General features: G+C 62.8%; 113 protein-coding genes, 1 tRNA gene and 1 riboswitch (1 of these 115 only partly in view). Of the genes, 76 read left to right on the top strand and 38 right to left on the bottom strand.

The window, feature by feature from the left end:
• The 3 genes from ccsB to msrQ form a co-directional block, all read left to right on the top strand.
• Positions 1-1,050, top strand: partial view of a c-type cytochrome biogenesis protein CcsB gene (ccsB, locus tag P3T16_RS28885; protein ID WP_429344864.1) — the 3' portion only. Its footprint begins 150 nt before the window's first position; the window shows 1,050 of its 1,200 coding nt (coding positions 151-1,200); its start codon lies beyond the left edge, outside the window; the stop codon is at positions 1,048-1,050.
• 167 nt (positions 1,051-1,217) lie between these two features.
• Complete coding sequence (gene msrP, locus P3T16_RS28880) at positions 1,218-2,213, top strand: protein-methionine-sulfoxide reductase catalytic subunit MsrP (RefSeq protein ID WP_429259310.1); 996 nt, start codon at positions 1,218-1,220, stop codon at positions 2,211-2,213.
• Positions 2,214-2,224: 11 nt separating this feature from the next.
• Positions 2,225-2,938, top strand: a complete 714-nt coding sequence (gene msrQ / locus P3T16_RS28875; RefSeq protein ID WP_429344863.1) for a protein-methionine-sulfoxide reductase heme-binding subunit MsrQ — start codon at positions 2,225-2,227, stop codon at positions 2,936-2,938.
• A gap of 19 nt (positions 2,939-2,957) precedes the next feature.
• Here the strand turns inward: msrQ and lysA are convergent, their stop codons facing one another.
• Both lysA and lptM read right to left on the bottom strand, forming a co-directional pair.
• On the bottom strand, positions 2,958-4,220 hold the full coding sequence (lysA, locus tag P3T16_RS28870) for a diaminopimelate decarboxylase (protein ID WP_429344862.1): 1,263 nt from the start codon (positions 4,218-4,220) through the stop codon (positions 2,958-2,960).
• A gap of 9 nt (positions 4,221-4,229) precedes the next feature.
• Positions 4,230-4,592, bottom strand: a complete 363-nt coding sequence (gene lptM, locus P3T16_RS28865) for an LPS translocon maturation chaperone LptM (protein ID WP_429259313.1) — start codon at positions 4,590-4,592, stop codon at positions 4,230-4,232.
• 35 nt (positions 4,593-4,627) lie between these two features.
• Between lptM and cyaY the strand changes: the two genes are divergently transcribed.
• Positions 4,628-4,945 carry an iron donor protein CyaY gene (gene cyaY / locus P3T16_RS28860; protein ID WP_429259314.1) on the top strand — a complete coding sequence of 106 codons (318 nt, stop codon included), beginning with the start codon at positions 4,628-4,630 and terminating at the stop codon, positions 4,943-4,945.
• A gap of 163 nt (positions 4,946-5,108) precedes the next feature.
• On the opposite strand, the gene P3T16_RS28855 is transcribed toward cyaY, so the two are convergent.
• Complete coding sequence (locus tag P3T16_RS28855) at positions 5,109-7,505, bottom strand: penicillin-binding protein 1A (RefSeq protein ID WP_429344861.1); 2,397 nt, start codon at positions 7,503-7,505, stop codon at positions 5,109-5,111.
• A gap of 241 nt (positions 7,506-7,746) precedes the next feature.
• Here P3T16_RS28855 and pilM point away from each other — a divergent pair, with 241 nt between their 5' ends.
• The 7 genes from pilM to P3T16_RS28820 all read left to right on the top strand — a co-directional run bounded on the left by pilM (position 7,747) and on the right by P3T16_RS28820 (position 14,966).
• Complete coding sequence (gene pilM / locus P3T16_RS28850; protein ID WP_429344860.1) at positions 7,747-8,721, top strand: type IV pilus biogenesis protein PilM; 975 nt, start codon at positions 7,747-7,749, stop codon at positions 8,719-8,721.
• Positions 8,722-8,726: 5 nt separating this feature from the next.
• On the top strand, positions 8,727-9,425 hold the full coding sequence (locus tag P3T16_RS28845) for a fimbrial assembly protein (RefSeq protein ID WP_429344859.1): 699 nt from the start codon (positions 8,727-8,729) through the stop codon (positions 9,423-9,425).
• Between the two features lie 54 nt (positions 9,426-9,479).
• Positions 9,480-10,325, top strand: coding sequence for a hypothetical protein (locus P3T16_RS28840; protein ID WP_429344858.1), 846 nt, complete (start codon positions 9,480-9,482; stop codon positions 10,323-10,325).
• Between the two features lie 101 nt (positions 10,326-10,426).
• On the top strand, positions 10,427-11,974 hold the full coding sequence (locus tag P3T16_RS28835; RefSeq protein ID WP_429344857.1) for a type IV pilus secretin PilQ: 1,548 nt from the start codon (positions 10,427-10,429) through the stop codon (positions 11,972-11,974).
• Positions 11,975-12,069: 95 nt separating this feature from the next.
• Positions 12,070-12,621, top strand: coding sequence for a shikimate kinase (locus P3T16_RS28830; RefSeq protein ID WP_429259418.1), 552 nt, complete (start codon positions 12,070-12,072; stop codon positions 12,619-12,621).
• Positions 12,622-12,629: 8 nt separating this feature from the next.
• Complete coding sequence (gene aroB, locus P3T16_RS28825; RefSeq protein ID WP_429344856.1) at positions 12,630-13,706, top strand: 3-dehydroquinate synthase; 1,077 nt, start codon at positions 12,630-12,632, stop codon at positions 13,704-13,706.
• A 51-nt stretch (positions 13,707-13,757) separates the two neighbouring features.
• Positions 13,758-14,966 (top strand): deoxyguanosinetriphosphate triphosphohydrolase, encoded by a 1,209-nt coding sequence (locus tag P3T16_RS28820; protein ID WP_429344855.1) that lies wholly within the window; start codon positions 13,758-13,760, stop codon positions 14,964-14,966.
• 158 nt (positions 14,967-15,124) lie between these two features.
• Here P3T16_RS28820 and P3T16_RS28815 read toward each other — a convergent pair whose 3' ends face one another.
• A complete protein-coding gene (locus P3T16_RS28815; protein WP_429344854.1) occupies positions 15,125-15,508 on the bottom strand; it encodes a DUF883 family protein in 384 nt (127 codons plus the stop codon).
• 275 nt (positions 15,509-15,783) lie between these two features.
• Positions 15,784-16,506, bottom strand: coding sequence for an OmpW/AlkL family protein (locus P3T16_RS28810; RefSeq protein ID WP_429259322.1), 723 nt, complete (start codon positions 16,504-16,506; stop codon positions 15,784-15,786).
• Positions 16,507-16,694: 188 nt separating this feature from the next.
• Between P3T16_RS28810 and P3T16_RS28805 the strand changes: the two genes are divergently transcribed.
• From P3T16_RS28805 to thpR, 4 genes are all read left to right on the top strand, one after another.
• Positions 16,695-17,402: a transposase gene (locus P3T16_RS28805; RefSeq protein ID WP_429259323.1), complete on the top strand. Its 708-nt coding sequence runs from the start codon at positions 16,695-16,697 to the stop codon at positions 17,400-17,402.
• Between the two features lie 294 nt (positions 17,403-17,696).
• The gene (locus P3T16_RS28800; RefSeq protein WP_429344853.1) at positions 17,697-22,400 is read left to right on the top strand and encodes a glutamate synthase-related protein; all 4,704 of its coding nucleotides are present in this window, start codon (positions 17,697-17,699) and stop codon (positions 22,398-22,400) included.
• Between the two features lie 123 nt (positions 22,401-22,523).
• Positions 22,524-23,993: a glutamate synthase subunit beta gene (locus P3T16_RS28795; protein ID WP_429344852.1), complete on the top strand. Its 1,470-nt coding sequence runs from the start codon at positions 22,524-22,526 to the stop codon at positions 23,991-23,993.
• A 219-nt stretch (positions 23,994-24,212) separates the two neighbouring features.
• On the top strand, positions 24,213-24,746 hold the full coding sequence (thpR, locus tag P3T16_RS28790; protein ID WP_429259326.1) for an RNA 2',3'-cyclic phosphodiesterase: 534 nt from the start codon (positions 24,213-24,215) through the stop codon (positions 24,744-24,746).
• A 100-nt stretch (positions 24,747-24,846) separates the two neighbouring features.
• Here thpR and P3T16_RS28785 read toward each other — a convergent pair whose 3' ends face one another.
• On the bottom strand, positions 24,847-26,586 hold the full coding sequence (locus P3T16_RS28785) for an ABC transporter ATP-binding protein/permease (protein WP_429259327.1): 1,740 nt from the start codon (positions 26,584-26,586) through the stop codon (positions 24,847-24,849).
• A 261-nt stretch (positions 26,587-26,847) separates the two neighbouring features.
• Positions 26,848-26,973, top strand: a riboswitch (TPP riboswitch).
• Between the two features lie 197 nt (positions 26,974-27,170).
• Here P3T16_RS28785 and P3T16_RS28780 point away from each other — a divergent pair.
• The 29 genes from P3T16_RS28780 to tatC all read left to right on the top strand — a co-directional run bounded on the left by P3T16_RS28780 (position 27,171) and on the right by tatC (position 49,149).
• Positions 27,171-28,304 (top strand): FAD-dependent oxidoreductase, encoded by a 1,134-nt coding sequence (locus tag P3T16_RS28780; RefSeq protein ID WP_429259328.1) that lies wholly within the window; start codon positions 27,171-27,173, stop codon positions 28,302-28,304.
• A gap of 36 nt (positions 28,305-28,340) precedes the next feature.
• Positions 28,341-28,538, top strand: coding sequence for a sulfur carrier protein ThiS (gene thiS / locus P3T16_RS28775; RefSeq protein WP_429259420.1), 198 nt, complete (start codon positions 28,341-28,343; stop codon positions 28,536-28,538).
• A gap of 57 nt (positions 28,539-28,595) precedes the next feature.
• Positions 28,596-29,423: a thiazole synthase gene (locus P3T16_RS28770; protein ID WP_429344851.1), complete on the top strand. Its 828-nt coding sequence runs from the start codon at positions 28,596-28,598 to the stop codon at positions 29,421-29,423.
• Entirely contained in the window at positions 29,420-30,529 is a 1,110-nt protein-coding gene (locus P3T16_RS28765; RefSeq protein WP_429259330.1) for a thiamine phosphate synthase, read from the top strand. Before P3T16_RS28770 ends, P3T16_RS28765 begins: the two co-directional genes overlap by 4 nt.
• A 102-nt stretch (positions 30,530-30,631) precedes the next feature.
• Positions 30,632-31,453 (top strand): ABC transporter ATP-binding protein, encoded by an 822-nt coding sequence (locus P3T16_RS28760; protein ID WP_429259331.1) that lies wholly within the window; start codon positions 30,632-30,634, stop codon positions 31,451-31,453.
• A complete protein-coding gene (gene mlaE / locus P3T16_RS28755) occupies positions 31,450-32,217 on the top strand; it encodes a lipid asymmetry maintenance ABC transporter permease subunit MlaE (RefSeq protein ID WP_429344850.1) in 768 nt (255 codons plus the stop codon). The genes P3T16_RS28760 and mlaE overlap by 4 nt, the downstream gene beginning before the upstream one ends.
• Before the next feature lie 88 nt (positions 32,218-32,305).
• Complete coding sequence (gene mlaD / locus P3T16_RS28750; RefSeq protein WP_429259333.1) at positions 32,306-32,896, top strand: outer membrane lipid asymmetry maintenance protein MlaD; 591 nt, start codon at positions 32,306-32,308, stop codon at positions 32,894-32,896.
• An 11-nt stretch (positions 32,897-32,907) separates the two neighbouring features.
• Entirely contained in the window at positions 32,908-33,921 is a 1,014-nt protein-coding gene (locus tag P3T16_RS28745) for an MlaA family lipoprotein (protein WP_429344849.1), read from the top strand.
• 124 nt (positions 33,922-34,045) lie between these two features.
• Entirely contained in the window at positions 34,046-34,675 is a 630-nt protein-coding gene (locus P3T16_RS28740; protein ID WP_429344848.1) for an MlaC/ttg2D family ABC transporter substrate-binding protein, read from the top strand.
• The gene (locus tag P3T16_RS28735) at positions 34,672-34,980 is read left to right on the top strand and encodes an STAS domain-containing protein (protein WP_429344847.1); all 309 of its coding nucleotides are present in this window, start codon (positions 34,672-34,674) and stop codon (positions 34,978-34,980) included. The genes P3T16_RS28740 and P3T16_RS28735 overlap by 4 nt, the downstream gene beginning before the upstream one ends.
• 158 nt (positions 34,981-35,138) lie before the next feature.
• A complete protein-coding gene (locus P3T16_RS28730) occupies positions 35,139-36,065 on the top strand; it encodes an ABC transporter ATP-binding protein (protein WP_429259337.1) in 927 nt (308 codons plus the stop codon).
• Positions 36,062-36,826: an ABC transporter permease gene (locus P3T16_RS28725; protein WP_429344846.1), complete on the top strand. Its 765-nt coding sequence runs from the start codon at positions 36,062-36,064 to the stop codon at positions 36,824-36,826. The genes P3T16_RS28730 and P3T16_RS28725 overlap by 4 nt, the downstream gene beginning before the upstream one ends.
• A 13-nt stretch (positions 36,827-36,839) precedes the next feature.
• Positions 36,840-37,079, top strand: coding sequence for a BolA family protein (locus tag P3T16_RS28720; protein WP_429259339.1), 240 nt, complete (start codon positions 36,840-36,842; stop codon positions 37,077-37,079).
• Positions 37,080-37,136: 57 nt separating this feature from the next.
• On the top strand, positions 37,137-38,453 hold the full coding sequence (gene murA / locus P3T16_RS28715; protein ID WP_429344875.1) for a UDP-N-acetylglucosamine 1-carboxyvinyltransferase: 1,317 nt from the start codon (positions 37,137-37,139) through the stop codon (positions 38,451-38,453).
• A complete protein-coding gene (hisG, locus tag P3T16_RS28710) occupies positions 38,450-39,148 on the top strand; it encodes an ATP phosphoribosyltransferase (RefSeq protein WP_429259340.1) in 699 nt (232 codons plus the stop codon). The genes murA and hisG overlap by 4 nt, the downstream gene beginning before the upstream one ends.
• Before the next feature lie 106 nt (positions 39,149-39,254).
• A complete protein-coding gene (gene hisD, locus P3T16_RS28705; RefSeq protein WP_429259341.1) occupies positions 39,255-40,577 on the top strand; it encodes a histidinol dehydrogenase in 1,323 nt (440 codons plus the stop codon).
• A 103-nt stretch (positions 40,578-40,680) separates the two neighbouring features.
• Positions 40,681-41,751 (top strand): histidinol-phosphate transaminase, encoded by a 1,071-nt coding sequence (gene hisC, locus P3T16_RS28700; RefSeq protein ID WP_429344845.1) that lies wholly within the window; start codon positions 40,681-40,683, stop codon positions 41,749-41,751.
• 62 nt (positions 41,752-41,813) lie between these two features.
• Complete coding sequence (gene hisB, locus P3T16_RS28695; RefSeq protein ID WP_429259343.1) at positions 41,814-42,401, top strand: imidazoleglycerol-phosphate dehydratase HisB; 588 nt, start codon at positions 41,814-41,816, stop codon at positions 42,399-42,401.
• 43 nt (positions 42,402-42,444) lie between these two features.
• Positions 42,445-43,065 carry a MarC family protein gene (locus P3T16_RS28690; RefSeq protein ID WP_429259344.1) on the top strand — a complete coding sequence of 207 codons (621 nt, stop codon included), beginning with the start codon at positions 42,445-42,447 and terminating at the stop codon, positions 43,063-43,065.
• Entirely contained in the window at positions 43,062-43,703 is a 642-nt protein-coding gene (gene hisH / locus P3T16_RS28685) for an imidazole glycerol phosphate synthase subunit HisH (protein ID WP_429344844.1), read from the top strand. Before P3T16_RS28690 ends, hisH begins: the two co-directional genes overlap by 4 nt.
• A gap of 191 nt (positions 43,704-43,894) precedes the next feature.
• Complete coding sequence (gene hisA, locus P3T16_RS28680) at positions 43,895-44,647, top strand: 1-(5-phosphoribosyl)-5-[(5-phosphoribosylamino)methylideneamino]imidazole-4-carboxamide isomerase (protein WP_228882551.1); 753 nt, start codon at positions 43,895-43,897, stop codon at positions 44,645-44,647.
• Positions 44,648-44,782: 135 nt separating this feature from the next.
• Positions 44,783-45,559 carry an imidazole glycerol phosphate synthase subunit HisF gene (hisF, locus tag P3T16_RS28675; RefSeq protein ID WP_429344843.1) on the top strand — a complete coding sequence of 259 codons (777 nt, stop codon included), beginning with the start codon at positions 44,783-44,785 and terminating at the stop codon, positions 45,557-45,559.
• On the top strand, positions 45,556-45,963 hold the full coding sequence (gene hisI / locus P3T16_RS28670) for a phosphoribosyl-AMP cyclohydrolase (protein ID WP_429344842.1): 408 nt from the start codon (positions 45,556-45,558) through the stop codon (positions 45,961-45,963). The genes hisF and hisI overlap by 4 nt, the downstream gene beginning before the upstream one ends.
• Positions 45,960-46,343: a phosphoribosyl-ATP diphosphatase gene (locus P3T16_RS28665; RefSeq protein ID WP_429259348.1), complete on the top strand. Its 384-nt coding sequence runs from the start codon at positions 45,960-45,962 to the stop codon at positions 46,341-46,343. The genes hisI and P3T16_RS28665 overlap by 4 nt, the downstream gene beginning before the upstream one ends.
• Before the next feature lie 71 nt (positions 46,344-46,414).
• Positions 46,415-46,810 (top strand): DUF4870 family protein, encoded by a 396-nt coding sequence (locus tag P3T16_RS28660; protein WP_429259349.1) that lies wholly within the window; start codon positions 46,415-46,417, stop codon positions 46,808-46,810.
• 45 nt (positions 46,811-46,855) lie between these two features.
• On the top strand, positions 46,856-47,224 hold the full coding sequence (locus tag P3T16_RS28655; RefSeq protein ID WP_429259350.1) for a histidine triad nucleotide-binding protein: 369 nt from the start codon (positions 46,856-46,858) through the stop codon (positions 47,222-47,224).
• A gap of 306 nt (positions 47,225-47,530) precedes the next feature.
• Positions 47,531-47,767 carry a Sec-independent protein translocase subunit TatA gene (tatA, locus tag P3T16_RS28650; protein ID WP_429259351.1) on the top strand — a complete coding sequence of 79 codons (237 nt, stop codon included), beginning with the start codon at positions 47,531-47,533 and terminating at the stop codon, positions 47,765-47,767.
• A gap of 37 nt (positions 47,768-47,804) precedes the next feature.
• On the top strand, positions 47,805-48,332 hold the full coding sequence (gene tatB, locus P3T16_RS28645; protein WP_429344841.1) for a Sec-independent protein translocase protein TatB: 528 nt from the start codon (positions 47,805-47,807) through the stop codon (positions 48,330-48,332).
• A 34-nt stretch (positions 48,333-48,366) separates the two neighbouring features.
• Complete coding sequence (tatC, locus tag P3T16_RS28640; protein ID WP_429259353.1) at positions 48,367-49,149, top strand: twin-arginine translocase subunit TatC; 783 nt, start codon at positions 48,367-48,369, stop codon at positions 49,147-49,149.
• A 10-nt stretch (positions 49,150-49,159) separates the two neighbouring features.
• On the opposite strand, the gene P3T16_RS28635 is transcribed toward tatC, so the two are convergent.
• A complete protein-coding gene (locus P3T16_RS28635) occupies positions 49,160-50,383 on the bottom strand; it encodes a Do family serine endopeptidase (protein ID WP_429344840.1) in 1,224 nt (407 codons plus the stop codon).
• Positions 50,384-50,404: 21 nt separating this feature from the next.
• On the opposite strand from P3T16_RS28635, the gene P3T16_RS28630 reads away from it, so the two are divergent.
• The 11 genes from P3T16_RS28630 (at position 50,405) to P3T16_RS28580 (ending at position 60,331) form a co-directional block, all read left to right on the top strand.
• The gene (locus tag P3T16_RS28630; RefSeq protein WP_429344839.1) at positions 50,405-51,154 is read left to right on the top strand and encodes a Nif3-like dinuclear metal center hexameric protein; all 750 of its coding nucleotides are present in this window, start codon (positions 50,405-50,407) and stop codon (positions 51,152-51,154) included.
• A 218-nt stretch (positions 51,155-51,372) separates the two neighbouring features.
• On the top strand, positions 51,373-51,993 hold the full coding sequence (petA, locus tag P3T16_RS28625) for a ubiquinol-cytochrome c reductase iron-sulfur subunit (RefSeq protein ID WP_429344838.1): 621 nt from the start codon (positions 51,373-51,375) through the stop codon (positions 51,991-51,993).
• The gene (locus P3T16_RS28620; RefSeq protein WP_429344837.1) at positions 51,994-53,373 is read left to right on the top strand and encodes a cytochrome b; all 1,380 of its coding nucleotides are present in this window, start codon (positions 51,994-51,996) and stop codon (positions 53,371-53,373) included.
• Positions 53,374-53,394: 21 nt separating this feature from the next.
• Positions 53,395-54,150 (top strand): cytochrome c1, encoded by a 756-nt coding sequence (locus P3T16_RS28615; RefSeq protein WP_429259358.1) that lies wholly within the window; start codon positions 53,395-53,397, stop codon positions 54,148-54,150.
• A gap of 91 nt (positions 54,151-54,241) precedes the next feature.
• On the top strand, positions 54,242-54,853 hold the full coding sequence (locus P3T16_RS28610; RefSeq protein WP_090537322.1) for a glutathione S-transferase N-terminal domain-containing protein: 612 nt from the start codon (positions 54,242-54,244) through the stop codon (positions 54,851-54,853).
• A 75-nt stretch (positions 54,854-54,928) separates the two neighbouring features.
• The gene (locus P3T16_RS28605; RefSeq protein ID WP_429344836.1) at positions 54,929-55,471 is read left to right on the top strand and encodes a ClpXP protease specificity-enhancing factor; all 543 of its coding nucleotides are present in this window, start codon (positions 54,929-54,931) and stop codon (positions 55,469-55,471) included.
• A 19-nt stretch (positions 55,472-55,490) separates the two neighbouring features.
• Positions 55,491-55,566: transfer RNA gene (locus tag P3T16_RS28600), tRNA-Thr, on the top strand.
• A 406-nt stretch (positions 55,567-55,972) separates the two neighbouring features.
• The gene (locus tag P3T16_RS28595; RefSeq protein WP_429344874.1) at positions 55,973-57,655 is read left to right on the top strand and encodes a pyrroloquinoline quinone-dependent dehydrogenase; all 1,683 of its coding nucleotides are present in this window, start codon (positions 55,973-55,975) and stop codon (positions 57,653-57,655) included.
• A 73-nt stretch (positions 57,656-57,728) separates the two neighbouring features.
• Positions 57,729-58,292, top strand: a complete 564-nt coding sequence (locus P3T16_RS28590; RefSeq protein WP_429344873.1) for a c-type cytochrome — start codon at positions 57,729-57,731, stop codon at positions 58,290-58,292.
• A 68-nt stretch (positions 58,293-58,360) separates the two neighbouring features.
• Complete coding sequence (locus tag P3T16_RS28585; protein WP_429344835.1) at positions 58,361-59,038, top strand: ankyrin repeat domain-containing protein; 678 nt, start codon at positions 58,361-58,363, stop codon at positions 59,036-59,038.
• Between the two features lie 168 nt (positions 59,039-59,206).
• Positions 59,207-60,331: a methyltransferase gene (locus P3T16_RS28580; protein ID WP_429344834.1), complete on the top strand. Its 1,125-nt coding sequence runs from the start codon at positions 59,207-59,209 to the stop codon at positions 60,329-60,331.
• Between the two features lie 3 nt (positions 60,332-60,334).
• On the opposite strand, the gene P3T16_RS28575 is transcribed toward P3T16_RS28580, so the two are convergent.
• Entirely contained in the window at positions 60,335-61,624 is a 1,290-nt protein-coding gene (locus P3T16_RS28575; RefSeq protein ID WP_429344833.1) for an NAD(P)/FAD-dependent oxidoreductase, read from the bottom strand.
• Positions 61,625-61,886: 262 nt separating this feature from the next.
• Here P3T16_RS28575 and P3T16_RS28570 point away from each other — a divergent pair, with 262 nt between their 5' ends.
• Entirely contained in the window at positions 61,887-62,099 is a 213-nt protein-coding gene (locus tag P3T16_RS28570; protein ID WP_429344832.1) for a DUF1059 domain-containing protein, read from the top strand.
• An 80-nt stretch (positions 62,100-62,179) separates the two neighbouring features.
• Here P3T16_RS28570 and P3T16_RS28565 read toward each other — a convergent pair whose 3' ends face one another.
• The gene (locus tag P3T16_RS28565) at positions 62,180-62,500 is read right to left on the bottom strand and encodes a DNA-binding protein (protein WP_429259364.1); all 321 of its coding nucleotides are present in this window, start codon (positions 62,498-62,500) and stop codon (positions 62,180-62,182) included.
• Positions 62,501-62,885: 385 nt separating this feature from the next.
• On the opposite strand from P3T16_RS28565, the gene P3T16_RS28560 reads away from it, so the two are divergent.
• Positions 62,886-63,758, top strand: coding sequence for a class I SAM-dependent methyltransferase (locus tag P3T16_RS28560; protein ID WP_429344831.1), 873 nt, complete (start codon positions 62,886-62,888; stop codon positions 63,756-63,758).
• Between the two features lie 55 nt (positions 63,759-63,813).
• On the opposite strand, the gene P3T16_RS28555 is transcribed toward P3T16_RS28560, so the two are convergent.
• Positions 63,814-64,380 carry a DUF1415 domain-containing protein gene (locus tag P3T16_RS28555; protein ID WP_429344830.1) on the bottom strand — a complete coding sequence of 189 codons (567 nt, stop codon included), beginning with the start codon at positions 64,378-64,380 and terminating at the stop codon, positions 63,814-63,816.
• Between the two features lie 224 nt (positions 64,381-64,604).
• On the opposite strand from P3T16_RS28555, the gene P3T16_RS28550 reads away from it, so the two are divergent.
• Positions 64,605-65,012, top strand: coding sequence for a hypothetical protein (locus P3T16_RS28550; protein ID WP_429344829.1), 408 nt, complete (start codon positions 64,605-64,607; stop codon positions 65,010-65,012).
• Positions 65,013-65,108: 96 nt separating this feature from the next.
• On the opposite strand, the gene P3T16_RS28545 is transcribed toward P3T16_RS28550, so the two are convergent.
• Entirely contained in the window at positions 65,109-65,753 is a 645-nt protein-coding gene (locus P3T16_RS28545) for a TetR/AcrR family transcriptional regulator (RefSeq protein WP_429344828.1), read from the bottom strand.
• Positions 65,754-65,911: 158 nt separating this feature from the next.
• Between P3T16_RS28545 and P3T16_RS28540 the strand changes: the two genes are divergently transcribed.
• Together P3T16_RS28540 and P3T16_RS28535 are read left to right on the top strand one after the other, a co-directional pair.
• Positions 65,912-67,195, top strand: coding sequence for an MFS transporter (locus P3T16_RS28540; protein WP_429344827.1), 1,284 nt, complete (start codon positions 65,912-65,914; stop codon positions 67,193-67,195).
• Between the two features lie 232 nt (positions 67,196-67,427).
• The gene (locus P3T16_RS28535; protein WP_429259370.1) at positions 67,428-68,021 is read left to right on the top strand and encodes a nitroreductase family protein; all 594 of its coding nucleotides are present in this window, start codon (positions 67,428-67,430) and stop codon (positions 68,019-68,021) included.
• A gap of 168 nt (positions 68,022-68,189) precedes the next feature.
• Here the strand turns inward: P3T16_RS28535 and P3T16_RS28530 are convergent, their stop codons facing one another.
• Positions 68,190-69,653, bottom strand: coding sequence for an MFS transporter (locus P3T16_RS28530; protein WP_429344872.1), 1,464 nt, complete (start codon positions 69,651-69,653; stop codon positions 68,190-68,192).
• A 242-nt stretch (positions 69,654-69,895) separates the two neighbouring features.
• Here P3T16_RS28530 and P3T16_RS28525 point away from each other — a divergent pair, with 242 nt between their 5' ends.
• Positions 69,896-71,146 carry an Hsp70 family protein gene (locus P3T16_RS28525; protein ID WP_429259371.1) on the top strand — a complete coding sequence of 417 codons (1,251 nt, stop codon included), beginning with the start codon at positions 69,896-69,898 and terminating at the stop codon, positions 71,144-71,146.
• Positions 71,147-71,237: 91 nt separating this feature from the next.
• Here P3T16_RS28525 and P3T16_RS28520 read toward each other — a convergent pair whose 3' ends face one another.
• The gene (locus P3T16_RS28520; protein WP_090537350.1) at positions 71,238-71,441 is read right to left on the bottom strand and encodes a cold-shock protein; all 204 of its coding nucleotides are present in this window, start codon (positions 71,439-71,441) and stop codon (positions 71,238-71,240) included.
• Between the two features lie 426 nt (positions 71,442-71,867).
• Here P3T16_RS28520 and P3T16_RS28515 point away from each other — a divergent pair, with 426 nt between their 5' ends.
• A complete protein-coding gene (locus P3T16_RS28515; RefSeq protein ID WP_429344826.1) occupies positions 71,868-73,460 on the top strand; it encodes an APC family permease in 1,593 nt (530 codons plus the stop codon).
• A 128-nt stretch (positions 73,461-73,588) separates the two neighbouring features.
• Positions 73,589-74,952 (top strand): IS3 family transposase gene (locus tag P3T16_RS28510; RefSeq protein WP_429344825.1). Its coding sequence is split into 2 segments (ribosomal slippage): positions 73,589-74,060 and positions 74,060-74,952, totalling 1,365 coding nucleotides; the frame shifts between segments, so codons are not numbered across the junction.
• 72 nt (positions 74,953-75,024) lie between these two features.
• On the opposite strand, the gene P3T16_RS28505 is transcribed toward P3T16_RS28510, so the two are convergent.
• From P3T16_RS28505 to P3T16_RS28475, 7 genes are all read right to left on the bottom strand, one after another.
• On the bottom strand, positions 75,025-75,810 hold the full coding sequence (locus P3T16_RS28505; RefSeq protein WP_429344824.1) for a DODA-type extradiol aromatic ring-opening family dioxygenase: 786 nt from the start codon (positions 75,808-75,810) through the stop codon (positions 75,025-75,027).
• Positions 75,811-76,029: 219 nt separating this feature from the next.
• Positions 76,030-76,638, bottom strand: coding sequence for a UbiX family flavin prenyltransferase (locus P3T16_RS28500; protein ID WP_429344823.1), 609 nt, complete (start codon positions 76,636-76,638; stop codon positions 76,030-76,032).
• 22 nt (positions 76,639-76,660) lie between these two features.
• Complete coding sequence (gene grxD / locus P3T16_RS28495) at positions 76,661-76,972, bottom strand: Grx4 family monothiol glutaredoxin (RefSeq protein ID WP_429259375.1); 312 nt, start codon at positions 76,970-76,972, stop codon at positions 76,661-76,663.
• 122 nt (positions 76,973-77,094) lie between these two features.
• Positions 77,095-77,952 carry a peptide chain release factor N(5)-glutamine methyltransferase gene (gene prmC, locus P3T16_RS28490; RefSeq protein WP_429344822.1) on the bottom strand — a complete coding sequence of 286 codons (858 nt, stop codon included), beginning with the start codon at positions 77,950-77,952 and terminating at the stop codon, positions 77,095-77,097.
• 8 nt (positions 77,953-77,960) lie between these two features.
• Positions 77,961-79,043: a peptide chain release factor 1 gene (prfA, locus tag P3T16_RS28485; RefSeq protein WP_429259377.1), complete on the bottom strand. Its 1,083-nt coding sequence runs from the start codon at positions 79,041-79,043 to the stop codon at positions 77,961-77,963.
• Positions 79,044-79,192: 149 nt separating this feature from the next.
• Entirely contained in the window at positions 79,193-80,506 is a 1,314-nt protein-coding gene (hemA, locus tag P3T16_RS28480; protein ID WP_429259378.1) for a glutamyl-tRNA reductase, read from the bottom strand.
• A 103-nt stretch (positions 80,507-80,609) separates the two neighbouring features.
• On the bottom strand, positions 80,610-81,299 hold the full coding sequence (locus P3T16_RS28475) for a response regulator transcription factor (RefSeq protein ID WP_429259379.1): 690 nt from the start codon (positions 81,297-81,299) through the stop codon (positions 80,610-80,612).
• Here P3T16_RS28475 and P3T16_RS28470 point away from each other — a divergent pair.
• From P3T16_RS28470 to P3T16_RS28455, 4 genes are all read left to right on the top strand, one after another.
• Entirely contained in the window at positions 81,298-81,510 is a 213-nt protein-coding gene (locus P3T16_RS28470; protein WP_429344821.1) for a hypothetical protein, read from the top strand. The two genes, P3T16_RS28475 and P3T16_RS28470, sit on opposite strands and share 2 nt — an antisense overlap.
• Entirely contained in the window at positions 81,510-81,764 is a 255-nt protein-coding gene (locus tag P3T16_RS28465) for a hypothetical protein (protein ID WP_429259381.1), read from the top strand. Before P3T16_RS28470 ends, P3T16_RS28465 begins: the two co-directional genes overlap by 1 nt.
• Before the next feature lie 24 nt (positions 81,765-81,788).
• On the top strand, positions 81,789-83,603 hold the full coding sequence (locus P3T16_RS28460) for an aminopeptidase P family protein (protein WP_429344820.1): 1,815 nt from the start codon (positions 81,789-81,791) through the stop codon (positions 83,601-83,603).
• A gap of 69 nt (positions 83,604-83,672) precedes the next feature.
• Complete coding sequence (locus tag P3T16_RS28455; protein ID WP_429344819.1) at positions 83,673-84,296, top strand: HAD family hydrolase; 624 nt, start codon at positions 83,673-83,675, stop codon at positions 84,294-84,296.
• A 31-nt stretch (positions 84,297-84,327) separates the two neighbouring features.
• On the opposite strand, the gene P3T16_RS28450 is transcribed toward P3T16_RS28455, so the two are convergent.
• The 3 genes from P3T16_RS28450 to P3T16_RS28440 form a co-directional block, all read right to left on the bottom strand.
• Positions 84,328-85,488 carry a DUF748 domain-containing protein gene (locus P3T16_RS28450; protein ID WP_429344818.1) on the bottom strand — a complete coding sequence of 387 codons (1,161 nt, stop codon included), beginning with the start codon at positions 85,486-85,488 and terminating at the stop codon, positions 84,328-84,330.
• A gap of 163 nt (positions 85,489-85,651) precedes the next feature.
• Positions 85,652-87,319, bottom strand: coding sequence for an energy-dependent translational throttle protein EttA (gene ettA, locus P3T16_RS28445; protein ID WP_429344817.1), 1,668 nt, complete (start codon positions 87,317-87,319; stop codon positions 85,652-85,654).
• Between the two features lie 205 nt (positions 87,320-87,524).
• Positions 87,525-87,821 carry a DUF3761 domain-containing protein gene (locus P3T16_RS28440; RefSeq protein ID WP_429344871.1) on the bottom strand — a complete coding sequence of 99 codons (297 nt, stop codon included), beginning with the start codon at positions 87,819-87,821 and terminating at the stop codon, positions 87,525-87,527.
• A gap of 135 nt (positions 87,822-87,956) precedes the next feature.
• On the opposite strand from P3T16_RS28440, the gene P3T16_RS28435 reads away from it, so the two are divergent.
• Both P3T16_RS28435 and P3T16_RS28430 read left to right on the top strand, forming a co-directional pair.
• On the top strand, positions 87,957-88,973 hold the full coding sequence (locus tag P3T16_RS28435; RefSeq protein ID WP_429344816.1) for a glycerophosphodiester phosphodiesterase family protein: 1,017 nt from the start codon (positions 87,957-87,959) through the stop codon (positions 88,971-88,973).
• A 120-nt stretch (positions 88,974-89,093) separates the two neighbouring features.
• Positions 89,094-89,777 (top strand): hypothetical protein, encoded by a 684-nt coding sequence (locus P3T16_RS28430; protein WP_429344815.1) that lies wholly within the window; start codon positions 89,094-89,096, stop codon positions 89,775-89,777.
• Positions 89,778-89,886: 109 nt separating this feature from the next.
• Here P3T16_RS28430 and ychF read toward each other — a convergent pair whose 3' ends face one another.
• The gene (gene ychF, locus P3T16_RS28425) at positions 89,887-90,981 is read right to left on the bottom strand and encodes a redox-regulated ATPase YchF (RefSeq protein ID WP_429259396.1); all 1,095 of its coding nucleotides are present in this window, start codon (positions 90,979-90,981) and stop codon (positions 89,887-89,889) included.
• A gap of 325 nt (positions 90,982-91,306) precedes the next feature.
• On the opposite strand from ychF, the gene P3T16_RS28420 reads away from it, so the two are divergent.
• The 4 genes from P3T16_RS28420 (at position 91,307) to P3T16_RS28405 (ending at position 95,950) form a co-directional block, all read left to right on the top strand.
• Positions 91,307-92,479, top strand: coding sequence for a UbiH/UbiF family hydroxylase (locus tag P3T16_RS28420; RefSeq protein WP_429344814.1), 1,173 nt, complete (start codon positions 91,307-91,309; stop codon positions 92,477-92,479).
• An 82-nt stretch (positions 92,480-92,561) separates the two neighbouring features.
• A complete protein-coding gene (locus P3T16_RS28415) occupies positions 92,562-93,287 on the top strand; it encodes a DsbC family protein (protein WP_429344813.1) in 726 nt (241 codons plus the stop codon).
• Between the two features lie 83 nt (positions 93,288-93,370).
• On the top strand, positions 93,371-95,161 hold the full coding sequence (locus P3T16_RS28410) for a M61 family metallopeptidase (protein WP_429344812.1): 1,791 nt from the start codon (positions 93,371-93,373) through the stop codon (positions 95,159-95,161).
• Between the two features lie 192 nt (positions 95,162-95,353).
• On the top strand, positions 95,354-95,950 hold the full coding sequence (locus P3T16_RS28405) for an FMN-dependent NADH-azoreductase (RefSeq protein ID WP_429259400.1): 597 nt from the start codon (positions 95,354-95,356) through the stop codon (positions 95,948-95,950).
• A 161-nt stretch (positions 95,951-96,111) separates the two neighbouring features.
• On the opposite strand, the gene P3T16_RS28400 is transcribed toward P3T16_RS28405, so the two are convergent.
• The 8 genes from P3T16_RS28400 to rpe form a co-directional block, all read right to left on the bottom strand.
• A complete protein-coding gene (locus tag P3T16_RS28400) occupies positions 96,112-96,939 on the bottom strand; it encodes a uracil-DNA glycosylase (protein ID WP_429344811.1) in 828 nt (275 codons plus the stop codon).
• A gap of 232 nt (positions 96,940-97,171) precedes the next feature.
• Positions 97,172-97,798, bottom strand: a complete 627-nt coding sequence (locus P3T16_RS28395; RefSeq protein WP_429344810.1) for a CYTH domain-containing protein — start codon at positions 97,796-97,798, stop codon at positions 97,172-97,174.
• Between the two features lie 48 nt (positions 97,799-97,846).
• Entirely contained in the window at positions 97,847-98,632 is a 786-nt protein-coding gene (gene trpC, locus P3T16_RS28390) for an indole-3-glycerol phosphate synthase TrpC (RefSeq protein ID WP_429344809.1), read from the bottom strand.
• A gap of 19 nt (positions 98,633-98,651) precedes the next feature.
• On the bottom strand, positions 98,652-99,683 hold the full coding sequence (gene trpD, locus P3T16_RS28385; RefSeq protein WP_429344808.1) for an anthranilate phosphoribosyltransferase: 1,032 nt from the start codon (positions 99,681-99,683) through the stop codon (positions 98,652-98,654).
• Positions 99,684-99,699: 16 nt separating this feature from the next.
• A complete protein-coding gene (locus P3T16_RS28380; RefSeq protein WP_429259405.1) occupies positions 99,700-100,296 on the bottom strand; it encodes an aminodeoxychorismate/anthranilate synthase component II in 597 nt (198 codons plus the stop codon).
• 13 nt (positions 100,297-100,309) lie between these two features.
• Positions 100,310-101,803 (bottom strand): anthranilate synthase component I, encoded by a 1,494-nt coding sequence (gene trpE, locus P3T16_RS28375; RefSeq protein ID WP_429259406.1) that lies wholly within the window; start codon positions 101,801-101,803, stop codon positions 100,310-100,312.
• 375 nt (positions 101,804-102,178) lie between these two features.
• Positions 102,179-102,904 (bottom strand): phosphoglycolate phosphatase, encoded by a 726-nt coding sequence (locus tag P3T16_RS28370; protein ID WP_429259407.1) that lies wholly within the window; start codon positions 102,902-102,904, stop codon positions 102,179-102,181.
• A gap of 57 nt (positions 102,905-102,961) precedes the next feature.
• The gene (gene rpe, locus P3T16_RS28365; protein WP_429259408.1) at positions 102,962-103,645 is read right to left on the bottom strand and encodes a ribulose-phosphate 3-epimerase; all 684 of its coding nucleotides are present in this window, start codon (positions 103,643-103,645) and stop codon (positions 102,962-102,964) included.
• Between the two features lie 194 nt (positions 103,646-103,839).
• Between rpe and apaG the strand changes: the two genes are divergently transcribed.
• On the top strand, positions 103,840-104,214 hold the full coding sequence (gene apaG / locus P3T16_RS28360) for a Co2+/Mg2+ efflux protein ApaG (protein ID WP_429259409.1): 375 nt from the start codon (positions 103,840-103,842) through the stop codon (positions 104,212-104,214).
• Positions 104,215-104,247: 33 nt separating this feature from the next.
• Here apaG and P3T16_RS28355 read toward each other — a convergent pair whose 3' ends face one another.
• On the bottom strand, positions 104,248-104,412 hold the full coding sequence (locus P3T16_RS28355) for a hypothetical protein (protein WP_429344807.1): 165 nt from the start codon (positions 104,410-104,412) through the stop codon (positions 104,248-104,250).
• Between P3T16_RS28355 and mltA the strand changes: the two genes are divergently transcribed.
• Positions 104,333-105,565, top strand: coding sequence for a murein transglycosylase A (gene mltA / locus P3T16_RS28350; protein WP_429344806.1), 1,233 nt, complete (start codon positions 104,333-104,335; stop codon positions 105,563-105,565). The two genes, P3T16_RS28355 and mltA, sit on opposite strands and share 80 nt — an antisense overlap.
• 165 nt (positions 105,566-105,730) lie before the next feature.
• Here mltA and paaK read toward each other — a convergent pair whose 3' ends face one another.
• The 5 genes from paaK to paaN form a co-directional block, all read right to left on the bottom strand.
• The gene (paaK, locus tag P3T16_RS28345; RefSeq protein WP_429344805.1) at positions 105,731-107,035 is read right to left on the bottom strand and encodes a phenylacetate--CoA ligase PaaK; all 1,305 of its coding nucleotides are present in this window, start codon (positions 107,033-107,035) and stop codon (positions 105,731-105,733) included.
• An 87-nt stretch (positions 107,036-107,122) separates the two neighbouring features.
• On the bottom strand, positions 107,123-107,584 hold the full coding sequence (gene paaI / locus P3T16_RS28340; RefSeq protein WP_429344804.1) for a hydroxyphenylacetyl-CoA thioesterase PaaI: 462 nt from the start codon (positions 107,582-107,584) through the stop codon (positions 107,123-107,125).
• A 1-nt stretch (position 107,585) separates the two neighbouring features.
• Positions 107,586-108,377, bottom strand: coding sequence for a 2-(1,2-epoxy-1,2-dihydrophenyl)acetyl-CoA isomerase PaaG (gene paaG, locus P3T16_RS28335; RefSeq protein WP_429344803.1), 792 nt, complete (start codon positions 108,375-108,377; stop codon positions 107,586-107,588).
• 51 nt (positions 108,378-108,428) lie between these two features.
• Positions 108,429-109,631: a 3-oxoadipyl-CoA thiolase gene (gene pcaF, locus P3T16_RS28330; protein ID WP_429344802.1), complete on the bottom strand. Its 1,203-nt coding sequence runs from the start codon at positions 109,629-109,631 to the stop codon at positions 108,429-108,431.
• A 111-nt stretch (positions 109,632-109,742) separates the two neighbouring features.
• Positions 109,743-111,434 carry a phenylacetic acid degradation protein PaaN gene (gene paaN, locus P3T16_RS28325; protein WP_429344801.1) on the bottom strand — a complete coding sequence of 564 codons (1,692 nt, stop codon included), beginning with the start codon at positions 111,432-111,434 and terminating at the stop codon, positions 109,743-109,745.
• A 132-nt stretch (positions 111,435-111,566) separates the two neighbouring features.
• Between paaN and P3T16_RS28320 the strand changes: the two genes are divergently transcribed.
• Complete coding sequence (locus tag P3T16_RS28320) at positions 111,567-112,343, top strand: enoyl-CoA hydratase (RefSeq protein WP_429344870.1); 777 nt, start codon at positions 111,567-111,569, stop codon at positions 112,341-112,343.
• Positions 112,344-112,449: the final 106 nt, after the last annotated feature.

Here is a 112,449-nt window from a genome sequence, read left to right as displayed (position 1 = left end):
GGTTTCGCGCTGTCGCGCTATTCCCCCTTCATGAATTACTACGACAAACTGGTGCTGGTGTGCGCGGTGCCGGTTTTCGTCGTGCTCGGCTGGCGCTGGAAACCGGCGCGGCTGCTGATCGCGGGCATCGCGGCGCTGTCGCTGTTCTCGATCCAGCTCTATCACGGCGATCTGGCGCGCGCCGATAGCGCGTTCTTCCTCAAGTATTTCCTGTCGAGCCAGTCGGCCATTCTGTGGATGAGCGCGCTCTTCGTGCTCGCCACGGTGTTCTACTGGATCGGCCTGCTGTCGCGTTCGCCGACGGGCGCCGCGATCGGTTCGAAGATGACGTGGGCCGCGGTGCTGATGGGCTTCGTCGGGCTGATGGTGCGCTGGTACGAGTCGTACCTGATCGGCGCGGACGTCGGCCATATCCCTGTCTCGAACCTGTACGAAGTGTTCGTGCTGTTCAGCCTGATCACGGCGCTCTTCTATCTGTATTACGAAAGGCACTACAACACGCGCGCGCTCGGCGCGTTCGTGCTGCTCGTGATCAGCGCGGCCGTCGGTTTCCTGATGTGGTACTCGATCGCCCGCGATGCGCAGCAGATCCAGCCGCTCGTCCCTGCGCTGCAAAGCTGGTGGATGAAGATTCACGTGCCGGCGAACTTCATCGGTTACGGCAGCTTCGCGCTGTCGGCGATGGTCGGTGTGGCGTATCTGATGAAGGAGCACGGCGTGCTGGTGGACCGCCTGCCGACGCTCGACGTGCTCGACGACGTGATGTACAAGTCGATCGCCGTCGGTTTTGCGTTCTTCACGATCGCGACGATTCTCGGTGCGCTGTGGGCCGCCGAAGCGTGGGGCGGCTACTGGAGCTGGGACCCGAAGGAAACGTGGGCGCTGATCGTCTGGCTGAACTACGCGGCATGGCTGCACATGCGGCTGATGAAGGGCCTGCGCGGCCATATTGCCGCCTGGTGGGCGCTGACTGGCCTGCTCGTCACGACTTTCGCCTTCCTCGGCGTGAACATGTTCCTGTCGGGGCTGCATAGTTACGGAAAGCTGTAAGATTCGCCGCTTTCCGCCGACTGATAACCGCCGGGTGCTTCGCACCGGCGGTTTTTTTATGGCGATGCGGAATTTTCGCGAATCCAGACTGTTTGTCAGAGCAGGACATAGGCAGGCAAGGTCGAACGATCATCAACGTGGCCCGGACGGCCATCGAGGAGCAGCACATGTGGGTCAAGCGAAGCGACAGGATTCAGCTCGGCGGTGACGATATCCCGCGCAGCGAAATCACGCCGCGTCCGATATTCGAGAACCGGCGGCGCGTGTTGCAGGCGGCCGGGGCTGCGGCGATGGGCAGCCTGATCGGCGTCAATGGCGAAGCGCTTGCAGCGTTCGCGGCGCCCGACAACAAGGCGCAGAAGCTCGCCGCGACGACGAACGCGAAGTTCGTCGCCGCCGACAAGGTCACGCCGTTCAAGGACATGACGACCTACAACAACTTCTACGAATTCGGCACCGACAAGGACGATCCTGCGCGCAACGCGGGCACGCTGCGGCCGCGTCCGTGGCGCGTGAGCGTCGAGGGCGAGGTGAAGAACGCGAAGGTCTACGATATCGACGAATTGCTGAAGCTCGCGCCGCTCGAAGAGCGCGTGTACCGGCTGCGCTGCGTGGAAGGCTGGTCGATGGTGATTCCGTGGATCGGCGTGCCGCTCGCGGAGCTGATCAAACGCGCGCAGCCCACTGGCAACGCGAAGTACGTGGAGTTCGTCACGCTGGCCGATCCGTCGCAGATGCCGGGTCTGTCGACGCCGATTCTCGATTGGCCGTATTCCGAAGGTCTGCGGATGGACGAAGCGATGAACCCGCTGACGCTCCTGACGATGGGCGTCTACGGTGAAGTGCTGCCGAACCAGAATGGGGCGCCGGTGCGCATCATCGTGCCGTGGAAATACGGTTTCAAGAGCGCGAAGTCGCTGGTGAAGATCCGCTTCGTCGACAAGCAGCCGAAGACCAGCTGGAACACATACGCACCGTCGGAATACGGCTTCTATTCGAACGTGAATCCGAACGTCGACCATCCGCGCTGGAGTCAGGCGACCGAGCGGCGTATCGGCGAGGACGGTTTCTTCCAGCCAAAGCGCAAGACGCTGATGTTCAACGGTTACGGGGACCAGGTTGCGTCGCTGTATCAGGGCATGGACTTGAAGAAGAACTTCTGAGCATCGACGATATGGCTTCCGATACACAGGGTGTTTCTGGTTCCTCGACGCGACGCGGCGGGGTTCCGGCTTCGACTTCGACTTCGACGCGCAGGCCCGTCGACGCTGCGGGCAACCGCTGGATCGTGCCCGCAAAGATCGCGGTGTTCGTCGCGGCGTGGTATCCGCTCGCGCGCATCGTGTTTTTCGGATTGACCGATCGTCTCGGCGCCAACCCGATCGAGTTCATCACGCGTTCGACGGGACTGTGGACGCTCGTGTTTCTCTGCGTCACGCTGGCCGTGACGCCGCTGCGTCGATTGACCGGCATCAATCCCGTGCTGCGTTTTCGGCGCATGCTCGGTCTTTTCGCGTTCTTCTACGCGACGCTGCATTTCACAACCTACATCTGGTTCGACAAGTGGTTCGACGTAGCTGAAATCCTGAAGGACATCGGCAAGCGGCCGTTTATCACCGTCGGCTTTGCTGCGTTTGTGCTGCTGATTCCGCTGGCGGTCACGTCGCCGAAAGCGATGGTGCGCAAGCTGGGGCGTCGCTGGCAGGCATTGCACCGCGCGATCTATGCAATTGCCGCGCTCGCGATCCTGCACTTCTGGTGGATGAAGGCAGGCAAACACGACCTGGTGCTGCCGAAGCTATACGGCGCGATCGTTATCGCGCTGCTGGGCTGGCGACTGCTCGTGTGGCTGCGTGGACGCGTGGTGAAGCGCGAGGTGCAGCGGTAACGCTGACGCGCTGTCGCTCTCAATCCGGCAGCAGGGACTCGCCGGCGAAAAGCTGCTTCACCTCTTCACGTGCTCGCGCGACGTGCACCTTGTCGCCGTCGACCATCACTTCCGCGGCGCGCGGACGCGTGTTGTAGTTCGAGCTCATCGCAAAACCGTACGCGCCTGCCGAACGGATCACGAGCAGATCGCCAGGCTCGACAGCAAGCTGCCTGTCGCGGCCAAGCCAGTCACCGCTTTCGCAAACCGGGCCGACGACGTCATACGAGTGAACCTCTCCACTGCGCTTCACGGCCGGATCGATCTGGTGAAACGCCTCGTACATCGCGGGGCGCGCCAGATCGTTCATCGCAGCATCGACGATCGCGAAATTCTTCTCCGCGCCCGGCTTCAGGAATTCAACGCGCGTGAGCAGCACGCCCGCGTTGCCGACCAGTGACCGACCCGGCTCGAAATACACTTCGCGATGACCATGGCCGCGCTGCGCGATGCGATCGAGCAGCGTGCGCACGAAGTCGCCAATGTCCGGCGGCGTCTCGTCGTCGTAGGTGATGCCAAGGCCGCCGCCCACGTCGATGTGGCGGATTTTCACGCCGTCCGATTCGATCTGGTCGACGAGTTCGAGGAGCTTGTCGATCGCGTCGAGATACGGCGCGATTTCGGTGATCTGCGAGCCGATGTGGCAGTCGATGCCGATGACGTCGAGGTTCGGCATTGCAGCGGCGGCGCGATACGTGGCGCGCGCGTCATCGAAAGCTACGCCGAACTTGTTCGACTTGAGACCGGTGGAAATGTACGGATGCGTCTTCGCATCGACGTCCGGATTCACGCGCAGCGAGACCGGCGCCTTCTTGCCCATCGATCCGGCCACTTCGTTCAAACGGTCGAGTTCGGGAATCGATTCGACGTTGAAGCATTTCACGCCGGCCGCGAGCGCTTCGCGCATTTCAGCGGCGCTTTTGCCGACGCCCGAGAACACGACGTTTTCCGCCTTGCCGCCTGCAGCGAGCACGCGGGCGAGTTCGCCGCCCGACACGATGTCGAAGCCCGCGCCGAGGCGAGCGAACACGTTGAGGACGGCGAGATTGCTGTTCGCCTTCACCGCGACGTGAACCTTCGCGCGACGTCCAGCGCATGCGCCGGCGTAGGCTTGCCACGCATCGGTGAGCGCTGCGCGAGAATAGACATAAAGCGGCGTGCCGAACTGTTCGGCAAGCGAAACGACGGACACGCCTTCAGCGTGGAGTACGCCGTCGACGTAGGTAAAGGCGGATGAAGTCATGCGAAAGTCTTATTGATCCGAGGACGCGCCAGAAGCCGGACGCGTTGTTGCGGGCGACGCGCCCTCATTGGGTGCCGTGCGAAGTTCGCTATCCGGTGACAGCGAAAGCGGCTTGCCCGACGTATCGGGTACTGTGCCGCTTATGCCCGTCGATGCCGGCATGTCGCTCGATGCGGTTTCTGCGTCAGGACGGACTTCATCGGGCGAAGGCGGTTGCGTTTGCTCGTTGGGTTTTGCCGGCAATGGCGGTACCGTAGGCAAGTAGAGCGGGCCGCGTTGTCCGCAGCCGCCGAGTGTAGCGCCTGCGAAAATTGCCAAAGCCGCTACAATCGCGCGGGGCGCCGCCGCGCTCATCCTGAATGCGACTCGCATGACTGTCCCTGAATGATTAATCGCTGGAGTTTAGCATGTCCGACAGTGAATACCTGACCCGCGCCGAGGCCGTTCTGGCCGCCGTGGAGCGTGCCGTCGACGACACCGATGCCGATATCGAATTCGAACGAAGTGGCAATGTTTTGACGCTCGAGTTCGAGAACAAAACAAAGATCATCGTGAACCTTCAACCGCCGATGCGTGAAATCTGGATCGCCGCGAAAGCCGGCGGTTTCCATTTCCGCTTCACCGATAACGCATGGCGCGATACGCGCAATGGCACCGAGTTTTTCTCCGCGCTGTCGGACTATGCGACGCAGCAGGCGGGTGAGACGGTGACGTTTAACCCTTGAGTGTTCGCGCGCTGACGGTGGCGGTTGGGTTTGGAGTGCGCCGTTTTGCGTTTGCCGTGAGATGAGAAAAGCCGCCGCACCGTCTGGTGCTGGCGGCTTCTCGAACCAGGCCAGACGTCGCGACGGCGGACGCGCCGCGAAGTCGCCAGCGCAAGCGCCTGCGCTAGTGTCCCTTGAACAGGTTCATGATGTCCTGCTTTTCCTTTTCGCCAACCTGCTCAGGCGCGGCACCCGACGCGCCGCCTGCTTCATCGAGCGTCGCCTGACTGACGCCAACGGTCGAAATAAACCCGTGCCCCGGCGTGAAGTCGTCGAAGTACAGTTCGTCGCCGATGGAGACGACGTCGTCCGGCATCGGCATCTTGTACTCGGGCACGCCCTTCAGCGCCCGGCCCATGTAGTCGATCCACACCGGCAACGCGAGGCCGCCGCCCGTTTCCTTGTCACCGAGACTGCGCGGGTTGTCATAGCCGATCCATGCAACTGCGGTCAGCGTGTGCTGGTAGCCGCCGAACCACGCATCGCGTGAATCGTTCGTCGTCCCTGTCTTGCCGGCGAGATCGGTGCGCTTCAGGACGTTCGACTTCGCGCCGGTGCCACGCTGCGCGACGCTCAGCAACAGGCTGTTCATCACGTAGGCATTACGCGGTTCGATGGCGTGCGGCGCACTCTGTCCGGCAACGAGCGGCTGGGCGTGTGCAACGACGATGCCACGCTGATCGGTGACTTCAGCAATCAGATACGGGTTGATCCGATACCCGCCGTTTGCGAACACCGAGAACCCACCGGCCATCTGCAGCGGTGTAACCAGCCCTGCGCCAAGCGCCATCGGCAGATACGCCGGATGTCGATCGGCGTCGAAACCAAAGCGCGTGATGTACTGCTGCGCGTACTTCGTGCCGATGTTGTTCAGGATGCGGATCGACACAAGGTTCTTCGACTTCTGCAACGCAGTGCGCATGGTCATCGGGCCATCGAAGCCGCCGCCGTAATTCTTCGGCTCCCACGCCTGACCGCCCGTTTCGGCCGCGCTGAAGAAGAGCGGCGCGTCGTTGATGACGGTAGCCGGGCCCAGTCCCTTTTCGAGCGACGCCGAGTAGATGAACGGCTTGAAGCTCGACCCCGGCTGACGCCACGCCTGGGTGACGTGATTGAACTTGTTCTTGTTGAAGTCGAAGCCGCCGACGAGCGCGCGGATCGCGCCATCCTGCGGAATCAGCGAGACGAACGCGCCTTCGACCTGCGGCAACTGCGTGATCGACCAGCCGTCGTCGTCGTTCCTGACTACGCGGATGATCGCGCCCGGCCGCACGCGCTGGTTCGGCTGCGCGCGCGTGCCGAGTGCAAACGACGCAAAACGCAGGTTGTCGCCCTCAATCGTGATCGAGTTGCCGTCGATGAACGTGGCCTGCACCTGCTTCGGGCTCGCCGACGTGACGACAGCCGCGATGATCTCACCGTTGTCCGGATGTTCGAGCAACGCGTCGTCGATGGCCTGTTCGCGGTCATCGGCGTCGGACGGCAACTCGATGAACGCTTCCGGCCCGCGATAACCGTGGCGCCGTTCGTAGTCCATCAAACCTTTCCGGAGCGCGTGATACGCGACATCCTGATCTGCGGAATCGATCGTCGTGACGACATTGAAACCGCGCGTGTACGCTTCTTCGCGATACTGCGCGTACATCATCTGCCGCACCATTTCCGCGACGTATTCAGCATGCACGCTGAATTCCTTGCCTGCGCCTTTCACGATGAGCGGCTGTCTCGCGGCCTGGTCGTACTGCTCCTGCGTGATGTAGCGCAGTTCGAGCATGCGCGTGAGGATATATTCCTGGCGCACCTTGGCGCGCTTCGGATTGACGACCGGGTTGTACGCTGACGGCGCTTTCGGCAGACCGGCAAGCATCGCCGATTCAGCGAGCGACAGGTCTTTCAGGTCCTTGCCGAAATACACACGCGCGGCGCTCGCGAAGCCGTACGCGCGCTGACCGAGATAGATCTGATTCATGTAGACCTCGAGAATCTGATCTTTCGACAACTTCGACTCGATCTTGTACGCGAGCAGTATCTCGTAGATTTTGCGCGTGTAGGTCTTCTCGCTCGACAGAAAGAAATTGCGCGCAACCTGCATCGTGATCGTGCTCGCGCCCTGCGTGGCATGCCCATTCGACAGCGCAACGAAACCGGCCCGCGCGATACCGGCGAGATCGACGCCGCCGTGATCGTAGAAGCGCGCGTCCTCGATGGCGAGCACCGCTTTCTTGAGACTGTCCGGCACATCCTGAATGCGCACGATGTCGCGCCGTTCCTCGCCGAACTCACCGATCAGCACGTGATCAGCCGTATAGATGCGCAGTGGCACCTTCGGCCGGTAGTCGGTCAGCGCTTCGAGCGACGGCAGGTTCGGCGTCGCGACGACGAGCGCATAGCCCAGCACGAGCCCGGCACTGACGATGCCCGCAACGATGAGACCCACGAAGCCGAAGAAGATCTTGAGCCACAGCGGACGTTTGCGCTTTGGCGGGACGGGTGGCGGGGACACAGGCGACGAAGATTGCATATGAATACCAGAAAACAGTCCCGCGATTATAGCCGCCCGGGCAGGCAGCTTTCGGCGTGCTTACGTCCGGACGGCGCGCCGCGCAGGGGATGATCTAACTTTAGCCGTTTTGCCTGCGAGCGGGTGGCGCGCCACGCCACGTTAGCCATCTGGCCGAATATCGCCCACGTTGGTCGCTGAGCAGAATCCCTCCTGTCGTCGCGTCCGAATGGTTCGGCGCACGGTTCTGAAGGGAGGCGTCATGGCGCTCAGAAATTCGTTGATGTCGGCGGTACGCCGTTTCGCAGCCGGCATCGATATTGGTCAGCAGGAAGTCAGGCTCGTCACATTGAGCCAGCGGGTCCGGAGCGGCGGCCCGGTACGGCTCGAATGTGTTGCGATCGAGCCGTTGTTCGCGGGTGCGATGGCGGGCGCCGAGATCGTCAACCGTGGCGCGGTCGGTTCAGCGCTGCGGGCGCTCTTCGCGCAACTGCCTCGCGAGTGCCGGACGCACGTGCTCCGCTGTGCAATGGCCATGCCTGCGTCGGCCACGATGACGATTTCGATACCGATGGCACAACTCGCTTCGACCAGTCGTTCCATCGCTGGCGATCATGCGCTTGCCGCGCTCGAGCCGGCCGTCATGGCCGAAGCGGAGCGCGTGGCGGGCATCGAGCGGCATGCGCTCGCGGTCGACTGGTTCATCGAGGAATCGCCGCGATGCAGCGGCTGCGTGACGATAGCGGCAACGACGAGGACGCATCTTGAAGCGCGCATGGAGTGTGCGGCCGCGGCGGGCATCACGCTCACCGCGATCGATGGCGAGCCGCATGCTGCGTTGCGCGCAATGCGACACGCGGCGTCGCTCGAACTCGACGTACACGAGCCTTATGCCGCGATCTGGGTGGGCGACGACGGCGTGTACGGCTGGCGCATCGCTGACGAAGTGGTTGTCGGGGACATGCGTTATCCGGCGCCCGAGCATGCCGATCTGGCCGACGCACTTCGCGACCTGGCCGACGACGGCGTGGGATGCGTGATCCTGTGCGGTCAGGTAGCGCTGCTCGAAAGCGTGGGTTTTACGGCCGCTGATATCGGTGATCTGCTGGGCTGCCTGGTGCTGCCGTTCGAATGTGCACTTCACGGCGATGGAGGGCATCCGCTGCGGAACGATCTGCTGTGTGAGCCCGCGCTTGCTGTTGCATTCGGTCTGGCATTGCGCGGTCTCATGGAGTGATGTCCGTGCGCTTTCTTCAGATCTTCGTTACGCGGCATCCCGTCGCGCGACGCGGGAAGCCAGGTGGCTTCAATCTGTTGCCGTATCGCGAGCGCGACAGGCGGCGCGCGAGACAACGCTGTGTCCTCGAATGGATCGGCGCGGCTTTCGTCGGTGGCATTGCTGTGTTGATACTGGCGGGCTGGCAGGCATTTCAGGGGGCGCGGCTCGAAGCGGAGCGAGCGACGATCGAACATTCGCTGGCGCAGTTTGCAGCGCCGCTTGCAGAACAGGCGACGCTTCTGCGCGATGCAAAAGAGCGTGAGGCGCGCGCGGCGCAGGCAGGCGTTTCATCCGCGTCGCTCACGCATCTGCTTGCTCTGATGGAAGCGTTGAGCGAAGACGACGCGGCCGACAGTGGTGGCGTCGTCTTGCAGGAAATGCGACATCGTCCGCACGAAACCGAATTTCGAGCGATGGCCGGCGATCACGTTGCGCCCGCTGCGTGGCTCAAGCGGCTTGCCGCTGTACCGGGTGCAGGGAACGTTGAGATGAGCGAACTGCATCGCACGCAGCCCGGCATTGCGCAGCCGGCCTCATCGCCCGCGCGCGGCCAGGTGGAATTCGCTGCGCGCCTGCGTTGGGCGGGAACTTCGGACGAGCCGAAACGACCGCCTGTCCCGGCGGGTACGCGCTCAACGCAGGCAAACAAACAGGCGAGGTAAAAGATGAATGGTGCGATTGCTGGCCGAATGGCCGGAATGGATGGAGGCGGTGTTGTGGCGACGTTGCTCTGGCACGCGCGCCTGCCGCCTGAAGTATGGAGCGTGCGGCGTCGGTTCGCTGTCGCGTCCGTTATCGCGGTCGCCGTTTTCGTCGCGGGTGACAACGCATGGCTCGCGGCCGATCTGGGCGGCGTGCAGGCGAGCCGCACGCGACTGGAGGAAGCGCGACGACATCTGGCCGACGCCCGTCAGGCCGTCGCGCGATTGCCCGCGTTGCGCGGTGCAGCCGCGAAGGCGCCCGCGCTGCGTGATGTAACGAAATGGACAACCGCGGACGATCTGCACGCCGTATCGCAGCTAGCCGGCAATCACGGGGTCGAATTGTTGACGCTTGCGCCCCAGCCAGCGAGCGGAACCGGGACGACCGCAATGCGACCACTCCGTCTCACGGCACGTGCTGATTTCGCGGAGTGGCTGGGATTTCTCCGTGGCTTGCCGAGCCTGCCCACGCTTGTCGTTCCGGCCGACGTGACGATCAGGCGGCAGGGCGGAATGCTGACCATCAACGCGACGCTTGACTCCTTTTCCGCATTGCATCCCGCGTCGACACAGGTTGCCGGGACGTCGAGTCGTGACGAGGACGAAGACATCCTGCTCTTCGACCCTTTTTCGCCTGTGAATCCACCGATCCTGTCAGATGATGCTTCGTTGCGCCTCGTCGGCCTGTTGCGCGATTCTTCGCGCGGTCTTGCGCTGGTCGAGACGCCGGATGGCGTTGCCGCTGTGACGGTCGGCGAGCGCCTTGGCGCGGAGCGTGTGGTACGTATCGATCCGCTGGGCATCTCGCTGACGGGAAACGACCGCACGCACACGCTGATGCTTGCCGAGGTGGCGTCATGATCGCGAGGACGCCGGTGCGCGGCGTGCTTCGCTGCGTCTGCCTGTGTCTTTGCCTCGGTACTACGCTGGCGCAGGCGTCTTTGCCGCCGTTACCAGAGCGCATGCCGATCGATGACACGTTGACGCCATACGGCTTGCCCCCTTTGCCTCGCAGCGCGAACGCTGACATGGTTAATCCGCCCGACGACGGGGCTGCGACGGGAAACCCGTCACTGGCGGATACGGGAGAAGCGTCCGTAGCCGGGGCACTGTTGAACGAAAAGGGGCCCAATGGCGAGGCATCGGAAGAAACGGCAGCCACGGGCAATCAGCCGTCGGCTGCGACATCGTCGCCCGTCGAAGCCAGTTCTCACGCAACGCTGGAAGGGCCACCGGTCCCACTCGCGCCGCAGCAGCGGATGAGCGGCCCGACGCTCGCCTATCAGGGGGACGCCGAAGAAGCCGTTCGCCCGATCACGCTCAACTTCCAGCACGCTGAACTCGGCGCGGTACTGAACGCGTTTGCGCAGTTCACGGGGCTCAATATTGTCGCGAGCGAGCGCGTACGGGGCTTCGTTTCGCTGCGGCTCGACAAGGTGCCGTGGCGCGCCGCGTTCGATACATTGCTCGACGTCAACGGACTCGCGATGGAGCGGCGCGGCAACGTGATCTGGGTCGCGCCGTTGGCCGATCTCGCCGCACGCGAAAAGCAGCGCTTCGAAGCGCACGCGAGAGCCGCGGACCTGGAGCCGCTCGCGAGCCGCATGTTCGAGTTGCACTACGCGCACGCCGAAGACATCCGCAAGCTTTTGACCGCTTCCGGCACGCAGCGCGTGCTGTCCAAACGCGGAGCGGTGATGGCCGATCCACGCACGAATCTGCTTTTCGTCACCGACATCGAGGGGCGCCTCGCGCAGATCGCCGACCTGCTGGCGTCGCTCGACCGGCCGACGCGGCAGGTGTTGATCGAGGCGCGCATCGTCGAAGGCGAGCAGGGCTTTTCGCGCAATCTGGGCGTGCGGCTCTCGATGAGCGCCACCAATACCGATGGCACCTCGCGTGGATTGAGCGGCGGCAAGGAGGGCGCCGTCTACGACCTGTCCGCGCGACCGATTGCGGGTTTTGACGCGGCGACCGCCGGACTGACGTTGTTCGCCGCTCACGCTACCCGCCTTCTGAACATCGAGTTGAGTGCGCTCGAGGCTGAGGGGCGCGGGCAGATCGTCTCGAGCCCCCGCGTGGTGACGGCGGACCGCATGAAGGCGGTTGTCGAACAGGGAACCGAGTTGCCGTATCAGGCTAAAGTCGGGCAGGGCGTCTCCGGCGTGCAGTTTCGCCGCGCGACGCTCAAACTGGAGGTCGAACCGCAGATTACGCCCGACGGCCGGGTGATTCTGGACCTCGACGTCGCGAAAGACAGCGTTGGCGAGCAAACCGATGCAGGTCCCGCGATCAACACTAAACACGTGCAGACGCGGGTCGAAGTGGAGGACGGCGGGACGGTGTCGATCGGCGGCATTTACGCGTCCGACGACCGCAACGATGTGACGCGGGTGCCGCTCCTGGGCAAAATACCGCTTTTGGGCGCACTTTTTCGCCATACCGCGCACCGCGACCAGCGCAGCGAACTGGTCGTTTTCATCACGCCGCGCGTTGTGCAGACAAATTGAAGGTCTGCCGAAGCGTCTGGCCGCAGGCTCGACAAGGCAGTCGCTTTGCCTTTAAGCTGCGGCACGAACCATACCGGAATAGCCAGAGGACACCGTTGCAACCGCGGGACGCAAACGCCAATGTATTTTTTGTAGGGCTCATGGGGGCGGGTAAAACCACCGTGGGCCGGGCGGTGGCGCGCCGGCTGGACCGCCCGTTCTTCGATTCGGACCACGAAATCGAGGCGCGCACGGGCGCGCGCATCGCCACCATCTTCGAACTCGAAGGTGAAGCGGGTTTCCGCGACCGCGAAGCGCACACCATCGCCGAACTGTCCGGCCGTGACAATATTGTGCTGGCTACGGGCGGCGGCGCGGTTCTGCGCCCCGAAAACCGGGAACTGCTGAGCAGTCGCGGCCTCGTCGTCTATCTGCGGGCCAATCCGCACGATCTGTGGCTGCGGACCCGCCGCGACAAGAATCGCCCGCTTTTGCAAACCGAAGATCCGAAGGGGCGGCTGGAAGCGCTGTATGCAGTGCGCGATCCGCTTTACCGCGAATGCGCCGATTTCGTGATCGAAACGGGGCGGCCATCGGTCAACGGGCTCGTCAATATGGTGCTGATGCAACTCGAGATGGCCGGCGTCGCCAGACATCCTGCGTCATAATGGCAAGCATGATTACCGTTAACGTTGAACTGGGCGACCGCGCCTATCCCATCCATATCGGTGCCGACCTGATCGGCCAGACTGCGCTTTTCGCGCCGCATATCGCGGGTGCGTCCGTCACGATCGTTACCAACACCACTGTCGATCCGCTTTACGGCGATGTGTTGCGCCGCGCACTGGCGCCGCTCAGCAAACACGTTTCGACGGTCGTTCTGCCGGACGGCGAAGCGCACAAGAACTGGGAAACGCTCAACCAGATTTTCGACGCGCTGCTTACCGCGCGCGCGGATCGCAAAACGACGCTGATCGCACTTGGCGGCGGCGTGATTGGCGACATGACGGGTTTTGCCGCTGCCTGCTACATGCGCGGTGTGCCGTTCATTCAGGTGCCGACAACGTTGCTGTCGCAGGTTGATTCGTCGGTCGGCGGCAAGACGGGCATCAATCATCCGCTCGGCAAGAACATGATCGGCGCGTTCTATCAGCCGCAGGCTGTGATCGCGGACATCGGCGCGTTGCGTACGCTACCGGCACGCGAACTGGCGGCCGGTGTCGCTGAGGTCATCAAGACGGGCGCGATTGCCGACGCCGCGTTCTTCGACTGGATCGAAGCGAACATCGACGCGCTCAACCGGTGCGAACCGCAGGCGCTCACCGAGGCGGTCAAACGTTCGTGCGAAATCAAGGCATCCGTGGTGGCTGCCGACGAGCGCGAAGGTGGCCTGCGCGCGATCCTCAATTTTGGTCACACGTTCGGCCATGCAATCGAGGCGGGCCTTGGCTATGGCGAATGGCTGCACGGTGAAGCGGTTGGCTGCGGCATGGTGATGGCGGCGGATCTGTCGGTGCGCCTCGGCCATCTCGACGCGTCCGCGCGCAAACGTCTTGTGGATGTCATCGTCGCTGCGCACCTGCCGACCCGCGCCCCGGCGCTCGGCGATTCGCGCTACATCGACCTGATGAAGGTCGACAAGAAAGCGCAAGCCGGTGCGATCAAATTCATCCTGCTGAAGCGTTTTGGCGACACGCTGATCAGCGAGGCACCCGACGACACCGTCCGCGCAACACTCGCGGCGGCAGTCTGACCGCCGCCCGCGCGGGCTTGCAACGCGGTCGTCCATGACATGGAGAAACCGGTGAGCGAAACGCGCAGCGATAGCCTGACCCATCCCCGCGGCACCCAGGCGGCGGACGGGGCGTCGATTCCCTCGCTCGCTGCGCTCGAACGCCATCTTGCGCCCTACGCGGCGCATTCGGCGCAGTCACGCGGACGTCGCCATCCTGAACCTCCGCCCAGCGCGCGCACCGAATTCCAGCGCGATCGCGACCGGATCGTTCATTCCACTGCGTTCCGCCGCCTCGAGTACAAGACGCAGGTTTTCGTGAACCACGAAGGCGACCTGTTTCGCACCCGTCTCACGCACAGCCTTGAAGTCGCGCAGATCGCGCGCTCGGTCGCGCGCAACCTGCGCGTGAACGAAGATCTGGTCGAGGCCATTTCGCTGGCGCATGACCTCGGGCACACGCCGTTTGGTCACGCAGGTCAGGACGCGCTCAACGAATGCATGCGCGAGCATGGCGGCTTCGAACACAACCTGCAAAGCCTTGCTGTCGTCGACGACCTGGAAGAACACTACGGCGCCTTCGATGGCCTCAACCTCTGCTTTGAAACACGCGAAGGCATCCTGAAGCATTGTTCGCGCGAGAACGCGCGCAAGCTCGGCGCGCTCGGCGAACGTTTTCTCGAAGGGCATCAGCCGTCGCTCGAAGCGCAGATTGCAAACGTGGCCGACGAGATCGCGTACAACAATCATGATGTCGACGATGGCCTGCGCTCCGGCCTGCTGACGATCGCGCAGCTCGCTGAAGTCGCGCTATGGCAAACGCACTACGAAGCGGCGCGGGATGAGTATCCGGATATCGAAGGCCGGCGGCTCGTCCACGAAACGGTTCGCCGCATCATCAACACACTGATTGTCGACCTGATCGACACCACGACGCGCAATCTCGCTGAGCATTCGCCCGGTTCGCTCGATGATGTGCGGGCAGCGCCGCCGCTGGTTGCGCACAGCGAGTCCGTCGCTGCGCAGGCGGCCGCTCTCAAGCGGTTCCTGTTCAGGAATCTGTATCGTCACTATCGCGTGATGCGGATGGCGAACAAGGCGCGTCGCGTCGTAGCCGGCCTTTTTGATGCATTCACTGAAGACCCGCGCCTGCTACCACCGGCGTACCAGGCGAAGAGCGAGGCGATGCAGCCGCGGCTGATCGCTCACTACATCGCGGGCATGACAGATCGCTATGCGTTGAAGGAATACCGACGGTTGTTCGTGATCGACGATAACTAGGCGGCAGGACGTCGCTGCCTTTAGCTGGCTCTAGATGCCTCGGGTCAGTGCCACGAGCCCGATCAGCTGGCGGAGATTGCGGACCAGTCCGCAGTGCGGGTCGTTACGATGCGCTGCACGCGACTGCCAGGCCGCGGGCCCAGCGACTCAGCCTGGTTCTAGCGGCTATTGCTCCTTCCGAGCAACGCGCCCGCGATGAGCGCGATCGCGCCGACGATCACAATCGTCTTCCACGCGTTCTCGTGCACGTAGTTGTCGGCATCGGCCATCATGACTTCGGCGCGTTCGCGGACGGCTTCGCGCGTGCCGTCGAGGCGGGCGCGTGCCGCGTCGAGCTTCTTGCGCATTTGCGTGCGTAGCGCCGCAGCATCCGCCGACGTGCCTTCGGCCAGTGTTTCTTCAAGTTCCGACATCAGTAAGCGTAGTTCGGTGGCAATGTCTTCAGCAGCATGGCGACCGTGCCGCGCGATGCGTCGCGCCCGGCGGCCCGTCGAGTTCAGCGAATCTCCAATGGCGTCTCGCGTATTCGGTAGTGCGTTCATTGTGGCTCCCTCGATGTGGATTGGCAGAAACCCGCTCCTTCGTGCGGGAAATACCATGCCACGCAACTTCGGTGCCAAACGGCGGAACGCCTTCCCGCAGACGATTTCCTGAATAAACAGAAAGCGGATTCGGGTCGACACTGCACGGCGCCAGTCAAAATTACAAACCCTGCGGCTGCACGCCAGGCCGTTGATCATGCAAACAAAAAACGCCGTCACGTATAAATCGTGACGGCGTTCCTTGTTCAAGCCCCCAAATCTCGACTACGCTTAGCCTAGAAGCGGTAGCCGACGTTGATGTACGTAACGATCGGGTTCAGCTTGATTTTCGTTTCCGAAGTGACGTTGAGCTTGCCAACTGGCGTGTTGGCCACCGTATTGAGCTTGGCGGTGGTGGTCAGCGGCACGTAGGAGATCGAGACGCCCGCGAACCAGTGCTGGTCGATGGCGAACGTAAAGCCGGCATTGAACACAGGTGCCCACGAACTATCCGTAGTAACCGATGTCGGACCATGCAGCACGGTTTGTTCGAACTGGGCGTTCGTGATCTGCTCGTTGGTGAACCAGGTGCGGGTCACGCCGAGCCCGAGGTACGGACGGAACCTCGACTCAGGCGCCCGGAAGTAGTACTTGAAGAGCAGCGTCGGGCTCCATTGTTTCGCGTCACCGAGTTTGCCGAAGCCTGCAAACTGTCCCGTACCGTTCAGGTCGAATTTGGGCGGAATGCCCATGACCAGTTCGGTCGCGATGTGGTCGGTGACGAAGTAACCGGCGGTGAAGCCTGCTGTGTCGGCGTCGCTAAGGCTGGCGCCTGTGTTAGGAATTTCGATGCTGACGGGACGGCCACCAATACTTGTCTCCTTAAGCGGATTACTGCTGTCTTGAGGTGCGAGGTGAAACCAACCCGTTGTGACGTAAAAAGTGCCGGCCGATTGCGCATGTGCTGTTGTGATGCAGGCAAGCGCAGCCATCCCCGTTATGGCTTGTTTTAATTTCATCTGTGCTCCTCCTGAAAAAGCCCGCTCATTATGACCACAACGTTTCAAACAAACCATATGCGCCAGTTAGAGGCTTCTCCCTAAGCGCCGCGCGGTTTCTGCCTGAGCCGCGCTGCGCCGAACCCCGCGCCTGTGCGGCTTTACGGACCCCTCGGGTAATCACCAACGCGTCTAATGGATAATCCAGCATGGCACGGCTAGCACGTCTTTATGTCCCCGACCAGCCGCAGCACGTGATCCTGCGCGGACTCGACCAGCAGCCCGCATTTGTCGACGACCAGGACTACGAGCTCTTTATCGATTGCCTCAAGGCAGCGTCGCGCGATCATCGCCTGGCGATACACGCGTACGTCCTGATGCCGGGCGCGGTGCAGCTGCTCGTCACACCTTCGGAAGAGTCGAGTCTGCCGAAGGCGATGCAGGCAGTCGGTCGCCGCTACGTGGCGCACTTCAACCGTCGTTACGCGCGACGCGGCACGCTGTGGGAAGGCCGCTATCGCGCGACCGTCATCGAAGGCGAGCGATACTTTCTGCTTGCGAGCCGCGTCGTGGAAATGTGCCCGGTACGCATGCAGCTGGTGAGCGCGCCAGAGGACTATCGGTGGTCGAGCTACCGGCATCACATCGGTCTGACGCTCGACAGTCTCATCACCGATCACCCGTTGTACTGGTCACTCGGCAACACGCCGTTTGAACGGCAGCGTGCGTATCGCGAACTGTGTGAACAACCACTCGATGAACGCGAGACGAACCAGCTTCAACAGGCCACGTTGAAGGGCTGGGTGCTCGGCAGCGAGACCTATCGCGAGTGGGCGGCGCGCGCGGCTAACCGACGTGTTTCGCCGTTGCCCCGAGGTCGGCCACGCAAGGTCCGCGAAACGCCGCAGACGCAATAAGCCTTTCGGATCAATGCTCTGCAAAACCGACGGCATCTTCGCATGCCGTTTTCTTTTGCACCTTTATGATATGGCACCAATAAAAAAGCATCGCAATGCACCAATCTGATAATAGGGGTCGTACCATCGTGTTTTATTTGCTATTCCTTTGATTCGTCGCGTATATTTCGATTTCCGGCGATTCCTGAGCGTGCACCACTCTGGAAACTCGACCGGCCACGCGGTTGCAGTGCACACCGCGGGCAACAGAAAAATGGTTAAACGGCCGATCGGCCCCCTACAGACGGTGTCCCCATGAACGACCACCTGCAACCGACGTCTTCGGTTCCCGCCGCGCAAGGTCTCTACGACCCGCAAAACGAACATGACGCCTGCGGCGTCGGCTTCGTCGCCCACATCAAGGGCAAGAAAAGCCATGAGATCGTCCAGCAAGGCCTGAAGATCCTCGAGAATCTCGATCACCGGGGCGCCGTCGGCGCCGATCCGCTGATGGGCGACGGCGCGGGCATTCTGATTCAGGTGCCGGACGGTTTCTATCGCGAGGAAATGGCAAAGCAGGGCGTGACGCTGCCGCCGGAAGGCGAATACGGCGTCGGCATGATTTTCCTGCCGAAGGAACATGCGTCGCGCCTCGCGTGCGAACAGGAACTCGAACGTACGGTGAAGGCGGAAGGCCAGGTCGTGCTGGGCTGGCGCGATGTGCCGGTCGACCACACGATGCCGATTTCGCCCACCGTCAAGGCGAGCGAGCCGCTGATCCGCCAGATCTTCATCGGCCGCGGCAAGGACATCATGGTGACCGACGCGCTGGAGCGGAAGCTGTACGTGATCCGCAAGACCGCGAGCCACCGCATCCAGGCGCTCAAGCTCAAGCACGGCAAGGAATACTTCGTGCCGTCAATGTCGGCGCGCACGGTGGTGTACAAGGGTCTGCTGCTGGCGGGCCAGGTCGGTGTGTATTACCGCGACCTGCAGGACGACCGCACGGTGTCGGCGCTCGCGCTCGTGCACCAGCGCTTCTCGACGAACACGTTCCCGGCATGGGAACTGGCGCACCCGTACCGGATGATCGCTCACAACGGCGAAATCAACACGGTGAAGGGCAACGTCAACTGGCTGAACGCCCGTACCGGCGCGATCGCGAGCCATGTGCTCGGCGACGACCTGCCGAAACTGTGGCCGCTGATCTATCCGGGTCAATCGGATACGGCTTCGTTCGACAACTGTCTCGAACTGCTCGTGATGGCCGGCTACCCGCTCGTCCACGCAATGATGATGATGATCCCGGAAGCGTGGGAACAGCACACGTTGATGGACGACAACCGCCGCGCGTTCTACGAATACCACGCCGCGATGATGGAGCCGTGGGACGGCCCCGCTGCAATCGCATTTACCGACGGCCGCCAGATCGGCGCGACGCTCGACCGTAACGGCCTGCGTCCGGCGCGCTACATCATCACCGACGACGACCTGGTCATCATGGCGTCGGAAGCCGGCGTGCTGCCGATTCCTGAATCGAAGATCGTCAAGAAGTGGCGTCTGCAGCCGGGCAAGATGTTCCTGATCGACATGGAACACGGCCGCATCATCGACGACAAGGAACTGAAGGACAACCTCGCGAATGCGAAGCCGTACAAGAGCTGGATCGACGCCGTGCGCATCAAGCTCGACGAAATCGAGCCGAAGGCCGAAGACGTCGTCACGGAACGCCGCGAACCTGCTGCCTTGCTGGATCGCCAGCAGGCGTTCGGCTACACGCAGGAAGACCTCAAGTTCCTGATGGCGCCGATGGCGCAAGCCGGTGAAGAAGCCGTCGGCTCGATGGGCAACGACTCGCCGCTGGCCGTCATGTCCAACAAGAACAAGACGCTCTATCACTACTTCAAGCAGCTGTTCGCGCAGGTCACGAACCCGCCGATCGATCCGATCCGCGAAAACATGGTGATGTCGCTGGTGTCGTTCGTCGGTCCGAAGCCGAACCTGCTCGACACGAACAACATCAACCCGCCGATGCGTCTCGAAGTGTCGCAGCCGGTGCTCGACTTCCGCGACATCGCGAAGATCCGCGCGATCGATCAGTACACGGGCGGCAAGTTCAGTTCGTATGAACTGAACATCTGCTATCCGGTGGCATGGGGCAAGGAAGGCATCGAGGCGCGTCTCGCGTCGCTGTGCGCGGAAGCAGTCGACGCCGTGAAGTCCGGCTACAACATGCTGATCGTGTCCGATCGCCGCACCGACCGCGACAACGTCGCGATTCCGGCGCTGCTGGCTACCGCCGCGATCCATACGCACCTCGTGCAGCATGGTTTGCGTACGAGCACGGGTCTCGTCGTCGAAACCGGTTCGGCGCGTGAAACGCACCACTTCGCGCTGCTCGCGGGCTACGGCGCGGAAGCCGTGCACCCGTACCTCGCGCTGGAAACGCTCGCGCAACTCGCACAGGGTTTGAAGGGCGACCTGTCGGCGGACAAGGCGATCTACAACTTCACGAAGGCAGTCGGCAAGGGCCTGCAGAAGGTCATGTCGAAGATGGGCATTTCGACGTACATGTCGTACACCGGTGCGCAGATTTTCGAGGCTGTCGGCCTCGCTGAAGATCTGGTGCTGAAGTACTTCCACGGCACGTCGTCGAAGGTCGGTGGCATTGGTCTCTTCGACGTGGCTGAAGAGGCGATCCGCCTGCATCGCGAAGCATTCGGCGACAGCCCGGTGCTCGCGACGATGCTCGACGCGGGCGGCGAGTACGCGTACCGCGTGCGCGGTGAAGAACACATGTGGACGCCGGACGCGATCGCGAAGCTGCAACACTCGGCGCGCAGCAACTCTTATCAGACGTACAAGGAATACGCGCATCTGATCAACGATCAGACGAAGCGTCACATGACGTTCCGCGGCCTGTTCGAGTTCAAGTTCGATCCGACGAAGGCGATTCCGCTCGACGAAGTCGAATCGGCGAAAGACATCGTCAAGCGCTTTGCAACGGGCGCGATGTCGCTCGGCTCGATTTCGACCGAAGCGCACGCCACGCTGGCAGTTGCGATGAACCGCATCGGGGGCAAGTCGAACACCGGCGAAGGCGGCGAGGACGAAAACCGTTACCGCAACGAACTGCGCGGCATTCCGATCAGGAACGGCGACACGATGAAGTCGGTGATCGGCGACGAAGTGATCGTCGATATTCCGCTGAAGGATGGCGATTCGCTGCGCTCGAAGATCAAGCAGGTGGCGTCGGGCCGTTTCGGCGTGACGGCGGAATACCTCGCTTCGGCCGACCAGATCCAGATCAAGATGGCGCAGGGCGCGAAGCCGGGTGAAGGCGGCCAGCTGCCGGGTCACAAAGTGTCCGAGTACATCGGCAAGCTGCGTTACTCGGTGCCGGGCGTCGGCCTGATTTCGCCGCCGCCGCACCACGACATCTACTCGATCGAAGATCTGGCGCAGCTGATCCACGATCTGAAGAACGCGAATTCGGCAGCGAGCATCTCGGTGAAGCTCGTATCGGAATCGGGCGTCGGTACGGTTGCCGCGGGTGTCGCGAAAGCAAAGGCCGATCACGTCGTGATCGCGGGCCATGATGGCGGCACGGGCGCTTCGCCGCTGTCGTCGATCAAGCACGCTGGCACGCCGTGGGAACTCGGTCTCGCTGAAACGCAGCAAACCCTGGTGCTGAACCAGCTGCGCGGCCGTATCCGCGTGCAGGCCGACGGCCAGATGAAGACCGGCCGCGATGTCGTGATCGGCGCGCTGCTCGGCGCCGACGAATTCGGCTTCGCGACGGCGCCGCTCGTCGTCGAGGGCTGCATCATGATGCGCAAGTGTCACCTGAACACGTGCCCGGTCGGCGTCGCGACGCAGGATCCGGTGCTGCGTGCGAAGTTCAAGGGCCAGCCGGAACACGTCGTCAACTTCTTCTTCTTCGTTGCTGAAGAAGCGCGCGAAATCATGGCGCAACTGGGCATCCGCAAGTTCGATGACCTGATCGGTCACGCCGAACTGCTCGACATGAAGAAGGGCGTCGAGCACTGGAAGGCGAGGGGTCTCGACTTCTCTCGCGTGTTCTACCAGCCGCAGGTTTCGGCGGAAGTGGCGCGCAAGCACGTCGATGTGCAGGACCACGGCCTTGACCGCGCGCTCGATCACGTGCTGATCGAGAAGTCGAAGGCGGCGATCGAGAAGGGCGAGCACGTCTCGTTCATCCAGCCCGTGCGCAACGTGAACCGTACGGTCGGCGCGATGCTGTCCGGCACGATCGCGAAGAAGTACGGCCACGACGGCCTGCCTGACGACACGATCCACATCCAGCTGAAGGGCACGGCCGGTCAGAGCTTCGGCGCGTTCCTCGCGAAGGGCATCACGCTGGATCTCGTCGGCGATGGTAACGACTACGTCGGCAAGGGTCTGTCGGGCGGCCGCATCATCATCCGTCCGACGAACGATTTCCGCGGCAAGTCCGAAGAAAACATCATCTGCGGCAATACGGTGATGTACGGCGCGATCGAAGGCGAATCGTTCTTCCGCGGCGTGGCGGGCGAGCGCTTCTGCGTGCGTAACTCGGGCGCGACGGCGGTTGTCGAAGGCACCGGCGACCACGGCTGTGAATACATGACGGGCGGTACGGTCGTCGTGCTCGGCGAAACGGGCCGCAACTTTGCGGCGGGTATGTCGGGCGGTATCGCGTATGTGTTCGATCCGGACAATACGTTCGCCGGCAAGTGCAACAAGTCGATGGTCGCGCTCGAACCGGTGCTGCAACAGGCCGAACAGGAACGCACGGTCGACCGCGCACTGTGGCACACCGCTCAGACCGACGAAGCGCTGCTCAAGGGGCTCATCGAGGGGCACTTCCAGTTCACGGGTTCGCCGCGTGCGAAGGCGCTGCTCGAAAACTGGGACGCGTCGCGACGTCAGTTCGTGAAGGTATTCCCGATGGAATACAAGCGCGCACTCGGCGAGATGGGCGCGAAGAAGGCAGCGAAGGAAGTACTCGCCGCTTGATCTTCGCAGCGCAAAAAGCCAGCTAAGGCCCGCTACAGCCAGCGAAAGTAGAAACAGGCGCCTGCCGCTTCAGAGCGGCGGGCGCGGATCACCCCACCTGATAAAGATAGAGAAGAGAACCATATGGGCAAGGCAACCGGTTTTCTCGAGTTCGAACGCCGCCATGAGGCGTACGAAGCTCCGCTCACGCGTGTGAAGCACTACAAGGAATTCGTCGCGGCACTCGCCGACGACGAAGCCAAGATTCAAGGCGCGCGTTGCATGGACTGCGGCATTCCGTTCTGCAACAGCGGCTGCCCGGTGAACAACATCATCCCGGACTTCAACGACCTGGTGTTCCATCAGGACTGGAAGAGCGCGATCGAAGTTTTGCACTCGACGAACAACTTCCCCGAGTTCACGGGCCGCATCTGCCCGGCGCCGTGCGAAGCGGCGTGCACGCTCGGTATCAACGACGATCCGGTCGGTATCAAGTCGATCGAACACGCGATCATCGACAAGGCGTGGGCCGAAGGCTGGGTCGCGCCGCAGCCGCCGAATCACAAGACGGGCAAGAAGGTCGCCGTCGTCGGTTCTGGCCCCGCCGGTCTGGCCGCCGCGCAGCAACTCGCGCGAGCGGGGCACGATGTCACCGTGTTCGAAAAGAACGATCGGATCGGTGGTCTGCTGCGTTATGGCATTCCTGACTTCAAGCTGGAAAAGTGGCTGATCGACCGCCGCATGCGCCAGATGGAAGCGGAAGGCGTGACGTTCCGCGCGAACGTGTTCGTCGGCAAGAAGGATTCGCTGCCGGCGTACATCGGCAACACGGCGAAGGACACGATCACGCCGGACGAACTGAAAGAACAGTTCGACGCCGTCGTGATTGCTGGCGGTTCGGAAACGCCGCGCGATCTGCCGGTGCCGGGACGCGAGCTCGAAGGCATCCATTACGCGATGGATTTCCTGCCGCAGCAGAACAAGGTCAACGCTGGCGACAAGGTTGCCGATCAGCTGCTCGCAAAGGGCAAGCATGTGGTCGTGATCGGCGGCGGCGATACGGGCTCGGACTGTGTCGGCACCTCGAACCGTCATGGCGCGAAGAGCATCACGCAGTTCGAACTGCTGCCGCAACCGCCGGAAGAAGAGAACAAGCCGCTCGTGTGGCCGTACTGGCCGGTCAAGCTGCGCACGTCGTCGTCGCATGACGAAGGCTGCGAGCGCGATTGGGCCGTGGCGACCAAACGTCTTGAAGGCAAGAACGGCAAGGTCGAGAAGCTGGTCGCGGCGCGCGTCGAATGGAAGGACGGCAAGATGCAGGAAGTGCCAGGTTCCGAGTTCGAAATGAAGGCCGACCTCGTGCTGCTCGCGATGGGCTTCACGGCGCCGGTTTCGCCCGTGCTCGAAGCGTTCGGCGTCGACAAGGATGCGCGCGGCAATGTGCGTGCTTCGACCGAAGGTGACAAGGCGTATTACACGTCGGTGGACAAGGTGTTCACGGCGGGCGATATGCGTCGCGGGCAGTCGCTGGTGGTGTGGGCGATCCGCGAAGGCCGTCAGTGCGCGCGTTCGGTCGATGCGTACCTGATGGGGCATTCGGAACTGCCGCGTTAATTTGTTCCACTTCGGCGCGGCTGGTATGCTGCGGCATCGCGTCGATGCAGCTTTTGCAGGAAGAGGTGGAGACGACAAAGCGGTAACGGAAAGCCGGGCGCCCGACAGGGTGACCCGGCTTTTTTACGTCTGTGATCCAGCGATGGGCCGGGGTAGAGTGGAAGGCGCGCCTAACCCCGCTTGCTGCCTGCTTGCTCGCGACGACGACGGAACACGCCCATGACCGAAGGCTGGCAACGCTGCTTCATCGCACTCGCCCCGGACGTAGCGACGCGCGACGCGCTCGCTGCCGTGCCGCTTGTTTCGACGGCACGTCGCGTGCCTTATGAGCAGCTGCATCTGACGGTGACGTTCATCGGCGCACTTTCTATCGAGCATGGTGAGGCGCTGGCCGAAGCGTTGAAGGCCAATGCCGTACCCATGACGCCTGCCGCTGTCACCCACATCGAACACTGGCCGAGCGCAAACCGTCCGCGTTTGACCGTAGCGACGCTGGAGATGTCGGATGAGTTCGTTGCACTCGACTGGCGGATCCGCTCGTTGATGCTGGAACTCGATTTACCCGTCGACGCGCGCACGTTCCGGCCGCACATCACACTGGCCCGCTTCAACCGGGAGGCGATCGCGATCGACGGCACGCCTCAAGCGCCACCGCCGATCACCGCGCATTTCGAATCTCTGGTGCTGTATTCCAGCACGCTCGCCCGACACGGCGCGCGTTACAGCGCGCTGGCGAGCGTGCCGCTGGCGTAGTCCAGCTTCGACGTGAGCCTGGACGCGACAGCGAGTGCGGGCGCCGCGCCGATTCCCGAACCGGCGCCGGTGATCAGCACGACGCGATCGAACGACGCCGTTATGCCGCCGCGCGTTCCAGCGCGCGCTCGACGAGCAACGTCTGGGTGTGGAACGCCTCGAGTGTCTTGCGATGCGCGACGCTCACAATCGCCGTCTCCGGTAGACGCTCGTTGAGCACCGTGTAGATCACCGACTCATTATCGGGATCGAGCGCGCTCGTGGCTTCGTCGAGGAACAGGTAGTCGGGCTTTTGCAGCAGCACGCGAGCGGCAGCCAGACGCTGCTGTTCACCCGGCGACAGCGTGCGTTCCCAGTGCGTCGCTTCGGCGAGACGATCCGCGAGTTCGGGCAGATTGCAGGCAGTAAGCGCTTCGCGACAGGCTTCATCGGTGAACACGCTTTCGTCGGACGGGTAGGCGAGCGCTGCCTTCAGCGTGCCGATCGGCAGATAGCTGCTTTGCGGCACGAACATCAGTTTTGCGCCGACCGGCACGTCGATCGTGCCTTCGCCGAACGGCCAGAGGCCGGCCAGCGTGCGCATCAGCGTGCTCTTGCCGGAACCCGACGGTCCACGCACGAGCCAGCGCGATCTCGGCGCAATGTTGAACGAGCCGATATTCGACAGCGGCGTGCCATCCGGATGCTGCAGAAGCAGATCGTCGACCGCGAGCGTCTTCGTGTCCGTCATGCGCACGTTGATGCCACCGTGAAACGTGCCACCCGAAACGGATTCGCGCAGATGCTGGTCGCCCATTACGCGGTGGAATTCCCGCAGACGGTTCACGGTAGCGCGCCATTCGGCGAGCGAATCGTAATTGTTGATGAACCACGAAAACGAATCGCTGACGGTGCCGAACGCGCCCGTCACCTGCTGGTACATACCGAACGTGATGCTCTTCGAAAAGTACTTCGGTGCAGCCGCGATATAGGGAAACACGACCGCCAGCTGCGAGTAGCTGATCACGACGATATTGAAGCGCCGCGTGAAACGCATGACGAGACGCCAGTTATCGCGGATGTGTCCGAATACGCCCTTCAGCGCGCGTTCTTCGGCGGGCTCGCCCTGATATAGCGCGATCTGGTCGGCGTTTTCGCGGATGCGGATCAGCGAGAAACGGAAGTCAGCCTCGACGCGCTGTTGCTGATAGTTGATCGATACCAGCGGATGGTTGACCTTGTGCGTCACGTACGAGCCGAGCGCCGCGTAGACGAGCGCCGCCCACACCATATAGCCAGGAATGTTGAACGCGACACCGAACAGATGAAACGCCAGCGCGCCGGACAGGTTCCACAGGATCACGATGAACGAGAACAGCGTGACGGTGGTCGACAGCAGGCCAAGCGCCAGATTGAGCGTCGCGCTCGCGAGCGCCTGCAGGTCGACGGACACCCGCTGGTCGGGGTTGTCCGCGAGGCTGTCGCGCTCGATGCGGTAGTAGGCGCGATCGCCGAGCCAGTCGTGCAGATACTTCGTGGTGAGCCACTGTCGCCAGCGGAACTCGAGCATCTGCCGGAAGTACGTGCGGTACGACCCGAGCAGGATCAGCGCCATCGCGATGACGGTGAACTGCAGCAGCGAATATTTGAAGACGGGGAAGTTGTATTGCTGGATCGCATCGAAGAAGGTGCGCTGCCAGCTGTTGAACCAGACGTTGGCCGCGACCATTGTCATGTTCATCGCGATCACGATCGCGAGGAGTCCTCGCGCGCGCCATCGGTCCTCGGACACCCAGTATGGCTTGATGAGACCCCATGCGGTGATATCGGTATCCGCGGAGCCCGTTGGTTTTTCAGTCATAAGCGTCCTTTAAAACGGAGTGGCGCTACGCACGGGCACGTCCAGTGACGCCGTCGCGCACGTTCGCTCTCGGGCCGGATTGTCCTGACCCAGGCTTAACCTGAACTTAAATGATCGAAGGCGCGGCGTGTCGTGACGCGCCGCGCATCCCCGTTGACGCGCCATTGTGCCAGACCACCGCCCGTGGCCGTATTGATTTGCCCCGGACACTGGCCATCCGGCCGGTTTGCGGCTGCCGCGCCTTTTATGGTCTAATGACTTTTGACGAAACAGGGGTGCTTCGCGTGCGGGCTGCATGGGCTTTCCATGGAGTTGTGGCGAGGCTGAGAGAGACCCTTCGCACCCGATCCGGGTAATACCGGCGCGGGAAGTTTCCGGAAGTTTCCACTTCTTCCATTCCCCGCCGGGCGCCGTCCGTCACTGGATGCGCTTTACGCCCGGCCGGCCTCGCCCGCCGGTTTCGTCCTTGGGTACGTGCGCTTTCTGCCGTACGGAAAGGATTCGATGACCGCTTATTCTTCAGTTTTTAGCTTCATGTACGTCACCGTTACTGGCAACGCTTCGTGCGCGCCGGGAGCGTGGCGATGAATGCCCGCGCTCAACAACCCGATTTTGCCGTGATCGGCGGCGGCTTGTGCGGACGCCTCGTTGCGTGGCGGCTGGCTGGCGCCGGGCATCGCGTCGCGCTGTACGAGCGCGGCGACGCGGCGGGCACGCAGGCTGCCGCGTGGGTGGCGGCCGCGATGCTCGCGCCGCTCGCCGAAGCCGCCAGCGCCGAACTGCTGATTACCAGGCTGGGCGAGGCGTCGCTGGAAAGGTGGCCGCGTTTGCTGGCCGAGTTGCCGGAGCCGGTGTTTTTCCAGCGCAATGGCACGCTCGTCGTCTGGCATCACTCGGATCGCAATGAAGCGCCGCTGTTCGAACGTCGGGTGCGCGCGAATGCGCCCGCGGAAATGGTGGAGGGCGGATTTCTGAAGCTGTCGGGCGCGCAGGTCGGCGCCGCCGAGCCCGCGCTGGCCGGCCGCTTTACGCAGGGCTGGTTGTTGCCCCATGAGGGCCAGCTCGACAACCGCCAGGTGCTCGCCGCGCTGGCGGCCGGGCTGGCAGAACGCGGCGTCCAAACGCACTGGAACACGCCCGTCGACGATCACGCATTTCCGGCCGCGCGCGTGACGATCGATTGCCGCGGGCTTGGCGCGAAGCCAGCATGGCCGACGCTGCGTGGCATTCGGGGCGAAGTGGCGCGCGTTCACGCGCCGGGCATCGCGCTCACGCGGCCGGTGCGCTTGCTGCATCCGCGTTACCCGCTGTATATCGCGCCGAAGCAGAACGACCTGTACGTGATCGGCGCGACGGAAATCGAAGGTGAGGATATGTCGCCGGTCACCGTGCGCTCGGCGCTGGAGTTACTGAGCGCGGCGTTTTCGGTGCATCCGGGTTTCGGCGAGGCGCGCATTCTCGAGCTGAATTCGCAATGCCGGCCGACTTTGCCGGATCACCGTCCGGCGCTCGTCTGGGACGGTGCCACCCTGCTGCGCGTGAACGGGCTGTACCGGCATGGCTACATGATCGCGCCCGAAGTCGCTGAAGAGGCCGTGCGTCTCGCCGGCGCGCTGCTCGACGGACGCGTCGCCGATACCGACGCTTTCGAGGACTGGCGGCGCGATGCGCGCTGGACCGATCTTTTTCACCTGGATACCCGGCAGGCGCTGGCCTGATCGAAGCCGCGCTGCCATCGATTGAACCTGAACATCATGGATATACACATCAACCAGAGGCCGCTCTCGCTGCCCGAAGGCGCGACGGTCGCTGACGCGCTGACCGCCTTCGGCGCCCGCCCGCCGTTTGCCGTCGCGCTGAACGGTGATTTCGTCGCGCGGACCCAGCACGCGGCCCGCGCATTGCAGCCCGGCGACAGGCTCGACGTCGTGCAACCCGTCGCGGGCGGCTGATCCCGCCGCCAGAGCCGCCACCGCTCAGCGCACATTGCCAGACGCAAGGATTCCAACATGACTTCCCTTTCCCTCGCCTCCGCGCCCGCCGACGCGCTCACGCTCTACGGCCAGACCTTCGCGAGCCGCGTGCTGCTTGGCACGTCGCGTTATCCCTCGCTGCAGTCGCTGTCCGATTCGATCGACGCCGCCCGGCCCGGCATGGTCACCGTCGCGCTGCGCCGGCAGATGAACGAAGGCGGCGCGGAAACGGGTTTCTTCGATCTGCTCAAACGCCACGGCGTGCCGCTACTGCCGAACACGGCCGGCTGCCAGACCGTCAGCGAGGCGGTCACGACTGCGCACATGGCGCGCGAAATCTTCGAAACCGACTGGATCAAGCTTGAACTGATCGGCGACGATTACACGCTGCAGCCCGATCCGGTCGGCCTGATCGAAGCAGCCGCGCAACTCGTCAAAGATGGCTTCAAGGTGCTGCCGTATTGCACGGAAGACCTCGTGATCGGCCGGCGTCTGCTGGATGCCGGCTGCGAAGCGCTGATGCCCTGGGGCGCGCCGATCGGCACCGGCAAGGGCGTCGTGAATCCGTACGGCCTGCGCGTGCTGCGCGAACGGCTGCCGGACGTGCCGCTGATCGTCGACGCCGGGCTCGGCGTGCCGTCGCATGCGTGCCAGGTGATGGAGTGGGGCTTTGACGGCGTGCTGCTCAACACGGCGGTATCGCAGGCGACGCACCCCGAAGCGATGGCGCGCGCGTTCGCGCTGGGCGTCGAGGCCGGACGCAGCGCGTATGTTGCGGGTCCGATGGCCGAACGTGAGACCGCGCACGCGAGCACGCCGGTCGTCGGCATGCCGTTCTGGCATCAGGATGGGAGCGCCGCATGACGCGGACGCTGACGCTGGCGGGGCGCGACCCGGGCCGCGAGCTCTTCTGGCCGCCGGCCGACGAGCTCACCGAAGCGGCCGAGCGCATCCGCGCCCGTCTCGGCGACTGGCCGCCGACGCACGCGCCGTGGCGCCTCTGCCTGACTGCGCCCGACGAGCCGAACGGCGGCGACCTGATCATCGTCGCCGATCTGCAGCACCACGGCGAGCATGTGGCGAAATGGCTGGTGAAGGGCGCCGGCGTCATCGAGGCGTCCGACAACAACGCCACGCTGCATCTCGGCGGCGAGCGCTATCCGCTCGAAGGCCATCTTTCGGAAGACTGGATCGCCGCGCTGGCCGCGTTCCTCGACTGTGGGTTCGAGCCGCATAACGCGCTGGTGCTCGCCATGGCGTGGCGCGACGGCGACGAAGCCGCCAGCGCCGATGCCTGGCCGGTCGAGCTGACGCGCTTCCCTCGTGTTCTGGGCTTGCCGGAAGCGCCCGCACAGCCGTTCCCGCGCTGTCCGGACCGGCTTGGTCTGTATCCGGTTTTGCCGACGGCCGAATGGGTCGAGCGCGTGCTGGATTTCGGCGTGAAGACGGTTCAGTTGCGTCACAAGACCGCCGATGCCGCCCTGAAAGGCGAAATCGAACGCAGCGTCGCGGCGGGCCGAAAGCACGACGCGCAGGTTTTCATCAACGATCACTGGCAGGCCGCGCTCGAAGCCGGCGCGTACGGCGTGCACCTCGGCCAGGAAGACGTCCACGCCGCCGGCCTCCACAAACTCGCTGCCGCGGGTATCCGCGTCGGTCTGTCGACGCACGGCTACTACGAAATGCTCATCGCGTTGCATTTCCGTCCGAGCTATCTCGCGCTCGGCGCCGTGTTCCCGACGACGACCAAAACGCTGCCGACCGCACCGCAAGGCCTCGCCCGGCTGGCCCGCTACGTCAGGCTGCTGGACGGCGTCGTGCCGCTGGTCGCGATTGGCGGCATCGACGGGCAGGTGCTGCCGGACGTGCTGGCGACGGGCGTCGGTTGCGCCGCCGTGGTCCGCGCCGTCACCGACGCCGCCGATCCGGCCGCGGCGGTTTCTGCACTGCAACACGCGTTTCTGCAATAATTGGGGGATACCCTTAAGGGGGACAGGGCACGTCACGGCAGCTTTTTCACGATGGCCCTATAATCCGGCCTTCCGCGTACCGCAAAAAGGACTGTCAGTTTCGTGCCTTCCTCTTCCGAGACCCTTCTCGAGCTCCGCGACGTCGCCTTTGGCTATGGCGACCGGCTCGTCCTGTCCGGCCTGAACCTGCGCTTTCAGCGCGGTCAGGTGGTCGCGGTCATGGGCGGCTCGGGTTGCGGCAAGACCACCGTGCTGCGCCTGATCGGCGGCCTTGTGCGCGCGAACCGCGGCCAGGTGCTGTTCCACGGCCAGGACGTCGGCGCGCAAACGCGCGAAGGCCTGTACGCACTGCGCCGCAAGATGGGCATGCTGTTCCAGTTCGGCGCGCTCTTCACCGATATGTCGGTGTTCGAAAACGTCGCCTTCGCGCTGCGCGAACACACCGATCTGCCCGAAGAACTGATCCGCGACCTCGTGCTGATGAAGCTCAATGCGGTCGGCCTGCGTGGCGCCCGCGATCTCGCGCCGTCGGAGATTTCCGGTGGTATGGCGCGCCGCGTCGCGCTCGCACGCGCCATCGCGCTCGATCCCGAACTGATGATGTACGACGAACCGTTCGCCGGTCTCGATCCGATCTCGCTCGGCATTACCGCCAATCTGATCCGCGCGCTGAACAGCGCGCTCGGCGCAACGTCGATCCTGGTGACGCACGACGTGCCCGAATCGTTTGCCATCGCCGATTACGTCTACTTTCTCGCCAACGGCGGTGTTCACGCCGAAGGCACGCCGGACGAACTGCGCGCGTCGACCGATCCGACCGTTCGCCAGTTTATCGACGGCGCGCCCGATGGCCCGTTCAAATTCCATTACCCGAGCAAAGCGCCGCTGGCGGCGGACTTCGGCATCGGCGGAGGTCAGTCATGATCAGCACGGTTGGACGCTCGGTGCTCGGCGGCCTTGGTACCGCCGGCTATGCGACGCGGATGTTCATTCGTCTCGTGCTCGAATTCTTCCCGCTGCTGCGCCGGCCGCGGCTTGTCACGAAGCAGGTCCACTTCGTCGGTAATTATTCGCTCGTGATCATTGCCGTGTCGGGGCTCTTCGTCGGCTTCGTGCTCGGGCTGCAGGGGTATTACACGCTCAATCGCTATGGTTCCGAGCAGGCGCTCGGGCTGCTCGTCGCGCTGTCGCTCGTGCGTGAACTCGGGCCGGTGGTGAGCGCGCTGCTGTTTGCGGGTCGCGCGGGCACGTCGCTGACCGCCGAGATCGGCCTGATGAAGGCGGGTGAGCAACTCACCGCGATGGAGATGATGGGCGTGGATCCGCTCAAGGTCGTCATCGCGCCGCGCATGTGGGCGGGCATCATCTCGATGCCGATCCTCGCTGCGATTTTCAGCGCGGTCGGCGTGATCGGCGGGTATGTGGTGGGCGTGCTGATGATCGGTGTCGACGCCGGCGCATTCTGGTCGCAGATGCAGGGTGGCGTCGACGTCTGGCGTGACGTCGGCAATGGCGTGATCAAGAGTATCGTGTTCGGCTTCGCGGTGACGTTCATCGCGCTGTTCCAGGGCTACGAAGCACAGCCCACTCCGGAAGGCGTCTCCCGCGCGACCACGAAAACGGTCGTGTACGGGTCGCTCGCCGTACTCGGCCTCGATTTCCTGCTGACCGCACTGATGTTCAGCTAAGACCGCGCGGGTCGCATCCGCGAGGCGGCGCGCGTTCGTCGCGCCGCACGGATGCGTCACCCGGCGGCGGATTCTCTTTGGGATGACGATGAAAAAAACTGCTCTCGACTTTTGGGTCGGCCTGTTCGTGGTGCTGGGTTTCGTGGCGCTGCTGTTTCTCGCGCTGAAGGCCGGCAACATGAGCTCGCTGTCGTTTCAGGCGACGTACCCGCTCAAGCTCAAGTTCGACAATATCGGCGGCCTGAAGCCGCGCGCGCCGGTGAAGAGCGCGGGCGTATCGGTTGGCCGGGTCGCATCGATCGGCTTCGACAGCAACGCGTATCAGGCGGTCGTCACAATCGATATCGACAGGCAGTACCAGTTTCCGAAGGACAGCTCCGCGAAGATCCTGACGTCGGGCCTGCTCGGTGAGCAGTACATCGGGCTCGAACCGGGCGGCGACAGCGAAATGCTGAAAGCCGGCGACACGATTTCGATGACGCAGTCGGCGATCGTGCTGGAAAACCTGATCGGACAGTTCCTGTATAGCAAGGCGGCGGACTCGGGGGCTTCGAAGGCCGGTTCGTCAGCAGGCGCGGCTTCTGCAGCGCCCGCACCTGCGATGCCCGTGGCGCCGGCCATTGCGCCCGCATCCGCATCGGCACCGACATTGCCCGCCTCTGGCGCGGCAGGCCAATAAGGAGAATAAAAATGAAGACCATGCGTGCGCGCACCATCACGCTTGCGCTGACGGCTGCGACGCTGGCGGGATGCGCAACTGTCCAGACGCCGACGAAGGAAGACCCGCTGGAAGGTTTCAACCGTACGATTTTCACCTTCAACGACAAGGTCGATCAGTACGCGCTGAAGCCGGTGGCGCAGGGCTACGTGTACATCACGCCGCAACCCGTGCGTGACAGCGTGACCAACTTCTTCTCGAATATTGGCGATGTGTACACCGCCGCGAATAACTTCCTTCAGCTGAAGATCACCGATGGCGTCGAAGACGTCATGCGGATCGTGATCAATACCATTTTCGGTGTTGGTGGTCTGTTCGACGTCGCGACGCTCGCGAACCTGCCGAAGCACAACCAGGATCTCGGCCTGACAATGGGGCACTACGGTGTGCCGCCTGGCCCGTATCTCGTGCTGCCGCTATTCGGTCCGAGCACCGTGCGTGACGCGGTCGGTTCAGTCGGTAATTACTATGTGAATCCGCTGTCGTACATTCATCCGGATGGCCTGAGCTGGGCGCTGTACGGTCTGAACATTGTCAGCACGCGGGCCAATCTGCTTGGCGCCAGCGACGTGCTCGACAACGCCGCGCTCGACAAGTACTCGTTCGTGCGTAACGCATACCTGCAACGCCGCCGGTATCTGATCTCTGACGGCTCGTCAGCGGCAGGCGCGGGCTTGCCGGATTACGGCGATGGCGCGCCGCTGCCCAAGTACGAAGATGTCGAAGAAGGTGCGGCAGGCGCCGCGAAAGCGCCCGCAGCAGGTCCAGCGCCCGCGCCCGCCAGTGGCGCAACAGCCGCTGGGACGCCGGCGCCGGCGGGCGGCGCGGCGCTCAACGGCCTTGCGCCGAACGCAGCATCGCCGACGCCTGCCTCCGGCACGGAAGGCGAAGAGCAGCCTCAGGGTCAGGGCGGTCAGGAAACCCAGGTGCCGGCCGGCCAGATCGTGCCGCCGAAGTTCAACTTCCCGTCGTTCAAGTTGCGCTGAGTCGCAAGAGTCGAGTCCCGTAACACCTGGAAACGACTCTCGCAGTTTCGCGATGGATTGCGGATGAACTCGCGTGCTATCGTGGGCTCAAAAGGTTGTCGTAATTTTTAACGCAGGGCTTGAAATGAAAAAAATCTTTCTGATTCCGTTGTTTGCTGCATTCTTTTCGTTCAGTACGGGCGCATTTGCGCAAGCTGTCGATAGCAGCTCGCCGGACGGCATGATCAAGACCGTGACCGACCAGGTCATCAGCGCCGTACGCAGTGACAAGTCGATTCAGGCTGGCGACATCAGCCACATCACGAAGCTCGTCAACGAAAAGATCCTGCCGTACACCGACTTCCGCCGCACGACGCAGCTCGCGATGGGCCGCAACTGGCGCACCGCCACGCCCGAGCAGCAGGCTCAGGTCGTCGAGCAGTTCAAGATGCTGCTGATCCGCACGTATTCGGGCGCGCTTGCACAGGTGAAGGACCAGCAGATCCAGTACAAGCCGTTCCGCGCGAATCCGGACGATACCGACGTCGTGGTGCGCTCGGTCGTGATGAACAACGGCAACCCGATCGAACTCGACTACCGTCTGTACAAGACGCCGCAAGGCTGGCGCGTGTATGACATCAACGTGCTCGGTGCGTGGCTGATCCAGGCGTACCAGCAGCAGTTCAACGAGCAGATCCAGCAGCACGGCGTGGATGGCCTGATCCAGTTCCTCACGCAACGTAACGAGCAACTGGCTGCGGGCAAGGCGTCGTGAACGACACGGTGAGCAACGCGGCAAACCGTACTACGGCGAGCCGCTTCGAAACCGGCACGACGCTGACCCACGCGAGTGCGAACGCCGCGCTCGAGGCGGGTCTGGCGCGCATCGCCGGCGGTGCGACGGGTGTCGACTGCGCACCACTCGCGCAGTTCGACTCGTCCGCGCTGGCCGTGCTGCTCGCGTGGCAGCGTGCGGCAAGCGCCCGTGGCGCGTCGCTCGATATCATCAATCTGCCGGCTGGTCTCGCCAGTCTCGCGCAAGCTTACGGCGTCGATACCCTCCTGTCGGCGCGACATTGACGCTCCACGCGTCCCTTCTGCCTCTGCAGGGCCAGGTTGGTCCACCCGACTTTGCCCTATAATCAAACGTTTTTTGGGGCTTTCACCCGGCCCCAATTCCGCATCTCCCCGCATCCGTAAGCACCTATACGGCGCCGTTACTCAAGCGGCGCACAGTCATGCCAGCCATAGAAATTCGTAACGTCAAGAAACGCTACAAGGATCTGCAGGCGCTCAAGGGCGTCAACTTCACAGTCGAAGAAGGTGAGTTTTTCGGGCTGCTCGGTCCGAACGGCGCGGGCAAGACGACGCTCATCAGCATCCTGGCCGGCCTCGCCCGTGCCGACGAAGGCAACATCGCGGTGCGCGGCCACGACGTGGTCGACGACTTCCGCGAAGCGCGCCGCGCGCTCGGTGTGGTGCCGCAGGAACTCGTGTTCGATCCGTTCTTTACCGTGCGCGAGACGCTGCGCATCCAGTCCGGCTACTTCGGTCTGCGCAACAACGATGCGTGGATCGACGAAGTGATGCACAACCTCGATCTCACCGAGAAAGCTGACGCCAACATGCGCGCGCTGTCCGGCGGGATGAAGCGTCGCGTGCTGGTCGCGCAGGCGCTGGTGCACCGGCCGCCCGTGATCGTGCTCGACGAACCGACCGCCGGCGTCGACGTCGAACTGCGCCAGACGCTGTGGAAGTTCATCTCGCGCCTGAACCGCGAAGGTCACACGATCGTCCTGACCACGCACTATCTGGAAGAAGCCGAATCGCTGTGCGACCGCATTGCAATGCTGCGTCGCGGTGAAGTCGTCGCGCTCGAACGCACGAGTACGCTGTTGCAGCGCTTCGCTGGTTTGCAGCTGTTCGTGCGTTTTGCGCAGGGCGCGTTGCCGGCTGACCTCCGGTCGCTCGAAGTCGATCCGCACAACGTGCAGGGACGTCAGCATCTGCTGCGACTCGCGAGCTATGACGACGTCGAGCGGATTCTTGCGCAGTGTCGCACGGCGGGTTGCACATTCGAAGAAATCGAGGTCCGCAAAGCCGATCTCGAAGACGTATTTGTTCAGGTGATGAACGGTACGGAAGTGATCGAGGGGCTGGCATGAGGGGCTATAGTGGATTCGGTACGCTGTTCTACAAGGAAATCCTGCGTTTCTGGAAGGTGTCGTTCCAGACCGTGCTCGCACCGGTCGTGACCGCGCTGCTGTATCTGACGATCTTCGGTCACGCGCTGCGCGATCACGTGCAGGTCTATCCGGGTGTCGGCTATACGAGCTTCCTGATTCCGGGTCTCGTGATGATGAGCGTGTTGCAGAACGCATTCGCGAACAGTTCGTCTTCGCTGATCCAGTCGAAGATCACCGGCAACCTGGTGTTCGTGCTGCTGCCGCCGTTGTCGCATGGCGAGATGTTCGGGGCCTATGTGCTGGCCGCGCTCGTGCGCGGGCTCGCGGTCGGCTTCGGCGTGTTCATCGTGACGGTCTGCTTCATTCCTGTCAGCTTTGTTGCGCCGTTCTACATCGTCGCGTTCGCGCTGCTGGGCGCGCTGATTCTCGGCACGCTGGGCCTCATCGCCGGCATCTGGGCCGAGAAATTCGACCAGCTCGCGACGTTTCAGAATTTCCTGATCACGCCGCTCACGTTCCTCTCGGGCGTGTTTTACTCGACGCACACGCTGCCGCCGGTGTGGCGCGAAGTATCGCGGCTGAATCCTTTTTTCTACATGATCGACGGCTTTCGCTACGGTTTCTTCGGGATGTCGGATATCGATCCGCTCGTGAGCCTTGCGATTGTCAGCGGTTTCTTTGTGGTGCTGGCCGTGCTGGCGTTGCGCATGCTCGCAACCGGCTACAAGCTGCGCCACTGACGAGGAGCATTCCATGTTACCGACTCCCGAACAGGTCAAGGACTACATCGCCAACGGGCTCGCCTGCGAGCATCTCGAAGTGGAAGGCGATGGTCAGCATTTCTTTGCGACGATCGTTTCGCCCAGCTTCGAAGGCAAGCGTCTGATTCAGCGCCATCAACTCGTTTATGCGGCGCTCGGCGATCGCATGAAACAGGAAATTCACGCGCTCAGCATGAAAACGCTGACGCCCGCCGAATGGCAAAACGCGTAATCTGGAAAGTCAGTGCGAATTACTCAAGAAACACGCAGCGCCGGTAGCGGCGCCGCCATCATCAACCAGGCAGTTCCGGCGCAGAGCCGGGCAGATCAGGAACAGACAGGCATGGACAAACTCGTTATCGTTGGGGGCCAGCGGCTCGCGGGTGAGATCGTTGTCTCAGGTGCAAAGAACGCTGCATTGCCGATTTTGTGCGCGGGTTTGCTGAGCGCCGATCCGGTTCATCTCGACAACGTGCCCGACCTGCAGGACGTGCGCACGATGTTGAAGCTGCTGCGCCAGATGGGCATGCGTACCGAAGAAAGCGGCGGCCGCGTCGCGCTCGACGCATCGAATGTGAACAACCTCGTCGCGCCGTACGAGCTCGTGAAGACGATGCGTGCGTCGATCCTCGTGCTCGGTCCGCTGCTCGCGCGTTTCGGCGAAGCGAAGGTGTCGCTGCCGGGCGGCTGCGCGATCGGCGCGCGTCCGGTTGATCAGCACATCAAGGGTCTGCAGGCGATGGGCGCCGAGATCAACATCGAGCACGGCTTCATCGAAGCGCGCGCGAAGCGTCTGAAGGGCGCACGCATCATCACCGACATGATTACCGTCACCGGCACGGAAAACCTGCTGATGGCAGCGGTGCTCGCCGAAGGCGAAACGGTGATCGAGAACGCGGCGCGTGAACCGGAAGTCGGCGATCTGGCGCAACTGCTGGTAGCGATGGGCGCGCAGATCGAAGGCATCGGCACGGACCGTCTGGTGATTCAGGGCGTCGACAAGCTGCACGGCGCGAAGCACACCGTCATTCCGGATCGCATCGAAGCGGGCACGTTCCTGTGCGCGGTCGCAGCGGCGGGTGGCGATGTGGTGCTGCGTCATGTGCGTCCGCTGATTCTCGAAGCCGTGACGGAAAAGCTGCGCGAAGCGGGCGTCACGATCGAGGAAGGCGAGGATTGGATGCGCGTGAAGATGAGCCAGCGTCCGCATGCCGCGAGCGTGCGCACGTCGGAATATCCGGCGTTCCCGACCGACATGCAGGCGCAGTTCATGGCGCTCAACACGATTGCGAACGGCACGTCGCAGGTCGTCGAAACGATCTTCGAAAACCGCTTCATGCACGTGCAGGAGCTGAACCGCCTCGGCGCGAACATCACGATCGACGGCAACACGGCGCTGGTGAATGGGGTTGGCGAACTGTCGGGCGCGAAGGTGATGGCGACCGATCTGCGCGCGTCGGCGAGTCTCGTGATCGCGGGTTTGCGTGCAGAAGGTGAAACGCTGATCGACCGTATCTATCACCTGGATCGCGGCTACGACCGGATGGAAACGAAGCTGACGGCCGTCGGCGCGAAGGTGAGCCGTATCAGCGGGAGCCAGGCATGAGTTCAGTGCCGCAGACGTCGTCGTCGCCGGCGGTGAATGCGCCGCTCACGCTCGCGTTGTCGAAAGGGCGTATCTTCGAAGAAACCGTGCCGCTGCTCGCCGCAGCGGGCATCGAGGTCACCGAGGATCCCGAAACGTCGCGCAAGCTGATCCTGCCGACCAACGACCCGAACGTGCGCGTGATCATCGTGCGTGCCACCGATGTGCCGACGTACGTCGAATACGGCGCGGCCGATTTCGGCGTGGCCGGCAAGGACGTGCTGCTCGAACACGGCGGCAGTGGCCTGTACCAGCCGATCGATCTCGATATCGCGCGTTGCCGGATGTCGGTGGCGGTGAAGAGCGGCTTCGATTACGCAACCGCCGTGCGCCAGGGCGCGCGGCTGCGTGTCGCAACGAAATATGTGGAAACCGCGCGCGAGCATTTCGCTGCGAAGGGTGTGCACGTCGACCTGATCAAGCTGTATGGATCGATGGAACTTGCGCCGCTCGTAGGCCTTGCCGATGCGATCGTCGACCTGGTCAGTTCGGGTGGCACGTTGCGCGCGAACAATCTGGTCGAAGTCGAAGAGATCATGCAGATCTCGTCGCGCCTCGTCGTGAATCAGGCGGCGCTGAAGTTGAAGCGCGCGGCGCTACGGCCGATTCTCGATGCGTTCGAACGTGCGTCGCAAAGCCACAACGCGGCCGCCTGACATCAGTGAAGTCACCGAAGTAACGCAACACTACGCGCAGCAGCATCCCGCAGTACCTGAAGAACCCGCACAGCAGCACGCGCGCTTTACCGAAACGGATACCCGTATGTCTATCAAGATTCGCAAACTCGATTCCAGCGCCGCCGATTTCCGGAAGGCGCTGCACGCGGTGCTCGCGTTCGAGGCGAGCGAGGACGAAGCGATCGAGCGCTCGGTCGCGCAGATTCTGGCCGACGTGAAGTCGCGCGGCGACGCCGCCGTGCTCGACTACACGAACCGCTTCGACCGGCTCGATGCGAAGAGCGTCGAGGCGCTGGAACTGCCGATGTCGGAACTCGAAGCCGCGCTCGAAGGCCTCGAACCGAAGCGTCGCGCGGCGCTCGAAGCGGCGGCCGCACGGGTGCGCGGGTATCACGAGAAGCAGAAGATCGAATGCGGCAGCCATAGCTGGCAGTACACGGAAGCCGACGGCACCGTGCTCGGCCAGAAGGTCACGCCGCTCGATCGCGCGGGTATCTACGTGCCGGGCGGCAAGGCAGCGTATCCGTCGTCGGTGCTGATGAATGCGATTCCGGCGCGCGTCGCCGGCGTGCGCGAAATCGTCATGGTCGTGCCGACGCCGGACGGCGTGAAGAATCCGCTGGTGCTGGCGGCGGCGCTTCTGGGCGGCGTCGATCGCGTGTTCACGATCGGCGGCGCGCAGGCCGTGGCCGCGCTCGCGTACGGCACGGAAACCGTGCCGGCCGTCGACAAGATCTGCGGTCCGGGCAACGCGTATGTCGCTTCGGCGAAGCGTCGCGTGTTCGGCACGGTTGGCATCGACATGATCGCTGGCCCGTCGGAAATCCTCGTGCTGTGCGACGGCACCACGGATCCGCGCTGGGTCGCCATGGACCTGTTCTCGCAGGCTGAGCACGACGAACTCGCACAGTCGATCCTGCTCTGCCCGGACGACGCCTTCATCGCCCGCGTGAAAGAAGCCATCGACGAACTCCTGCCGACGATGCCGCGTCAGGACGTGATCCGTGCATCGCTCGAAGGTCGCGGCGCGCTGATCAAGGTCCGCGACATGGCCGAGGCCTGCGCGATCGCCAACGAGATCGCACCGGAGCACCTGGAAATCTCCGCGCTGGAGCCGCACCAATGGGGCAAGCTGATCCGCCACGCCGGCGCGATCTTCCTTGGCCGCTACACCAGCGAAAGCCTCGGCGACTACTGCGCGGGGCCGAATCACGTGCTGCCTACGTCTCGTACCGCACGGTTCTCGTCGCCGCTCGGCGTCTATGATTTCTTCAAGCGGTCGAGCGTCATCGAGGTCAGCGCGGAGGGCGCGCAGACTTTGGGCGAGATCGCGGCTGAACTGGCGTACGGCGAAGGCCTCCAGGCTCACGCACGCAGCGCCGAATACCGGATGCGACATAACGGCTGAGCGCAATACCCGCGGGTAACACAACAAGAACACTGGCCAACCAGGGCGGCGCACACGCCGCCCGTGTCAGGCTGACGCGCCGTGCGCGCCGGCCCACCCCATCATGACGACACCACAAGACATCATTCGCCGCGACGTGCTCGCGATGACGAGCTATCCCGTGCCCGACGCCACCGGCTTCATCAAGCTGGACGCAATGGAAAATCCGTTCCCGTTGCCGCCGGTGCTGGCAGCGCACCTCGGCGAGCACCTGGCTGGCGTCGCGCTGAACCGCTATCCGGCGCCGCGTCCGGAAGCGCTGATCGAGAAGATCAAGCGCGTGATGAAGGTACCCGCCTCTTGTGACGTGCTGCTCGGCAACGGCTCGGACGAGATCATCAGCATGATTTCGATGGCGTGCGCGAATCCCGGCGCAAAGGCGCTGGCGCCGGTGCCGGGCTTCGTCATGTATCAGATGTCGGCGAAGCTGGCGCATCTGGAGTTCGTCGGTGTGCCGCTGAAGCCTGACTTCACGCTCGATGCCGAAGCGATGCTTGCTGCGATCGCTGAACATCAGCCGGCCATCATCTATCTGGCCTATCCGAACAACCCAACTGGCACGCTGTACGAGGACGCCGACATGGAGCGCATCATCGCCGCGGCGGACAAAAGCCTGGTGGTGATCGACGAGGCGTATCAGCCGTTCGCACAGCGCAGCTGGCTGCCGCGCGCTGATCAGTTCGATAACGTCGTCGTGATGCGGACCGTGTCGAAGCTGGGCCTCGCCGGAATCCGCCTTGGCTATCTGGCGGGCCGCTCCGCATGGCTTAACGAAATCGACAAGGTGCGTCCGCCGTACAACGTGAATGTGCTGACGCAGGCGGCCGCGAGCTTCCTGCTCGACCATATCGACGTGCTCGACTCGCAGGCTGCCGAACTGCGCGCCGAACGCGCGAAACTGGCCGATGCGGTTGCCGTCTTGCCGGGCGCCGAGGTGTTCCCGAGCGCCGGAAATTTCCTGCTGGTGCGCGTGCCGGACGCATCGATCCTGTTCGAGACGCTGCTGACCGCACGGGTATTGATCAAAAACGTGAGTAAAATGCATCCATTGCTGGCGAATTGTGTGCGTTTGACAGTCGGATCGGCCGAAGAAAACGCCCAGATGCTCGCCGCATTGAAGCTCGTGCTGCATTGACCGTCGGCGTCAGGCGCACATATTTTCAGCACCCATTTTCTAGCTCGATTCAAGGAATTCCCATGCGCCAGGCGGAAGTCGTTCGCAACACCAGCGAAACGCAGATCCGTGTGAAGATCAATCTGGACGGCACCGGCGTGCAGAAGCTCGCCACCGGCGTTCCGTTTCTCGACCACATGCTCGACCAGATTGCACGGCATGGGTTGTTCGATCTCGACGTCGAGGCGCATGGCGACCTGCATATCGACGACCATCACACGGTCGAAGACACCGGTATCACGCTCGGCCAGGCCGTCGCGAAGGCGATCGGCGACCGCAAGGGCATCCGTCGCTACGGCCATGCGTACGTGCCGCTGGATGAAGCGCTGTCGCGTGTCGTGATCGACTTTTCCGGTCGTCCCGGCCTCGAATTCCACGTGCCGTTCACGCGTGCACGCATCGGCACGTTCGACGTCGATCTCTCCATCGAATTCTTCCGCGGCTTCGTCAACCACGCAGGCGTGACGCTCCATATCGACAACCTCCGCGGCCTGAACGCCCATCATCAGATGGAAACGGTTTTCAAGGCCTTCGGTCGCGCGCTGCGGATGGCGTGCGAACTGGACGAACGCGCGGCGGGGCAGATTCCGTCGACCAAGGGAAGTCTGTAAGCAGACACACCGGACCGGTCGCGCCCCCGCGCGCCGGCTTGCGATGGATATCATCAAGTCGTTTATTTCGCTGCTGGCGCTGATCAATCCGGTCGGCGCCATCCCGTTCTTTTTGAGCCTCACCGCGCAGCAGTCCGACGCCGAGCGGCGCCGGACGATCCGTATCGCATCGATTTCGGTGTTCTGCGTGATCGGTGTGACGACGATGCTCGGGCAGCAGATCATCAGCTTCTTCGGCATTTCTGTGGGTTCGCTCGAAGTGGGGGGCGGCATCATCATGTTGCTGATGGCGATCAACATGCTGAACGCGCAGATCGGCAACAGCCGCTCGACGCCGGAAGAGCGCGACGAAGCCGAGCTGAAGGACAACATCGCGGTCGTGCCGCTGGCGATTCCGCTGCTCACGGGACCGGGCTCGATCAGCACGGTCATCGTCTATTCGGCTAGTTCACATCACTGGTACGACCGGGTTAGTCTTGTGGCTATCGGCGCGGTGCTCGCGGCGATCTGCTTCTTTTCGCTGCGTCTTGCTGAACCGATCGCGCGCTGGGTCGGTCGCACGGGTATCAATATCGGTACGCGGCTCATGGGTTTGATGTTGTCGGCGCTGGCGGTGGAGTTCATCGTCGACGGATTGAAGGCGTTACTGCCGAACTTGAGATGAAAACTTCAATTGCAATTGTGGATTACGGCATGGGCAACCTGCGCTCGGTGGCGCAGGCGCTGAAGAAGGCGGCCCCCGAGGCGGACGTGGCGATCGTCGAGCGTCCGGAAGCGATCCGTTCGGCTGACCGGGTCGTGCTGCCCGGCCAGGGCGCGATGCGTGACTGCATGCGCTCGCTCGGCGAATCCGGTTTGCAGGAAGCCGTGATCGAGGCGTCGCGTACGAAACCGTTGATGGGCGTGTGCGTCGGCGAGCAGATGCTGTTCGACTGGAGCGCCGAAGGCGACACGCCTGGCCTCGGGCTGATGCCGGGCAAGGTGGTGCGCTTCGAACTGGAAGGCCAGCTGCAGGACGACGGCTCGCGCTTCAAGGTGCCGCAGATGGGCTGGAACCGCGTGCGTCAGGCGCAGCCGCATCCGCTGTGGGACGGCGTGCCGGACAACAGCTTCTTCTACTTCGTGCACAGCTATTACGTGGTGCCGGACAATGCGGCACATATGGCGGGCGAAACCGTGTACGGTGTGCCTTTCACGTCGGCGGTGGCGCGGGACAACATTTTCGCGACCCAGTTTCACCCGGAAAAGAGCGCCGACGCGGGTCTGCGTGTGTACCGCAACTTCGTGCACTGGAACCCGTGAACCCTTTTGTCCTCCCTGCCGTCCAGTGCGCCTTATCCGGTGCGGACGTCGTGACATTGACCGGACCCCGGCCGATACCAGCAAGGGCGTCGAAAGACTTGTACTAAACTAGCGAGACGGCGCCGGTCCGGGCTTCCTGCCTGCATGCCAGCGCCGACATTCAACTTCTTCCCAGACAACACCCGATTGCTATGCTGCTGATTCCGGCCATCGACCTGAAAGACGGTCAGTGTGTACGCCTCAAACAAGGCGATATGGACCAGGCGACGATATTCTCCGAGGAGCCGGCGGCGATGGCCCGACATTGGGTCGACCGTGGCGCACGGCGTCTGCATCTCGTCGATCTGAACGGCGCGTTCGCCGGCAAGCCGCGAAACGAAGACGCGATCCGCGCGATCATCGAGGAAGTCGGCGGCGAGATTCCCGTCCAGCTGGGCGGCGGCATCCGCGACCTGAACACGATTGAGCGCTATCTCGACGACGGTTTGTCCTACGTCATCATCGGTACGGCGGCCGTGAAGAATCCGGGCTTCCTGCAGGACGCCTGCACGGCGTTCGGCGGCCATATCATCGTCGGGCTGGATGCGAAGGACGGCAAGGTCGCCACCGACGGCTGGAGCAAGCTGACGGGCCACGAAGTCGTGGATCTGGGCCGCAAGTTCGAAGATTACGGCTGCGAATCGATCATCTACACCGACATCGGCCGCGACGGCATGCTTCAGGGCATCAATATCGAAGCGACGGTGCGCCTTGCGCGCGCGGTCAAGATCCCGGTGATCGCAAGCGGCGGGCTGTCGAATCTCACCGATATCGAATCGCTGTGCGAAGTGGAAGACGAGGGCATCGAAGGCGTGATCTGCGGTCGCGCGATCTATTCAGGCGATCTCGATTTCGCGGCTGCGCAGACGCTCGCGGACCGGCTGCGCGAATCCGACGACGCCTGATGGCGGCGCGGTTCTCCGTGTCGTTGCTGGCGTCAGGGCGCACAGGAAACGCGCTGTGGGACGATCAGGCTTCAGGCACCCAGCCGCTCGCGGCGAGCGGCTTCACCAGCGGCATTGGCAAGAATTTGCAAGATCATGGCTCTAGCTAAACGCATCATCCCCTGTCTCGACGTCACGGCTGGACGCGTGGTCAAGGGCGTCAACTTCGTCGAGCTACGCGATGCGGGCGATCCGGTCGAAATCGCGCGTCGCTACGACGACCAGGGCGCAGACGAACTCACCTTCCTCGACATCACCGCCACGTCCGACCAGCGCGATCTGATTCTACCGATCATCGAAGCGGTGGCGTCACAGGTGTTCATTCCGCTGACGGTCGGTGGCGGCGTGCGCGCCGTCGAAGATGTGCGGCGCCTCTTGAACGCGGGCGCGGACAAGATCAGCATGAACTCGTCAGCGGTCGCGAATCCGCAGCTCGTGCGCGATGCGACGGAAAAATACGGCTCGCAGTGCATTGTCGTCGCGATTGACGCGAAACGTGTGTCGGCGGAAGGCGAAACGCCCCGCTGGGAAGTGTTCACGCATGGCGGCCGCAAGGCCACCGGGCTGGACGCGATCGAATGGGCGCGCAAGATGGCCGAACTCGGCGCGGGCGAGATACTGCTGACCAGCATGGACCGCGACGGCACGAAAAGCGGCTTCGATCTGGCGCTCACGCGCGCCGTGTCGGACGCGGTGCCGGTTTCGGTGATCGCGTCGGGCGGCGTCGGTTCGTTGCAGCATCTGGCTGACGGCATCACCGATGGCCACGCAGACGCCGTGCTGGCCGCCAGCATCTTTCACTATGGCGAACACACCGTCGGCGAAGCCAAGCGCTTCATGGCCGATCGGGGCATTTCGGTGAGGTTGACGTGAAGGCGTCCGCAGAAAGCTGGCTCGATAAGGTCAAATGGGACGCGAACGGCCTGGTGCCGGTCATCGCGCAGGAAGCGACGACGAACGATGTGCTGATGTTCGCGTGGATGAACCGCGAAGCGCTCGCCAAAACCATCGAACTCGGCCGCGCCGTGTATTTCTCGCGCTCGCGCCAGCGTCTGTGGTTCAAGGGTGAAGAATCCGGTCACGTCCAGAACGTGCATGAGGTGCGGCTCGACTGCGACGAAGATGTCGTGCTGCTGAAGGTCGAGCAGGTGTCGGGCATTGCGTGCCACACCGGCCGCCACTCGTGCTTTTTCCAGAAATTCGAAGGCTCGGCAGACGACGGAGAGTGGGTTGCCGTCGAGCCGGTGCTGAAAGACCCCGAACAGATCTACAAATGACGCAATCCCCGGCATTCACTTCATCGACGACCGATACGCTGCTGCGCCTCGCGGCCATCATCGACAGCCGCAAGGGCGGCGACCCGGATGTTTCTTACGTCTCGCGCCTGTTCCACAAGGGCGACGACGCCGTGCTGAAGAAGATTGGCGAAGAAGCGACCGAAGTCGTGCTCGCGGCCAAGGACGCGCGTCACGGCGGCGCGCCGAAGGCGCTCGTCGGCGAGGTGGCCGATCTGTGGTTTCATTGTCTTGTGATGCTGTCGCATTTCGATCTGGGCCCGGCTGAAGTGCTCGCCGAACTCGAGCGTCGCGAAGGCACGTCGGGCATTGAGGAAAAAGCGCTGCGCAAGAGCCGCGAGCGCGAGCAGAACGGCGACTAGTCTGTAGCCAGACCCGCCGTGCGTTTGTGCGCACCAGCGCCGGCCAGTTGGATTGTCAAGGAGACGCAGAGATGGAACAGTCGCAGGGCGGATATCCGCCTCCGTCTTATCAGAGCGCGACCGAAATCGATCGCCAGCGCAGCCTGCGCACGCTCACGCATATCCTGTACGGCCTCTACGCGATCTACTGGCTGACTGGCGGTCTCACCGCGCTGGTCGCTATCATCATCAATTACGTCAAACGGTCTGATGTGGCCGGGACGCCATACGAGGCGCACTTCGACTGGCAGATCCGCACCTTCTGGTGGGGCGTGCTCGGTCATGTGATCGGCATGGCGCTTTTCATCGTGCTGATCGGCGTGCCGATCCTGTGGGCAGTCGCGATCTGGATGTTGTACCGTATTATCAAAGGCTGGCTGTATCTGTATGACAACAAGCCATTAACGAATCCGCGCGCGTGGTTCTGACTGTATCCATCTTGAGGCCACCCGCGTAAGCGTTTCACTGAGACCATGAGCCACGACACTTCTAGCTGCCTTTTCTGCCGGATCGCTGCTGGCGCTATTCCCTCGACCAAAGTGCATGAGGACGACGAATTCGTCGCGTTCCGCGATATCCGTCCGGCGGCCGAAACCCATGTGCTTGTGATTCCCCGCAAGCACATCGACACGCTGTCGAACTGCACGGAAGACGACGCAGCCCTGCTTGGTAGAATGCTGGTGCTGGTCGCGCGGCTGGCGGACAAGCTGGGCGTGGCCTACACGGGCGGTGCGACCGGCTTTCGAACGGTCATTAATACCGGTCCCGGCGGCGGGCAGGAGGTGTATCACCTGCACGCGCATATTCTGGCGGGGCCGCGTCCGTGGCTGCGTATGGGTTGATGCTGGCAGAGCGTTGGCCAGAGCGGGTAACGTTGCCGGGTTGCCGGGACCAGCCGGCCGCAAACGTGCTTCGCGGCAGGATTTTGACCGCACACAATAGCGGCCGGGCAAAGGTAGCGTTCAGCATGCCGGAATGTAATAACGCCGACGTGCTGATCCATTCATAATGAAGCGCATGTGCTGCTGCCGGTTTCGGCGGTATCGTAGATGTGAGGCGCGAGCGCTTCGAATTATGCCGAGAGGCAGACGATGTTTGCCGCGGATGAGCATACAGACGACGCGGCGACGGGGTTAAGGAGAGTTTTCATGGGTTCGTTAAGTATTTGGCATTGGCTGATCGTGTTGCTGATTGTGGCGCTGGTGTTCGGCACGAAGAAACTGCGCAACATCGGCAGCGATCTGGGCGGCGCGGTAAAGGGCTTCAAGGAAGGCGTGAAGGACAGCGAAACGCCGGCCGACGCGCAGGCACGCGAGTTGCCGCGCACGGGCACCGTTGATGTCGACGCAAAGGAAAAAGCGCCGCATTCCGGCGACTCCCGCTAAATCCGCGGCAGCCCCGCACTGACGGAAAGCTCATCCCATGCTGGACCTCGGTCTAACCAAGATGGCGCTGATCGGCGTCGTCGCGCTGGTCGTTCTCGGGCCGGAGCGCCTGCCGCGCGTTGCACGCACGGCTGGCGCGCTGTTCGGGCGTGCGCAGCGTTACATCAACGACGTGAAGTCCGAAGTCACGCGTGAGATCGAGCTGGACGAACTGCGTCGCATGAAGACGGAGTTCGAATCGGCGGCGAGCAACGTCCAGACCACTATTCACGACAATCTGCGCAAGCACGAAGCCGAAGTGAATGACGCGTGGAACGCCGGTACGTCGGTATCGCCGAGCATTGCGGGCGGCGCGTCGGAATACGATGCAACTTCCGCCGACGGCACGTCCTGGCGCAGCAGCATCGCCTCCGCACCGAAGCGCAAGAACTGGCGCGTCAAGCAGACGGCCGCGCCGACGTGGTACAAGCGCGTCACGCTGCGTCGCACGCGCGTGCAGTCGGGCGCGGCGCGTGTCGCGCGGCATACACCGGTGAGCCTGCGTCGTCCGACACGCTTCTTCTGATGTCCCCTGCGAAACACTCCAACCGAGGGCCGGCGTGAGCGACCCCCAGCAAAACCAGGGCGATGCCCCTGAAGAAACCTTCATCTCGCATCTCGTCGAACTACGCGACCGCATCATCCGGGCAGGCATCTCGGTCATCGTCGTGTTTCTCGGGCTCGTCTACTGGGCGCCGGATATTTTCCGCCTGCTCGCGCGTCCGCTGATGCAGAACCTGCCGAAGGACGGCAAGATGATCGTCACCGACGTCACCGGCTCGTTTTTCGTGCCGATGAAGGTGACGATGCTCGTCGCGCTTGTGATCGCGCTGCCGGTCGTGCTGTATCAGATCTGGGCGTTCGTCGCGCCCGGGCTGTATCAACACGAGAAGAAGCTGGTGGTGCCGCTCGTCGGGAGCAGCTATGCGCTCTTTCTGTGCGGCATGGCGTTCGCGTACTTTGTCGTGTTTCCGACGATTTTTCGCGTGATGGCGCACTACAACGCGCCGCTCGGCGCGGAAATGACCACCGATATCGATAATTATCTGAGCTTCGTGCTGACGATGTTCATCGCGTTCGGCGTGACGTTCGAGGTGCCGATCGTGGTCGTGCTGCTGGTGCGCATGGGCATTCTCTCGGTCAAGAAGCTGAGGGAGATCCGTCCGTATGTGATCGTCGGCGCGTTTGTCATTTCGGCTGTTGTGACGCCACCAGACGTGTTTTCGCAGCTGATTCTGGCGATTCCGCTGATCATTCTCTACGAAGCCGGGATCATCGCCGCGCGGTTGATTGTCGGCAAGCAGCCGGTCGTGAAGGAAGAAGAAAGTACGCCGACGAGCTAGGCGGCGGGGCTCAACCCCCCTCGTCGCCCTGATCATCGCCCTGGTCCGCGGGCTGCTTTGGCGGCGGCGGGCGCTTGCCGATCATCACGTCCAGATCGAGCTCCCTGTTCTTGCGTACCAGATGAACCTTCGCGCTCGTACCCGGCTTGATCTGCGCGATCACGTTCAGAAGACGCGTCGTATCCGTGATGTCCTCACCGTTCACGTTCAGCAGGATGTCACCCGGCTTGACGCCAGCCTTGTCGGCCGGGCCGCCCTGCAGCACGCCCGCGACGATCGCGCCCGACTTCTGCTGCAGCCCGAACGACTCCGCGATCTCCGGCGTCACGTCCTGCGGCTCGACGCCGATCCAGCCGCGCGTCACCGAACCCGTCGTGATGATGCTTTCCAGCACGCTGCGCGCCGTCGAGACCGGGATCGCGAAGCCAATACCGAGCGACCCGCCCGAGCGCGAGTAGATGGCCGTATTGATGCCGAGCAGGTTGCCGTTCACGTCGACCAGCGCGCCGCCCGAGTTGCCCGGGTTGATCGCCGCATCGGTCTGGATGAAGTTTTCGAATGTGTTGATGCCGAGGTGATTGCGCCCCAGCGCGCTGACGATGCCCATCGTCACCGTCTGGCCGACGCCGAACGGGTTACCGATCGCGAGCACCACGTCGCCGACGCGCGTCTGGTCCATGCGGCCAAGCGTGATCGTCGGCAGATTGGTCATGTTGACTTTCAGCACGGCCAGATCCGTCTCAGGATCGACGCCGATCACCTTCGCGTTAGTCGTGCGGCCGTCGGCGAGCGCAATTTCGATCTGATCCGCGCCGTCCACCACGTGCTGGTTCGTTAGAATGTAACCTTCCGAACTCACGATGACACCCGAGCCAAGATTGGCCGCGGGCTGTTCCTGCTGCTTGCGGTTATTGTTCTTGTCGCCGAAGAAATAGCGGAAGAGCGGATCTTTCGCGCGCGGGTCGGGCGGAAGCGAGCCGTCCTTGCTGGAGAACACGTTGACGACCGCCGGCATGGCCTTGTACGCCGCGTCGGCGTACGAAGCCTGCGCGGAGCCACTGCCACCGCCGATGCCTGGCGCTACTTCACGCAGGGCAACGATCGGTTCGGCGAGCTGCTTGCCAAACTGGCCCTGGCGCTGCAGCCATTGCGGCTTGAGCGTCGCAATGATGAACATCAGCGCCAGCAGTACCGTTACCGCCTGGGCGAAGAACAGCCAAAAGCGTCTAAGCATCTGAAGATATTAGAGGTTTATATGGATCGGATCGAACTGGAATTGTACTTGAACAATCTTCTGCAAACCGCGAGGTTCAAGGACTATTGCCCTAATGGTCTGCAGGTTGAAGGGCGCCGCCGGATAAAAAAGATCGCGACCGGCGTGACGGCCTCCGCGGCCTTTCTGGAGGCGGCGATCGAGTGGGGCGCGGACGCCGTGTTCGTGCATCACGGCTATTTCTGGCGCAACGAAGCACCGCAGATCACGGGCCGCAAACATGGCCGCATCAAGCTGCTGATCCAGAACGACCTGAACCTGTTCGCCTACCATCTGCCGCTCGACGACCATCCGGAATTCGGCAACAACGCGCAACTCGGCGCAAAAATGGGCTGGATCGCCGACGACGCCCGCTTTGGCGACACCGACCTCGGCTGGCTCAGTACGCTACCTACGCCCGTCACGCTCGCGCACTTCACCGCGCAGGTCGAGCAGACGCTCGGCCGCACGCCGCTTGTGCTTGGCGACCCGGACCGCGATCTGCGGCGCGTCGCGTGGTGCACGGGCGCCGCGCAAAGCTATTTCGACGCCGCGATCGACGCCGGCGCCGACGTGTTCCTCACAGGCGAAGTCTCCGAGTCGACCACGCACACGGCAGCCGAAAGCGGCGTGGCGTTCCTCGCGGCCGGCCATCACGCGACCGAGCGTTTCGGCGTTCAGGCAGTCGGCGCGCATTTGTCCGAGACATTCGATCTCGAGCATCTCTTTATCGATATCCATAATCCGGTCTGACATTTCAGGCAATTAGTGAACAAAAAGGCTGGATAACGGAGGGAGCGCTTAAGAAACCGCATAAAAAAGTTTGCGATTCGTGCGGGAATACCCTGATTTATCAAAGACTTCGCACGCTTTTTGGTATTCGGCCCTTGTAAATGCCGACTCCATTCGAGCAAACTAGCGGCGGTAGAACCGGCTTGACGGAAAAATCCAACTCAGAAGTGGGGCGTGTGATGCGAGACAAGGAAGATGAACGCGTCGACGGCAGCCGTCGTACCTGGCTGATTGCGACGACCGTAGCAGGTGGCGTAGGAGGAGTTGCCACTGTAGTGCCCTTTGTTAGTTCGTTTGCACCATCTGAAAAGGCCAAGGCGGCTGGCGCCCCGGTCGAAGTCGATATCAGCAACCTGAAGCCCGGCGACATGATGACCGTGGCATGGCGTGGCAAGCCGGTGTGGATCATCAACCGCACCGACAAGATGCTCGCCGACGTTAAAAAAGCCGATCAGGAAGTCGCTGACCCGGACAGCAAGAAACCCTTCACGATGGCGGAGCCGGATTACTGCAAGAACGAATTCCGCGCCCGCGCTGACCGCAAGAACATCTTCGTCGCCGTCGCTGTGTGCACCCATCTGGGCTGCACGCCGACGCCACGCTTCCAGGAGGGGGCGCAGCCCAGTCTTCCCGACGACTGGCCTGGTGGCTTCCTGTGCCCGTGCCACGGTTCGACCTATGACATGGCCGGCCGCGTCTTCAAGAACAAACCTGCTCCGCAAAACCTCGACATTCCGCCCTATATGTTCACGTCGGCGAATCAGCTCGTGATCGGCAAGGACGAGAAAGGAGAAGCGTAAATGGCGATCGAACACGAAGTGGGGACGACCGGGCTGGCCGGCTGGATCGACCGCCGTTTTCCGATGACGGCGGCATGGAAGAAGCACGTCTCCGAGTACTACGCGCCGAAGAACTTCAACTTCTGGTATTTCTTCGGCTCGCTGGCGCTGCTGGTGCTGGTGAACCAGATCGTCACAGGTATTTTCCTGACGATGAACTACAAGCCCGACGCGACGCTCGCGTTCTCGTCGGTCGAGTACATCATGCGCGAGGTGCCGTGGGGCTGGCTGATCCGCTATATGCACTCGACGGGCGCGTCGATGTTCTTCGTCGTCGTGTATCTGCACATGTTTCGCGGGCTGCTTTACGGCTCGTACCGCAAGCCGCGCGAACTCGTGTGGATCTTCGGTTGCGCGATTTTCCTGAGCCTGATGGCCGAGGCGTTCTTCGGCTACCTGCTGCCGTGGGGCCAGATGTCGTTCTGGGGCGCGCAGGTGATCGTGAACCTGTTCTCGGCGATTCCGTTTATCGGGCCGGATCTGTCGCTGTGGATTCGCGGTGATTACGTCGTGTCGGACGTCACGCTGAACCGTTTCTTCGCGTTTCACGTGGTCGCCATTCCGCTGGTGCTGATCGGGCTGGTGATCGCTCACATCGTGGCGCTGCATGAAGTGGGCTCGAACAATCCGGACGGAATCGAGATCAAGGCGAAGAAGGACGCGAACGGCAAACCGATCGACGGCATCCCGTTCCATCCGTACTACTCCGTCCACGATTTTCTTGGCGTCGCCGTGTTCCTGTTAATCTTCGCCGCGATCCTCTTTTTCGCGCCGGAGATGGGCGGGTACTTCCTCGAGGCGAATAACTTCGTCCCGGCGAATCCGCTGCAGACGCCGCCGGAAATCGCGCCGGTGTGGTACTTCACCGCGTTCTACGCGATGCTGCGCGCCACCACCGATCCGTTCAAGATCGTCCTGATGGTCGTGATCGCGTTGCTCGGCCTGCTCGCGCTGGTACGGGCGCGCGGCACGTGGAAGCTCGGCCTGCCGGTGCTCGCCGTGCTCGTGATCCTGGCGATGGCGTTCACCGAGTCGAAGTTCTGGGGTGTCGTGGTGATGGGAACGGCGGTGGTGTCGCTGTTCTTCCTGCCGTGGCTCGACCAGTCACCGGTGAAATCGATCCGCTACCGGCCGTTCTTTCACAAGGTGTTTTACGGGATCTTCGTGCTGGCGTTCCTGACGCTGGGCTTCCTTGGAACGAAGCCGCCATCGCCCGCATCGACGCTGATCGCGCAGATCTGTGCACTGATTTACTTTGCGTTCTTCCTCGGCATGCCGTTCTGGACACGGCTCGGACGGTTTAAACAGCCGCCCGAACGGGTCCGGTTCAAGCCTCACTAACGCGCGCCAGGAGAACCCACAATGAAAAAACTGCTTTCGACGCTCGCGCTGATTGGCGCGGCGACCTTCGCGCTGATGGTGAGTCCGGCGCACGCGGACGAGAATTTCCCGCTCGACCGCGCGCCCGATAACGCGGACAATTTCGCCTCCTTGCAGCGTGGCGCGCAATTGTTTGTAAACTATTGCCTGAATTGCCATAGCGCGAACCTGATGCGATACAACCGCCTGCAGGATCTGGGCATTTCGCAGAAGGAAATCGAGAAAAACCTGTTGTTCACGACTGACAAGGTGGGTAACACGATGTCGGTGGCGATGCGGCCTGACGACGCGAAAGCGTGGTTCGGGGCGCAACCGCCGGATCTGTCGGTGGAAGCGCGGGCGCGCAACAAGGATTGGCTGTATACGTACCTGCGCAGTTTTTACCGCGATGACACACGGCCGACAGGCTGGAACAATATGGTGTACGACAATGTGAGCATGCCGCACGTGTTGTGGCAGCTCCAGGGCCAGCGAACCGCGAAGTTCGAGGACGACATCGACGAAAAGACGGGCGAAAAGCTCCGCAAGTTCGTCGGCTACCAGCAGGTCACGCCGGGGACGATGTCGCCAGTAGATTATGATTCTGCTGTTGCCGACCTCGTGTCGTACCTGTCGTGGATGTCCGAACCCGCGCAGCAGACGCGCAAACGGCTGGGCGTGTGGGTGCTGCTGTTCCTTGGCATCCTGAGCTTTTTCGCCTGGCGATTGAACGCCGCGTACTGGAAAGATATCAAATAATCACGCCATAACCGGCGTGGGGCCGGCGCAAGGAGAAACCGCGAGGCGGTTTTTCCGCGCTGGCCCTTCAGCTTTTTGAGGAAATGTAAACATGATGGTTCTGTACTCTGGCACGACTTGCCCCTTCTCCCAGCGCTGCCGGCTGGTGTTGTTCGAAAAGGGCATGGACTTCGAGATCCGCGACGTCGATCTGTTCAACAAGCCGGAAGACATCGCCGTGATGAATCCGTACGGTCAGGTGCCAATCCTCGTCGAACGGGATCTGATTCTGTACGAATCGAACATCATCAACGAGTACATCGACGAGCGCTTCCCGCATCCGCAACTGATGCCCGCCGACCCGGTGCAACGCGCCCGCGCGCGCCTCTTCCTGCTCAACTTCGAGAAGGAACTGTTCGTGCACGTCGGCACGCTGGAAAACGAAAAGGGCAAGGCAGCCGAGAAGAATCACGAAAAGGCGCGTATCGCGATTCGTGACCGTCTGACGCAGCTCGCACCGATCTTCCTGAAGAACAAGTACATGCTCGGCGAAGAGTTCTCGATGCTCGACGTGGCGATCGCGCCGCTGTTGTGGCGTCTGGATCACTACGGCATCGAGCTGTCGAAGAATGCTGCACCGCTGATGAAGTACGCCGAACGCATTTTCAGCCGTCCGGCCTATATCGAAGCGCTGACGCCTTCGGAAAAGGTGATGCGTCGTTGAGTCTGGCTTTGGGGTGAGGGCGTCGCGCGGGTTGCCTTGATCGCGTGATGCTTTCGCCCGGTAAGAGGAATGTTGATGCAAGAGATTTCCACGAAGCCTTACCTGCTGCGCGCGCTGTACGAGTGGTGCACGGATAACGGCTACACGCCGCACATCGCGGTACGGGTCGACAACCAGACACGCGTGCCGCGCCAGTTTGTGCGTGACAACGAAATCGTGCTGAACATCAGCTTCGAGGCGACGAGCCAGTTGCAGATGGGCAATGAACTCGTCGAGTTCAACGCGCGTTTCTCGGGGAAGTCGCACCGGATCGAAGTGCCGGTCGCGAACGTGCTCGCCATCTACGCACGCGAGAACGGTCAGGGCATGGCGTTCCCGGTTGATTCTCCGGGTGGTGAAGCGGCGGATTCGAGCGAAGAAGACGACGCGTCGACGGGCATTGACACGCGGGGCGTCGGTACGCCGACGGCCATCGGTGGAAACGCGCCGGCGGCGGTTGAGGCTGACTCGCGCGCTTCAACTACGGCGCAAAAGCCCGAAGACGCAGGCGACGCTCCGAAACCTGACGACGATGGATCAAAAGGTGGCGGAAGAGGTCACCTCAAGGTCGTGAAATGAAGTAAAATCGCCGTCCGATGCCCCCTTAGCTCATTTGGTAGAGCACTTGACTTGTAATCATGAGGTGGTCTGTTCGAATCAGACAGGGGGCACCAAAGCATGAACGACGGGCTACGCGGAAACGCGTAGCCCGTTTTGTTTTGGTGGGCCACTTCTCCGGTTCGCTCACATTCCTTCACGCTTGCTCACGTTCGTCCTGCTTCCGGCCCTTACCGCGTATAACCGGGTAGAAAAGAGGGTCATCATCGCCTACGCTTGGTAGGCCGGCTCTGATGAGAGAGCGCTCACCGGCTCCCATCCCCCGCACATCAACCCCCTAAAGAAGCAATCCAGATTTTCGGACGTTTTCGCGACCGAAAGGGTTGTGCCATCCGGCACCCGACGCATCCGCTTCATGGCGCAGCGTCGTATTTGCATGCAAATACCCTAAGCAAAAAAGTCGAGGAGACATCCATGCATCCATCCCGCTATACCCGGTCCCTTTGCGTCTCAATTGCGCTGATGATTAGCGCAACCGCAGCATTCGCCGCCGACGAAGTAGAGAACAGCGCGACGACCACCACTACGCCGATGCCGCCCGTCCTTCAGCCGGTCTCCCAGCAGCAGCTGGATTCAGCGAACACGCGCGCTGGAGACTGGATTCATCCGAACGGTTCGTACGCGCAGACGCGTTATTACCCCGGCACCCAGATCAATACCACCAACGTCGCGAAGCTGAGGCCAGTTTTCATTGTCCAGACGGCCGTGAACGAATCGATGGAAACCGCGCCGATCGTGTCGAACGGCATCATGTTCCTGACGACGTCGTTCAATCACGTGTACGCGGTCGATGCGGTGACCGGCAAGGAATACTGGCATTACAAGCACAAGATGGGGCCGATCACGACATTCTGCTGCGGACCGAACAATCGCGGCGTGGCGATCTCAGGTGATCGTCTCTTCATGGGCACGCTTGATTCGAAACTCGTCGCGCTCGATGCGAAGACCGGCAAGCTGCTATGGGAAACGCAGATCGCCAATCCGGACCAGGGCTACTCGGAGACGATGGCGCCGACGGTCGTCGAAAACAAGGTGCTGATCGGTACCAATGGCGGTGAGTACGGTATTCGCGGCTTCGTGAAAGCCTTCGATGCCGCCACCGGCAATCTGCTGTGGACCTTCTACACGATTCCCGACAAAGGTCAGGAAGGCGTCTGGGCCACCGACGACGCAACCGGCCGCAACATGAAACGCGACATCGCCGCGGAACAGAAGCAGCTTGCCGACAAGGGCGGCGACTTCTACAAGACGCTCGGCGGCGGCGTGTGGATGACGCCGGCGGTCGACCGGCAGTCGCGCACGGTGTATTTCGTGGTCGGCAATCCGTCGCCTGATCTGTATGGCGCGATCCGTCCGGGAGACAACCTCTATACCGATTCGCTCGTCGCGGTGAATCTCGATACCGGCGAATACAAGTGGCACTTCCAGTACATCGCGCATGACATCTGGGACCTCGACGCCGCGAGCCCGGCGATTCTCGTCGAGGTCCGTGACAAGGACGGTCACATGGTGCCGGGCATTATTCACGGTGGCAAAACCGGTCACGTCTACGTGAACGATCGCCGCACCGGCAAGCTGATCCGCTTCTCGAAGGCGATGATCCCGCAGGAAGACATGTGGACGTTGCCGACGTCGACCGGCGCGCGGATGTTGCCGGGCGCGAATGGCGGCGTCGAATGGTCGCCAATGGCCTACAGCCCGAAGACACATCTCGCGTATGCCGCGAATCTGCATCAACCGATGACCTATCAGGTCGAAGACGTCGCCTATCCAGGCGGCAGCAAGCTGTGGCTCGGCGGCGCATTCAAGACGATTCCGTCTGAGGCTCAGTGGGGCAAGCTGTCGGCGGTCAACATCGACACCGGCAAGATCGCGTGGGACTTCAAGACCGATCAGCCGTTGATCGGCGGCGTGCTCGCGACGGCCGGCAATCTCGTGTTCAACGGTGAAGGCAACGGGCTCTTCCGCGCATTCGATGCCGCGACCGGCAAGAAGCTCTGGGAATTCCAGTGCGGCGCCGGCGTGAACGCGCCCGCGGTCTCCTACACCGTGCACGGCAAGCAGTACGTTGCCGTCGCCGCGGGCGGGAACACGCAGATCGACTTCAAGCGGGGCAACTCCGTCATCGTGTTCGCGTTGCCGTGACTGGCGCATGGTGACCGCTATCGATGACGCCCGCCCACGCCGCCTGACATGGCGGGCGTGGGCGGCGACGCTGATGTTTTGCGTGAGCGTCGCAAGCCTGCTGCCAGCTGAAGTCGCGCGTGCCGATGCCGAAGCCGGCAAGGCCAGGGCGCAGGTCTGCGCGGCCTGTCATGGCCCGATGGGAAATTCAACCACGTCTGACTATCCGGTTCTCGCTGGCCAGAGCGCGCGCTATACCTATCTCGAACTGCGCGACTTCAAGGAAGGGCGCCGCACCGATCCGCGCATGTCGCCGATGGCGGCAAACCTGTCGCGGGAGGACATGCTCGATCTCGCCGACTATTTCGCCGCGCAGCAGGTTGTAGCGATACCGTACAAGGCTGATCCGGCGCGCGTCGATGCGGGGCGTCGCAAGTCGGCGGAGGTGTTGTGCACGATGTGCCATCTGGGCGGCTTTAGCGGTCAGAACGAGATTCCGCGTGTCGCCGGGCAGCACTACCCGTACATCGTGAAGCAGTTGCAGGACTTCCGCGAACGCAGGCGCACCAACGACGCCGGCAACATGACGAGCGTCACGAAAGGACTGAGCGACGAGGACATCATGAATCTGGCCGCGTATATCGCGAACCTGCAGTAACTTCGGCGCCGATATGGACAACCGTCGTCGCGCAATCGACGCGACGCGCTTCAAGGGGAGACGTGATCATGAAGAGAACGACGGGCATCCGGGCGGCCGTCGCGATGCTGGCCATCGCATTGAGTAGCGCGCCGTCCTTGAGCGTCGCTGCCGACGACACCAGTCTCAACCAGCAATTGCTGAACGCAGCGAGAATCGGCGACGTAGCGGGCGTCAATGCTGCGCTGGCCGCAGGCGCGGCGACGAATTCGCGTAATCGCATTGGCGACACGGCGCTGATCACGGCGTGCAAGAAAGGCTCGACCGGGATGGCGCGCACGTTGATCGACCACGGCGCGAATGTCAGCCAGGCCGACGTGGCGGGCATCACGCCGCTGATGGCCGCCGCTTACGGCGGATCGGACGCCATCGTCAGGATGCTGCTCGAGCACAAGGCGGACATCGAGGTCACCGACCGCGTCGGAAAGACGGCGATGGAATACGCGGCGGGTCAAGGTGCGACGGCCGTGGTGCAGTTGCTGCTGGATGCGGGCGTCGAGGTGAACCGGCTGTACAAGAACGACCTGACCGCACTGATGTGGGCCGCCGGCTACGATCGCGCGGACACGATCAAGCTGCTGCTCGCGCGTGGCGCCAATCCGGCACTGCGCGACAATCGCGGGATGACGGCACAGGACATCGCCACGCAGACCCACTCGACGCATGCAGCGATGCTGCTGCCCGCGACCCGGGCGAGCGGCTCCTGATACCCGCCCGGCGACCAGGCGATACGCTCAGCGCGATATCCACCGTCGCAGGAAATACAGCAAGACGTGCGCGAAGGTGAGCGGTACTATCGCGCCAAAGCTGGAAGCGGCCGCGCCGCTGCCGGCACAGACCGTTTTTCGGCCGTCCAGAATCTTCCCCGCGTACCCATGACCACCTCCGCCACGATCACCCTTCCCGAAGACGATGGCCCGCGCGCCGTCCTCTGGCGTTCCGAAGCGGCCGTTCCGCCGCCAAAGCGCGTGACCATCGCCGACGATCGCCTCACCGCAGACGCCGCCTACCGTCTCGCCTGCGAAGGCACGGCGCTCTTGTATCGCGGCGACTTCCAGAACGCGCGCCAGTTGCTGCAGGCGATGACGCGGCGCGTCGAACGCAATCCGCGCAAGGAAGCGGCCTCGCTGAAAGACGCGTTCAATTTCCACCGGCAGGCGCAGTCGCAACGCGCGCGCGTTCTCGGCATGGTGCTGATTCCGCTGGAAGGCGACTACACGATTCCGCTGCGTCGCGCGCCGGATGTGCGGGAGGCTTGCATCGAGACGTACGGCCCGGCGACGGACGAACGGTCGGTCGTATCGCTGCGTGAACTCCTCGGGCTGATCGGTGCGCACGAATGGCGCAAAAAGGGCGTCGAGATTCCGGTGCTCGCGGATCGCATCCATCCACACTACGGCGTGTTCTCGCCGGTGCGTGGCGAATACGTGGATCTGGTCGCGCGTACGCCGTTGCCCTCGCTGGAAAAGGCGTTCGATATCGGTACGGGCACGGGCGTACTGGCGGCGGTGCTGGCAAAGCGCGGCGTGAAGAAGATCGTCGCGACCGATCAGGATCCGCGCGCGCTCGCCTGCGCAACCGAAAATTTGACGCGACTGGGCTACAACCGCCAGGTCAAGGTCGTGCAGGCCGATCTGTTTCCTGAAGGCCGCGCGCCGCTCGTGATCTGCAACCCGCCGTGGGTGCCGGCGCGGCCCGCGTCGCCGGTCGAACACGCGGTGTTCGATCCCGACAGCCGGATGCTGCTCGGTTTCCTGAACGGCCTCGCGGATCATCTGTCGCCGGGCGGCGAAGGCTGGCTGATCCTGTCGGACTTCGCGGAGCATCTCGGCTTGCGTACGCGCGAAAGTCTGCTTGCCGCGATCGACCGGGCGGGGCTCAAGCTGGTGGGTCGCGAGGACATCAAGCCGCGCCATCCGAAATCGACCGATACGAGCGATTCGCTGCACGCCGCGCGCGTGGCTGAAGTGACTTCGTTGTGGCGGTTGCAGGCGCGCTGAGGTTCAGCGATGCGCCGCCGATGGCGGTTGTGTTGCCAGGGCGCCGACGTAATCGGCGGCGCCTTGCCCTGCAACCAGCCCGCTCGCGAAGCACGCCGTCAGCAGATAACCGCCCGTCGGCGCCTCCCAGTCGAGCATTTCGCCTGCACAGAAAGCACCGGGAATCCGCTGCAGCATCAGACGCGCGTCGAGCGTTTCGAACGGGATGCCGCCCGCGCTGCTGATCGCTTCCTCGATTGGCCGCGTGCGCGTGAGGCGCAGCGGCAACGCCTTGATCGCATGGGCGAGATGCTGCGTGTCGGCGAATTCTTCCTTCGACAGGCACTCGCGCAGCAAACCGGCTTTCACGCCCGTGATACCGAGCCGGCCGTGGAGATGCGTCGACATCGAGCGTGATCCGCGCGGCCGTGTGACCTCGTCGACGACACGCAGAGCGGAATGCGCCGGCGCAAGGTCGAGGTGGATCACGACTTCGCCATCGGCCAGCAGCCGGTCCCGGATCACCGACGAAAGGGCGTACACCAGACTTCCCTCGACGCCCGTTTCTGTCGAAATGAACTCACCTTTTCGATAATGGACTTTTTTGTCTACATCGATGACCGAAATGGCGACGGGTTTTACCGGCTGTCCGGCGAAGTGTTCGCGGAAATAGTCGCTCCAACCGGCGTCGAAACCGCAGTTGGCTGGAAGAAGCGGTGCGACGGGCACGTCGCGCGCCTGCATCAGCGGCACCCACGATGCGTCTGATCCGAGCCGTGGCCAGCTGCCGCCGCCGAGCGCGAATACAACGGCGTCGGCCTTCACGTGAAGTTCACCGCGATCGGATGGCGTCGTGAAGCGTAGCGTGTGCTGTCCGCCGACCGCCCTCTCCCAGCCGACCCACTTGTGCCGCATGTGAAACCGCACGCCCGCTTCCTTCAATCGATGCAGCCAGGCGCGCAGCATCGGCGCGGCCTTCATGTCGGTCGGGAAGACGCGGCCCGAACTGCCGACGAACGTTTCGATGCCCAGTTCCTTCAGCCACGCGCGCAACGCGTCGGGCCCGAATGCGTCGAGCAGTGGCGCAATCTGCTCGCGACGCGCACCGTACCGGCCGAGGAACGGTGCGAGCGGCTCCGAGTGCGTGATGTTCATGCCGCCCTTGCCGGCCATCAGAAACTTGCGTCCGACCGAAGGCATCGCGTCGTACACATCGACACGCGCGCCGCGCCGCGCCAGTGCTTCGGCGGCCATGAGTCCAGCGGGGCCGCCGCCGATGACGGCGACAGAAACGGAATCCTGGGAAAGGGGCATGCAGCGTAGACAGAAGAAGAGGGAAGGGTGAAAAGGGCGCGAGGTCCGCCATTTTCACATCCACAGCAGACGGGAGCAAACGCGCCGGTCACGTTTTGAATTCGCGTCGCGCGAAACCTATACTTTCAGCATCGTTTCCCATTCGATGCGGAGCCGCGCGCGCCGCGTTCATCTTCCCGCTTCCCGCGTGCCGGGCTGTCCAGTCAGGTCGACCCGCAGACACATCCACGCGTCCCGCCGCTGTTCCTTTGAGGAGACGATCATGACCCGCAAGTACATCGACTGTCGCGAATGTCCGAGCGAAACGAACTGCTCGATCGCGCTATCCGCCGATTCGGAAAGCGAACTGCTCGAGGCCGCCGTGCAGCATGCGATCGCTGTTCACAAGCACACCGATTCGCCCGAGTTGCGCGCGGAACTGAAGACGATGTTTCATGACGGCACGCCGCCCGTCGAAGGGCCGCGACTGGCATAGGCACGCCAGTTGATGGCGCGTGAAAAACCGGGTGCGGCGGCTCGCCCTGCGCGCCGCCTCCAGCGTCTGCCGGGAACGGCTCAGCCGGGATACTCCTCATCGACCTTCAGACCGGCGAGCTTGAAGATCACCCGCAGCGTCTGGGGTTTGATGTCGCGCCGTGAGGCGAGCGTCGTCATCACGAAGTCGAGCACCTTTGCGTATTTGAGTAGCGTGAGACAGGTTTCCATGTCGACGGCGCCATCACGCATCAGTTCGGCGATCCGCAGCATCTCCACCGAGATGTCGCGCGCCATTTCGAGTTCGATCTGCTGCTTTTCAGTCCACGCGGGCGTGGTGAGAAGCTTCGTCAGCATTTCCTGGAACTTCTGCTCCGCGTTTCCGTTCGGTATCGCGTCCATTGCAGCCTCATTTTCGTCCGAGCGTGCTTCTTGTCCGGTCACACGGCGCGCTGCAGGTTACGTAACGTTCGGCCCCATGTTCCGGTGCCGACCTCCCACACGCTAGCTGGTTCGCTCAGAACAGCTGCTTGTGTTGATGGTTTCTGCCGCGTGCCACAAGTGCGAGCGCGGTTTTGCCGTCCGTTCGCGCATCGCGCAACCGCGCGCGATCTGTCGCTTCCGGCATGAAATGTTCCAGGTGCACAGTGTGTCGCCGGCTGTTTTCTCGCTCTTCGCGCGGACGCACCCGGTTCGAGTCCGCGCTTTTCGGTAAACTGGCAGTATCTTTTCAATCCTTCCGTCATCTGTCGCACGTTCACGGTGCAGTTGGCGCTGCACAAATTCGATGTCGACCCGATCCCCCAAATCCGCGAAGCCGCCGAAAGCGGCTAAAACCCACGAAATCCGTCCGAACCAGTCGATCGAGCTGCTGAAGGAACTCCATATCCTCACGCGCGACGGCACAATGAATCAGGACAGCCGCCGCAAGCTGAAGCAGGTCTACCATCTGTTCCAGTTCATCGAGCCGCTGCTGAAAGACCTGAAGGACGCGCAGGGCAGCCTCACGCTCGTCGATCACGGCGCGGGCAAGTCCTATCTAGGTTTTATCCTGTACGACCTGTTTTTCAAGGAGCAGCACGACACGTCGCACATCTACGGCATCGAGACGCGCGAGGATCTCGTCACGAAGTCAGAAGAACTGGCGTCGCGGCTGGGTTTCGAAGGGATGTCGTTCGTGAATCTGTCGGTGGCCGAATCGATCACGTCGGAGCGTCTGCCGGCCACGATCGATATTGTCACCGCGCTTCACGCGTGCAACACCGCCACCGACGACGCGATCCGCTTCGCGCTCGAGAAAAAGGCGAAGTACATCGTCGTCGTGCCGTGCTGCCAGGCGGAAGTGGCGGGCGTGCTGCGCAGCAACAAGAGCCGGTCGCTCGGGCATGCGCTGACGGAAATCTGGCGCCATCCGCTGCATACGCGCGAGTTCGGGAGCCAGATCACGAACGTGCTGCGCTGCCTGCAACTCGAAGCGCATGGCTATCAGGTGAGCGTGACGGAACTTGTCGGCTGGGAGCATTCGATGAAGAACGAACTCATCATCGCCCAGTACAAGGATCTGCCGCGCCGCCGGCCGGCGGAACGGCTTAATGAAGTGATGGAGACGCTTGGTCTCAGCGAACTACACGAACGGTTTTTCGCGCCGGAAGTAGTCTAGCGCTCGCGTCTGGTTTTCGCGTTGAGTGCTCATCTTCCGGCGGTGCAGCTTCACCTCATTCTTTAGCCGGCTCACTCATCCACTTTTGCCAGCCTTCGAGGCCGAGCCGCTGCATCGTTTCCTGATTGCGTTCGTAGATATCGGCGGCGTCGGGGAATGCATCGACGGCGCGCTCGATGCTTGCCTCGCGCAACAGATGCAGGATCGGATACGGCGCGCGGTTCGTGAAGTTCTCGATATCGTCAGGCTCAGTGCCGTCGAATTGATACTGCGGATGAAAGCTCGCGATCTGCAGTTCACCTTCAACGCGCATCTGCTTCAGCATCCGGTCCGCGAAAAACAGGCAGTCGTTGTACTCGAGGAAATCCGTGAGCGCGTTCGGGATGATCAGCAGCGTGGTATCGATCGCGGCGGGATCAGCGTCGACCAGCGTCTGCAGTTCGGTTTCGAGATCGATCAGCACGCCTTTCATATCCGTGGCCTCGCTGATCGCGTAGCGGATCTGGTCTTTCACATGCACGCTCTTTGCGAACGGGCACAGGTTCAGTCCGATGACCGCGCGCGTCAGCCAGTGACGGGTGGCGGAAAGGATCGTTTCGCGGGTTTCGGCGGACAGCGGCATGGCGGGAGAACAACGTGGAAAGCCGTATTTTAGCGGCCTTGCCGGCGGCGCTCATGCACGGCGTTGCAACGCTGAATCGTTTTGCCGCGGATCGCACGTAGCTTCGCGCCCGACGGCGAATCGATCGCGCTGCAAGCCCCGACGCTTATGCCCCGGAATGTCTCTTGCAGGCGATGTTGCGGATCGGCCAGTCCGTTCCGATCATTCTCCCGTGGAGACCGCTCATGAACACCCGTCACGCTGTTCCGGTCATCGTTGCGCTCTCGTGCGTCTGGACATGTGCGCATGCTGAGGATCCGCAAAAGCTGTCGAAAGAAGAACTGCAGCAGGTCATTCCCGGCTCGAAGGTGAACAGCACCAGTCCGCGAGGTTTTGCGCATCGCTGGACCAACGATGCATCAGGCGAATTCACCGCCAACTGGGAAACGCCGCCCGGACAACGGCCGTTTTCCGGCAATGCGCCCGGCAAGTGGATGATCACCGACGACGGCAGGTACTGCGTTGAGATCGAATGGCCGAAGCTGCAGCAGGAAAAATGGTGCGCGGCCGTCCAGAAAACCGGTGAAGGAAAGTTCGCGCTGGTGACAGAAGGTGCCCGCGGGATTCCGCCGCAGCTGGAGATATCAAAGTAGCCTGGGTTGCGGCGACACGTCGGCCGGATTGCTGCCAGCGACGTAAGAAGCGTTCTGCGGGACGCGCGAGCGACGATCGGCGCGTGCCTTCTGATGTCAGGTCGCGCCCTGCGGCGCGCCTGCGCACGCCGCAGCGATCAGCTGCGCCGCGACGCGCGGCGCAGCGAGAATCGGTCCGCAGCCGGGACCGTATGTCTGGCTCGCCGCATAGACACCTTCGATCAGCAGGCCTAGCGCGTTGGCGAGTGCCTCGGGATCGTCCGCGCCCGCTTCGGTGGCGAGCGACAGGATCCGCGCCATCAACCGCACCTTGTTGCCGACGACAAACTGGCGCGCCGGATGCATCACATCGGGAAACTCGACGGCCACGTTCACAAACGGACAGCCCCGATAGTCATCCACCGAAGCGCGCACGGCCAGATCGTCGAAATACTGCTGAAGCTGCTTTACCGGCTCGCCAGGATGCATCGCGAAGCTCTTTTCGACGTAGCCGAAAAACTGCGCATCCTTACGTTCCAGATAAGCGATGACAAGATCGTCTTTTGACGAGAACTGCCGGTACAGGCTCATCTTGTTGACACCCGCCCGCTCGACGACCGTGTCGACGCCGACCGCCCGCACGCCATCGCGATAGAACAGTTCGTCCGCAGCCCGGATCAGTTGCGCCTGCGCGTCGGGACCGGCCGTCTGCGTGCGTGTGCGACGCGTCGCCGTCCGCTTTTCCGTTTCGCTCTGTGCCATGGTCGTACCACCTTCGGATGCTGACGCTTGACATGTTACCGACCAGTAACTAATATCGCAACACGCATTGTGACAGATCTGTCACAAGTCTCTTGCTGAAGTGGTAACAATTCGCGATAGCAACGAAAAGCGGCGCCATGCGCCGGCTGGAGAAACCGATGAACTGGGCTGCAAGACTGATTGGCGGGCGCTTCCACTATGGATGGCTGACCGTGGCGGTGGTGTTTCTGGTGTTGCTCGCCGCGGCTGGCACGCGGGCGACGCCCAGCGTCATGATGCTGCCGCTCGAGCATCAATTCGGATGGAGCCGCGCGACGATTTCGCTCGCGATCTCTGTGAACATCGCGCTGTACGGCTTGATGGGGCCGTTTGCGGCTGCGGCCATGCAGCGATTTGGCGTCCGTCCGACACTGCTCGTCGCGCTGGCGACACTGGCTTCGGGCGTCGCGCTGTCGTCGCTGATGACGCAGCCGTGGCAGATGATCCTGATCTGGGGCGTGATGGTCGGCGGGTCGACGGGCGTGGCGGCGCTGTCGCTGTCGGCCACCGTGGTGACGCGCTGGTTCACCACGCACCGCGGCCTCGTGATGGGCATCCTGACCGCCAGTTCGGCGACCGGCCAGCTCGTGTTCCTGCCGCTGCTGGCCGCGATCGCGCAGCATCATGGCTGGCGTCCGGTGGTGTGGGTGGTCGCGGGCGCTGCGGCGATCGTGTTGCCGCTGGTCGCGTTCCTGCTGCCGGAACGTCCCGCCGACATGGCGTTGCGTCCGTACGGTGAACCTGCCGACGCGCCCGTTTCGTCGAATGTCACGAAGCAGAATCCGCTGGCGATCGCTTTCGGCACGTTGGCCATGGCGAGCAAAACGCGCGATTTCTGGCTGCTGTTCTTCAGCTTCTTTATCTGCGGCGCGAGCACGAACGGTTACGTCGGCACGCACCTGATCGCGATGTGCGGCGACTACGGTATGACCGAAGTGCAGGGCGCATCGCTGCTCGCCGCGATGGGTATCTTCGATCTGTTCGGCACGACCTTGTCCGGATGGCTGTCGGATCGCTTCAACAGCCGCGTGTTGCTGTTCTGGTATTACGGGCTGCGCGGGCTGTCACTGATGTATCTGCCGCATGCGTTCGGCATCGACTTCTTCGGCTTGCCGCTGTTCGCGGTGTTCTACGGGCTCGACTGGATCGCCACGGTTCCGCCGACCGTGCGTCTTGCCACCGATGTCTACGGCAAGGAATCGGCACCGGTGGTGTTCGGCTGGGTGGTCGCGGGTCACCAGCTTGGCGCGGCGTTCGCAGCCCTCGGCGCCGGTATGCTGCGCGCAAGCCTCGGCACCTATACGGTGGCATCGATGATCTCCGGCGGCCTGTGCCTCGTCGCCGCCGTGATCGTGCTGCGGATCAATCGCGGTGAGCGGACGGTCGCCGCGCAGGTGGCGTAACGTCGGCGTAACGGCAACCGATCACAACGGGTCGTGCACGCTGAACCGGCCGCCGGCCCCCGGTCGGTAACACGCAGGAAAAGAACGGAGCGGTCTTCATACCGCGCCGTTTTTTTTTGCGGTGACGTTATCGCGCTTATGTGCGCCCGGACCCGGCGTCAGGCGTAAAGGCCGGTTATGCTATGTGGCCCGGGCGTCCGCCCGTCGACCGGATTTCGACCGAGAGAAGCGCATGATCACAAAACCCGCTCCAACTACCGTCCCCATCCACGAACTTCTTGCTAGCCGCTGGAGCCCGCGCGCGTATTCGAGCGAACCGGTGAGCCGCGATCAGTTGCATTCGGTACTCGAGGCGGCGCGCTGGGCGCCTTCGTCGTATAACGCGCAGCCGTGGCGCTTCGTCGTGTTCGACCGCACCACCGACGAAGTCGCGTTCAAGCGCGCCTTCGCGACACTGGTGCCGTTCAACCAGGGCTGGAATGCGCCGGCGCCGGTACTGATCGCCGTGACGACGCAGACGTTGACGAACAAGGGTGAAGTCAACCGCTGCGCTCCGTACGACGCGGGCGCGGCAGCGATGGCGCTGGTCCTGCAGGCGCACGCGCTCGGCCTCGCCGCGCACCAGATGAGCGGCTTCGACGTCCCTGCGTTCCGAAGCGCGTTTGCGATTCCCAGAGACGTCGAAGTGATCGCGATGATTTCGATCGGCCATTACGGCGATGTCGACAAGCTGGATCCGGTGTTGCGCGAGCGCGAGAAGTCGGTGCGTCAGCGCCAGCCGCTGGGCGAGATTGCCTTCGGCGGCGCGTGGAAGAAGGCGTTCTGATTCTGGCTGCGGTCTTCGCCGGCGATTGTGGACCGGCGGATAGAAAAACGCGCGGCATCGACCGCGCGTTTTTTTGCGTCTTACGTTCCCGCGCGGGTCTTGCGCGTTTCGATGCGCCACGGGTCCACGTCGTTCGCCTGCGTCGGCGGTTTGCCTCAGTCATTCGGCTCAATCGTCCGCACTGACCGCCGAAAGCGGCGACGCCACGCTTTCGAGCGGCTTCCGCTCCGCGTCGATACCCCAGATGGCCGCGATGACTGCCGCCGCCACCATCAGCCCCGCGCCGACCAGATATCCCGTGAACACCTGACCGCGCTCGTGCGTATCGATCAGACGGCCAAAGAACGCCGGCCCGGCGACGCCGCCTAACGCGGTTCCGAACGCGTAAAACACGGCGATCGCGAGCGCCCGGATTTCGAGCGGAAAGGATTCGCTGACGGTCAGATACGCCGAACTCGCCGCCGCCGATGCAAAGAAAAAGATCACCATCCAGGCGATCGTCTGCATCTCCACGGTGAGCACCTGCTGCTGGAAGAGATAGCCGCTGATCGCGAGCAGGATGCCGGAAATCGCATACGTCGACGCAATCATCTTGCGACGGCCAACCACATCGAAGAGCCGGCCGAGCAGCAGCGGCCCGAGAAAATTGCCGAGCGCGAAGGGCAGCAGATACCAGCCGATGTGGTCGCCCGGCACGCCGTAGAAGTCAGTCAGCACGAGCGCGTAGGTGAAGAAAATCGCGTTGTAGCAGAACGCCTGCGCGGTCATCAGCGACAGCCCGACCAGCGCGCGTCGCCGATGCAGCATAAATAGCGTGTGAAATACCTCGCGCAGCGTCGTCCGTTCGCGCGAACGCAGGCGTAGCGGCTGCAGGCTGTCGTGTGCGAGCGTGTACCCATCACCATGAAAACGCGCTTCGATGCCTTCGACAATTGTCCGCGCCTCGTCGTGCTGGCCGTGCGTCAGCAGCCAGCGCGGGCTTTCCGGAATCCACGCGCGCATCGGCAGGATTACGAGCGCGAGCGCGGCGCCGATGAAAAAGCACGCGCGCCAGCCCCAGTCGGCGGGCAGCAGGCTGTTGTCGAGCAGCACCAGCGAGCCGGCTGCGCCGAGCGCCGCGCCGACCCAGAATGTGCCGTTGATGCCGAGATCGGTCCAGCCGCGTACGCGTGCAGGCGTGAACTCCTGAATCGTCGAATTGATCGCCGTGTATTCGCCGCCGATGCCCGCGCCGGTCAGGAATCGGAACACAATGAAGCTCGCCAGATTCCATGAGAGCGAGGTGGCCGCAGTGGCCGCCAGATACAGAGCGAGGGTGATGAAAAACAGCTTGCGGCGCCCGAGACGATCGGTGAGCCAGCCGAAACCGAGCGCACCGAGGACCGCACCCGCGATGTACGCGCTGCCGGTAAGGCCGACGTCGGCGTTGGAAAAATGCAGCGTCGGGCTCGATTTCAGCGCGCTCGCGACGGCGCCGGCCAGCGTCACTTCGAGCCCGTCCAGCAGCCAGGTGACGCCGAGCGCGAAAACGATCAACGTGTGGAAGCGGCCCCACGGCAGACGGTCGAGCCGGGACGGCAGGTCGGTTTCGATGATGGCCGGCCGGGCGGCGCGAGATGCCCCGGCGGGCATCGGGCCACCTGGCGTGGCGGGCCGTTCATGCGTCGAGGCGGCGGACGGCTCGGTCATTCCTCAAGTTCTCCGGAAAATTGACGACATATCCTGCTTGACTGGGACATTAGCAGGCACACTGCGTGAGCAAATTCCATACCGTGAGATGGCGCGTCGGGCCGGTTGATACTGGCCGCGCTTCGTGATACAAAGCCCGTCCATTTCCGTCTTTCCGTCCGCGCCAACCGTGAGCGATTCCTGCCATGACCTACTGCGCGATTGACTTCGGCACCTCGAACTCGGCCGTTGCGCTGCCTGACGGCGCAACGCTGCGCCTCGCGCCGGTCGAAGGCGACTACACCACGCTGCCAACCGCCGTCTTCTTCAACACCGACGAGAACACCCGCGAATTCGGCCGCGCGGCGCTCGAAGCGTACATCGACGGCTTCGACGGCCGGCTGATGCGCTCGATGAAGAGCATTCTCGGCTCTGCGCTCGCCGATACGACCACCGATCTCGGCGACGGCTCTGCGATCCGCTACACCGACGTGATCGGGATCTTCCTCGATAACCTGAAACGCAAGGCCGAGAAGGTCGCGGGCGCGTCGATCGATCGCGCGGTGCTCGGGCGGCCGGTCTTTTTCGTCGACGACGATCCGCGCGCCGACCAGCTTGCGCAGCAGCAGCTGGAAGCGGCGGCGCGCTCGGTGGGCCTGCGGGAGATTCACTTCCAGTATGAGCCGATCGCGGCCGCCTTCGACTACGAATCGCATCTAACCCAGGAGGGCCTCGTGCTGGTTGCCGACATCGGCGGCGGCACGTCGGACTTCTCGCTGGTGCGGGTGGGGCCGGAACGGATGCAGCGCATCGAGCGCAAGGACGATGTCCTCGCGCATCACGGCGTGCACGTCGCCGGAACGGACTTCGACCGGCGCGTCGAACTGGCGACGATCCTGCGCGAACTCGGCTATCAGTCGCTCGACCCGGAAGGCCGCGAGTTGCCGAACCGCGTCTATTTCGATCTCGCGACATGGCATCTGATCAACACGGTGTACTCGCCCAAACGTGTCAGCGAACTCGGTCTGATGCGGCACCTTTATACGGAAACCCGGCAGCACGACCGGCTGATGCGCGTCGTCGAGCGCCGTCTGGGTCATGCGCTGGCGGCACACGCTGAAGAAGCGAAGATCGGCGTGGCGGCGGGCGGCGAGACGGTGATCGATCTGGAAGAGGTGGAAGACGATCTGCGTCTTGCCTTCGACGAAGCGCAACTCGTGCAGGCCGGCAACGACGACATGCAGCGCATCGTTCAGGCGGCGCGCGACACGGTACAGGCCGCCGGCGTTGCGACGCGCGACGTGACGGCTGTCTATTTCACGGGTGGCTCCACGGGCCTTGCGTTTCTGTCGAACGCGCTGGCGGCGGCATTTCCCGCCGCGGAAGCTGTATTCGGCGACCGCCTCGCCAGCGTGGCGACGGGTCTCGGGATTCACGCACGACGCGTATTCCGATAATCGATGACCCGACTCGCCTGCGCATTAAATCGCAGGCATAAAAAAACCCCGCCGAGGCGGGGTTTTTTGCGTCCAGAAGGAAGCGTGTTGCTTACACCGGCTTGATGTTAGCAGCTTGCTTGCCCTTCGGGCCCGTCTTAACTTCAAACGTAACCTTTTGGTTTTCTTGCAGCGACTTGAAGCCTTCTGCGCGGATTTCCGAGAAATGCGCGAACAGATCTTCGCCGCCGCCGTCCGGCGTGATGAAGCCAAAGCCCTTTGCGTCATTGAACCACTTGACGGTACCGGTTTCCATATTACTTGTTCCTAAAGATGGTGAATAAGGCCGAAGCCCGGGTGTGCATGAAAATCAAGGAAGGGGCAATGGGACCAACCGGAGTACCGTTGATGGGCGAACTACGAAAGACCTTCACTCGCCGCTTGAAATCCTGCCCGAACGTTATACGGCGATTTCATAGGAAGGTCAACCCAATTCCCCCAAACTTTACAGTTTTTTCAGATTGGTCCGCTTGTTGCTCGCAGATTCTGCTGTTTGCGTTGATGTTTGTCGGGGACAGAACAGCCGATGCTGCATTGAGCGGGTGCAACCGGTAAACTACGCGCCCGCGTAGAGGTTGCACCTTTCAGTTGGTCAGCCGTACTGCGCGTGCGTGATGAAGCGTGGTTTCAGGCGTTAGCCTCGCCACACAGGGCTTCGCATGCTTTCGATACAGGAGAAGACGTGAAAAGTTCTATTCAGAGGAACATCGGGCCGGTCGCGCTGTTGCTGACGGGCCTTGGGTCCATCATCGGATCGGGCTGGCTGTTCGGCGCGTGGAAGGCGGCAAAAATTGCAGGCCCGGCAGCAATATGTGCGTGGGTCATCGGCGCTGTCGTGATTCTGGCCATCGCGCTGACCTACGCGGAGCTGGGCGCGATGTTCCCGGAATCGGGCGGGATGGTGCGATATGCGCGCTATTCGCACGGCGCGCTTGTCGGCTTTATCAGCGCGTGGGCGAACTGGATTGCGATTGTCTCGGTGATTCCGATCGAAGCGGAGGCGTCGATCCAGTACATGAGCACCTGGCCCTATGACTGGGCGCACGCGCTCTTCGTGGACGGCTCGCTCACTGCACCAGGCTTATTGCTCTCGGCGGCGCTGGTGATCGTGTATTTCCTGCTGAATTACTGGGGCGTGAAACTCTTCGCGCAGGCCAACTCGGCGATCACGGTCTTCAAGTTCATCATTCCCGGCGCGACGATTCTCGGTCTGATGCTGAGCGGCTTCCATAAGGAAAACTTCGGCGACGCGGGCTCGTTCGCGCCATACGGCTGGTCGGCGGTGCTGACGGCGGTCGCGACGAGCGGCATCGTGTTCGCGTTCAACGGTTTCCAGAGCCCGATCAACCTCGCCGGCGAAGCACGCAATCCGTCGAAGAGCGTGCCGTTTGCGGTGATCGGCTCAATCCTGCTGGCGCTTGTGATCTACGTGCTGCTGCAGGTCGCTTACATCGGCGCGGTGAATCCGTCCGATGTGGTCAAGGGCTGGAGCCACTTCAATTTCGCGTCGCCGTTCGCTGAACTGGCCCTCGCGCTGAATCTGAACTGGCTCGCGTTCCTGCTGTACGTCGACGCGTTCGTGAGCCCGAGCGGCACCGGCACGACCTACATGGCGACCACGACGCGCATGATCTACGCAATGGAGCGAAACAACACGATGCCGAAGATCTTCGGCAACGTGCATCCGCTTTATGGCGTGCCGCGTCAGGCAATGTGGTTCAACCTGCTGGTTTCGTTCATCTTCCTGTTCTTTTTCCGCGGCTGGAGCTCGCTCGCGGCAGTGATCTCGGTCGCGACGGTGATTTCCTATCTGACGGGGCCGATCAGTCTGATGTCGCTGCGCCGCGCCGCGCCGGATCTTGAGCGGCCGCTGCATATCCGGGGCATGTCGGTGATCGCGCCGTTCGCGTTCGTGTGCGCGTCGCTGATTCTGTACTGGGCGAAATGGCCACTGACGGGCGAAATCATTCTGCTGATGATCGTCGCGCTGCCGGTCTATTTCTATTTCCAGGCGAAGTCGGGTTTCGGCGGCTGGGGACGCGATCTGAAGGCCGCATGGTGGCTGGTCGCCTATCTGCCGATCATGGCGCTGCTCTCGCTGATCGGCAGCAAGCAGTTCGGCGGCCTCGGGATCCTGCCGTACGGCTGGGACATGCTGGTGGTGATCGCATTCTCGCTCGTCTTCTACTACTGGGGCGTGCACACCGGTTATCGCACCGAATATCTCGACGAGCGTGAATCGCGCGACGAGATTCTCGAAGGAGTCGGCGCGTAACGCGGTCTTCGTTTCGACCACGGCACCGGGCGTGCGATGCGCCCGGCGTTGACGCAAAAAACCCCGGCGTACACGTTTGAACTGCACCCCAAAAGTTGGACACCGATCCAACCCTTGGGGTGTTTTTCATGACGAAGTACGACGAGCAGTTCCGGCAACAACTGGTGGATGAATATCTGGCCGGCGACATAGGCCTGGAAGGGCTGGCGACACGACACGGCGTGGATTATTCGATGCTGCGTGGATGGATTGCGCGTTACGAGAACCACGGTAGCGCGGGGCTGCGCAAGAAATTCACGCGCTACGATGCACGGTTCAAGCTGGAGGTGTTACAGCGCATGTGGCGCGATGACCTGTCGTGTCGACAGGTGACGGCGCTGTTCGATATTCGCGACCCGGCCAGCGTGGCGCGATGGGCACGTCTGTATGATGAGGGCGGTATAGACGCTCTGACGTCCCGTTCACGAAGACGCCTCCGGAAGATGACTGCCCCACAGCCAGAAAAACCCACTGAAGAGACTGCGCCGGATGCGCGCACGCGCGAAGACCTGCTCAAGGAGATCGAGTATCTGCGCGCGGAGGTGGCGTACCTAAAAAAGTTCGATGCGCTGCTCGAGGCAAAGAAGCGGGCGGCGCTCAAGAAAAAACACAGATAGTGCGCGAACTCAGGCAACACCATCCGGTAGCGGCACTGCTGACAGCCGCCGTTCTGGCACGCAGCACGTTTTACTACCAGCTCAAGTTGCTGGAGGTGGGCGAGCGGCATGTTGAGCTCAAGGAGCAGATCCGCGCGGTGTTCGAGCGGCACAAGGGCCGCTATGGCTACCGGCGCATTACCGCGACGCTGCGGCACGCTGGCCAGATCATCAATCACAAGACGGTGCAACGGCTGATGGGGCAAATGCAGCTGAAGTCACTGGTACGGCCAAAGAAGTACCGCTCATACCGGGGCGCAGTGGGACGCGTGGCGCCCAACCTGCTCAGGCGGCAGTTCGATGCGCAGCGGCCCAACCAGAAGTGGGTCACCGATGTCACGGAGTTCAATGTCAACGGGCAGAAGCTGTATCTGTCGCCGGTCATGGACCTGTATAACGGCGAGATCGTGGCATTCCAGATGGACCGCCGGCCGTGCTTCGAGCTGGTCAGCGGCATGATGAAGAAGGCGATCAGCCGGCTGGGTGCCAGCGACAGGCCGCTGCTGCATTCGGATCAGGGATGGCAGTACCAGATGCCGGCTTACCGACAACTGCTGGCCGGCTATGGCTTGCAGCAGAGTATGTCGCGCAAGGGGAACTGCCTGGACAATGCGGTCATGGAGAGCTTCTTCGGCACACTGAAGTCCGAGTTCTTCCGGCTCAACCGCTTCGCCAATATCGAGCAGTTGCAGGCCGGACTGCGCCACTACATCCACTACTACAATCACGAGCGCATCAGGCTCAAACTAAACGGGCTGAGTCCTGTGCAATTCAGGACCCAGCCCGTGGCCGCGTAGCTTTTAACTGTCCAACTTTGAGGGGTCAGTTCACACTTCAGGCGGGGTTTTTTCTTCGAGGCGACTGTGGAATCAGGCGTTGCCGAACACGTAATTCGTCATCGCGAGCGAACGCTGGTACGTGCCGAGTGACTGGATCGACAGCGTGAAATCGTCGTCAGCCGCGCCGAGGGCCGAGAAGACCGGCAGCAGGTGCTCGTCGGTCGGATGCATCAGCACCGCGTGCGGCGCCTGCGCGCGATAGTCGAGCAATGCGTCGATGTCGTGGGCGGCGAGCTTCGACTCGAACCAGTCGGTGAACTCGGTCACGCGCGGATCGGCGTCTTCCGGACGCGCCGAGAAATCGGCGGCGCGCAGGTTGTGTGTGATCTGGCCCGAGCCGATCACCATCACGCCTTCGTCCTTCAGCGCGCGCAGCGCGCGGCCAACCCGGAAGTGGTGCGCCGGGTCCATGCGCGGCTGGATCGACAACTGTGCGACTGGCACGTCGGCTTCCGGGAACAGCAGCAGCATCGGCACCCAGGCGCCATGGTCGAGACCGTGCGGCTGCGTCGCGGTCGGGATGCCCTGTTCGCCGAGCAGCGCGGCAGCACGCCGGGCGACATCAGGCGCGCCGGGCGCCGGATACTGGATCTCGTAAAGCTGACGTGGGAAGCCGTGAAAATCGTGGATGGTCTCCGGCGCTTCTGACGTGCTCGCGACCGGCTGCACCGTGCCCCAATGGGCAGACAGCATCAAAACGGCCTTGGGACGCGGCAGTTGCGCCGACAGCGTCGCAAATTCGACGGACGGCAGCGACGGGTCGATGGGCAGCGTCGGCGCACCGTGCGACAGGTAAAGCGTGGGTAAGCGGGTCATGGCGGCAAGGCCGCATCAGAAGCGGCCAGAAGGTTTCGTTACTCCCACTATAGAGGCGCACTGTCGTTTGATAAACGGGGCAAAACGGATTTGATTGTCTCGTGGGTGTGGGTAATCGCGAGTTTGACGTCTGCCCGGGCGATGGTCGTCGCAATCGGATGTCTCCTCGATTCGAGCATCAAACGTCCGGTGGCAGAACCGGCAAATAGCGAAACAGACTCAGTCGTGTGTCCCGCGCAGCCCAGGCCACGCGGGCGCAAGCGCAGGCCCAAGCGCAAACAGATCCAGCACGCGCGCGACGGTGTGATCGACCATTTCGTCGATTGACGCCGGCTGGCTGTAAAACGCGGGCAGCGGCGGAAAAATCACGCCGCCCATCTCGGTCACGGCCGTCATGTTGCGCAGATGCGCGAGGTTGAACGGCGTTTCGCGGACCATCAGCACGAGCCGGCGACGTTCCTTGAGCGTGACGTCGGCGGCACGGGTGATCAGGTTGTCGGCAAAACCGTGCGCGATGCTCGCCAGCGTTTTCATCGAACAGGGCGCGATGATCATGCCGTCGGTGGCGAACGAGCCGGACGCGATGCTCGCGCCGACGTCCCGCACGGAATGGACGACATCCGCGAGCGGATGCACGTCGTCCTTGCTGAGCTGAAGTTCGTGCTGGATGTTGAGCCAGCCAGCGCTGGAGATAAGCAGATGGCTTTCGACGCCGCCCAGGCGGCGCAGCGTCTCGAGCAGCCGGATGCCATAAATGGCACCGGTCGCGCCGGTGATGGCGATGATCAGCCGGCGCTTTGCCTGCGTTGACGCAGCCTGGGTGTCCATGGCGTGCGCCACGCGAGCGGAATTACGCAGCCGCGAACAGTTGCTGCAGTTCGCCGGACTGGTACATCTCCATCATGATGTCCGAGCCGCCGACGAACTCACCCTTCACGTAAAGCTGCGGAATGGTCGGCCAGTTCGAGAATTCCTTGATGCCCTGGCGGATGCCTTCGTCGTCGAGGACGTTGACCGTCTTGAACTCGTCGACGTTGCATGCCTTCAGGATCTGGATGGCGCGGCCCGAAAAGCCGCACATCGGGAATTGCGCGTTGCCCTTCATGAAGAGCACGACGTTGTTTTCGTCGACGATTTGCTTGATGCGTTGTTGCGTATCCATGACTGACCTTGCGGTTTTCGGAAATTGCGGGATAGACCCAAATAATAGCGGATTTCGTTTGCTCAAGCTGAGCGCTGCTTTACTGTGACGCGCGCAGTGCCAGGCCTCGCGCGATGCCGGTGTCAGGCCGCAGCCAGCCGGCCGCCGCTGATGCGTTCGATACCGGCGAGATCGCGTTCCGAACGGACTTCGCTGAAACCGTGTGCCGTCAACAGCGCGCGGACCGCTTCGGCTTGATCGTAGCCGTGCTCCATCCAGAGCACGCCGCCGTGCGTGAGCCACACGGGCGCGCCGGCGACGATCGTGCGGATCGCGGACAGGCCGTCAGCCTCGTCGGTGAGCGCGCCGCGCGGCTCGAAGCGCAGATCGCCCTGCGACAGATGTGGATCACCGCTCGCGATATACGGCGGGTTACTGACGACGACGTCGAAGCGGAGCGCAGCGTTTGAGTCGAGCGCGGCGTACCAGTCGCCTTCGAAAAGGCTCAGGGAACCGCCAGGGCGCGCCGCGTCGAGCAGTTTCGAAGCGTTTCGTGCGGCGACGGCGAGCGCCTCGGGAGAGCGGTCGACCGCCCAGACCTGCGCGTCGGGCCGCGCGGAGGCAATCGCGACGGCAATGGCGCCGGTGCCGGTGCCAAGATCGAGCACGCGTGGTCTTGCGATGCCTTCGAGTGCGCTGAGCGCCGTCTCGACCAGCAATTCGGTCTCGGGCCGCGGAATCAGCACGTCCGGCGTGACATCGAACTCGAGCCCGAAAAATTCACGCGCGCCGATGAGTTGCGCGACGGGCTCGCCGGCCACGCGGCGCGTCTCCAGCGCCCGATATAGCGCGACCAGCGCCGCATCGAGCGGCTCATCGCTGCGTGTGATCAACTCCGTCCGACGCCACCGCAGCACGTGTCCAAGCAGAATGCGCGCTTCGAGCGCGGGCAGCGGCGAGGCGCGCAGCAGTGCGGCGACGGTGTCGATCGTGTTGCTCATCGCGTGCGTCAATCCGCGTCGCCCAGCGATGCCAGCAATTCCGCCTGATGCTCGCTGACGAGCGCCGCGATCAGTTCGTTGAGGTCGCCATCCATGAGCGCGTCGAGGCGATAGAGCGTCAGGTTGATCCGGTGATCGGTGAGACGCCCCTGTGGAAAGTTATACGTGCGAATGCGCTCCGACCGGTCGCCCGAGCCGATCAGGCTCTTGCGCGTCGCGGCTTCCTTCGCGTGCTGCTCCTGCGACTGCTTGTCCATGATCCGCGCGGCCAGCACCTTGAGCGCGCGGTCCTTGTTCTTGTGCTGCGAGCGGTCGTCCTGACATTCGACGACGATGCCCGTCGGAAGGTGCGTCACGCGCACGGCCGAATCGGTCTTGTTGATGTGCTGCCCGCCCGCGCCGGACGCGCGGAACGTGTCGATCCGCAGATCGGCCGGATTGATCTCGACTTCGCCGATTTCGTCGGCTTCCGGCATCACCGCAACCGTGCACGCCGACGTGTGGATGCGGCCCTGCGTTTCGGTCGCCGGCACGCGCTGCACGCGATGTCCGCCGGACTCGAACTTCAGCTTCGAGTAGGCGGCCTCTCCGGCAATCCGCACGATCACTTCCTTGTAGCCGCCCAGATCCGATTCGCTCGCCGACATCATCTCGACCTGCCACTTGTTGCGCTCCGCGTAGCGCAGATACATGCGCAGCAGATCGCCCGCGAACAGCGCCGATTCGTCGCCGCCCGTACCCGCGCGGATTTCGACGAAGATGTTGCGGTTGTCGTTCGGATCTTTCGGCAGCAGCATCGTCTGCAGTTCGGCTTCGAGCTTCGTCTTCTGGTCGCGCGCGGTGCGGATTTCCTCTTCGGCGAAATCGCGCATCGATGCGTCCGCGAGCAGTTCCTGCGCGGTCGCCTCATCGGTGAGCGCCTGACGCCACAGCGCGTATTGCTCGACAACCGGCCCGAGCTCAGCGTGCTCGCGTGTCAGCTTGCGGTACTGGTCGAGATTCGCGGTGATGTCCTCGCGGCTCAACAGGTCATTCAGTTCGGCCAGCCGGGTGGTGAGCTGGTCGAGCTTGCTTTGCATGCTCGTTTTCATCGGACGGGTCGGAGCGGGCTCCGGAAGGGACGACAGCTAATGGGAAATTCGGAAAATTCGGAAAATTCGGGAAATTCGCGGATGCGGGGCGAAAGCCCTGATCGACATGCGACGGGCGAGCCGCCGGCAGTGTCGCGGCGACAGCGTCGCTAACGGTCAGAAGGGTCGGACGGGTCAGACGGTGCGGAGGCGCCGCCGTGGTGATAGAAATCGCTCATCAGTTCGATGAGCCTGTCGCGGTTTTCGCTGCTGGCGCGGTTGAGCGCGTGCGTCGGGCCGTGGATCAGCTTGTTGGTCAACGCCTGCGAAAGTGCTTCGAGCACGGCCGCCGGATCGTCGCCGCGCGCGAGCATCTTCTGCGCGCGTTCGACTTCGGCGCGACGCAGCGTGTCCGCCTGCGTATGCATGTGACGAATGACGGGCACGATGCTACGCGCATCGAGCCACTGCATGAAGTTCTGCACGCGCGTTTCGATGATCGCTTCGGCCTGCGCAACGGCCGCCTGACGCGATGCGTTGCCTTCGCGGACGATCGCGCCGAGGTCGTCGACGGTATAGAGAAACACGTCTTCGAGCTTGCCGACTTCGGGTTCGATGTCACGCGGCACGGCCAGATCGACCATGAAGATCGGTCGGTGACGGCGCGCCTTCACGGCGCGTTCCATCGCGCCGAGGCCGATGATCGGCAACGTCGACGCCGTACACGACACGATGATGTCGAACTCGTGCATGCGCGCAGGCAGTTCGGACAGCGGAATCGCACGGCCGTTGAAGCGTTCGGCGAGCCGCGAGCCGCGCTCGGCGGTGCGGTTTGCGACGACGAGCTCGCGCGGTTGCTGCGCAGCAAAATGCGTCGCGCACAACTCGATCATTTCGCCCGCGCCGATGAAGAGCACGCGCTGGTTCGAGACTTTATCGAAGATGCGCTGCGCGAGCCGCACAGCCGCGGCGGCCATCGATACCGACTGCGCACCGATTTCCGTCGTGCTGCGCACTTCCTTCGCGACGGCGAAGGTGCGCTGGAACAGCTGGTTCAGATACGTGCCGAGCGCGCCGGCTTCGGAAGCCGTGCGCACTGCATCTTTCATCTGACCGACGATCTGCGTTTCGCCGAGCACCATTGAATCCAGCCCCGACGCGACGCGAAACGCGTGACGCACGGCTTCCGACTGCGGCAGTGCGTAGACATGCGGCGCGAGTTCACTGACAGGCAGATTGTGATATTTCGACAGCCACTGGATAGCCGCTTCGCGGACGGCGTGGTCGTCGGTGGCGCAGTAGAGTTCGGTGCGGTTGCAGGTGGACAGAATCGCGGCTTCAGGCGCCGGGCGGGCAGCGGGGCCGAGCCAGATGTCCTTGAACGTCGCCAGCGCCGGCTTGATCTGTTCGAGCGGAAACGCCACGCGTTCGCGCAAGGCGACAGGCGCGGTGTGGTGATTGATTCCGATCGTTAGAAGCTGCATGAGGCGCGATTGTGGGCGGCGCTATGGTGTGGCCCAATATTATAGCGTTTCCATGAATCTTTCATTGGACGCAGCTGATACCGGGATGAAGCCCCATGCGCGGTCAGGCGGCGACCCTGTCCAGCTGGTAGCCGTAGCCGTAGAGCGGGGTCAGCGCGTAGCCGAGTTCCGGCCGGAGCTGGAGTTTGGAGCGCAGGCGCGAGGCGTGGGTGTCGAGTGTGCGCGACCTTACGTCGCGGCCGCGCGCCCAGACGGTTTCGAGGATGTGCGCGCGCGAAACCGGCCGCGACAGGTTGGTGAACAGCAGCAGCGCGAACCGGAACTCTTTCGGCGTGAGGTCGACGCGCTGGCCGCGAAACGTCACAAAGTCGTGCGCTGCATCGAAAACGTACTCGCCGAAGACGTTGCGCAGCCGGTTGCGCGGCCGGCGAACGCCGGCCCGGCGCAGCAGCGCGTCCACGCGGGCGAGCATTTCCGGGCCGCGCACCGGCTTCGAGAGACAATCGTCGGCGCCGGCATGCAGGCTCGCGACGATCTCGCTTTCGCGCGGCGCCGTCACCAGCACCATCACCGGCAGCCCGGGCAGCACCTTGCGGGCGAGCGGGATGACATCTTCGGCGGCGAGGTCGCCGGACCAGATATCGGTGAGAAGAAGATCGAAGGTTTCGCTGGCGGCGCTCGCCAGAAATGGCGTGCTGGACGCGAAATGGGCGCAGGCGTGGCCACCGGCAAGCAGCAGGCGCACGATCAGTTCGGCTTGACGACGGTCGGGCTCGACGAGAGCAATTCGCATGGGGAAAAGCACGTTCAGCCGGCGGGTGGGCGTGCTGCCGGGCAAGCCCCGTGGCTTGCCTTGCGCTATCCCGCCCCCTAAACTCATCCGCTACGCGGAAAGCGCCGTGCTGACCTGTTCGTACCTGATCGTTAATGAGGCAAAAATGCTAGCTGTGCAAACGCTTCGACCCTATAAGACCGGTCCGAAAATCGTCGAGGCCCGTCGCTGATGGGTTGGGCTGGCATCGTTATCGTCGGCGCGGTGGTCGGTCTGGTCGGCGGGTGGCTGCATCCGTTGCGGCGGACAGGTCGCTCGCGGTTCCTGGCGGCGCTCGTGGCTGGCGTTGCCGGCGCGGTGGTGGCGGCAATGGCCGGTAACGTCACCGGTCTCTTCCACGATGGTGATACGCTCGAATGGCTGGCCTGTACCTCCGTTGCCCTGATCGCCGTCACCGTGACGGTCGGCCTTTTGTCCCGTCGATAAGATGAATTCCCTGCAGGTGAAACAATGAACGCACGACTCCCCGAAACTTCGTCCATTCCCGAACGCATCGCGTTGCTGCGCGGCGCAATGAAACGCGAAAACCTCGCTGCTTACCTCGTGCCGTCCGCCGATCCTCACCTCTCCGAATATCTGCCGGGACGCTGGCAGGGACGCGAGTGGCTATCCGGCTTCACCGGCTCGGTCGGCACGCTGGTCGTGACCGACGGCTTCGCCGGCCTCTGGGTCGACAGCCGCTACTGGGTGCAGGCCGAAGCGCAACTCGCCGGCACCGGCGTGCAATTGATGAAGATGATGGGCGGCCAGCAAACGGCGCCGCACATCGACTGGCTCGCGCAGAACGTGGCGGGGGGCGCGGCGGTGGGCGTCGACGGCGCGGTGCTCGGCGTCTCGGCGGCGCGCGCGCTGACCGACGCGCTCACGGCGCGCGACATCAAGCTGCGCACCGACGTCGACCTGCTGGAAGTCATCTGGCCGCAGCGGCCGACGCTGCCGGTCGATGTCGTCTACGAACACGCCGCGCCGCATGCGAGCGTCGCGCGTGCCGACAAGCTCGATCAGATCCGTCGCGCGATGCAGGAAAAGGGCGCGCAATGGCATTTCATCTCGACACTCGACGATCTCGCGTGGCTGCTGAACCTGCGCGGCGCGGACGTCAGCTACAACCCGGTGTTCGTCGCGCATGCGCTGATCGGCCTGGACAGTGCGTCGCTGTTCGTCGCTGACGGCAAGGTGCCGCAGGCGCTCGCTGACGCCCTGGCGCGCGACGGCATTCAGGTCAAGCCATACGTTCAGGCTGCTGACGCGCTCGCCGCACTGCCCGCGGGTTCGACGTTGCTGATCGACCCGCGACGTATAACGTTTGGTCTATTGCAGGCCGTGCCGCCGAAAGTGAAAATTGTCGAAGCGGTGAATCCTTCGACGTTCCTGAAATCGCGCAAGACCGAAGCCGAAGCGGACCATGTGCGCGCGACCATGGAGCAGGACGGCGCAGCGCTCGCCGAATTTTTCGCGTGGTTCGAGGGCGCGCTCGGCCGCGAAACAATTACCGAACTCACCATTGACGAACGTCTGACGGCCGCGCGCGCCCGCCGGCCGGGTTTCGTCACGCTGAGCTTCGGCACGATCGCGGGCTTCAATGCGAACGGCGCGATGCCGCATTACCGTGCGACTCAGGCGTCGCACGCCACGATCGAAGGCAACGGGCTGCTGCTGATCGATTCGGGCGGCCAGTACCTGAGCGGCACGACCGACATCACGCGCGTGGTGCCGATCGGCACGATCAACGCCGAACATCGTCGCGATTTCACGACCGTGTTGAAGGGCACCATGGCGCTGTCGCGCGCGCAGTTTCCGCGCGGCATCCGTTCACCGATGCTCGACTCGATCGCGCGCGCGCCGATCTGGGAGGCCGGTGCGGACTATGGCCACGGCACGGGTCACGGTGTCGGCTATTTCCTGAACGTGCACGAAGGCCCGCAGGTGATCTCGCACTACGCGCCGGCTGAAGCATGGACGGCGATGGAAGAAGGCATGATCACGTCGATCGAACCGGGCATTTACCGGCCAGGCAAGTGGGGTATCCGGATCGAAAACCTCGTGCTGAATCGCGAGGCGGAAAAGACCGAGTTCGGCGATTTCCTGAAGTTCGAGACGCTGACGTTGTGCCCGATCGATACGCGCTGTGTCGATCTCGCGTTGCTCCGCGACGATGAGCGCGCGTGGCTCAACGCGTATCACGAGACCGTGCGCGCACGCGTGTCGCCGCATGTGTCCGGCGATGCGAAGGCGTGGCTGGAAGCGCGTACACAGGCGATCTGACGCGCGGCGGAAGTTTGAAACCAGCAGCAGCGCTGCGCTGCTGCTCGATGGGTCTGACAGGGAGTTTGCATGACCATCAAGGCAGTCGTTTTCGATTTTGGCGGCGTGCTGATCGACTGGAGTCCGGAGTATGTCTACCGCACGCTGATTCCGGACGAGACGGAGCGCCGCTGGTTCCTCACGCACGTCTGCGCGATGGACTGGGTCATCCGTCAGGACGGTGGGCAGACGATCGAGGAAGGCACGGCCGAGCTGATCGCGAAGTATCCCGAACATGAAACGCTGATCCGCGCGTTCTACGAGCGCTGGCACGAGATGATCGCAGGCGTGCTCGAAGACGGCATTGCGACGCTGGAAAAACTTGATGCGGCCAATGTGCCGCTCTTCGGTCTGACGAACTGGTCGGCGGAGACGTTCCCCTACGCGTGGGACAACTTTCCGGTATTGCGGCGCTTCAAGGACATCGTGGTGTCCGGTCGCGTGAAGCTCGTGAAGCCAGACCCGGCGATTTTCGCGGAGATGGTGAAGCGTATCGAGATGCATCTGCCGGGCATCCAGCCGGCGGAGCTCGTCTTCATCGACGACAACCTGAAGAACGCCGAAGCTGCGACTGCGCTTGGCTGGCATGGCGTGCATCACACCCACGCCCCGCAGACCGAAGCGAAGCTGCGCGAACTGGGTTTGCCGGTCTGACGGCCGGGACGCGTCGGACGCTGCCGTGCGGCTATTTGCCGTTACCGCTGCCGTTGCCGTTGCCGAGGAGATTCCGCAACGCGTTACCCAGATCCTTGACCGTTTCACCCGCGCCCTTCGCCACGCCTTCGACGCTCACGCCAAGCGCCGATGCGAAGCCGTTGCCCATTTTCGTCAGCAGGCTTTCGTTCAGTGAAAACTTTGGATCGCGCAGGTTGCCCTCGAGTACGAAGTGCAGCGTGATGTCGTCGCTGTGTTTCTTGAGCGCCGCGACGGCCGCCTTGACTGGAATCGAAAGGAACGTATCGACTGGATTGTCGGTATCGGCGAGTTGCAGGTGGTGCAGCGTCACGACGCCCGGCGCACGCAACTGATAGTTGCGAACCGTCGATTCGACCGTCATATCGAGTGTGCCGCCCGTCACCTGGGCCTTCGCGCCGGCCTTCTTCAGGAAGTACGGATCGAGCGTCTTGATGTCGACCCCGCGCAGCGTCGTGGTCGTCTGCGAATCCCTGCTGGAGATTTTCATCCAGCCGCCGAATGAAACCGTGCCGGTATGCGCGGGTCCCCTGATCGAGCCATTTATGGCAACCGTTGTCGGCTCGTTGAGGTCGGGGAGATGAAGGTGATCGACGGTGGCGCTGACATCGCTGACGGTGACCTTGTACGCGGTATTGCTCACCGCGAGGTCGTAGAACACAAATGTGCCGTGCTGGAGAACGACGTGATCGATGAGCTTTTCCCGCGGCAGGGGCGATTCGTCGGTATCGCGCGGGTTGCCTGCGTCAGCGTTTTCGGGACGGTTCAACGTCTGCCGGAGGTTCGGCAGAATCTGGACGCCGCCGTCTTTCGTGCGCAGCATCGTGAGATTGAATCCGCTGACGACGATGTTGCGCACATGCACGCGCCGATTGAGCAGATCGCGAACGTCGGGCACGAGGACAACCGTGTCGGCGTGAAACGGGTCGCCCGCCGGCCAGCCTTCGGGTGCGCGCAGGCGAACATGGGTGAGGCGGATGGTCGAGAAGCCGACGTCGATGCTGTCAGCGCTGCCGAGCGGGCCGAGCGCAGCGATAACGCGCTCTTTCACTTCGTTCCGAATGAACAGGAGGCCGGCAATCACGATGACAATCAGCGCGGCCACCACGCCCGTCAGCGCGACGGCCACGCGACTGCCCTTCGACATCGCCATGCCTGCCTCCTCGTTGCCACGCATCTCGCGCGGCCAGATCGTTGAGCTGTACTGTAGCGATCAGAGGTAGACCACCGATCGACCGGCTGTGGATCAGCGCCCGACCCGTCGCGGCGGGTTGGCCACAACAGAAGCCAACCCGTCGCGCCGACGCCGCCAGCCGTTACCGGGTGATCGGCTTGTAACGGAGACGCTTCGGCCGTGCGGCTTCTTCGCCGAGGCGGTTACGCTTGTCCGCCTCGTATTCCTGATAGTTGCCGTTGAAGAACGTCGCCTGCGATTCGCCTTCGAACGCCAGAATGTGCGTCGCGATCCGGTCGAGGAACCAGCGATCGTGCGAGATCACCATCACCGAGCCCGCGAATTCCAGCAACGCGTCTTCGAGCGCGCGCAGCGTTTCGACGTCAAGGTCGTTCGACGGTTCGTCGAGCAGCAGCACGTTGCCGCCCGCGATCAGCGTCTTCGCCAGATGCAGCCGGCCGCGCTCACCGCCCGACAGGTTGCCCACGTTCTTCTGCTGGTCGCCACCCTTGAAGTTGAAGCGGCCAATGTAAGCACGCGACGGCGTTTCGTACTTGCCGACCGTCAGCACATCTGCGCCACCTGAAATCTCTTCGAACACCGTCTTCGATCCATCGAGCGCATCGCGGCTCTGATCCACATACGCCAGCTTCACCGTCGGGCCTTGCACAATTTCGCCCGAATCCGGCTGTTCCTTGCCGGTCAGCATGCGGAATAGCGTCGACTTACCGGCGCCGTTCGGCCCGATGATGCCGACAATCGCGCCCGCCGGAACCTTGAAGCTCAGATCGTCGATCAGCAGACGGTCGCCGTATGCCTTCGTCACGTTCTTGAATTCGATCACTTCATTGCCGAGACGGTCACCGACCGGAATGAAGATTTCCGACGTTTCGTTACGCTTCTGGTAATCCTGACTGCTCAATTCTTCAAAGCGTGCAATACGCGCCTTCGATTTCGCCTGACGGCCCTTCGGGTTCTGGCGCACCCATTCCAGTTCCTTCTTGATCGCCTTCTGACGTGCCGATTCCGTTGCTTCTTCCTGCTTCAGCCGCTCTTCCTTCTGGTCGAGCCAGCTGCTGTAGTTACCCTTCCACGGAATGCCATAACCCCGGTCGAGTTCGAGAATCCACTCTGCGGCGTTGTCGAGAAAGTATCTGTCGTGGGTAACAGCAACCACTGTGCCCGGGAAACGCGTGAGGAACTGTTCGAGCCACTCGACCGATTCTGCGTCCAGGTGGTTGGTCGGTTCGTCGAGCAGCAGCATGTCGGGCTTTTCGAGCAGCAGCTTGCACAGCGCGACGCGGCGCTTCTCACCGCCGGACAGGTGCTCGATCTTCGCGTCCCACGGCGGCAGGCGCAATGCATCGGCAGCGATCTCGATCTGCTGCTCGGGGCTGCCGCCATCGGCGGTGGCGAGGATCGCTTCGTACTTCGCCTGTTCTGCTGCGAGCGCGTCGAAGTCGGCGTCCGGCTCGGCGTACGCGGCGTAGATTTCGTCCAGCTTCTTCTGCGCGTTGAAGACGTCGCCGAGACCTTCCTCGACGGCGTCGCGTACTGTTTTTTGCGGATCGAGCTGCGGCTCCTGCGGCAGATAGCCGATGTTCAGGTTCGGCATCGGCGTGGCTTCGCCTTCGATGTCCTTGTCGACGCCCGCCATGATGCGGATCAGCGTCGACTTGCCCGAGCCGTTCAGGCCGAGCAGACCGATCTTCGCGCCGGGGAAGAACGACAGTGAGATGTCTTTCAGGATTTGACGCTTGGGCGGCACGATCTTGCCGACCCGGTTCATGGTGAAGACGTATTGAGCCATTTGCTTGAAATCAGGCGTTGACGCCGCCGGCCGCGCTGAAACAGGGCGGGCGGACGTGGGTGGATGGGTATGCGTTTCCCGGACGGCGCCGGTAGCCGGCGCGCTGGGAGAACTGGCATTGTACTTCGCCGTCCAGGGCGCAAGCACCGTCGCAGGCCGTGTCTATGCCATCTGGCCAGGGCAATCCGGCTTGCGGGCAGGCGCCTTAAAGCCAGTCAGCGACGCCGCCGTGACGCGAACACGTTCCGCTGTGATGGCGGCTGAAGCTGTAGGTGCCGTCGCGACAGCGCGCGCTCGCGCCCTCGGGAACCGCGCCGGACAACGAGCGCGCGGGCGCGTGGACCGTTGCGCCGTCGTGGTTCTGATAGGTGTTGTGGTTGCTGAGATTGGCTTCGTCGGGAGTGCCGGGCGGTGAAGCCTGATAGCTGAATGAAGTGGTCGTCGCGAACAGCAGGATGCTCGCGATGAGCGGCCGCAGGCGGGTCAATGTCGTTCTGGTCATGTTGTCTTTGTATTGTGGTGATCGATGCAGGTTGCCTTGCGTCACCCCGCGCATGATAACCAGCAATTTCTGATGGGAGATCGACCTGGTTTTGTCGACCATGCAAAATCCATCCGCCGAAAATCGGGAGTTCCCATGCTGCGTTCGTTTTATCGGGTTGCTGCTGGATCGATTGTTGTCGCGCTCTTTTCCGCCTGTGCTGCGCCGGTGCCCGGGCGTGACGTGGCCGCGCTGCCACGCATCGTCGCGCATCGCGGCGGCACGGGCGACGCGCCTGAAAACACACTCGAGGCGATCCGCCAGTCGGTCGCGCATCACGCCGACGCGATGTGGCTCACCGTGCAGTTGAGCAGGGATGGCGTGCCGGTGCTTTATCGTCCGGCTGATCTGTCGGCGCTCACCGATGCTTCGGGTCCGGTGTCGACGCGAACGGCGGCTGAACTGGCTCAGGTCAACGCGGGCTGGATGTTCAGGTCGCGCGATGCGAAGGGAAACGACGACTATCCGTATCGACGCGCGCCCGTTGGTGTCCCGATGCTGCGTGAAGCATTGCGGGCGATTCCGGTCGGGATGCCGGTCATTCTCGACATGAAGGCGCTGCCGGCCGCGCCGCAGGCGCAGGCCGTGGCGCAGGTGCTGAACGAAGAGAATGCGTGGTCACGCGTCGTTATTTATTCGACGGAGAGCGCGTATCAGCAGAGCTTTGCTGCGTATCCGCAGGCGACTGTGTTCGAACCGCGCGATGCGACTCGAACACGGCTTCTGCGTGTGCTGCTCAATGAAGGTTGCTTCAACGCGCCGGGCAAGGATACGTGGACAGCGTTCGAATTGCATCGTCCGCTCACCGTCACGGAGAAATTCACGCTGGGCGAGGGGATATCAAAGGTGAATGCAACGATGTGGTCGGGTTCGACTGTGGCGTGTTTCCGGCAACGTCCCGGCGTGCGCATTGTCGCGATCGCGGTGAACAGCGCTGAGGACTATCGCGCCGCGGCGTGTCTGGGGATCGATGCGGTGCTCGTGGATTCGCCCGCGCAGATGGAGCGAGTGAGGGCGGGAATCGACGCGGCGGGGGAGTGTCCGGCGATAAGCCGAGGCCAGCAAAAGGCGGCTTCGCTTCTTCCAGATGACGTTGCACGCGGGCCCCTTTAAGGTGAGCGTGCGAAGTCGCGTCCCGGATGACCCGGCCGTCGCTTCGGCCCGCACCACCTCAATATATTCGAAGCGCATAGCCTGTTGTTTCGAGGCGTCAGACCGTGCGCTTTTGCGGTCATGCAAGCCAGCGTTTCTGATAAGTTACGTTCGGTTACAGATTTGTCAGATAAGCAGAAAGAAAGATTCATATGTCCGTTGGCCGGACCAATTTCCAACCAATCACTACCTGGTGCGATTTTGAGTACATCCATGAAACGCGTCGTGCTGGCGACCCTGTGTCTGTCGAGTGCCTCCACCTTTGCCGCCAGCCCGATCCTGCTGGAAACCCCGGTGACATACGCGCCCGAAGCATCCGTCGTCGAGCAGGTCAAAACGGAATGCAAGATCGAAAACATGCTGACGGATCACGTCGGCGGCGTGCTGAGCAAACTCAACAAAACGGGCGACGGGACGATCGCATCGCAGAGCGAGGCCAACGGCGCAGAGATTCTGCGCCTGCAGATTACCCACGTGCTGGGCGTCGGCGGTGGCGCCTGGAGCGGACCGAAGGCCATTACGGTGACGGCGGACCTTGTCGAAGATGGGAATGTTGTCCGTCACACGAAGATCAACCGCTGGTCAATGGGCGGATTCTTTGGCGGCTTTAAGGGGACCTGCTCCATCCTTGACCGCAGCGCGGTTGCGATCAGCAAGGATCTGAGCCGCTGGGTGCGCGATCCTTCGTACGAGATCAAGGAAGAGGCGCCGCCAAAAGAAGCGTCGGCGCCGACGGCTCAAACCGAGCCAGCGAAGGCCGAGTAATCCGGCATCGTGCGTGAACACGTAGAAGAAAAAGCCCGCTTCGAAAGCGGGCTTTTTCATTGCATCGAACCGGATCGAATGCGCTTCGACCCGGTCATCAGACTCAAACCTAGACGTTGAACAGAAAGTTCATGACATCACCGTCATGGACAACATATTCCTTGCCTTCCGCCCGCATCTTGCCGGCTTCCTTCGCGCCCTGTTCGCCCTTGTAGGTTACGAAGTCATTGAAGCCGATCGTCTGCGCACGAATAAAACCGCGTTCGAAGTCGGTGTGAATCACGCCAGCCGCCCGCGGTGCCGTGTCGCCGATATGGATCGTCCACGCGCGCACTTCCTTCACGCCCGCCGTGAAGTACGTCTGCAGGCCGAGCAGCTTGAAAGCGGCGCGGATCACGCGGTTCAGGCCAGGCTCGTCCATGCCCATGTCGGCGAGGAACACCGACTTGTCTTCATCGTCGAGATCGGCGATTTCCGCTTCGATCGCCGCGCACACCGCGACGACCGGCGCGCCTTCCGCTTCGGCAAACTTCTTCACCGCGTCGAGGTACGGGTTGTTCGCGAAACCGTCGTCTTTCACGTTGGCGACGTACATCGTCGGCTTCGCGGTGATCAGGCAGAACGGCTTCAGCAGCGCCTCTTCTTCGTCCGACAGATCCAGCGCACGCACCGGCTTCGCCTGGTCGAGCTGCGCGCGGACCTTTTCCAGCACTGCCGCGAGTTTGCCCGCTTCCTTGTCGTTGCCGGACTTCGCGGCCTTCGAATAACGCGTCAGCGATTTCTCGACCGTCGCGAGGTCGGCGAGCGCCAGTTCGGTGTTGATGACTTCGATATCCGACAGCGGATCGACCTTGCCCGCGACGTGAATCACGTTCTCATCTTCGAAGCAGCGCACGACGTGCGTGATCGCGTCCGTTTCGCGGATGTTCGCGAGGAACTGGTTGCCGAGCCCTTCGCCCTTGCTCGCGCCAGCCACGAGGCCCGCGATGTCGACGAATTCCACGACCGCCGGCAGGATCCGCTCCGGCTTGACGATCTCAGCCAGCGCGTGAAGCCGCGCGTCCGGCACTTCGACGATGCCGACGTTCGGCTCGATGGTGCAGAACGGATAGTTTTCGGCGGCGATGCCCGCCTTGGTCAGCGCGTTGAACAGGGTGGACTTGCCGACGTTAGGCAGGCCGACGATGCCGCATTGGAGGCTCATGAGGGTTCTCTAAAATCAGGTGATGACGTGCGTTACGGCGCGGCCGTTGGGCGGAAGGACAGCCTGGTAGCGGCTTCGCGTGCCGGCGGAAGTCCGCAAACGGGACTGCGCCAGACATCGCGGCGTAAGCGAAACGTCTTGTGCCGGTGACGGCTGTCACCGAAAACCGCAATTGTAACCCTTGTCTGTGCGGGTGCCGCTGCGCATGCCTTGTCAGCGCGAATCTGGCCGCCGGAACCCGAAAGCAGACCCAGGTCAGGAAACCAGCGCAAATGCCGCACGCGCCGCATCCGTCCCCACGAACACCCGCGGCTATAATGCGCGGATGACTGTTCACCACCAGACCTTCGACGTTGCCGTGATCGGCGGCGGGCTTGTCGGCAAGACCGCGGCGCTCGCGCTGACGCAAGGCGGCAGGCGCGTCGCGCTACTCGCGCAGACGTGCGCGTCGCTCCCCGCCGGGGCCGCTTTCGATGCGCGTGTGTACGCGCTTTCCGCGAGTTCGCAGACTTTGCTGGAGCGTCTGCGAGTCTGGCAGGCGCTCGATCTGCCGCGTCTCGCGCCGGTCTACGACATGCGCGTCTTCGGCGACGCAGCCGCCGAGCTCCATTTCTCCGCCTTCCAGGCTTCCGTGTCGCAACTGGCGTGGATCGCCGAATCGTCGCTGATCGAGCGCGCGCTCGACGCCGCGCTGCGCTTCCAGCCCAACCTGACGTGGATCGACTCGCGCGCCCAAAGTCTCGACGTGAAGACTGATGCCGCGGCGATCGGGCTCGCGAACGGCGGCGTGCTGGAGGCGGATCTGGTGGTCGGCGCGGACGGTGCGCACTCGTGGGTCCGCGCGCAGATCGGCTCGAAAGTCGATCGACGCGACTACAAACAGACAGGCGTCGTCGCGAATTTCAAGGCCGGTCGGCCGCACGGTGACACCGCGTACCAATGGTTCAAGGACGGCGAAATCGTCGCGCTGCTGCCGCTGCCGGATGGTCATGTGTCGCTCGTCTGGTCGGCACAGACGGAACACGCGCACGAACTGCTGGAACTGGCGCCTGCGCAGCTTGCTGCCGAAGTCGAGCGCGTGACGCAAAGCCTGCTCGGGCCGCTCGAGTGCGTGACGCCGGCGCAGGGTTTCCCGCTCGCGCTGCAAACGGTGGATCGTCTGATCGCGCCCCGTGTCGCGCTGGTCGGCGATGCGGCGCATCTGATACATCCGCTCGCAGGGCAGGGCATGAATCTCGGATTGCGCGACGTCGCCGCCCTTGCCGACGTGATCGCGAAGAAGGAAGCGTTTCGCGATCTCGGCGACACGGTGCTGCTGCGTTGCTACGAACGGGCGCGCCGCGAGGACATCCGCGCGCTGATGATCGCGACCGACGGTCTGCAGAAACTGTTTTCCGTACCGGGCACGGTGGCCCGCGCGGTGCGCAATACCGGCATGGCGTTTGTCGGCGCGCAGCCGTTGCTCAAGCGCTGGCTTGTTTCAGCGGCGCTGGGCTAAAGGCTGCCGCCCGCCCACTCTGGTTTCCACAGCACACACGAAAGGCACGCAACCGCGCGTGCAACCGACTCAGGAATCGAACATGCAAAAACGTATCCGCATCGCGACGCTGGCACTGGCCGTTGCCGCCGCCGCACTCGGCTGCTCCGCGCAGGCCGACCAGACCACCGACAAGTTGAAGGCCGCGCTGGAGTCCCGCCTCGGTGACGCGACCATCAAGAGCATTTCGAAGTCGCCGATCGCCGGCCTGTACGAAGTGAACCTCGGCACACAGATCGTCTACAGCGACGCAACCGGCGACTATCTCGTGCTCGGCGACATCGTCGAAGCGAAGACGCGCACGAATATCACCGAGGCACGCCTCGCCGAAACCAGCAAGATCGACTTCGCGAACCTGCCGTTCGGCAACGCGGTGAAGGTGGTGAAGGGCAACGGCGCGCGCAGGATCGCGGTGTTTTCCGATCCGAACTGCCCGTACTGCAAGCAGCTCGAAACCACGTTGAAGTCGATCGATAACGTGACGGTCTACACGTTCCTGTACCCGGTGCTTTCGCCGGATTCGACGTCGAAATCGAAGTCGATCTGGTGCTCGACCGATCGCGCGAAGGCGTGGGAATCGTGGATGATCGACCATCGCGCGCCGACCGCGGCCGCAAGCTGTGACACCTCGGCCATCGATAAAAACCTGGCGCTCGGCCAGCAGATGAATGTCAACGGCACGCCGACGGTGTTCCTCGCCGACGGCCGCCGTCTGCCGGGCGCCGTGCCGGCGGACCGGCTGGACAAGGAACTGTCCGCAGTCCGCTAACCGCATCGCATTTGTCGGACAGGAGGCGCGTCGTGCGCCTCCTGCCGTTTTAACGCCCCGCTCACTGCCTGGATGTCCCGCCGATGAAGCCGATCCGCTACACCATCGTCCCTAAGCAACCCGCCGCCCATCTGTTCGAAGTGAGCGTCACCGTTGCCGATCCCGATCCGGCCGGGCAGCGCTTCATGCTGCCGGTGTGGATTCCGGGCAGCTACATGGTCCGCGAGTTCGCGCGCAATATCGTGACGCTGCGTGCGTTCAACGACGCGGGCCGCAAGGTGCGCGTCGAGAAAACCGACAAGCATACGTGGCAGGTCGCGCCCGTCAAAGGTGAGCTGACGCTGCGCTACGAGGTGTATGCGTGGGACATGTCGGTGCGCGCGGCGCATCTGGACGATACGATCGGCTTCTTCAACGGCACGAGCGTGTTTCTGTCGGCACTCGGGCATGAGGAAGCGCAGTGTGTGGTCGATATCCAGAAACCGGCGGGCGAGTCGCATCGCCATTGGCGCGTCGCGACGGCGTTGCCCGAAGCGCGCGGCACGAAGCGCTACGGTTTCGGCGAGTATCGCGCGCTCAACTACGACGAACTGATCGACCACCCGGTGACGCTCGGCGAATTCGCGCTCACCACGTTCAAGGCGCATGGCGTGCCGCACGATATCGTGATCGCGGGCCGCACGATTGCCGTCGATATGGATCGTCTCGCCGCTGACCTGAAACGCATCTGCGAAGCGCAGATCGCGCTCTTCGAGCCGAAGTCGAAGAAAGCGCCGCTGGAGCGCTACGTCTTCATGACGCAGGTGGTCAGCGACGGTTACGGCGGCCTCGAGCATCGCGCGTCGACGGCGCTCATCTGCAACCGCACGGATTTGCCGGTGACGGGTCGTCCGGAAACGACCGAAGGCTACCGGACGTATCTCGGCCTGTGCAGCCACGAATATTTCCACACGTGGAACGTGAAGCGCATCAAGCCGGCCGCGTTCGCGCCGTACGACCTGACGCGCGAAAACTACACGTCGCTGCTGTGGCTCTTCGAGGGCTTTACGTCGTACTACGACGATTTGATCCTCGTGCGCAGCGGGCTGATTTCACCCGACGAATATCTCGGTCTGCTCGGCAAGGTGGTCGGTGGCGTGCAGCGCGGCAGCGGGCGTCTGAAGCAGTCGGTCGCGGAAAGCTCGTTCGATGCGTGGGTGAAGTACTACCGGCAGGACGAAAACGCGCCGAACGCGATCGTCAGCTACTACACGAAGGGTTCGCTCGTCGCGCTGTGTCTTGATCTGACGATTCGCGCGCAGACCAGCAACCGCAAATCGCTCGACGATGTGATGCGTCTCTTGTGGCAACGCTTTGGTCGCGATTTCTATCGCGGCAAGCCGGTCGGCGTGTCGGAGGCGGACATTGAAGCGCTCTTCGCCGAAGCGACCGGCGCCAGGCTCGCCCATCTGTTCGAACACGGCGTGTACGGCACGCGCGATCTGCCGCTTGAACCGTTGCTCGCGCCGTTCGGCATCGGCATCGCGCCGGAGACGGAGAAGAGCGGCAAGCCGTCGCTCGGCGTGCGCGTGCGCGGCGGCGCGGATTGCACGCTCGCGGCGGTGCACGACGGCAGTGCGGCGCAAAAGGCCGGTTTGTCGGCCGGCGACGTGCTGATCGCGATCGACGGCCTGCGCGTCACGGGTTCGAACCTCGACACGCTGCTGTCGCGCTACGTGCCGGGCGCGAAGGTGGAAGTGCATGCGTTCCGTCGCGACGAACTGCGCTCTACGCAGCTCAAGCTGGACGCGCCCGACGTCGCGCGCTACAAGCTTTCGGTCACCGACAAGCGCGTCGCGCCGCGGAACTGGCGTGAGCGCTGGCTCGGGAAATGACGCCGTCCTGACGGCGGCGGGGCGCCGTCAGCGCGCTGAAAGGTGGCGAAAGCGGCCAAATCTCGGGTTGGAGGCGGCGGATTGTTCTACTCATGCAACAATCCGTCGCCCGCGCGGTACTTTTTCCGCGGCGGGTAAAAAACCACAATGGCTCCACTCGCGCAACACTGCGCGCCCCAACTGGAGTCAACCATGACCACGATTCTGCAAATCAACTCGGCAGCCCGCTCGCAAGGCGCGAATTCGACGCTGCTTGCCAACGAACTGACCGCAAAGCTGCAACAGTCGAACCCGGGCGCGCAAGTCGTCGTCCGTAACCTGCAGGCTGAGCCGCTGCCCCACCTGGATGACACGATCCTCGGCGCATTCTTCACGCCGGCTGAACAACGCACGCCGGAACAGAACGCTATCGCTGCACGCAGCGAAGCGCTGATCGCCGAACTGCAAGCTGCTGACATCGTCGTGATCGCTGCGCCGCTGTACAACTTCGGCGTGTCGTCGCAACTGAAGACGTACTTCGACTTCATCGCCCGCGCTGGCATCACGTTCAAGTACGGCGCAACGGGTCCGGAAGGCCTCGTGACGGGCAAGAAAGTGCACGTCGTGTCGGCACGTGGCGGCAAGTACCTCGGCACGCCGGGCGACAGCCAGACGCCGTACCTGAAGATGTTCCTCGGCTTCCTCGGCATGACCGACGTGAACTTCATCTACGCCGAAGGCCTGAACATGGGCCCGGAAGTCGCTAACGCCGCACTCGCGGGCGCTCGCGAAGCTATCGCGGCTGCGTAAGCTGCTTTTTCGGCGAGACGGGGGCTGACGCCCCGGTCTCGCAGGAATGAAAAAACGCCACGGGTGAACTCCGTGGCGTTTTTTTTCTGCCGGCGCTTCTCGGAGTGTTGCGTTGCGCAGGGTCGTTGCGCGGTGCGCGAATGGCGACGCTTCGCGTCGCGTTACGCCAGCGTTTGCGCTTCCTCGGGCAGACGCCAGTCGATCGGCAGACGGTCATGCTGTTCAAGATATTCGTTAGCCAGCGCGAAATGCCGGCAACCGAGAAAACCGCGATGCGCCGACAGCGGCGACGGATGCGGTGCTTCGAGTACGTAATGCGACCGGCCACCGAGCAGCGCGCGCTTGGTCTGCGCATGCGCACCCCACAGCATGAACACGAGCCCTTCATGGCGCATCGCGAGTTCGTGAATCAGCGTGTCGGTGCATTTTTCCCAGCCGCGCTTTGCATGGCTCGCGGCCGAATCGCGCTCGACGGTCAGTACCGTATTCAACAGCAGGACGCCCTGTCGCGCCCACGTGTCGAGACAGCCGTGACGCGGCGCCTCGTAGCCGAAGTTCGCAGCGATTTCCTTGAAGATATTGCGCAGCGACGGCGGCGGACGCACCGCCGGCGGCACCGAAAACGCGAGTCCGTGCGCCTGCGGCGTGCCGCGATCTTCGCCGTGATACGGATCCTGACCGAGGATGACGACCTTCACGTCGTCGGGGCCCGTCAGCCGGAGCGCGCGGAAGACGTCAGCGGGATAGACAGTTTTGCCGGCGGCGCGCTCAGCGTCGACAAAAGCGCACAAAGGCGCGTAGGCGTCGCTATCGATGAACGGCTTCAGATGTTTGCGCCACGCGGGCGGCAGCGCGTCGAACTGGGCTTCGAGCGTGGTCGTTGCCGTCGTCGAAGCGGGTTGTGCTGACGATGGAGCTTGATCAGCAGGCGCGTCGCCGAAAAGCGAAGCCTGCGACGAAGAAGAACGGGAGCGGGTGGCAGAGGTCATGGCGGGGAAGTGTCGCAGCAAACGGGACGCGGCTCAAGGCGGCTGGTGTGGTTCGGCCGGGCTATTGGTGGTCGGTTGGCTCGGACGACGGTGAGCGGTGAGCGGTGAAGGTGCGCGCCAGCAGAGACACACGCTTGACGATTCGTGCTCACGCGAACTGCGGCGTGCCAATGCGAGTGCGCGGTTCGGCGATGCAGTGGTTCAGCGCGTGGCATCGATCACCGCTTGCCATTCATCGCTCGCGCAGCCTGTAGCCGCGCTGCGCCTTGCTGATGTCGTCCGGCGTGAGGCCGGGGACTTTCGACGTCAACTCTTTTGCCAGCGCATGCAGTGCCGCTTCGTCACCGTCCTTCAATTCCAGCTCGACCTCGGAAATGGGCGCGCGGCGCGTTTCACCATTTACATGGGCAATGACTTCGCCCTGGTCGATCGCCGCTTCAACCTCTGCGCCGTCCTGCCGCACATGCCACACGGTGCGCGTGAAGTTCGTGCGAAACAGTTCGGCCAATTCAGGCGCAGCTTTGCGCAATGCCGCCGCGACATCCGGCGAGTCGCATGCGCGCAGCAATGCGTCGATTTCGAGCGCTTCGCCCGCGACGGGCATTTCCCATTCGTGACGACTGTGCAATCCGGCTTTCGCGGCACCGGCCGTTTTGAACGTCTGCAGCCAGCCGTCAGGCGTGCGTCTCAGCCGTAGCGCGCTTTTGGACCGCGCGAGCGTCAGCTCGGGTGTATCAAAGTAAATGTTCTCGAGCGTGACGGGGTGCCCGGCTTCACCCGCGCGTGCGACGAAAAACTGCGTCGCCGCGTCAAACTGATCGACCGGCAGCGCCAGCTTGATTTCACTCTCGATACCCATCTCGTGCCTCGTTCGGTCCGGCTCGTCCAGCCAGACCCATTCGCCAGCTCAGAAAAACATCCGCGCCAGTTCCACGCCCGGTTGCTCAGCGCGCATGAACGCCTCGCCGACGAGGAACGTATGCACGTCCATCGCCCGCAGCCGTTCGACGTCGACGCGCGACAGAATGCCCGATTCAGTCACGACGATACGATCGTCGGGAATCGATTCGAGCATGCCGATCGTCGTGTCGATCGACGTTTCGAACGTGCGCAGATTGCGGTTGTTGATGCCGATCAGGGGCGTCTTCAACGTGAGCGCTTCCATCAACTCGTCGCTGTCATGCACTTCGACGAGCACCGCGAGCCCCAGCGAATGCGCGAACGCTTCCAGATCCTGCATCTGCGACGTTTCGAGCACGGCGGCGATCAGCAGGATCGCGTCGGCGCCCATCGCGCGGGCTTCGACGATCTGGTACGGATCGATGATGAAGTCCTTGCGCAGCACCGGCAGGTTGCAGGCGGCGCGCGCTTCTTCCAGATAAGTCCCGCTGCCCTGGAAGAACTGGACGTCGGTCAGCACTGAAAGACACGCCGCGCCGTGGCTCTCGTACGAGCGCGCGATGTCGGCCGGCACGAAGTGTTCGCGCAATATGCCTTTCGACGGACTGGCTTTTTTCACCTCGGCGATCACTGCTGCGAGACCGGCCTCGTGCTTCGCGCGCAACGCGCCGACGAAATCGCGTTTGTCGCGCGCCGACGCTTCGAGGCGCAGTTCTTCGAGCGGTGCGCTCATTTTCGCGGCGCGGACTTCGTCGCGCTTGACCGCGATGATGCGTTCCAGAATGTCGCTCATAGGTATCTCGATGCAGAAGTTATTTCTTGAATTGCTGCGTGAAGCGGATCAGTTCGTCGACCTTCGCCCGCGCGCGGCCGCTCGCGATCGACTCGCGCGCCACCTGAATGCCATCGGCGATCGATGCCACGACATTTGCCGCATACAGCGCGGTGCCCGCGTTCAACACGACGATCTCGCGTGCGACGCCCTGTTTGTTGTCGAGCGCTTCGAGCAGCATGACTTTCGATTCGGCGGCGTCGTTCACTTTCAGTGTCCGGTTCGACACCATCTGCATGCCGAAGTCTTCCGGGTGAATCTCGTATTCGTGAACCTGACCGTCGCGCAGTTCGCCAACCGTGGTGGCCGCGCCCAGTGAAACTTCGTCCATGCCATCCATGCCGTACACGACCAGCACGTGCTTCGCGCCGAGCCGTTGCATCACGCGCACCTGAATGCCGACCAGATCCTGGTGAAACACGCCCATCAGCTGGTTCGGGGCGCCAGCCGGGTTGGTCAGCGGTCCGAGGATGTTGAAAATCGTGCGCACGCCGAGTTCGCGGCGCACCGGCGCGATGTTTTTCATCGCCGGATGATGGTTCGGCGCGAACATGAAACCCATGCCGGTTTCAGCAATCGATGCCGCCACCTGTTCCGGCTGCAGATCGATATTGACGCCGAGCGCCTCGAGCACGTCCGCGCTGCCCGACTTGCTCGACACGCCGCGATTGCCGTGCTTCGCGACCTTTGCGCCAGCCGCGGCCGTGACGAACATCGTCGCCGTGGAAATGTTGAACGTGTGCGAGCCATCGCCGCCCGTGCCCACGATATCGACGAAATTCGAGTTGTCCTGCACTTCGACGTGCCGAGCGAATTCGCGCATCACGGTCGCGGCAGCCGCGATTTCGCCGATCGTCTCTTTTTTGACGCGCAAGCCCGTAATGATCGCCGCCGACATCACCGGCGAGAGTTCGCCGCGCATGATGAGGCGCATCAGGTGCAGCATCTCGTCGTGAAAAATCTCGCGATGCTCGATCGTGCGCTGCAACGCTTCCTGCGGAGTAATCGACATGTTCTTTCCTCTTTCTTCAGGCGTTGCGGTGCGACGCGGCGGCGAGTTTCGACTGCTTCACGAAGTTTTCGAGCAGCGCGTGGCCGTGTTCGGACAGGATCGATTCCGGGTGAAACTGGACGCCTTCGACGTCGAGCGTTTTATGACGCACGCCCATGATTTCGCCGTCGTCGGTCCACGCGGACACTTCGAGACAGTCTGGCAGCGATTCGCGTTCGATTGCGAGTGAGTGGTAGCGCGTGACGGTGAAATGCTTCGGCAGGTCGGCGAACACCCCTTTGCAGTCGGTTTCGATCTGGCTCACCTTGCCGTGCATGATCGTCTGCGCGCGCACGACGCGACCGCCGAATGCTTCGCCGATCGCCTGGTGGCCAAGGCACACGCCGAGAATCGGGATCTCGCCGGAGAATCTGCGCAGCACGTCGAGCGTGATGCCCGCGTGTTGCGGATTGCTCGGCCCCGGCGAAAGGCAGATGCGCTCGGGATTGAGCTTCGCGATTTCGTCGAGCGTGATTTCGTCGTTGCGGAAGGTCCGTACGTCTTCGCCGAGTTCGCCGAAGTACTGGACCAGGTTATAGGTGAACGAGTCGTAGTTGTCGATCATCAGCAGCATGGTCTGTCTCCGGTCAAAAGTCGCTATCGAGGCCGTCCTGCACCTGCTCCGCCGCACGCAGTACCGCGCGCGCCTTGTTTTCGGTCTCTTGCCATTCGGATTCCGGCACCGAATCCGCGACGATGCCCGCGGCCGCCTGCACATACAGATTGCCGCTGTGGATCACACCCGTGCGGATCGTGATCGCCAGATCCATTTCGCCGGTGAACGACAGGTAACCGACCGCGCCACCGTACAGGCCGCGCTTCACCGGTTCAAGTTCGTCGATCAGTTCCATCGCGCGAACCTTTGGCGCGCCCGACAGCGTACCGGCCGGGAATGTCGCGCGCAGCACGTCGAAATTGGTCACGCCGGGTTTCAGCTTGCCTTCGACCGAACTCACGATGTGCTGCACGTGCGAGTACTTTTCGATGATCATCTTGTCGGTCACGACGACCGATCCGATCTGCGCAATACGGCCGACGTCGTTACGCGCCAGGTCGATCAGCATCACGTGTTCGGCGATTTCCTTTGGGTCGTTCAGCAGTTCGGTGGCGAGTTCGGCGTCACGCTCCGGCGTGTTGCCACGCGGGCGCGTGCCCGCGAGCGGACGGATCGTGACGATCCGATCCTCGCCGCGCCTTTCCTGACGCACCAGAATTTCCGGCGACGCGCCGACCACATGAAACTCGCCGAAGTTGTAGTAGTACATATACGGCGACGGATTCAGCGAGCGCAGCGCGCGATACAGCGAGAGCGGGTTGTCACGATAGGGTTTCGTCAGGCGCTGCCCCACCTGAACCTGCATCAATTCGCCCGCAGCGACATATTCCTTCGCCTTGCGCACAGCGGCGAGGTAATCGTCTTTCGCGAATTCGCGATAAATCTCGGTGCGCATGCTTGCCGACGTAACCGGCGGCTGAACGGTCGTGCGCAGACGCTGACGCAGTTCGCGCAGACGCTGCTTCGCTTTCGTGTACGCCTCGGGCACGGCCGGATCGGCGTAGACCACGAGATACAGCTTGCCGGCAAGGTTATCGATCACCGCGACTTCTTCGGTCAGCAGTAACTGGATGTCGGGCAGACCGAGATCGTCGGGCGGCGCGGTGTGCGCGAGCTTTTTCTCGATGTAGCGCACCGCGTCATAGCCGAAGTAGCCCGCGAGACCGCCGCTGAACCGTGGCAGGCCGGGACGTTGCGCAACTTTGAATCGCGCCTGGAACTGCTGGATGAACGCGAGCGGATCGCCTTCGTGTGTCTCGACGACCTTGCCGTCTTTCACCACTTCGGACACGCCGTTGCGGGTGCGTATGAGCGTGCGGGCCGGCAGGCCGATGAACGAGTACCGCCCAAACCGTTCGCCACCCACTACCGATTCCAGCAGGAACGAGTTGGCGCCGCTGCGCTCGGACTGCGCGAGCTTGAGATACAGCGAGAGCGGGGTTTCGAGGTCGGCAAGCGCCTCGGCGATCATCGGGATGCGATTGAAGCCCTCGTTCGCGAGGGACTGAAATTCGAGTTCGGTCATGTTCCGATCCTGTTCGTGCGTCCGGCACAACGTGCGTGTGCTTCGGATAAGACGGGGGCGTTGCGCTGCCGGTCAGGCGTCTATGTCATTCGACAGGGAGAACCGACCGGTGCGTGCTGTCCCGATGACGCGTGCAAGGCCGCATGTCGCAACGGTACCCCGATGGATACACGAAGGCCAGATGAAACGATGCAGCGGTTACTGGCGTAAAACTCGGGAAGCGCGCGAAAAGCGCAGCGAAGTAAAAAACGGTGCCGAAGACGAGCTTCAGCGTACCTCAGGCGAGGTTAGCGCGACCAGCGACGCCAGGGCCAGGCTCCCCGGTCGATGCTAATCAGACTCCGTTTTTTATTCAGAAACATGAGGATGAGGGACTTATAAAGTCGGTGATTGGTGCGCTGCGATTGCCTTGGCGGCATCGAGCAGCGAAGCAACTATACCATCCGATTTTATTGTTTGTACAGACTGGCCATGGTTGTAGCCATACGGGACAGTCAGCGTGGCCAGACCGGCCGCACGGCCGGCCATCGCGTCATTCTCGGAGTCGCCAATCGCAACCGTCGCTGCCGGGGCGACCTGCATTTCAGCGCAGGCGGTGAGCATCGGCAGTGGGTCGGGCTTCTTTTTCGACAGCGTATCGCCGCCGATCACCACGCTGAAATAGCCGATCAGGCCATATTGCGTGAGCAGTTGCACGGCAAACCGGCGCGGCTTGTTCGTTACGCACGCGAGCTTCAGGCCGGCGTCGTGCATCGCTTTCAAACCCGCTTCGACGTCCGGATACAGCCGCGTGTGCGTGCCGTTGATTCGCGCGTACTCTTCCTGGTAGATCGCGAGCGCCTCGTCGAAGCGGTCCTGCGCGTGTTCCGCCTCGAAGCGTGGCGCGAGCACGCTGCGGATCAGATGCTCCGAACCCTTGCCGACGTAGTCGACGACTTCCTCGCGCGATGTTTCCGCCGCATCGAGCTGCGCGAGCATGCCGTTCAGGCCGGCGGTGAAATCGTCGGCAGTATCGACCATCGTGCCGTCGAGGTCGATGATTGCGGCCTCGATGCGAGGGCCGGTGAATGCCGGTGCGGGGGATGAGGGCGTCACGGTCATGTTCAGGGCTCGCTGGGTACGTGCTTGTCGCTCGTTTGTTGCGCGCTCGGTGCGCGCCTAGTGCTCGACGTGGGCGAGCGCGCTGCGCATCTGGTCGATGACCGCCTTGTAGTCCGGCTTGCCGAAGATTGCCGAACCCGCCACGAATGTGTCCGCGCCTGCAGCTGCGATTTCAGCGATGTTGTCGACCTTAACGCCGCCGTCCACCTCGAGATGGATCTCGCGGCCGGTTTTTTCCTTGTACGCATCGATTCGCGCGCGCGCCTCGCGCAGCTTGTTCAGCGCTTCAGGAATAAACGATTGCCCGCCGAAACCAGGGTTTACCGACATGATCAGCACGAGATCGAGCTTGTCCATCACGTGGTCGAGATAGCTGAGCGAAGTGGCCGGATTGAACACGAGGCCGGCCTTGCAGCCATGATCGCGGATCAGGGACAGCGTGCGGTCAATGTGATCCGAGCCTTCCGGATGGAAGCTGATCACGTTGGCGCCGGCTTTTGCGAAGTCGGGCACGATACGGTCGACCGGACGCACCATCAGATGCACGTCGATCGGCACCTGCACGTGCGGGCGGATCGCCTCGCAGACGAGCGGCCCGATGGTCAGATTCGGCACGTAGTGGTTGTCCATCACGTCGAAGTGAATCCAGTCGGCGCCAGCGGCAACGACGTTGCGGACTTCCTCGCCGAGCCGCGAGAAGTCGGCGGACAGGATGCTGGGAGCGATTCTGAATTGCGTCATGGCGTGAGGAGTGGCGGGTCGAAAGTCGCTATTTTACCGGTTTGCGCGCGGAGAAACCCCTGTCCGGATGGGATAGCTGGTTGCGGGCGTCCGCTGCATCAAGCAGAATGCGAAACCAGAGCCACTTCCCGCCGACAGGCCGGAAACCATTGATGTCTGGGTTTCCCGCAGATGTTATTCACACCGGAATCAGGATGAGCCAGTACGAATTCAGCGTGTCGGCGCAGGTCGCGTATCTGCCCGACGAATCGGATCCCGAGCGGCGCAAGTATGCGTTCGCGTACACGCTGACCATCCGCAACAGCGGCCAGGTGCCGGCCCAACTGATCTCCCGTCACTGGGTCATCACCGACAGCGAAGATCACGTTCAGGAAGTGAAGGGCCTGGGCGTGGTCGGTCACCAGCCGTTGCTGAAGCCGGGCGAGCAGTTCGAATATACGAGCTGGGCGTTGATCGCAACGCCCGTCGGTACGATGCGCGGGGAGTATTTCTGCGTCGCGGAAGACGGCGAGCGCTTCGAGGCGACGGTACCCGAGTTCATGCTGCGCATGCCGCGCACGCTGCATTGAGCCGGCGTAGAGGCTTGTTTCCAGCCGGAAGGGTTACGGCTGCGACTGCTGGTTGTCACTCTTTTTGCCCGAGGCCTTCTGCGTCTGCTTCTTCTTGCCGGACGCCGTCCAGACAACGATGAAAATCAGCAGGAACAGCGCCAGAAGCGACTCCAGCGCAAATATAAGCATCGGGTATTCGTCGAACAGATCAGACATGGCGGTTTCCATCAAGAACGAACATTGTATGCGTATTGTCCGGACGGCCGCTGGTTGGGCGAGTGCGGTGGCGGTAACGGTGATGCTGGCTGCGTGTGGTGGAGGTGGATCGGTGAGATCGGCGGCCACGCCGCCAACGGGCGCCGCAATCATTCCCGGCCAGATCGCTTCGACACGGCTCACGCCTGTCGCATGGCAGCAGGTGCCCGGCTGGCAGGACGATTCGCTGATTGGTGCTGCGGCGGCGTTGCGGCAGAACTGCGCGAGGCTTGCACGTCAGCCGAACTGGCAGCGGGCGTGTGCCGCGGCGGCGGAACTCGACGATCTCGATGTCGCCAGTGCACGGACATTCTTCGAAACGTATTTCACCCCCTTCCAGTTCGCAAATACCGACGGCACGCTCGACGGCCTTGTGACGGGCTATTACGAACCTTTGCTGCGCGGTTCGCGTGTGCGACACGGCGTGTACCAGACGGCGCTGTATCGCTGGCCGGCAGGCTATCGCGCCGGCGCGCCATTGCCGGCACGCGCGCAGCTCGAGCGCGCGGGCGTTCTGACCGGCAACGAACTCGTGTGGGTCGACGATCCGATCGAAGCGTTTTTCCTTCAGGTGCAAGGGTCTGGACGGATCGTGATGGAAGACGGCAGCGTGATGCGTGTCGGCTTTGGCGGAACAAACAATCAGCCCTACAAGTCGATCGGACGCTCGCTGCTGGATCGTGGCGAGCTCACGCCCGCGCAGGCGACGATGCAGGGTATCAAGGCGTGGGCGCGTTCGAATCCGACGAAGGTCGATGCGTTGCTCGATACGAATCCGCGATTTGTGTTCTTCCGCGAGATGCCTTCCGGTGAAGCGGCTCCGCAGGGTGGCGCCGATGGCCCGATTGGCGCGCTGGGCGTGCCGTTGACGCCGGAACGTTCGATCGCCGTCGATCCGTCTTCGATTCCGCTCGGCACGCCGGTCTTTTTGCAGACGACCCGTCCATTGACCAACTCGCCGATGAACCGTCTGGTTTTTGCACAGGACACCGGTTCGGCGATCAAGGGCGGTGTTCGAGCCGACTACTTCTGGGGCCTCGGCGATGACGCCGGGGATCTCGCCGGCAAGATGAAGCAGGCCGGACGTATGTGGCTGTTATTGCCGAATTCGTGAACCGCCGGGGGAGCGCTCGACGCGCCGGATGCCTCGATTGACGGAGGGCGTTCACCGCACGATTGCATCGCGATTCGCTGCGTGCCGCGCTGCGAATCGCTTCTTCATGATGGCTGGGATCTGAACCGCTCCTGCGTGTTCACGGGTATCCCGATCGTCGACTCTTCAGCCGCCGGAACGCCGCTTGTCGACGACGCGCCTTGCCTTGCCGACCGAACGTTCGATGCCGTTGACAGCCAGAACATTCACGACCGCGCTCACCCCGATCAACACCTTGATGTCATAAGCGAGCGCCTGCTTCGCGGTATTGAGCGCGCCCGTATCCGGCGCCATCTCGGGACATGGTTCGACATTCAATGTCAGTACGTCGAGCGGGCCTTCCTTCGTGAGGATGATCTGATAGTGCGGCGCAAGCGCATGCTGCTTCAGCAGCAGCTCTTCGATCTGCGTCGGGAAGACGTTGACGCCACGCACGATCATCATGTCGTCCGAGCGGCCGGTGATCTTCTCCATACGACGCATCGTGCGGGCGGTGCCGGGCAACAGACGCGTAAGGTCACGCGTCCGGTAACGGATGATCGGCAGCGCTTCTTTCGTGAGCGACGTGAAGACGAGTTCGCCGAATTCGCCTTCCGGCAGCACTTCACCGGTTTCCGGATCGACGATCTCAGGATAGAAGTGATCTTCCCAGATCGTCGGACCGTCCTTCGTCTCCGCGCACTCCGACGCAACGCCCGGGCCCATCACTTCGGACAATCCGTAGATATCGACCGCGTCGATGCCCATACGCTGCTCGATCGCGTGACGCATGTCGTTCGTCCACGGCTCCGCGCCGAAGATGCCGATCCGCAGCGAGCAGTGCGCCGGATCGACCCCTTGCCGTTCGAGTTCATCCGCGATCGACAGCATGTAGCTGGGCGTCACCATGATGATGTCCGGCCGGAAGTCCTGGATCAGTTGCACCTGCTTCTCCGTCTGTCCGCCGCCGAACGGAATTACGGTGAGGCCGGCGCGCTCGGCGCCGTAGTGCGCGCCGAGTCCACCGGTGAACAGCCCGTAGCCGTAGCTGATGTGCACCTTGTCTCCGCGCCGCGCGCCCGCCGCGCGGATCGAACGTGCGACGAGGTTGGCCCACGTGTCGATGTCGCGCGCGGTGTAGCCGACGACGGTCGGCTTGCCGGTCGTACCCGACGAAGCGTGAATACGCGAGATCTGTTCCTGCGGTACGGCGAACATGCCGAAGGGGTAGCTGTCGCGCAGATCCTTCTTGGTGGTGAACGGAAAGCGTGACAGATCCGCCAATGTCTTCACCCCAGACGGATGGACGCCCGCGTCGTCGAACTTGCGCCGATAAACCGGCGAGTTTTCGTAGGCATGCGTGAGCGACCATTTCAGTCGTTCGAGCTGGAGGGCGGCGAGTTCGTCGCGGCTCGCCGTTTCGATCGGGTCGAGCGGTAAAGAGGTCGTCATGCGGATGTCTCCTTTGCTACTTTTCAGAATAGATGTGCTGCGCGGGGCGGACAACGGAACGTCGCGGTGAGGGTTCAGCTTGAGTATTCAGTGGTCGGTCGGGATCACCGTGCCGCGAATCTGCGCCGACTTGCCACGAAACATGGCAACTGTTTCACCGGCGCGATTCGTCACACGGATGTCGTAGATGCCGTTGCGTCCGCTCAACGTCTGTTCGATCGCCTCGGCGGTGAGTTCGTCGTCGCCGTACGCCGGACGCAGAAACTCGATCGAGCAGCCCGATGCCACCGTGTTGATGTTGTATGAGTTACACGCAAAGGCGAACGTCGAATCGGCCAGGGTGAAGATCAGGCCGCCATGGCAGATCTGATGGCCGTTAAGGAAGTCGGGGCGGACGCTCATACGCATGCGGGCATATCCGGGGCGCACGTCGAGAAGTTCGAGACCCAGTGCCTGGCTGCAGGCGTCGGCTTCGTACATGGCGTCAGCGGTGGCCCGGGCAAGTTCGTCAGGCGTCATTGCTGCGTCGTGCTGTGGCTGGGTGGACATGTCAGCGGCCTTCAAAACGTGCTGCGCGTTTTTCCATGAAGGCGCGTACGCCTTCCTTGTAGTCATGCGATCCGCCGAGTTCGCTTTGCAGATCGCGCTCGAGGTCGAGCTGTGCGTCCAGCGTTTGCGTGGCGCCCTCGCGCATCGCGCGCTTGATTTCGGCGATGGCACGGGTCGGCTGCTGCGCAAGTTGCGTGGCCAGCTTCCCCGCAGCGTCCTTGAGATCGGCGTCGTCGACGACCTGCCAGATAAGACCCCAGCTTTCGGCCTTTTCGGCGGAGAGCTTGTCGCCCGTTATGGCGAGCCCGAGCGCGCGCGCCATCCCGACGCGCCGCGGTAGAAACCACGTGCCACCGGAATCCGGGACGAGGCCAATTTTCACAAACGCCTGAATAAAGCTCGCCGAGCGGGCCGCGATGACAAGATCGCAGGCCAGCGCGAGATTCGCACCCGCACCGGCAGCGGTACCGTTGACAGCCGCGATGACCGGCAACGGCAACGCCTGGAGTCGCCGGATCAGCGGATTGAAATGCGCGTCGATCAAGCCGCCGAGGTCCGTCATTGCGCCAGGCGTGAAATCGAGGTCGGCCAGATCCTGGCCGGCACAGAACCCACGGCCTGCGCCGGTCAATACGAGGGCACGTGCGCCCGCTGCTTCGACTTCATCGAGCGCCGCACTCAGTTCTTTATGCATCGCCCGCGTGAAGCTGTTGAGCTTGTCGGGGCGATTCAGCGTTACCGTTGCGACGCGGGACGGGGCGTCAAGCTCGACGCGGATCGCTTCATAGGACATCGGTTGTCTCCTCTTTGTCTCCATGGCCTGCAGGTGCAGAAGGTAGCTTCTTCAGACACGCTCAATGGCGAGTGCAATACCTTGTCCCACGCCGATACACATCGTGCACAGGGCAAAATGCCCGTTCGTGCGTTCCAGTTGATGAAGCGCGGTTGTGATGAGTCGCGCGCCCGACGCGCCGAGCGGGTGACCGAGCGCGATTGCGCCGCCGTTCGGATTAACACGCGGGTCGTCGTCGCGCAGACCGAGTGCACGGAGTACGGCGAGGCCCTGCGACGCGAATGCTTCGTTCAATTCGATGACGTCGAACTGTTCGAGCGTCATGCCAATCTGCTTCAAGAGTTTCTGGGTAGCTGGCGCGGGCCCGATGCCCATGATGCGCGGTTCCACGCCGGCTGTCGCCATGCCGATGACGCGTGCACGCCTGCGCAGACGGTACTTCTCCGAAGCTTCCTTGCTCGCCAGCAGGACTGCGCAGGCGCCGTCGTTGACGCCTGACGCGTTGCCCGCGGTGACCGTGCCTTCGGCGCGCACGACGCCTTTCAGCTTACCGAGTGCTTCGAGCGATGTTTCGCGCGGATGCTCGTCGACGCTCACACGAATCGCATCGCCTTTTTTCTGCGCGATTTCGACCGCGACGATTTCCTGCGCCAGCGTGCCGTCACGCTGGGCGCGTGCCGCCTTTTGCTGGCTGCTCAAGGCGAACGCATCCTGGTCAGCGCGATTGATGCCGAACTGGTCGGCAACGTTCTCCGCGGTCTCCGGCATGGAATCGACGCCGAAGTCGCGCTTCATCAGCGCGTTGACGAAGCGCCAGCCGATCGTCGTGTCGTGGATCGCGGCCTGACGTGCGAACGCACTGGTCGCCTTGCCCATGACGAACGGAGCGCGCGTCATGCTCTCGACGCCTCCGGCGATCATCAGATGCGCCTCGCCCGCCTTGATCGCACGCGCCGCTGAGCCGACCGCGTCCATGCCTGAACCGCAGAGCCGGTTCAGCGTTGCGCCGGGCGCGTCGACAGGCAAGCCGGCAAGCAGCGCCGACATGCGCGCGACATTGCGGTTGTCTTCGCCGGCCTGGTTGGCGCAGCCATAAATGACGTCGTCGAGCGCGTGCCAGTCGACGCCCGGATTGCGCTCGATCAACGCCTTGATGGGCACTGCACCGAGGTCGTCCGCGCGGACGTCTTTCAGGGCGCCGCCGTAGCGGCCGAACGGGGTACGAATCGCGTCGCAGATAAAGGCGTCTGTCATGTCGGGTTCCAGAGAGTGATGGCCGGCGTTGCACACCGGTCCGTCGACTCATATTAGTGGGGCGTCGGGCCGGGCTCCAGTCGGCCGGATGGCATATGCCGTTCGGCCGACTTACGCTGGAACCGCCTTCGGTTCAACATGAACTCGACTCTGGATTACGCGGAATCGATTTGCGACAAACGCGGCGTCCGCAAGTGCGGCGTTGGCTGCGGGATTGGCGCCCGTACCGTGAAAGTCCGAGAATGCCGCTGACTGGTTCACGAATACACCGCCCGTCAGGTTGATCGACAGGGCTACGCCGCCACGGATCGATGCTTCGTGAGCGGCTTCGAGGACCGCGTCGTCAACGCTGTACACGGACAGAGTGAGCGCGCCATGCCCAGCGGCGATCGCGCCAGCGAGATCGAGCGATTGTGCAGTCGAGTCGGTCGCAATGACGAACGAGATCGGGCCGAACCATTCACGGGTGAACAGCGCAGCATTGCTGGCAGCATCGAGTTGCAACAGGAGCGGCGTGCGGACGCGCGCGCCGGCAAAGGCCGGATGTTCGAGCGACTGGCTGTCGACGAGCACGCGGCCAAGTTTTCGCGCTTCATCGATGCGTTGCGTCACGCCATCGTTTTGAATTGCGCCGAGCAGTTCGACCGCGCGGGCCGGGTCGGCCACGAGCTTCTGCACCGCGCCGGCAAGGGCCTCGGCGACAGCGTCGAAGCTCATCTGACCTTCGGCGGTGCGAATGCCGTCGCGCGGCACATAGATGTTTTGCGGCGCCGTGCACATCTGGCCGGAGTACAGCGCGAGCGAAAAGGCAATATTCCGGGCGGCCAGCTTGAGGTCATCGACGGAATCGATAACGATCTGGTTGACGCCGGCCTTTTCAGTGAACACTTGCGCCTGGTGTGCGTTTCGTTCGAGCCACGTACCGTTTTGCGAACTGCCGGTGAAGTCGATCAGCTTGATTTCCGGCCGCTGGGCGAGCTCCTGCACGAGCGCTCCATCATCAGGATCGGTCGCAAGCAGTGTCACCACGTTCGGATCGAAGCCGGCTTCCCGCAGCACGTCGCGCGCGATGCGCACGGTGATCGCAAGCGGCAGGATCGCGCCCGGATGCGGTTTGACGATGACCGTGTTGCCAGTTGCCAGGTCGGCAAAGAGGCCGGGATAGCCGTTCCATGTCGGGAAAGTGCAGCAGCCGAGCACGAGGCCAGTGCCGCGCGGCACGACGGTATAGCGCTTGTGCATCGCCAGTGGCGGATTTTTGCCTTGCGGCTTTTCCCAGTGCGCATCGGCTGGAATCCGGCGCAGCTGATCCCATGCATAAACAACGGCTTCCAGCGCACGATCCTGCGCATGGGGGCCGCCCGCCTGGAAGGCCATCATGAAGGCCTGGCCGGTCGTGTGCATGACGGCGTAGCCGATCTCGAAACTGGCGCGATTCACCCGCGACAGAATTTCCAGGCACACGCCGACCCATGCCTCGGGCCCGGCAGTGCGCCAGTCGCGCTGGGCCGTGGCCGCAGCGTCGATCAGCGTGGTGGGGTCTGCCTTCGAATAGCGAATGCCGAGTGGGAAGCCGAACGGCGAGATTTCGGCGCCGACAGTTTCCTTTGTGGCCGGTTGATCCAGCTCGAACGTCTTGTTCAGGTGAGACTTGAACGCGGCTTCGCCATCCGCGTTCGCTGTTTCACCGTACACTTTCGGACTGGGCATTTCGGCGAAGGGGCTCCAGTAGCCGCGTGTCTCAATGGCGGCGAGCGCCTTCTGCAGCGTGTCTTCGTGCTTCGTGAATAGCGGATGTGTCATGGCGGAAGGGATGCTGAACGTTAGAGGGAGCTTTCGTCGAATAATTGACCGACCGGTTGGTTGGCGAATGGTAGCATTATTGGGACAGTCACGCGAAGCGTTTTTGCTTTTCATTCAAAACAAGGAGGAAGCATGGCTTACGAAAACATTCTGGTGGAGACTCGCGGCCGGGTTGGACTGGTGACGTTGAACCGTCCGAAGGCGCTGAACGCCTTGAACGACGCGTTGATGGATGAACTTGGCGCCGCACTGAAGGTTTTTGATGCCGACGACGGAATCGGCGCAATCGTTGTGACGGGGAGCGAGAAGGCGTTCGCCGCAGGCGCCGATATCGGGATGATGGCCACGTACACCTATATGGATGTGTACAAGGGCGACTACATCACCCGTAACTGGGAAACCGTACGTACTATCCGCAAGCCGATCATTGCCGCGGTCGCTGGCTTCGCGCTTGGCGGTGGCTGCGAACTGGCGATGATGTGCGACATCATCTTCGCTGCCGACACCGCAAAGTTTGGCCAGCCGGAGATCAAACTCGGCGTCATGCCGGGTGCCGGCGGTACGCAACGCCTGCCTCGCGCAGTGTCGAAAGCGAAAGCGATGGACATGTGTCTGACAGCGCGGTTCATGGATGCAGATGAAGCTGAGCGAGCAGGGCTCGTATCGCGTGTTATTCCCGCAGCGTCATTGCTCGACGAGGCGGTTGCAGCAGCAGCCACGATCGCGGAGTTCCCGTTGCCAGCGGTGATGATGGTGAAGGAATCCGTGAATCGTGCTTACGAAACCACCCTTGCCGAGGGTGTGAATTTCGAGCGACGCCTGTTCCATTCCCTGTTTGCAACTGAGGATCAAAAAGAGGGGATGGCCGCATTCGTTGAGAAACGCAAACCGGTGTTCAAGCACCGTTGAATGGGCTTATCAAAATAGTGCTTGCAAGGCGTGGGGGAGGTGGCTAGAATCTCGATCTTTCGCGCTTTCAGGAGAAGGCGCGGGGACGCGGGAAGCCAGTATGGGC

Source organism: Paraburkholderia sp. GAS42 (assembly GCF_050436565.1).
Classification (GTDB): Bacteria; Pseudomonadota; Gammaproteobacteria; order Burkholderiales; family Burkholderiaceae; genus Paraburkholderia.
Note: the sequence above shows the minus strand (reverse complement) of the source record. Positions and strands in the feature narration are given on the sequence as shown.

What these genes read in the sequence shown, in the direction of transcription:
- P3T16_RS28530 (WP_429344872.1), bottom strand. Translation starts at nt 69,653, where the DNA reads ATGCCCGCCGGGGCATCTCGCGCCGCCCGGCCGGCCATCATCGAAACC.
- P3T16_RS28450 (WP_429344818.1), bottom strand. Translation starts at nt 85,488, where the DNA reads ATGGCGATGTCGAAGGGCAGTCGCGTGGCCGTCGCGCTGACGGGCGTG.
- hemA (WP_429259378.1), bottom strand. Translation starts at nt 80,506, where the DNA reads ATGCAGCTTCTAACGATCGGAATCAATCACCACACCGCGCCTGTCGCC.
- hisG (WP_429259340.1), top strand. Translation starts at nt 38,450, where the DNA reads ATGAGTTCAGTGCCGCAGACGTCGTCGTCGCCGGCGGTGAATGCGCCG.
- P3T16_RS28605 (WP_429344836.1), top strand. Translation starts at nt 54,929, where the DNA reads ATGCAAGAGATTTCCACGAAGCCTTACCTGCTGCGCGCGCTGTACGAG.
- P3T16_RS28795 (WP_429344852.1), top strand. Translation starts at nt 22,524, where the DNA reads ATGGGCAAGGCAACCGGTTTTCTCGAGTTCGAACGCCGCCATGAGGCG.
- paaN (WP_429344801.1), bottom strand. Translation starts at nt 111,434, where the DNA reads ATGACACATCCGCTATTCACGAAGCACGAAGACACGCTGCAGAAGGCG.
- P3T16_RS28635 (WP_429344840.1), bottom strand. Translation starts at nt 50,383, where the DNA reads ATGCTTAGACGCTTTTGGCTGTTCTTCGCCCAGGCGGTAACGGTACTG.
- grxD (WP_429259375.1), bottom strand. Translation starts at nt 76,972, where the DNA reads ATGGATACGCAACAACGCATCAAGCAAATCGTCGACGAAAACAACGTC.
- mltA (WP_429344806.1), top strand. Translation starts at nt 104,333, where the DNA reads ATGAAAATCAGCAGGAACAGCGCCAGAAGCGACTCCAGCGCAAATATA.
- P3T16_RS28570 (WP_429344832.1), top strand. Translation starts at nt 61,887, where the DNA reads ATGACCCGCAAGTACATCGACTGTCGCGAATGTCCGAGCGAAACGAAC.
- prfA (WP_429259377.1), bottom strand. Translation starts at nt 79,043, where the DNA reads ATGAAAACGAGCATGCAAAGCAAGCTCGACCAGCTCACCACCCGGCTG.
- P3T16_RS28470 (WP_429344821.1), top strand. Translation starts at nt 81,298, where the DNA reads ATGGGGAAAAGCACGTTCAGCCGGCGGGTGGGCGTGCTGCCGGGCAAG.
- P3T16_RS28655 (WP_429259350.1), top strand. Translation starts at nt 46,856, where the DNA reads ATGAGCCACGACACTTCTAGCTGCCTTTTCTGCCGGATCGCTGCTGGC.
- P3T16_RS28455 (WP_429344819.1), top strand. Translation starts at nt 83,673, where the DNA reads ATGACCATCAAGGCAGTCGTTTTCGATTTTGGCGGCGTGCTGATCGAC.
- mlaD (WP_429259333.1), top strand. Translation starts at nt 32,306, where the DNA reads ATGAAAAAAACTGCTCTCGACTTTTGGGTCGGCCTGTTCGTGGTGCTG.
- paaI (WP_429344804.1), bottom strand. Translation starts at nt 107,584, where the DNA reads ATGTCCACCCAGCCACAGCACGACGCAGCAATGACGCCTGACGAACTT.
- hisC (WP_429344845.1), top strand. Translation starts at nt 40,681, where the DNA reads ATGACGACACCACAAGACATCATTCGCCGCGACGTGCTCGCGATGACG.
- hisH (WP_429344844.1), top strand. Translation starts at nt 43,062, where the DNA reads ATGAAAACTTCAATTGCAATTGTGGATTACGGCATGGGCAACCTGCGC.
- lysA (WP_429344862.1), bottom strand. Translation starts at nt 4,220, where the DNA reads ATGACTTCATCCGCCTTTACCTACGTCGACGGCGTACTCCACGCTGAA.
- P3T16_RS28520 (WP_090537350.1), bottom strand. Translation starts at nt 71,441, where the DNA reads ATGGAAACCGGTACCGTCAAGTGGTTCAATGACGCAAAGGGCTTTGGC.
- P3T16_RS28465 (WP_429259381.1), top strand. Translation starts at nt 81,510, where the DNA reads ATGGGTTGGGCTGGCATCGTTATCGTCGGCGCGGTGGTCGGTCTGGTC.
- P3T16_RS28420 (WP_429344814.1), top strand. Translation starts at nt 91,307, where the DNA reads ATGACTGTTCACCACCAGACCTTCGACGTTGCCGTGATCGGCGGCGGG.
- P3T16_RS28780 (WP_429259328.1), top strand. Translation starts at nt 27,171, where the DNA reads ATGAATGCCCGCGCTCAACAACCCGATTTTGCCGTGATCGGCGGCGGC.
- P3T16_RS28320 (WP_429344870.1), top strand. Translation starts at nt 111,567, where the DNA reads ATGGCTTACGAAAACATTCTGGTGGAGACTCGCGGCCGGGTTGGACTG.
- P3T16_RS28610 (WP_090537322.1), top strand. Translation starts at nt 54,242, where the DNA reads ATGATGGTTCTGTACTCTGGCACGACTTGCCCCTTCTCCCAGCGCTGC.
- P3T16_RS28535 (WP_429259370.1), top strand. Translation starts at nt 67,428, where the DNA reads ATGATCACAAAACCCGCTCCAACTACCGTCCCCATCCACGAACTTCTT.
- mlaE (WP_429344850.1), top strand. Translation starts at nt 31,450, where the DNA reads ATGATCAGCACGGTTGGACGCTCGGTGCTCGGCGGCCTTGGTACCGCC.
- P3T16_RS28765 (WP_429259330.1), top strand. Translation starts at nt 29,420, where the DNA reads ATGACGCGGACGCTGACGCTGGCGGGGCGCGACCCGGGCCGCGAGCTC.
- P3T16_RS28565 (WP_429259364.1), bottom strand. Translation starts at nt 62,500, where the DNA reads ATGGACGCGATACCGAACGGAAACGCGGAGCAGAAGTTCCAGGAAATG.
- ettA (WP_429344817.1), bottom strand. Translation starts at nt 87,319, where the DNA reads ATGGCTCAATACGTCTTCACCATGAACCGGGTCGGCAAGATCGTGCCG.
- P3T16_RS28435 (WP_429344816.1), top strand. Translation starts at nt 87,957, where the DNA reads ATGCTGCGTTCGTTTTATCGGGTTGCTGCTGGATCGATTGTTGTCGCG.
- P3T16_RS28580 (WP_429344834.1), top strand. Translation starts at nt 59,207, where the DNA reads ATGACCACCTCCGCCACGATCACCCTTCCCGAAGACGATGGCCCGCGC.
- P3T16_RS28380 (WP_429259405.1), bottom strand. Translation starts at nt 100,296, where the DNA reads ATGCTGCTGATGATCGACAACTACGACTCGTTCACCTATAACCTGGTC.
- prmC (WP_429344822.1), bottom strand. Translation starts at nt 77,952, where the DNA reads ATGAGCAACACGATCGACACCGTCGCCGCACTGCTGCGCGCCTCGCCG.
- P3T16_RS28740 (WP_429344848.1), top strand. Translation starts at nt 34,046, where the DNA reads ATGAAAAAAATCTTTCTGATTCCGTTGTTTGCTGCATTCTTTTCGTTC.
- msrQ (WP_429344863.1), top strand. Translation starts at nt 2,225, where the DNA reads ATGGCTTCCGATACACAGGGTGTTTCTGGTTCCTCGACGCGACGCGGC.
- thpR (WP_429259326.1), top strand. Translation starts at nt 24,213, where the DNA reads ATGACCGAAGGCTGGCAACGCTGCTTCATCGCACTCGCCCCGGACGTA.
- P3T16_RS28720 (WP_429259339.1), top strand. Translation starts at nt 36,840, where the DNA reads ATGTTACCGACTCCCGAACAGGTCAAGGACTACATCGCCAACGGGCTC.
- paaG (WP_429344803.1), bottom strand. Translation starts at nt 108,377, where the DNA reads ATGTCCTATGAAGCGATCCGCGTCGAGCTTGACGCCCCGTCCCGCGTC.
- P3T16_RS28630 (WP_429344839.1), top strand. Translation starts at nt 50,405, where the DNA reads ATGGATCGGATCGAACTGGAATTGTACTTGAACAATCTTCTGCAAACC.
- P3T16_RS28800 (WP_429344853.1), top strand. Translation starts at nt 17,697, where the DNA reads ATGAACGACCACCTGCAACCGACGTCTTCGGTTCCCGCCGCGCAAGGT.
- P3T16_RS28525 (WP_429259371.1), top strand. Translation starts at nt 69,896, where the DNA reads ATGACCTACTGCGCGATTGACTTCGGCACCTCGAACTCGGCCGTTGCG.
- aroB (WP_429344856.1), top strand. Translation starts at nt 12,630, where the DNA reads ATGATTACCGTTAACGTTGAACTGGGCGACCGCGCCTATCCCATCCAT.
- P3T16_RS28730 (WP_429259337.1), top strand. Translation starts at nt 35,139, where the DNA reads ATGCCAGCCATAGAAATTCGTAACGTCAAGAAACGCTACAAGGATCTG.
- msrP (WP_429259310.1), top strand. Translation starts at nt 1,218, where the DNA reads ATGTGGGTCAAGCGAAGCGACAGGATTCAGCTCGGCGGTGACGATATC.
- P3T16_RS28550 (WP_429344829.1), top strand. Translation starts at nt 64,605, where the DNA reads ATGAACACCCGTCACGCTGTTCCGGTCATCGTTGCGCTCTCGTGCGTC.
- P3T16_RS28835 (WP_429344857.1), top strand. Translation starts at nt 10,427, where the DNA reads ATGCCGATCGATGACACGTTGACGCCATACGGCTTGCCCCCTTTGCCT.
- P3T16_RS28430 (WP_429344815.1), top strand. Translation starts at nt 89,094, where the DNA reads ATGCAAGCCAGCGTTTCTGATAAGTTACGTTCGGTTACAGATTTGTCA.
- P3T16_RS28785 (WP_429259327.1), bottom strand. Translation starts at nt 26,586, where the DNA reads ATGACTGAAAAACCAACGGGCTCCGCGGATACCGATATCACCGCATGG.
- ychF (WP_429259396.1), bottom strand. Translation starts at nt 90,981, where the DNA reads ATGAGCCTCCAATGCGGCATCGTCGGCCTGCCTAACGTCGGCAAGTCC.
- apaG (WP_429259409.1), top strand. Translation starts at nt 103,840, where the DNA reads ATGAGCCAGTACGAATTCAGCGTGTCGGCGCAGGTCGCGTATCTGCCC.
- tatB (WP_429344841.1), top strand. Translation starts at nt 47,805, where the DNA reads ATGCTGGACCTCGGTCTAACCAAGATGGCGCTGATCGGCGTCGTCGCG.
- rpe (WP_429259408.1), bottom strand. Translation starts at nt 103,645, where the DNA reads ATGACGCAATTCAGAATCGCTCCCAGCATCCTGTCCGCCGACTTCTCG.
- P3T16_RS28505 (WP_429344824.1), bottom strand. Translation starts at nt 75,810, where the DNA reads ATGACCCGCTTACCCACGCTTTACCTGTCGCACGGTGCGCCGACGCTG.
- hisB (WP_429259343.1), top strand. Translation starts at nt 41,814, where the DNA reads ATGCGCCAGGCGGAAGTCGTTCGCAACACCAGCGAAACGCAGATCCGT.
- tatA (WP_429259351.1), top strand. Translation starts at nt 47,531, where the DNA reads ATGGGTTCGTTAAGTATTTGGCATTGGCTGATCGTGTTGCTGATTGTG.
- hisD (WP_429259341.1), top strand. Translation starts at nt 39,255, where the DNA reads ATGTCTATCAAGATTCGCAAACTCGATTCCAGCGCCGCCGATTTCCGG.
- P3T16_RS28440 (WP_429344871.1), bottom strand. Translation starts at nt 87,821, where the DNA reads ATGACCAGAACGACATTGACCCGCCTGCGGCCGCTCATCGCGAGCATC.
- thiS (WP_429259420.1), top strand. Translation starts at nt 28,341, where the DNA reads ATGGATATACACATCAACCAGAGGCCGCTCTCGCTGCCCGAAGGCGCG.
- P3T16_RS28545 (WP_429344828.1), bottom strand. Translation starts at nt 65,753, where the DNA reads ATGGCACAGAGCGAAACGGAAAAGCGGACGGCGACGCGTCGCACACGC.
- petA (WP_429344838.1), top strand. Translation starts at nt 51,373, where the DNA reads ATGCGAGACAAGGAAGATGAACGCGTCGACGGCAGCCGTCGTACCTGG.
- P3T16_RS28475 (WP_429259379.1), bottom strand. Translation starts at nt 81,299, where the DNA reads ATGCGAATTGCTCTCGTCGAGCCCGACCGTCGTCAAGCCGAACTGATC.
- pilM (WP_429344860.1), top strand. Translation starts at nt 7,747, where the DNA reads ATGGCGCTCAGAAATTCGTTGATGTCGGCGGTACGCCGTTTCGCAGCC.
- P3T16_RS28620 (WP_429344837.1), top strand. Translation starts at nt 51,994, where the DNA reads ATGGCGATCGAACACGAAGTGGGGACGACCGGGCTGGCCGGCTGGATC.
- pcaF (WP_429344802.1), bottom strand. Translation starts at nt 109,631, where the DNA reads ATGACAGACGCCTTTATCTGCGACGCGATTCGTACCCCGTTCGGCCGC.
- P3T16_RS28560 (WP_429344831.1), top strand. Translation starts at nt 62,886, where the DNA reads ATGTCGACCCGATCCCCCAAATCCGCGAAGCCGCCGAAAGCGGCTAAA.
- hisF (WP_429344843.1), top strand. Translation starts at nt 44,783, where the DNA reads ATGGCTCTAGCTAAACGCATCATCCCCTGTCTCGACGTCACGGCTGGA.
- trpD (WP_429344808.1), bottom strand. Translation starts at nt 99,683, where the DNA reads ATGTCGATTACTCCGCAGGAAGCGTTGCAGCGCACGATCGAGCATCGC.
- P3T16_RS28400 (WP_429344811.1), bottom strand. Translation starts at nt 96,939, where the DNA reads ATGACCTCTGCCACCCGCTCCCGTTCTTCTTCGTCGCAGGCTTCGCTT.
- paaK (WP_429344805.1), bottom strand. Translation starts at nt 107,035, where the DNA reads ATGACGACCTCTTTACCGCTCGACCCGATCGAAACGGCGAGCCGCGAC.
- P3T16_RS28555 (WP_429344830.1), bottom strand. Translation starts at nt 64,380, where the DNA reads ATGCCGCTGTCCGCCGAAACCCGCGAAACGATCCTTTCCGCCACCCGT.
- P3T16_RS28410 (WP_429344812.1), top strand. Translation starts at nt 93,371, where the DNA reads ATGAAGCCGATCCGCTACACCATCGTCCCTAAGCAACCCGCCGCCCAT.
- P3T16_RS28805 (WP_429259323.1), top strand. Translation starts at nt 16,695, where the DNA reads ATGGCACGGCTAGCACGTCTTTATGTCCCCGACCAGCCGCAGCACGTG.
- P3T16_RS28415 (WP_429344813.1), top strand. Translation starts at nt 92,562, where the DNA reads ATGCAAAAACGTATCCGCATCGCGACGCTGGCACTGGCCGTTGCCGCC.
- P3T16_RS28575 (WP_429344833.1), bottom strand. Translation starts at nt 61,624, where the DNA reads ATGCCCCTTTCCCAGGATTCCGTTTCTGTCGCCGTCATCGGCGGCGGC.
- trpE (WP_429259406.1), bottom strand. Translation starts at nt 101,803, where the DNA reads ATGACCGAACTCGAATTTCAGTCCCTCGCGAACGAGGGCTTCAATCGC.
- P3T16_RS28745 (WP_429344849.1), top strand. Translation starts at nt 32,908, where the DNA reads ATGAAGACCATGCGTGCGCGCACCATCACGCTTGCGCTGACGGCTGCG.
- P3T16_RS28690 (WP_429259344.1), top strand. Translation starts at nt 42,445, where the DNA reads ATGGATATCATCAAGTCGTTTATTTCGCTGCTGGCGCTGATCAATCCG.
- lptM (WP_429259313.1), bottom strand. Translation starts at nt 4,592, where the DNA reads ATGCGAGTCGCATTCAGGATGAGCGCGGCGGCGCCCCGCGCGATTGTA.
- P3T16_RS28815 (WP_429344854.1), bottom strand. Translation starts at nt 15,508, where the DNA reads ATGAACGCACTACCGAATACGCGAGACGCCATTGGAGATTCGCTGAAC.
- P3T16_RS28500 (WP_429344823.1), bottom strand. Translation starts at nt 76,638, where the DNA reads ATGGACACCCAGGCTGCGTCAACGCAGGCAAAGCGCCGGCTGATCATC.
- P3T16_RS28665 (WP_429259348.1), top strand. Translation starts at nt 45,960, where the DNA reads ATGACGCAATCCCCGGCATTCACTTCATCGACGACCGATACGCTGCTG.
- P3T16_RS28590 (WP_429344873.1), top strand. Translation starts at nt 57,729, where the DNA reads ATGTTTTGCGTGAGCGTCGCAAGCCTGCTGCCAGCTGAAGTCGCGCGT.
- P3T16_RS28540 (WP_429344827.1), top strand. Translation starts at nt 65,912, where the DNA reads ATGAACTGGGCTGCAAGACTGATTGGCGGGCGCTTCCACTATGGATGG.
- trpC (WP_429344809.1), bottom strand. Translation starts at nt 98,632, where the DNA reads ATGAGCGACATTCTGGAACGCATCATCGCGGTCAAGCGCGACGAAGTC.
- P3T16_RS28585 (WP_429344835.1), top strand. Translation starts at nt 58,361, where the DNA reads ATGAAGAGAACGACGGGCATCCGGGCGGCCGTCGCGATGCTGGCCATC.
- P3T16_RS28615 (WP_429259358.1), top strand. Translation starts at nt 53,395, where the DNA reads ATGAAAAAACTGCTTTCGACGCTCGCGCTGATTGGCGCGGCGACCTTC.
- P3T16_RS28855 (WP_429344861.1), bottom strand. Translation starts at nt 7,505, where the DNA reads ATGCAATCTTCGTCGCCTGTGTCCCCGCCACCCGTCCCGCCAAAGCGC.
- P3T16_RS28725 (WP_429344846.1), top strand. Translation starts at nt 36,062, where the DNA reads ATGAGGGGCTATAGTGGATTCGGTACGCTGTTCTACAAGGAAATCCTG.
- P3T16_RS28395 (WP_429344810.1), bottom strand. Translation starts at nt 97,798, where the DNA reads ATGGGTATCGAGAGTGAAATCAAGCTGGCGCTGCCGGTCGATCAGTTT.
- P3T16_RS28370 (WP_429259407.1), bottom strand. Translation starts at nt 102,904, where the DNA reads ATGACCGTGACGCCCTCATCCCCCGCACCGGCATTCACCGGCCCTCGC.
- P3T16_RS28460 (WP_429344820.1), top strand. Translation starts at nt 81,789, where the DNA reads ATGAACGCACGACTCCCCGAAACTTCGTCCATTCCCGAACGCATCGCG.
- cyaY (WP_429259314.1), top strand. Translation starts at nt 4,628, where the DNA reads ATGTCCGACAGTGAATACCTGACCCGCGCCGAGGCCGTTCTGGCCGCC.
- P3T16_RS28770 (WP_429344851.1), top strand. Translation starts at nt 28,596, where the DNA reads ATGACTTCCCTTTCCCTCGCCTCCGCGCCCGCCGACGCGCTCACGCTC.
- P3T16_RS28355 (WP_429344807.1), bottom strand. Translation starts at nt 104,412, where the DNA reads ATGTCTGATCTGTTCGACGAATACCCGATGCTTATATTTGCGCTGGAG.
- P3T16_RS28595 (WP_429344874.1), top strand. Translation starts at nt 55,973, where the DNA reads ATGATTAGCGCAACCGCAGCATTCGCCGCCGACGAAGTAGAGAACAGC.
- hisA (WP_228882551.1), top strand. Translation starts at nt 43,895, where the DNA reads ATGCTGCTGATTCCGGCCATCGACCTGAAAGACGGTCAGTGTGTACGC.
- P3T16_RS28405 (WP_429259400.1), top strand. Translation starts at nt 95,354, where the DNA reads ATGACCACGATTCTGCAAATCAACTCGGCAGCCCGCTCGCAAGGCGCG.
- P3T16_RS28810 (WP_429259322.1), bottom strand. Translation starts at nt 16,506, where the DNA reads ATGAAATTAAAACAAGCCATAACGGGGATGGCTGCGCTTGCCTGCATC.
- P3T16_RS28660 (WP_429259349.1), top strand. Translation starts at nt 46,415, where the DNA reads ATGGAACAGTCGCAGGGCGGATATCCGCCTCCGTCTTATCAGAGCGCG.